We start from the raw sequence: 115,343 nt of genomic DNA, 5'->3' as shown, positions 1-115,343 counted from the left end.
TCGCTCCAATCCAGACACGGACGGGCATAGCGACGCCTGCTCTTCGGCTTGGCCACAAGGTCTACGCCGAGTGATTGCAGCTTGGTTTTTCCCGCTTCACTGAGCACGTAGTCTTGACCGGATGCTTCAATCAACTGCAATTCCAGCATTTTCTGCGTCAGGGCAACGCCCACTTCGCCTGCGAGATGGTCGTAGCAGGTGCGAGCATAGCGGATGGCTCGCAATTGGTCGGACTCGCGCAAGGAACGAACAGGCTTAGGTGCAGCGATTGTCATTAACGATTCCAGGGCATGAGCGACATCAGGGCTGGCTAGGCGATAGTAGCGATGTCGGCCGTGTGATTCGCTGACCAGTAGACCTCCTTCCACCAGCTTTGCCAAATGAGCGCTTGCTGTTTGAGGGGTGACTTTTGCGGTTCGTGCGAGTTCACTGGCGGGGAGTGCCTTGCCGTTCATCAGGCTGACCAGGATGGAGACGCGGGATGGTTCTCCTATGAGGGACGCGACCTCTATAATATTCGGGCTGGTACTCATCAGACAGCGGACCTCCTCCATTATTTTTTCTTCTATCAATGACTCTAGCAGAATCTTACAGCTAAAAAAACTAGAGATGTTCGCAAACACCTGTTGTAAAATATATCCAAACATGAACTGGGGGAGATCCACATGGAGACCAAGCAATGGCGAGTAGGAATTTTTTTGTTTGACGATGTGGAGGTGTTGGATTTTGCAGGTCCGTTTGAAGTATTCTCGGTGACATCTATGGAAAATGACAGCCATATTCCTTTTCGTGTAGAAACGGTATCGGAGACAGGGAACATGATTCAGACGCTGAATGGTCTGAAGGTTCAACCTGATTACAGCTTTGCCAATGTGCCTGCTTTTGATATTCTCATCATTCCTGGCGGGATAGGTGCGAGGGAACGAGAAGTACATAATGAGCAGGTGATCCAATGGATTCGTGAACAAATGCAGCAGGTCGAGCTGATGGCCTCTGTCTGCACAGGAGCCTTTTTACTTGCAAAAGCAGGCTTATTATCAGGCAAAAAAGCAACGACCCATTGGGCCAGTCTCGATCGAATGGAAAAGGAATTTCCAGAAGTCGTTGTGCAAAAAGGAGTAAAATTCGTGGATGAAGGAAATATCGTCACCTCTGCTGGAATCTCAGCGGGTATCAATATGTCCTTTCACATTATCAAACGATTAGTAGGCGCCGAAGTAGCAGAACAGACTGCGAAGATCATGGAGTATGATATTGTTCTCTAAAAGAATGCGGCAGTCCACCTCTTTGGATACAAGACAAAGGGACGCACTGCCGCTGTTTAACAGCTATACGATTTATTGTGCAGGAATGCTGTCACCTTGACGCGGATTCAATCCGTTCTCCCACTGCACGCGAATGGATTTGCTATGGAACAAATCTTTGCCGTCAGAGACCTGATAATGCAGATGAGGCTCGCTGGAATTGCCAGAGTTGCCGCATAGCCCAAGCAAATCCCCTTTCTCCACACGATCGCCAACCTTCACCTTGGCGGAGCCTTCCTTCAAATGGGCGAAGTAGCTGAATTCTCCATGGCCATGATCGAGGATGACGACGTTGCCAGCGGGCTGCTGCGTGTTCATCGCTCCGACAGGGACATTATCCTTGATATCATGGACGACATGTACGACGGTTCCTGCCTGGGGTGCGAGTATTTCTTGCCCGAATGCGAAGTAGCTCTCATTTTTCGCAGGATCACCTTTGTAGGATAATCCGTCTTTGACCTGAATCAGATCGTATGCATAGCGTTGGCCTTCCACCTCGTAGTGATAGTTTGAAAGGACATTCTGACCTCCCCAGAACACATACCACTCACCTGTAAACGGTGCGCTATACGCCAGCTTTGTCATAGTAGTGTCGGTGTCAGGGTAGCTTTGCAGCGGCCTTAATAAAACGCCCGTAATGATCCCTTTTTCATCCGTCGTAAGGACGAGGCCCCGTTTGGCGTCCTGATCCACCCAGGTGTCATAATCACTGCCGTTTACGGACGTGCGGGAATAGTGATTCCACGACTTCAACCCCGAGCTAAAAGCAGTATACCCTTCAACAAACTGTGCTTTTGAAACCTGCTGTTTGAATGACGAGCTTGTTTGCTCATATACATCCTCTATTTTTCCGTTAAGGAGCGCTTGTACAAAAGATTCCGCTTTAACCGTCATCGTCTTTGCACCTTCCCCTTTCTTCGTGGGGGATTCAGTAGTAGAGGGGATTGCCGTTGCTTCTGATTGCGCAGCACATCCTGTCAAAAGAATTGCTCCTACACCAAGTGAAATCCAAACTTTTTTCATGTCGCCACTCCTATCTTGTTCTAAGCGCTAGCTCTATTATAGAAAGCGACTCTTATCGGACACGAAACGCTGGCTTACAGGATGCTTAATTCGAACGTACGCAAAATTATGATTCCGTTAAGGTTGTTGCGGACGCGCGCTGACACTACGCATGATAAAATGGAGGATAACGCAAAAGCGCAAAAGGAGCGAAGTGATCGTGAAAGATGCAGCTATCCTTCTCGTGGACGATGAGCAAGCCATCCTCCAATTGCTTGAGACCGTACTGAACAAAGAAGGATTCCGCTCGATCGACAAGGTGAAAACGTCTGAGGAGGCGCTTTGTGCATGCGAGCGAAAAAGCTATGACCTGATCGTCCTGGACGTAACGCTTCCGAACATGAGCGGCATAGAGGCTTGTCCATTCATCCGCCGTCTGACGGATGCACCGATTTTGTTCTTGAGTGCGAGAGACACCGATTTTGACAAGCTGACCGGATTTGCCGTTGGCGGAGATGATTACGTGACGAAGCCGTTTAATCCGATGGAAATCGTCGCACGCATCAAGGCACTGCTTCGCCGTACGCGCAGACCGAACCCGGTCATACCGACAGCACCCGTTCAAGGTGTCTATGATTTTGGTCGTTTTCAAGTCTATGAAGCAGCAGGGGAGCTCTGTGTGGAGGGGAAAGTCATTCCTTGTCCATCCCTTGTTTTCCAACTGTTGCTATTTTTGTGCAAAAATCCGAATCGGATATTTTCGAAAAGCGAGCTGTACGAACGAGTATGGGGCGTGAATAGCTTACGTGACGACAACACCATCATGGTACATATCCACCGGATTCGGGAGCGCATCGAGCCCGATCCAGCGCAGCCGGAGTTTTTGGTAAACGTCAGGGGACTCGGGTACAAAATGGTGAAAAAGGGCCTTCCTCATGAATATTAAGAGTAGAATCGCGCTCCATCTGATCATGTGGTTGGTGCTGGTTGGCCTCATTCTCTTTGTGTTAGCCGGGTTTACGTTATATTGGACGCTGGAAGAAATGTCAAAAGTGCAGTCCTCCCGTCAATTTGAGAGTGTCGGCTTGCAGAGGCTGATCCAGACCATTGAAGTAGAGGGAGAGGATGTCCGTTTTGACCCGACGCTGCTGGAGAAGGTGCGGGATAGCGGAGGGTGGCTTCAGCGGATTGATGAAAAGGGTTATGTCACCGACTCTTTCTTTACTCCGCCTGACGTACCCAGCTACTACGGTCCTGGTCAATTAACGGCTTATTGGCTCCGAAAAAGCCCGTTTCCGTATCAGCTATCGCTATGGATACAGGAAAAAGACGGCGTGGTACACACCTTACTGTATGGGATGACGAACCGCGATGACGACTTTTTGCAGGAGGTGATGAAGGAGGCTGATTTTAAAAATAACGAGATCATGCTTCCTCCAAGCATCCAAAATCAATTGAAGAGTAGATCGGGCTGGGTGCAGCTCCTGGACCCGAAGGGAGCGGAGCTGGCTTCCTTCAATAAGCCTGCAAAAGCGATCAAGGATTTCTCGGTGGAAGAACTGGCGCTGCGCTCGATATACCCGGATCGCTACGGAGCAACAATCGTATCGCATTATGATCAAAACAGCGGACAAACCTGGGTGCTCAGTTTTCCGTTGCCAGGAACGACCCCCGGGGAAGAACCGCTTTTGACACCGGAAAGTAAGGCCCTTTTCATCGGGATGGGCGTGTTACTCTTGTCAGCGATGTTCGTCTTCGGGATTGTGTCCTACTTGTTCGGACAGCGATTTGGCGCACCGATTGTTCACGTTTTACGATGGCTGACCTTTCTGCGTGGAGGAAAGTACGAGGAGCCTGTCAATGCGGATGGTGTTCCGCTCAGCCAAGACAAGCGAGGGAAAAGAAAGCGTAAATACCGTATCTACCAAGATGTGATTGACTCAATGGATTCCTTGTCGCAAACGCTTTCCCGCAACGAAAAGCTCCGTCAAGAAACAGAGCAATTGAGAAATGAGTGGATCGCAGGTGTTTCCCATGATCTAAAAACGCCGCTGTCCTCTGTCAAAGGGTACGCGCATCTGTTAGGAAATGCTGAGTATACGTGGACGACAGAAGAGGTACATACTTTCGCCAAAATTATTTTGGACAAGTCAGCGTATATGGAAGACTTGATCAACGATTTGGCGCTGACGTATCGATTGAGGAACGGACAGGGTGCTCCTACAGTCGAACTCGTTGAGTTGAATGGTTGCACAGCGGAAGCCATCACGGAAGCAGCAAAACATCCCTTGTACCCGGAAGGCTGCATCCGGTTTATCCCCTCTGCCGAACCTGTTTACATGCTCGTCTACAAGCCATGGTTTCAGCGAATCGTGGATAATCTGGTTGCCAATGCCTTGATTCACAACGAGAGCGGTACGATTGTGTCCATCAGTGTACAGGCAGTCGAGCCATCTTCAGTTGTGCTCATTTTTAGCGACAATGGAAGCGGGATGGATGAAGAAACAGCGGATCGACTTTTCGAGAGGTATTATCGTGGCACAGACACCGAGTCCCGCACGGAGGGCTCTGGCCTTGGGATGGTCATTACAAAAGCATTAGTGGAAGCGTTTGGTGGTTCAATCAAAGTGAAAACAGCTATCGGGCAGGGGACGACGATTGCGATTGGGTGGGAAGCGGAGCAACCGCCTCGGGCTTAAAATAGGCTGATAGGGAAAGGAAAAGGCTGCGTTTGCAATGTCAGGGATGACCAGCAAAGGCAGCCTTTTTTGTTTGAGAGATGATCGTCGTTACACCTTAAATTGCTGAATCGATTCATGCAGCTCATCCGCCATTTTTGACAGGGAAGCAGCAGAGGACGAAATTTCCTCCATAGAGGCTAATTGTTGTTCTGCGGCAGCCGAAATGTTTTGTGTTCCGAAAGCCGTTGTCTCCGCAGTGGTGGCAATCGCTTCAATGGAATGGACAGCTTGCTCTGCTCCGCTTGTCATATGATGAGTGGCTGTGGTAACTTGCTGAATCTGACGTGCTACTTCTGTCGTTCCAGACAAAATTTCCTGGAAGGCCTTGCTGGCTTCATGTACGACTTCGATTCCAGCCGAAACCTCAGATGTCGTCGTCTCCATCACGTATACGGCTTTGTTCGTATCGACCTGAATCGCGCTAATGAGATCTTTAATCTGTTGAGTAGATTTTGCTGATTGCTCGGCCAAGATACGTACTTCATTGGCGACAACAGCAAATCCACGTCCATGCTCTCCAGCACGGGCAGCTTCGATCGCAGCGTTTAGTGCCAACAGGTTCGTTTGTTCGGCAATGGATGTGATGACCTCAACAATGTTGCTGATTTCTGAAGAGCGGTGACCAAGCATTTTGATTGATTCTGCCAACTCAAGAACAGTAGTGTTGATGGAATTCATTTGAGCGATGGCACCGCCAATCGCTTCATTGCCGCTTGAGACCAGCACGTTCGCTGTATCGACTGTCAGAGAGACTTGTTCGGAACTGGATGCAATTTGTTGCAGACGCGAGGACATGTCGTTGATCGTCTTGACCGTTCCATCGATCGTTTTGGACTGATCTTCTGCTCCGATGGCGATCTCTTGCATCGTGACGGCAATTTGCTCGGTTGCCTTGCTCGTCTGTTCTGCACTCGCCGTCAGCTCCTCAGAGGTAGAAGCGACGTGCAGAGAGCTGATGCGGACACGAGAAATGAGCTGGCGCAGATTCTCTGTCATATGGGTCACGTCATGTACCAATTGTCCGATTTCATCACGGTTTTTTACGACGATGTCTTTCCCGGACAGATCACCACCGGCAATTTCTTTCACGCGCTCGGCAACCAGGGCAATCGGCTTGGAAATGAACCCGGAGGCATACCACGAGACGACGAATCCGATGATCAAGGAGATTCCCAGCACGATCAGCAAATCAGACAGTACACTTTCAGCAGCGGCATTGAAGTCTTCCATGTAGCTGCTTGCGCTTACGATCCATCCCCAGTGAGGGTCTAGCTTGGAATAGGCGATTTTCGGATAGAGAACATCTGGCTCCGTTGGCTTCGACCACTGATAGTATGTAAAGCCGCCACCTTCCTGACCACGCTTAATCATTTCTTGGGTAAAAAAGGTACCATCAGGATCTTTTGTATCCCATTGATTCTTCCCCTCAATAGAAGGAGAGGCGAGCATGACACCTTTCTCATCCAGAACGAACATGTATCCACTAGCACCGGAATCGACATTTTTGTTAATCGAGCGGGTTCCATCCGATTGCTTAGGCCCGAGGATGTGAGTTTTTACTTGCTCTTGTGCATCTTCTTTGCTGATTTTCCCAGCTTCGACCTGTTTCTGGAGAATATCAATCATTTCAATCGTCAAGTTCACGTTGTTTTTTAAGATGCGGCTGCCCAAGTCGTCCAAGCTGTAGCTCGCAGAATAATAGCCCTGAATTCCGATGTTAAGGCATGGAAGCGCCAATAGCAGGAGACATAACAGGACGAGCTTCGTACGTAGAGATCTTGAACGGGAGAACTTGGCTGTTTTCATAAAGAACACCTCGTTGATCCATAGTATTTCATCTAGAAAAGAAAACACCAAGATGATTGCCCCTAGACTTACGTCAATTATCGACAATATGAAAACGTTTTTATAGAGGATTTTCAAAAAATCTACAAAAAAATTAGAAAAGGAAACAAGGCTTCCTACATGAGCCGATTCGAAAGCAGTACAGACCAGAAGGAAATGGTATGATAGAAAGATAGAACGCTTACAGATGGAGGCTATCTAATGAAATTCATCGATAATCAAGGGATTACAGATCCGCGCATCAATTTGGCGATTGAGGAGTATGCTCTAAAGAATTTGCCCAACAGTGACGACTACTTGCTGTTTTATATCAATGAACCTTCTATTATTATCGGGAAAAACCAAAACACAATTGAAGAGATCAATGCGACCTATGTAGAGGAAAATAACATTCACGTCGTTCGCAGGCTGTCTGGCGGCGGTGCGGTTTATCACGATCTGGGCAATCTCAACTTCAGCTTTATTACGAATGATGACGGCGAGTCCTTCCACAATTTCCGCAAATTCACGGCTCCCGTTGTACAAGCCTTGAAAACATTAGGGGTAGAAGCAGAGCTGACTGGACGAAATGACATACAGGTCGGGGAACGGAAAATTTCTGGCAATGCGCAGTATTCGACCAAAGGACGTATGTTCAGCCACGGCACGCTGCTTTTTGATTCGGAGATGGAAAACGTCGTGTCTGCGTTGAAGGTAAACGCAGAGAAGATCCAGTCCAAGGGAATCAAATCCATTCGAAGCCGCGTCGCCAACATTTCGGAGTTTTTGGTGAATAAGATGACCATAGAAGAGTTCCGTCTGGCGATTCTCCATTCAATTTTTGGAGAAGGAGAGATCGAAGAATACAGGCTGACCGACGAGGATTGGGAGAAGATCCACGAGCTTTCCCGTTCCCGTTATCAGACTTGGGAGTGGAACTACGGCAAGTCACCGAAAAGCAATTACCGTCAATCCAAGCGTTTCGATATCGGCACCGTGGAGATTCAGCTTGATATTGAAAAAGGCAAGATTAAAGAAGCGAAAATATACGGGGATTTCTTCGGTGTACGCGATGTAGCAGAGCTGGAAGCAGTGCTGCGAGATACGCCGTACGATCGCTCCTCTATTAGTGAGCGACTGGCTGATATCAATCTTCAGGAGTTTTTCGGAAAGCTGGATCAAGCTTCTTTTGTCGATCTGCTACTCGTTTAAAAAAGTACGTCAAAAACCTAACTTTTGTTAGGTTTTTTTCATTTCCTCCTCTGATAGCATTAGTTTGCATTGTTTTGTCATACAGAAGAAAAAGAGGGGGTATTTACATATGGGCAAACAGCAGCCAAAAGCCAAAACAATCTTAACTGCCGTTGTTTCCACTGGTTTTTTGCTTTCTTTTGTCGGCAATGCCTATGCAGCCGTGTCCTATCCGATTAAAGAAGTCCAGACAATCGGGACAGCCAGTATGTCAGTAGCAGAAGACCAAACAGATGAGGAAGTACGAGAGGCATCAGAGGAAGTCGTAGAAGAAGAGAACCAGTCATGGGAGTCCTTGCTAGAGTCAGAGGGGCATACAGCGACTAACGGCTTTATTGCTTATCGATTGGAGACAGCTCCAGACAAGACACCTGCTGCAAAGGATTTCCGTTTGACAGCCGCTATAGATGATCAAAAGCCCACAAGGATCAAAATCAAAAGCTTTGTCTGGCTAGAGGAAGAGCAGCTTGTTTTGCTTAGTTTTTCACCGTTTCGTGCAGCAAAAAAAGAACAGACGGTTTCCCTGCGCTTGCAGTATGACGGTGAGGAAGAGGAATTAGAACCATTCGTGATCGCTGAGAAAGGGACAAAAGCAGAGCGAATCGAGCTGGTAGCGATGGCAAAAGATGCAGAGTTATCAACGGAAGATAAAACGGACAAGACAATAACACTGGTCGCGGTTGCCTGGGATGAGCATGACCGCATCGTCACAGGACGGGAGTTGGTCTGGAGCTCTAGCAATAGACGAATTGCCTTCGTCAACTTTGAGGGCAAGGTAACAGCCAAGAAAGAAGGTTTGGTAGAAATTACGGCAAAAATGGACGATGCGGAAGCCGTCTTTGAGATAGCCATAGATGGAGCCGAGCTGCCTGATTTGCCCGCGCTTTCTGTCAGCGAGGCGGTGATAGAAGAGGCAGGAGCAAATGATGGCAGCATCACGGCAAAACAAACGCTCAAGCTGTCTAACGGCAAGTTCCTTGGTGAACTGTCTGCCGATGATATCGAGGTACATCATCTGCCTGACGGGCTAGATATTGAGGTCAACCAAGAGAGTGATGACGAGCTCACCATTTTGTTTACAGGACAGGCCAGAAAGCATTCAGTCGCGGACACTGTAAAAGAGGTCAGCTTCACGATCGACAAGCGAAACATCAAGCGCGCACAGAAAGATGTCACGAGTGACAGTTTTTCGATCCGTTTCAAAGACCCTGTCATTGTGATTCCGCCCCCAATCGACCCTCCGCCGATCCCGGCTCTGTTAAAAGCGAAGAGAGCAGTCGAAGCGCTGTTTACGGATGGGAAGAAAGAAGAACTGCGGGCAGGAACGACCCAGAAACAGATCGATGATGCGAAGAAGCTGGTCGAGGGGCTGGACAATCGTGTGTCGGAAAAGCCAGGTCTGCTTGCCGATATCGGGAAAGCGCAAACACTCTTGGATAACGGAAAAAATCTGCTGGAGGAAGCGAAACGGGCTGTCGAGGGACTTTTTACGAACCCGGATATGACTGATTTGAAGCCTGATGTTACTCAAGAAACCATTGATGCTGCCAAAACGCTGGTGGAGAAGCTGGACGATCGCGTGTCAGAAAAGCCAGGTCTGCTTGCTCTTATTGGTAAGGCACAGGAGCAGTATGACGACTTGCTGCTAGTCGGAGCAAAAAGAGCCGTTCGTGATCTGTTCGCTGATGAAAGCCAGACAGCGCTAAAATCGGAAGTGACACAGAGCACAATCGATGCAGCGAAGGCGAAAGTAGTGAAACTAAAAGATGGCTCGGAGACAAAGGTATTGCTGTTAGCGGACATCCAAAAGGCACAGGAGCTATTGGATAACGGAAAAAATCTGCTGAAAGAAGCTCAGCAAGCGGTCGAGGGGCTTTATACAACGAATGATATGATCGAACTGAGGCCCAAGGTCACTCTGGAAATGATCGATGCAGCTTATTCCAAGGTCGAGCTTCTCAGTGAAAGTCCAGAAAAAACACACTGGATGTCCTATGTAGCAAAAGCTCAAATATTGTTCAACAACCCACGCATAGATCGTTTGCCTGATACCGAGATCGAGCTGCCGATTGCTCCGACTCATAACCGTCAAGTTACGATTGCCGACAAATGGGAGCCGGCAATGGACAAAAGGGCATTGAGCGAATATCTTGAGGTATCTGTAAAAAACCAGCCTCTCTCATACAAGTATGACAACCAGTTGGATCGTTTTGTAATCAATGAAAAGGAGTACATCACCGTCGAGGTCGACGAGTCTTTGCTGGAAATGACCCATGGAGATTATGGAGTGACGATCAAGGCTAAACCAACGGTAACAGAAGCTGACAACTCTTATGCAGTGTTCAAGCTGTATCGGGGTGCAGACTTGCTGGATACAGAGGAGATTGGTGTCGGCTTTGACGCTACCTACCCACAATTGTTTCCAGATGTCACCGAAGAGGGAACATCCTATACATTGTCGGCGTCAGAACCACTTCGTAATGACCCAAATCCCAATTTGCGGTTGTTATTCTCACCTTCCGGGAAATTTGACGACAAGAGAGAGGTAACGGGGTATGCCAAATTCCAGGTGTCCGGAAACACCATTCGCATAACGTTCCAGGATACGTTCTACAACACGTTCGGGTCTCTCATCACGGAACAGAGCAAGGTTTCCTTTGAACCAGGCTTCATGAGGGATAAGGCTGGGAATCTGATACAAGGGACAGCAACAGCACCTGTAAAACCCAAGCAATGAGTAAGCCAAAGTCCATCGAGGAGGTACGAACATTGCAACTAGAGGAACTGACTGCCAGCACTGCACGGGCGTATAAATCGTTGGTGCATCCCAAACATCTGGAGTTGCTGGAGCAGATCAATAGCTCATCTGTTTGGGGATTCGGGGCTTCTAACAATAATCAGCCTGCGGGCATCGTGTTGGGGCGATCCGCTGTAAACGAAGGACAGGCCAAGATCATCGAGCTTGTGGTAGCAGAGGGGCATCAACGGCGGGGAATGGGCATGAAGCTGCTGTCATACGCTGAGCAAAAAATGAGAGAGCAAGGCATCAGCGATGGGCAGTTCGCTGGCTTCATCAAAGCACAAGATTTTTCATGGCTCTCCAAAATTGCGATCAGGGAAGGCTGGCAGTTGCCAAAGGTAAAAACCTATATGTACACACTGGGCACGATGCGGTTGGGGGAATGCCAGTGGGTGGAGAGGCTGGCGCTCCCCGAAGGTTTTACCCTCTTTCCATGGAAAGACCTGACACCAGCAGAGCGACTGGACATTGAACAGGGAGAAGGGCAATGGTACACGTCACTGTTGTCTCCGTTTTTTGAAGAAGGAAAATTCGATCCCGATTACAGTACAGGCTTGCGCTATCAGGGGAAAGTCATTGGCTGGGTGATCGTACAGCGACTGGCCGGTAATCTGCTTTTGTACAAAACGATGTTTGTCCAGGAAAAGTATCAGAAGCAGGCAAGAGGAATTACGTTGTTGATGAAAACCATTGCGCAGGCCCAACCAGCGTTTCCCTTTGGTATGTGCTTTGTCGAGCATGACAACGAGCCAATGCTGCGGTTTATGGAAAGAAGATTGGGTCCGACGATTTTGCATCGGAAGCTCTGGATAGAAACGACGAAGGTACTAGTAGGACAATATTCGGATCACTTCTGTTAAAAATGTATGCTTGTCACGCAGGGGTAGCTGCGACCATGATAGAAAAAAGGATAGAGATTCAGGCTTCCTGAATTTCTATCCTTCTTTTTTTTAGACTACATGGACGGTACTTTTCTTCCGCTCGGTTGTTGCTTTGTGACGGAACGGTATTGTAGTTGCTTTCTTTGGAAGTGGTTGTTCCCGATCAGGGCAAGGATCACGAGCAAGGTGCCGCACAATTCGTAACGGCTGATCTCATAACCTTGAAACGCCATCATGGCAAAGGTCGTGATCGGAACCAGGTTGATAAACAAAATGCCGTTGAGCGGAGTGAGCAGCTTGATGCCTGCATTCCAGCTCAAAAGAGCTACAAAGCCGGGTAAAAGAACCATGAAGGCCATTTCGTACTTGATGGACATCACAGTCTCGACAGTAGGAACCGGAAGCCATTGAAAGAGTGAGGAAGTCGTGACAATGACGAAATTCACGCCTGTTCCTAAGAGACACGTCAACGTGGAGTAGCGAAGTGTAGACCACGTGTGAAAACGCCCGCCGCCGATCGAGTAGACAACCCAACCCACGACACCGATGAAAATGAAGAACAACGGAATCAAATGCTCACTTGCTGTAGTAAAGAAGGTAAGATTGCCATTGGTAATAACAAGGACAGCTCCGACCAAAGCGACCAGAATCGTCGCCAACGTATAGTACGGCGGCAGCTTTCTAGTGGTAATGGACAAAATTACAATCGAGATCATCGGCATGAGCACTTCCATAATGGAAGCTGCAATCGTACCTGGTTCCCCCATCAAATCCTGCCCGAGAAATACTCCCATATTGTAGACGGTAAACGCCATTGTTCCAAAAAACAGCAGAGACTTCCCACGCCCCTCAAAACGAAAAGCAGATAAGCCTTCTTTTGCCCAGAGCAAACCGCACAAAATGATGGTTACGAAAAAATAGCGAAGAAATGAGAAGTAAAATGGATCGATCTCTTGCAGCGCGATGTGCGCAACTGGAAACATTGCCCCCCATGACATACTGGCCACCATGCAGAAAATAGACCCCAAAAGTAGTTGCTTGTTCATTATGCGATTTCTCCCTTTCAATCTGAAGCTGACAAAGTTGACTTACCACATCATACTGGATGAAAATATGTTAGTATAATGATTGATAATAACTTTATGTATCATTTTCAGTGATAGATGAAAAGAGGGAGAGCAACGTGGAGATCAATGATTTGAAAATATTCCAGATGGTCGCCACATTGGGCAGCGTGAGCAAGACCGCAGCCGAGCTGAGCTACGTTCAGTCGAATGTGACGGCGCGGATCAAGCTACTGGAAAAAGAGCTGGGAACACCTTTGTTTTATCGCAACAAGCGAGGCATGACCTTAAATACAGAAGGGAAGCGCCTGCTCGAATATTCGCGAGAGATCATCAACAAATTCGAGGAAATGCAAAAGTACTTTCATCGGGCTTCCGAGCCGTCCGGGGTGCTAGAGGTTGGGATGGTCGAGACGATCAATGCCCTTCCGAGGTTGCTATCCTCGTATTGCAGCCAGTATCCGCATGTGGATATTTCACTAAAGGCAGGCGTGACAGAGCAACTGCTGCAAAAAGTATTGGATCTCGCGCTGGATGGAGCGTTCGTGAGTGGACCGATCAATCATCCTTTGATCGAGCAGGAGCAAGTGTTTCAAGAGGAGCTGGTGTTGGTAACGAAAAACAGTTCCTTCACTGCCAGTGATATCACAGGGAAAGCTCTTTTGCTCTACAAAAAGGGCTGCGGATATCGAGAACGGTTAGAGACCTGGATGAAGGTAGAGGGCTTGATTCCGAAAAAAGTGATGGAATTCGGAACGTTTGAGACCATTATCGGGGGCGTAGCAGCGGGGATCGGCATTACCATTTTGCCGAAGTCGGCAGTACATCACTTGGTCGAAAGCGGAACGGTTCATATACATCGCATCCCGGAGCCTTATCATGAGGTGACAACCGTTTTTATTCGCAGAAAAGATTCATTTGTAACGAACACGATGCAAGCGTTTCTGAACGAAATCCGTTTGCAGAAAACGAAAGCGTAAGTGCTCCCATTTACTCCTTCCATCGTTCAGAAAAATATGGTAAATTCTATTTTAGAACAAACGTTCTGCATTTGGTTGTGAAGAAGAGGGAGGGAGCAGCTCGATTGATGGACAAGTATACCGAAATTGACGAAGTGATCGCTTATATACATCGGCATTTAGACGAGCCTTTACCACTTTCCCGGTTGGCGAATCATGTTGCGTATAGCCAGTATCATTTTGCGCGGATTTTTAAAGAAAGAATCGGTCTCCCACCTCTTTATTACGTATCGACCATGCGACTCCAAAGGGCAAAGGATTTACTGCTGCGCACCAATATGAGTGTTCGCGACATTGGTCTGGAAATTGGCCAGCAGAGCCTCGGCACGTTCTCTACCCGTTTTACGGAGCGTGTCGGGGTATCGCCTAGCGAATTTCGAGAAACGGCCCAGCTAGCGGAAGACCGTCTCCGTTCCTTGCAGCAGTTGACAGAGTGGAGTCGGTTACATCCGTCCCCGGAGCGGCCGATGACCATTGCAGGAACAATCGAGTCCACAGAGCCATTTCAAGGCGTCATTTTGATTGGATTGTTTGCCAAGCCGATTCCGGAAGGTCTTCCTTTATACGGAACCTTGCTGCCCTCGCTAGGCAATTTTTGTTTTACCAATGTCAAACCGGGCACGTATTACTTGATGGCGACGTCTGTTGCCTGGGGTATGCAGGCGATGGATTTTCTCTTGCCGTACGAGACATTGCGCACACGTTCCAAGAAACCAATCATTGTCACATCAACTGCGATCGTCCCCCATCAGCAAGTTACTCTTCATGTGCCACATCCGGACGACCCTCCCATCTTGATTTCTCTTTCTTTGCTCATGAACAGATTCATTCAGCGGCTTCCTCAATAAGATCAATCACCTGCCCTTTTGCTATGGTTTGGTTAGAATGGAGCTTCTTAGGAAAGCCTACTATCACAATAGTCGAACTTTTTTTCGCGAGCAGGATATTGGGTGAAAAAGCGAAATGATAACTAGGCGCGAATATCATGCGCAAAAGAAAGGAAAGCAGGGAACGAGAATGTCAAAGCCTTACAAAAAAGTTTTTTGGGCAGCCGGTTTTGGCTGGATGTTCGATGCTATGGATGTTGCACTTTTATCTTTTATTATGGTGGCATTACGACAGGAATGGGGTTTGACAGGGGAAGAGGCCGGGTTGCTCGGGACGGGTAATCTCGTCGGCATGGCGATTGGAGCGATTGCAGGTGGCTATTTGGCTGACCGAATTGGCCGCAAGCCAGTGTTTTTGCTGACTTTGGTCTTGTTTGGCTTGGCGAGCTTTGCGAGCGCTTTCGCAACTGGTTTTGCGACCATGCTGCTGTTCCGCTTCCTGATGGGACTCGGCTTGGGTGCCGAGCTGCCGGTAGCCTCGACGCTGGTAAATGAGTTTGCGCCACCGGAGAAGCGAGGAAGTACGGTTGTGCTGTTGGAGAGTTTTTGGGCGGTCGGTTGGATCGCGGCAGCCGTCATCGCGTATTTTATCATTCCGGACTACGGCTGGCGCGTGGCTGTCATGATCGGGGCGTTGCCCGTCGTGTATGCCTGGTTTGCTCGAAGGAGCATTCCTGAATCTCCGCAGTTTCAAAAGCAGACGGAAAAGATTCCGGTTGGAAAGCTGTTAACGTCCCATCGCAAAGAGACGATTACGCTGTGGGTCGTCTGGTTTGCAATTGCGTTCTCGTACTACGGCATGTTTTTATGGATGCCATCTGTTTTGGTCGACAAAGGCTTTACGATGATCAAAAGCTTCCAATACGTACTGATCATGACGTTGGCCCAACTGCCAGGCTATTTCGCGGCAGCCTATCTCGTGGAAAAATGGGGACGGAAAGGGACGCTGGCGACCTTCTTGTTCATGACTGGCGTGATGGCTTTTGCTTTTGGACAAAGCAGTGGCACTATGGAGCTGTTGGTGACGGGAGCCTTCTTGTCCTTCTTCAATCTGGGGGCCTGGGGTGCTTTGTACGCGTACACGCCGGAAAATTATCCGACACCACTGCGCGCTACTGGTTCTGGTATGGCATCTGGTGTCGGAAGAATCGGCAGTATTATCGCGCCGTATCTCGTCGGTTACTACTCGTCGCATCATTACAGCTACACGTTCATTTTTAGTGTATTTACCGCAGTGCTGATCGTGGGAGCAATCGTCCTGCTCATGTGCGGACGAGAAACGAAGGTGCTTGCTAATTCTGGCCCTCGTACAGGCGAAGTATAGCTCGAGCTTGCTCTGCGACCTCACGTTTCAGTTCTTGCGGCTCCAACACTTGAATGTGCGGGCCAAAGCTGAGCACTAGCGAGCATGCTGACGCAAGTGTATGAAATTCAACCTCTGCTTCCATCCAGTCGTCTGTTGCGGCTTGGGTGGAAGCTATTTTTATATAACGCTCCTGTTTTACAGCAGGCAGCGTCTCTTTTTTGACGAGCAACCGCGCAGGATATCGCGGGAGACTGGACTTGAAGTCCAAGGTGGATTGTTCCCAATAGGAAGCGAGGTCGAAATCACTTGGACGGAGGAAGCCATCATCTAACAGACGTGCATCCAACAGTCGTGAAATCCGGTACGTCCGCATGTCCTCGTCCACTTGAGCGACCAAATACCAGATGCTGCGCTTGGCGACGAGTCCGAGCGGGCAGACAATGCGCTCTACGGCCATATCTTCGCGCATGTAACGAATGAACAGCTTGCGGGAAAGCCATACGGCATCTTGAACCGTGGACAAGAACGGAAACGTCTCCGTAGATTCATGCCAGCCAGCTCCATCGATATGAAGGAGCTGGCGTACGTGGATGGCGTCCTGCTGAACGGTTTTTGGCAGCGCGGACAGCAGCTTGAGAAAAGCAGCTTCATAGTTTTCATGCAGCCCGAGATCATTCAACAAGGCAGCAGGGGACGCTACGAGCAGTGATTGCAGCTCATCTATTTTCATTCCAGTCAAATTACTGCGATACCCTTCTGCCAAAGCCCAGCCCCCATCTGCGCCGCGCAGGGCATAGACGGGAACGCCTGACGCACTCAAAGCTTCCATATCACGATGAACGGTTCGCTCGGACACCTCCAGCCTTTCTGCTAATTGCTTGGAAGTCATGCGACCGTGGTTTTGCAAGAGCAATAAGATCGTAAGAAGTCGATCTGCCCGCATAAAAAGCCCTCCTAGAAGTAAAAAAACATTACTTTGATTGTATCGTAACGAATATGACAGCGGTTGTCATATTTGCTTCGTTATTCTTGATGCATAAATCGGTAAGGAGGCATTACAAATGAAACCATTACAAGGCAAAGTAGCGGTGGTAGCAGGCGGCACAAGAGGAGCAGGCCGGGGGATTGCCGTCAGTCTGGGAGAAGCAGGGGCGACGGTATATGTGACGGGACGTACGGTGCGTGGTCAGCACTCTGATATGGCGCGACAGGAGACGATTGAAGAGACAGCAGAGCTCGTGACGGCAAGCGGCGGAATCGGGATCGCTGTGCGAGTCGATCATACGCAGGAAGAAGAGGTAAAAGCGTTCTTTGAGCGAGTAAAAGCGGAGCAAAATGGACAGCTCGATCTTTTGGTCAATGACATCTGGGGCGGAGATCCGTTGACTCACTGGGGGATGCCGTTCTGGGAGCAGCCATTGGCAGACGGCCTTTTGATGCAAGAGCGAGCTATTCGGACGCATATGATCACCAGTCACTATGCTGTTCCACTCATGGTGGCGCAGAAAAAAGGGCTGATCATCGAGATTACAGACGGAATCGACTATCGGTACCGCGGCAATCTGTACTACAGCTTGGCAAAAATCTCGACGATTCATCTCGCTGCGTCGATGGCAGAGGACCTGCGCTCACATGGGGTTACCGCGTTGGCTTTAACACCGGGCTTCCTGCGCTCAGAAGCGATGCTCGATCTTTTTGGCGTGACAGAAGAGACGTGGAGAGAGGCAGTGAAGCAAGATAAGCACTTCATTATGTCGGAAACACCTACGTACATCGGTCGAGCAGTGGTTGCGCTGGCTTCGGACCCGGCTGTCGCAGAAAAAACAGGGAAAACGGTCAGTACATGGGGCTTGTCGGACGAGTATCCTTTTACGGATCGAGACGGCAGCCGTCCGCATTGGGGAAATTACGCCGAGGAACAAGGTTTTTACCGCTAGTTTCAGGGAACAGAGAAAACGGCTCCTCAGATTCATTCGAGGAGCCGTTTCTTAGATTGCATCCAGTACATCCTCTTCCGTAATAGAGGGAATCTCGTCTGACACAAACACGTTCTTATACTCGGTGCCGCTGTCCCCACCGGTCGCTTTAAATAACTGATTCGGAGTGTTTGGAAACCATGTCACATGACCAGCCTCTTCATCATAACCACCGTTGAGAAACAGAAGGTACTCGCCTTCTGGAATTTCAATCTGCTTATGATCCGCAATCGGAGCGATCTCTTTATCTTTAGCAGGTTGAAAACCTACGATGCGATACAGCTTGATCGTATCCCCCGCCTCAATCGGGTGCTCGGTGAGGTTTTGAAACACGTTGACCACGGCTACTTCATACACGTAGAGTACGAGAAATTCGGTTTTTTCTTCTTTGTATACTTTGGGAACGGTGCCTTTCAAAATAACCATGGCGTCTTGGGTGATTTCTTCTGTGGATGAAAAAGTTTTCGATAGCGCAAAACCACTTGAGGAGTGTGTGGACTCCTTCGTCGTGCAAGCAGAGCCAGCCACTAAAAGGAAAGCTGAAAGAGTGATAACACCAAACCATTTTTTCACGGCACTCTCTCCTCATGTTCAGGCAGCTATGCCAACGGCTGCGTATTCTTCTTTTTCACAAACCAGCTTTTCACATTGCCATTCATAATCAGATGGGTGATCACCCCCGCAATCAAGCCCCAGAAAGCAGCACCGATTCCGCCAATGGAGATGCCGGAAATCGTCACGAGAAACGTAACCAAGGCGCATTCGCGTTCCTTCGCTTCGCTCATCGCCTGTGCGAGGCTGGAACTGAGCGAGGCAAACAAAGCCAAGCCCGCAATGACGGCGATCAATTCTTTGGGCAAGGCAGCGAATACCGAAGCCATCGTAGCGCCAAACATCCCGAAGAGTAAGTAAAAGCCCCCGCAGGCAATTCCGGCAATGTAGCGCTTGGTATGATCCGGATGAGCTTCTTTTCCCGTGCAAATCGCCGCCGTAATTGCCGCCAGATTGATTCCTGGTGAACCAAAAGGAGCGAGCAATAGAGAAGTGATGCCAGTAGTCGTTACGAGTGGTCCAGCAGGTGTATCGTACCCGTCTGCTTTTAAGACGCTAATTCCTGGGGCGTTCTGAGAGGCAAGCGCGACGATGCACAATGGAATCCCCAGGCCGATGATCGCATCGAGAGAGAACGTCGGCATCGTAAAGACGGGCTGGACGAGGGACATCTGGACATTGTCCATTTGTAAACGCCCCAAAAGAAAGGCGACACCTAAGCCAACCAAAAGCGTAAGCACGACAGCATACCGTGGAGACCAGCGTTTGGCGAACAGATAGCAAAAGATCATCGGAAGAGCCAAGGCGGGCAGGTGCTGCAGGGAAACAAAGACTTCTACGCCAAAAGACAGGAGAATCCCCGCGAGCATGGCGGTCGTAATCGACTGCGGGACGTATTTCATCAAGACGGAAAACAAACCGGAAACGCCGACGAGCGTAATGACCACGGCTGAAAAAATATACGCGCCAATCGCGTCGGGAAAGGAGTATACCGTCAAGCTGGTGACTAACAGAACTGCCCCCGGCGTCGACCAAGCCGTGATGATCGGGGTGCGAAACCAGATGCTGAGCACAATGCACGTCAAGCCGCTCCCAATCGAGATGGCCCAAATCCAGGAAGCGAGGACTGCATCGCTGAGACCGGCACCTTTGGCAGCTTGAAAGACGATCAGCAATGGTCCTGCATAGGAGACCATCGTGGCGATGAGTCCAACAATAACGGCAGATAGAGAGAAGTCAGCAGGGATTTTTTTCAAGGTCGAGAAAGGTTTTTCGGGAACCACGACGTGAATGCCTCCTAGATGCGCCAATGCAGACGTTATGCTTTTTCGTTCAAAATGTAGCGAATCGTCCGTTTGGTGATGTTTAATTTTTTGCTTAAAAGCTGCCTGTTTCCATTTGTTTCAGTCAAGCCCTTTTCGATAATCGTTCGCCCGATCTCGCCTTCGAGCTGTTTAACCCGCTTGATCAAATAATCGAAGTCGATCCCGTCTACAGAGGTGACAAGGCGGCCGATCGTATCGACAAAGCGCTCGCATTCGTGGTCGATGACTTGTTCTATCCGTTTGGGGGCAGTGGATGGATGCACCTGTACTGTGCGGCTTCGCAAATTCGCTGGCAAATGCTCGGCACGCAGTCGTTCGCATTCGTGCAACGCGATGGTTTGATTCAGTACGTTGATCAGTTGGCGGACGTTGCCCGGCCAATCATAGCGCTGCAAGAGCTCGATGGCATCCTGATCGATTTCGCATGGCCCTCCACTGCGCTTTTGCAGGTAGTAGTGCGCGATTGTGGGGATATCCGAAATCCGTTCGCGAAGAGGAGGAATCGACAGCTTGATCCCCTCCAGACGATACAACAGGTCACTGCGGAAACGATTCATCCCGACTTCATGCTCCAGATCGCGGTTGGTGGCAGATATAAAGCGAATATTGCTCTGACCGATCTGTTCGCCACCGACGCGCATGAACTCTCCCGTCTCTAGCGTACGCAAGAGCTTCACTTGAATGGAAGGGGGAGCCTCCCCGATCTCGTCAAGAAACAGCGTTCCGTTATGTGCCAGCTCGAACAAGCCTTTGCGAGATTTGAGTGCTCCGGTAAAAGCGCCCTTTTCATAGCCGAACAGCTCACTTTCCAGCAAGGATTCCGGCACGGCCCCGCAGTTAAAAGCAACAAAAGGCTGCTGGGCGCGATTGCTCGCTCCGTGGAGAAAACGGGCCATCAGCTCCTTGCCGGTACCCGTTTCGCCCTCAATGAGCACATGAATCGCCTTTTTTGCTAATTTTTTGGCAATTGCGCATACATTGGCCATCGGACTGTCAGATGAATACACGATACCATATTGGGCGGCTTCTTGGGATAGGTGATCGCTTTGTTTGCTGGAAGAAGAGAGCACCGAGTCGATGACCTGTTCCAGACTGTCCAGATCATCGAACGGCTTCTCCAAGTAATCGCGCGCGCCCCATTGCATCGCTGTCACAGCCGATTTAATCGTACTGTAGCCTGTCATGATTAAGACTTCGCAGGCGGGAAATACTGCCTTGATCTGTTTGAGCAGCGTCAATCCGTCGGCATCTGGCAGCTTCAGGTCCACGAGTGCAGCGTGAAAGCCGGTAGAATCGGAGTGAAGCAGCCGTTCCACATCCTTGCCAGAATTGGCGACGACGATATCGCAGTCTTTTTTCTTGAGGAAATAGGTAAAAAAGGTAGTTACTTCTGTTTCATCATCCACGATCAAAATCCGTTTTTTCTCCATCGTTGTCCTCCTCGTCAGCTAACAGTGGCAAAAGCATCGTAAACTTGCTGTACTCTCCCTCCACGCTTTCGGCATACAGCTTCCCGCCGTGCGCTTCTGCAATTCCAAGACTGACGGAAAGTCCGAGACCTGTCCCTTTCGTCCGTTCCTTCGTCGAGAAGAAGGGCTGAAAAATTTGCGAAAGCTGTTCTTCACAAATGCCTGTGCCGTTATCGTAGACGGATAAGCCTACGTAAGAGCTGTCCTCCTCTTGTACGAGGAAGGAACGGATGACAATGTGTGGAGATTCCCCGCCTGCCACAGCGTCTCGTGCATTTAACAGGAGATTGATCACAATTTGCTCGATCTGATGACGACTTCCATGAAACAGCAGAGGAGGCTCGGACATTTCCCGGGTTATGGTCAAGCCGGAAACAGACAACTGGTAGCCAATCAGCCCCAGTACGTCCTCTACGACCTCGTCAATAGAGGTGGTGGAAAACAAGTATTCTTCCTGCCGCGAGAAGGTGAGCAGGTTTTGAATGATCTTTTTGCAGCGCACCCCACATTGATAGATGTCTTTCATCAAGGGAGCCTCTGGGGCATCTGTCATCTCGCGCATGAGCAATTGAGAGTTTCCGAGGATGGCCGTGAGCGGACTGTTCAGCTCATGGGCAATGCCGGCAGCCATCTCGCCAATCGCCGCCATTTTTGCGGATTGAATTAGTTGGGCTTCGATTTTGATCTTTTCATTCACGTCTTGAAAAAGCAGGCTGTTTTCTACGACGACGCCGACATGGCTGGCGACGAGCTGGATCAATTCGGCTTCGTCCCGATCTGCTAGCTGCTTTGTTTGGCGTAAGAGCGTCAAAAAACCAAAGCTCTGATTCAACTGACTGCGCAACGGAACAGAGGTGGCGTGATGCTCAGGCAGTACTTCGGCAAGGGTAAGATGAACCTGTCCGGTGAGCACAGGGGTTTCCACAGAAACGGTTTGTGTCAGCGTATGGCACTGCCAATCTCCGTCAGTCCACTTGGCGAGATAGGAGGAGAGCATGCCTCCCTTCACGATGGTCAGGGCAAAGTGCTCGAACACGAGAATTTGCGAGAGCTGTGCGGCGATATAACTGGTGGTTTGTTGCCAGGTGGCGTTGATTTGGATTTGTGTGAGCTGGTTAATGACGGCGAGCTGCTTGTTTTTCTTTTTCATCTCCTCGATCAGATAGACGAGTTCACTGTAATAGCTTTTTCGCGAGGATTGAATCCCGGTCAATTTTTCCAAAATCTCTTGTTTGGTATGCATGGAGAACCTCCTACAAGGCTTGGCGAAACAACGTCGCGACATCGTGGACGGTCATGTCGCGGGGATTGGTCGTCATGCACACGTCCCGTACGGCGAGAGAACTGAGCAGGTCGATTTGCTCTGGATGCAGTCCAATGGCCGACAACGATTGAGGCACCTCCAGATCGCTTACCAGCTCCTTGACTGCTTTGAGTGTGAGACGAGAGGCGGCATGTGTGCTCAAGCCCGCTGTGTTTTCACCGAGACATTCTGCGATTTGCCTGTATTTTTCCGGTGCAGCGATGTAGTTGTACTCAAGTACGTGGGGGAGCAGAATGGCATTCACCTCACCATGCGGAGCGTCGAGAAATCCCCCGAGCTGATGGGACATGGCATGCACAGCACCGAGTATGGCGTTGGAAAAAGCGATCCCGGCTTGAAGACTCGCCATGGCCATCGCTTGCTTGGCCTCGGTATTGTATTGACTGGCGACAGAGGGGCGCAAATGCTTGGCGATGAGACGCATGGCTTGCAGCGAATGCACTTCGGTAAGCGGTGTTGCGGCGAGTGAAATATACGATTCAATGGCATGTGTCAACACATCTATGCCTGTATTGGCAGTGAGCAGCTTGTCCTTGGTCATCAAGGTTTGCGGATCGATGATGGCGATATCGGGTATGAGCGACTTGGAGATGATCGCCATCTTCACCTTGCGTGCACTGTCTACAATGATGGAAAATTGCGAAACCTCCGAACCGGAGCCGGCTGTCGTCGGTACCATCACCATAGGAGGAAGAGGATGCTGGATATTATCGACGCCTTCGTATTGGACGATGCTGCCCTCGTTGGTAGCCAACAGAGCGATGGCCTTGGCTGCATCGATGGCACTGCCTCCGCCAACACCGAGAATGGCATTACACTCCTTGGCCCGATATTCGGCAATCCCGGCATGAATCTCGTAATCTTTCGGATTGGCAGTCACGTTCGTCCATAGATGGTAGTCGAGCCTTTGCTGCTGCAAGTAAGAGATGATCCGCTCGATCCAGCCTGCGCTGGCGACTCCAGGATCACTGACAAGAAAGACGCGAGAAGCTCCCAATCGGCGCAAGCTTTCCCCTACCTGGCCGAGAGACTGGTTCCCGAAAATGATTTCCGGCGTCATGAACTTGGATATTTGCATGTGTTCGCCCCCTTTTTCCACTACGTAGTAATACCGCAGGCAAGGATGAATACCCTTTATCGGCCAAAAGGTTGGCAAGTGGGCCGTTTTTTCGGCTCATGTGCCGCCATATCGGCTGCTTCGAAGAAAGGAAACGGCTAGATGATTGGATTTTTAAGCGCTTTCATGTTGGCATACTGCTTGCAATTAGTAGAAGGCGGGAAGAACACCTGCCCTTTGTGCACATGCCTGAAGGGGTAAAAAGAGGAGGAAGGTCAAGATGAAAGCAGCAGTAGTCAACGAGTTCCATCAAAAGCTGGAAGTAAAGGAAGTCGCGATTCCACATGTCGGATACGGTGAGGTTCTGGTAAAAATCAAGACGTGCGGTGTCTGCCATACGGACCTGCATGCGGCACATGGGGATTGGCCTGTGAAGCCAAAGCTGCCTTTGATTCCTGGGCATGAGGGCGTAGGTGTTGTCGAAAAGCTGGGGGAAGGCGTTACCTCGCTGAAAATGGGTGATCGGGTAGGAATTCCGTGGCTCTTCTCCGCTTGCGGCGAATGCGACTACTGCCTGACTGGGTGGGAGACACTGTGCATGCAGCAGTTAAATGGGGGTTATTCGGCTGACGGTGCCTATGCTGAATATTGCGTAGCACCTGCTGCTTACGTGGCACGTATTCCTGACGAGCTGGGCGATGTGGAAGCAGCGCCGATTCTGTGCGCAGGGGTAACCACGTATAAAGCATTGAAGGTAGCAAACGTGAAGCCGGGTGAATGGGTAGCGATCTACGGCATCGGCGGCTTGGGGCATGTGGCTCTCCAATATGCCAAGGCGATGGGGTACAACGTCGTAGCGGTCGATATTCACAAGGAAAAGCTGGACTTGGCAAAAGAACTAGGGGCAGATGTGACGGTAAACGGCAGTGAAGTTGATCCGGTACAAGCCATTCAGGAGCAGGTGGGTGGTGTCCACGGGGCGATCAGCGTGGCAGTCACCAAGAAGGCGTTTGAACAAGCCTACAAATCCGTTCGACGCGGTGGTTCTCTTGTCGTAGTTGGCTTGCCGAACGCAGAGCTGCCGATCCCGATTTTTGACACGGTGCTGAATGGCGTGACGGTGAGAGGCTCCATCGTGGGGACGCGCAAGGATATGCAAGAAGCACTTGATTTTGCAGCACGCGGCAAGGTTCGCGCGATCATCGAGACGCAGCCGCTGGATCAGATCAATGAAGTGTTGGAGCGTTTGGAAAAAGGTCAAATCAATGGGCGGGTTGTTTTGACGATGGAGTAATGGAAGGATAGGTGAAGCTGTTGTCGGGCTATGCTTTTCGTAAGCATGGGCTGGGCGACAGCTTTTTATTTGTATGAATGGAAGTGGCTTGGTAGTGGTTTTCACCTGATGGGGAAGTAGCCAATCGAATATTCATCCACCGACCCAATATAGGTGACTACTATGTGCTATTCCCACACTGATGTTCAAAATTTGATAAAACTAAATAAACGACCCTTTTTAATAAAATTTGACAAATGGGAAATATTGTGAAATTATATTTTTACAATATTTGGAGGTTGATGTAATTTGAGTAAGATGAGCAGAGTTGTTTTTTCTATAACAACTATCCTCGGACTAGTTGTTGGTGGAGGCACTATTCTCGCTAGACCGGATTATGTTTGGGACTTTGAAGACTTTTATTCGTATGCTGTTGACTCAAAAGCAGATCCTGGGAATGTTTTTCTTAGTGGTTACACGAAAGGTACTGGTCCAGATTTAAGAAAAGTAACGACTTCCTCTAAGTTTTATAAAAATGGGACTTATATCACATCTGAAACTGAAAGTGACACTGGTAGAGACGCTTGGACTAAGACATCATACTATACTAGACCGGGTACAACGGAAGCAGAAGTAAAAACGGTTCACAAAGTTTATACTCTTGATGGCTCTTACTTATCTGAGACTAGTGCAGCTAGTTGGAAAAAGAAGAAATAGGAGGGAAAATTAAATGATGAAGAAAATGATACCTTTGTGCATTGGACTTGTTTTTGTAGTTATGATTGGTCCTAATGTATTGGCGGATAAAGGAATTCCTCAATTAACAGATTCCTCACAAAAATATCAGAGTGAAACTTTAGATAAACTGGGAATACGATCTGCTAATTCTTCATTCATGAAGAACGATACTTCTAGTTTTTCTGCTTTTGATACCGTAGTGGATGACGAGGGAAAAGAGTGGATCTATGTTTCGTATTTACATAGCAACTTAATAGAAGAGCAATTAAAAGAGAAATACTCTAGAGAAGTGTCTACTTCATTTATAGATGTTCAAGAGCAGATCTTAGATCCGATTATACAGGAAGGAGATACTATACCTGTCTTGTTAGTCAATGAGGACCTTACTTTTGGAAAAATGGCTTACTTACAAGAAGAAGGGAATGGGGATCTTATCCTTGCTGAGTTTGAATTAGACGAGGATAGCAAACAATGGGTAATCACTAAAGAAGCAAAATAATAAATGAATAAGTGAAGTGAAGCAACGTAGTACGGCTATCTTATAAGGCTAATTATGGCCAAGGGATAGCCTTTCATTTTTTCTCAGTACCCTGCAATAATTTGTAAAAAACCAGAAAAAAGACCTATGTAAAAACACGGATATATAATCTGAAATTTACGCGTTATGTAAAAAACAGGGATAATGGAGGCGTTTTTTTGAAGAAGTACCTAAGAATATTTTTAGCTTTCGTTCTATTATTAACAGTTTCAGTCCCAACAAGCTATCTTCCAAATGCGGTGCAAAGAGTGTCTGCGTCTAGTTTACAAGAGGTGAATCTCCCAAGTTCTGAAGAAGAGAAAGTTGATCAAAAAGTAAAATCATTATTCGCATCTCATGAAAAAGTGGAATTACGAGTCGGGGAATCGACAAACGTTCGTATCTTCAGTGACTCTCATAGTAACAGTAGCGATGTAACTCAAGAGGTCTCTTGGACCTCAGAAAAGAAAGGCATTGTATCGATTAAAGACGGGCAGTTTTCAGCAACAGCTATTGGTTCAACTTTGGTAACTGTTCAGTATGGAGAACAAGAATTAATAATTCCAGTTCAAGTATCACCTAACCCAGAGAATCTAGAGATTAAGGCAAGTGAAAATGAAGGAAGCGCCATTTTAAGTTGGGGAGATATGGATGCTGCTAGTTATACAGTGAAACGAGGAGAAAATAAGAGAAAATACGAAGTTCTTGCGGCTAATCTGAAGAAGCACACTTTTTCTGATGATACAGTCAAATCCGGTGCAACCTATTATTATATGGTTGAAGCACACTTATCTAATGGAGATACCGTTGTTTCAAAGCCAGTAAAAATCAAAATGAAAAAAAGGCAGAATGACTTTACATTAGAAACTGATTCTACTAGCCTTGACTTTCAAGTCGGTGAATCTAAATCAATAGAAATAATTGCGAAGTTTACAGATGGTACGACTAGAGATGTAAGCACCAAGATAAAATGGAAAGTCGAAGATGAGAGTATTGTTTCGATAACCAACGAAAAGATAGAAGCAATGAATGCAGGGAAAACGAGGATCATCGGCTTTTACAATCAAAAAGAAATCCAGCTAGAAGTATCGGTTGGTACCGATGAATCTATTCACCTCAGTGCGCAACAAGAAAACGAAGAAATCCGGTTGACTTGGAGTGAATGGTCAGAAGACTCAAAGTATATCGTGCAACGTCGAGTTGGTAATGAAGAATTCGAACAAATAACGGATGAATGGTGGGCAACAAATTATAAGGATACCTCATTACAAAAAGGAGCCACTCATGAGTATAGAATTATTGGGCTTGGCACCGACGGATCACAAACTTTATCAAATGTAACTACTGTACAGATACATCAGGATGAACCTACATTAATTCCTTCTCTTCATAAAGTAGCTTTACATGTAGGTGGTGAAAAACAAGTAACCGTTGAGCTTCAAAATCCAGATGGCACAATGAAAGACGTTACAAACGAGGTTCTTTGGAAGGTAAAAGACGAAACGATAATTAGTGTTAGTAATGGCAAGATAACTGCACATGCTGAAGGAACAACACTGATTAGTGCTTACTATGAAGACAAGATGACAGATATTGAGATTTCTGTATCAGATCCTCAAGAACGTATTCAACTTGATGTAACTCCTACTGAGACTGGGAATATTCTTAGTTGGAATACGGAAGACAAAATTACGAGTTATAGCGTAAAAATGCGAAGCAGTAATTCTCAAAGTTATGAAGAGGTAATTTCAAAACTAACGGAAACCTCCTATGTAGATCATTCCATTGATCAAAATTCTGATGAATCTAGATACTATGTAGTAACTGGTATGACTGAAACCGGTGAAATGCTTCTCTCGAATGAGGTAGAAATTACCTCACAAAAGAATGCATTGAATTCCGTTCTTCCAGAGGAGATCAAACCATTAAGAACACCTGGTCCTGTTGAAGATACGATTGGAGCTTCAGGATATAACTGGTATTCTATTACACTACAAGAGAATCATACGCTTAGCTTATTTACACCAGATCTTCAGGGGAGTGGGACCTCTAAAGACATTTACAGTGATCCAACTCAACTATCATTAGCTTACACAACAAAGAATACCTTAACATATACACCCAAAACCAGTGGTACTTACTATATTAAAATAAAGGGCAACAGTAGACAAAAAATTACTATCTCTACTGGTGATGGATCTAGCTTTGAGCGAGCATATGCAATCGTTTTTGATAAAGATGACAAGAAGGATATAGGGAAAATCTCGGGTCCTGGAAACGATAGTATATACTTTACTGCGGAGTTGACAGAGGGATTTAACTATCACATTTGGGGAGACCTGTCAGCCAAAGGCTGGGTCTTGTACGATAACACACACCGAGAGATTTTATCTGGTACTACTGCACGTGCTGATATCAAGGTTGATACAAGTGGAACATACTACATTAAATTGTTAACCGGCGAGAATGCTGGGGAGCACCAATACTATATTCTTAAATCTATCCCACTTTCCGTATCTACGCCTCAAAGCTATACAATTGGGCCTGAAAAGAAAATATGGTATCAAGTGAAAACTAAAGCGAATCATACCTTAAGAGTTTATACGCCAGGTTTTAGTGGTTTTGGTACTGGTAAGTACTTATACGATGATCCGAACAAACCTGCTATAAAAACGGTTTCTGCAGACACTCTTACTTTTACCCCTATGGAAACGAGTACCTATTTTATAGTAATTTCGGGGAGTAGCGGAAAGACATTTTCTATCACAGCTGGTGATGGATCTGATCTTAACCAAGCGCATTCCGTTTCTTTGGAGTGGGCAAAAGGAACGATTGCTACTTTTTCCACTCCGAGTAATGATAGCATCTTCTTTCGGACGGAATTAAAAGCAGGATTCAATTATCATCTTTGGGGGAAAGGTTCTTCTCCGATTGAAGGCTGGGTCTTGTATGATAGTGCAAAAAAAGAAATCCTATCCGATACTACTTCACGTATGGATATAAGAATCGAGACAAGTGGAACGTACTATATCAAAATGCTAACTGGAGGAAGTGGTGGAGAAAATAAGTATGAATGGCTCGTATCCATACCAGTATCATTACCAGGCCCTCAAACAGATAGTTTTGGCTCATCTAAAGACATTTGGTACATTGTAAAGGCACAAGCAAATCAAACTATCAAAATAGTGCAAAAAGGAATCAGTTGGACAGGATCAATAACTCTTTTAGATGACCCAAATGGTTCAAAAATTGTATCTTCTTCGGGTGATACTCTTACTTATACTCCTTTGAGTTCAGGGATATATTTTATTCGGATAACCGATCAATATAAAGCTCCTGGTGATGTGGTTACGATCAATATAGAAGGGGTAGAACCATGGCAGCCCCCCTCAACATCGCCATCTCCTAACCCAGACCCTGTAAATATTGAAATTTTGAAAGAAAATGAGTCTATAGATGTAACAGCAAACTCTGGTAAGAGCTTGTACTACAAGTTTACTCCTTCAGTTTCTGGGAACTATCGTTTTTTTACCAGCCCATATAAGAACGAAGGACCGGAAAACGATACGTACCTTCAATTATATTCAGATGATTCATTCACAACATTATTGGCAGAAAACGATAACGTTCCGGATGGTCCATATGGAGAACTCTTCTCAAAGCTCGAATATAATGTGAGAGCAGGTACTAGTTACTATTTGAAACTAAGCTCTCATAATGACAGCTTGAATACGCGCATTACGGTTGAAGCTGTGGATGCTGATAGCACAAGAGAAGGAGCCATTCCTGCTGAGTGGGACGAAATATACACTGATCTATTATCATCCCGCTATGACGTTGATTACTTCGTTCTCAAAGCAGAAGAAATGGCTTACATGAACCTTTATGTGACAAATAACATGTTAATCCTGGAAGACTCCCACGGTAATATGCTCCAAACATTCCATGCGGATGAGCAAAATACGTTATTTGTAACTGAGACATCTGGAACCTATTATGCAAAAGTTGTTTGGAATAAAGACCAAAAAATACTTACTAAATCGGGTATATCCACACTATCGACGGAGATAGGTGGCAGCTATCAGGCAGGCTTTCATGATCCAAAACGAATTTCCAGTAATTTCGCCCTGGATACGACGCCAGGCTTCGAAAAATCGGTAACAGTACAATGGAAATTTTCTGATCCCCATCCAAGTGTCAAAATTCAAGTTCTAAGGCAGAATACGGTCGTATATGAAGAGACTAGAACTAACTTAGAGGCTACGTATCAAACGTTTACTTGGAATGGCCGCTATACAAAAGTGAACCCCGGCCAATGGGCTCCAACCGGTGTATACTTTATTAAGATCGTAGCTTCTGATGCACCAGAGTATCCAATTACTTTACCGATAAGTGTAGTCAATACAATTCCAACTGAAGAATATGATGTCCAGTACCTAATCTCTCACTACAACAGCAGCATATCTAGTGAAACCATCCGTAAGGCACAAGAGAAATTAAAGGAAATGATGTTCTACGATGGTCCTATTACGGGTAGGTATGATGAAGAATTCTTGATGTCTGTAATTGCCTTTGAAGCAGTTCTCAACAGAAGTACGCACGTTTCACTCAATGTTAACGTTGGAGGAGGAGAGATACTTAAAGAGCAAGGGGAATTAACGAACCAGTTAGTTCATTACATTAACAGCGGAAGAGCAACCGGAAAAGATAAGTACGGACTCTATGCCCAGTTCCTATTTTCTGGAGATATTGTCATATATGAAACCGGTGCCGTACTCGTTCCAGCGTTCCGTTTAACAAAGATTGGCGGAAAGCTAGTCAAAAAAGCAGCAAAGACTATGGACGAACTATTCGAATGCAATTGCTTTACAGCAGGAACAAAGGTTTTGACGGAAGACGGAGAGAAGAATATTGAAGACATTGTAGTCGGAGATAAAGTTCTTTCAAAAGATGAGAAGACAGGTGAGATTGCTTACAAGAAAGTTACACATCTACATCGAAACAAAAAAGAGTACACCTACGAATTGAGTGTTGGAAACCAGATCATTGAAACAACCGCTAATCATCCGTTCTGGGTCGAAGGAAGACAATGGGTTCTTGCTGTAGATCTACAGGTTGGTGATCTGTTAAAACAAAGTAACGGGAATACCTTAAAAATAGAAAAAATCAATGTAGTCAAACATGATGAAAAAGTCAAGGTATACAATTTTACAGTTGAGGATTTCAACACGTACTTTGTGACTGACTTAGGAATATGGGTTCATAATATCGGTAATTGCGAATGGGATGATATTGAAAAGTACTTTGCCCCAAATGCTAGAAGACATATCCTTGAAGGAGAAATTAACGAAAAAGGAAAAGCTGTAGGTTGGCATCATGAGCCGAGTTCGAGAACTAATCGAATTGTCGGAAGCCAAACAAATCCTGATTCACACGGTGTATACGATGGAGTAGTAGATATTTTTAATGGCACATCTTATGTCAGGAAAGAGCAAACATCGTCCTTCTTTCCAAAACATTGGTCTGCTGATGATGTAATGACTGCCATTTATGAAGTGTATGTTGACGCAATCCCCTCCATAAAGCCTAGTGGAACGGAATTTATACGCAAATGGGAAGGTAGGCATTCCTCTGGCATTAAAATTGAAATGTGGCTAGACAAGGATGGAAGGATTACTACAGCTTACCCAATTTATGAACCATAATCTAGGAGGAACCCTATGATACCTTACGAAATTGTTTTCGATGATAAGGCAGATAAACTACGAATTTGCTTACCAGAACATTTATCGATTGTAGAAGAATTTTTAGAAGTCGAGGTTCGGTCGGAACTCTCGAAAAACTTAATTTTAGACCGGATACAAAGAGTGGTATCAGGTGAAGAGGAAGTATCAGATGGTACTGGAAATTTATACAGTTCCGAAATACGGAGGGATTATACTCGAATTTATAACTCATACGTTGAGGAAGAACTAGAAGCGGGTATAGACACTGGCGAGGACTTGGAGTCAATCATTGAAACAAGATATTTTGCAGAGCTAGTTACGATTTGGATGGATGCTCTAAATGAGCATCGACAACAACAACGTGATTCCACGAAATGATTGAAAGAACGGATAGTATTAAAGAAGACAGAAGTAGATAGCCACAAAAAGCCGCTTGTTTAGTTAAGCGGCTTTTTCGTAAATACCTTCATGTACGCATAATATGATTGCTGTTGATCTATACCCATACCAATACTGGGTGTTATGACAGTAAATTATTGATGAGTGTAGTAGTTTCATATCAAGTTATTCTTATCAAAATTATGTTTGACATGATCAACTCGATAGCACAACCTTAAGTCACATTCAATAAACCAATTGCTCGGCTTGCATAAAAACTTTATCGACTCGATTTTGATGAAGCTATGGAAGCTTTCCAGATCACTTTATGGTTTAAATCTTCTCCACTCAATTGGAAATAAATAAGTGATAATTGCCTTATGGATTCCTAGTAATAGTATTGCCCACTCTAAAGAGTTTGTTTTCCATCTCTTCCCCACTCTAGTAAAAAAGTGTAATCTATTTAAAAATGATTCAAATCGATTATATCATCCGTGGTTTATTGTGCTATCATATCCATAAAAAGGAATCATCAGGAGGGTGTATTTGCTGTGATTTCAGAGGGAAAAACCTTTGGGGGTATATTACGAGTATATCGAAATAGAGCAAACTTAACACTGACTGAGTTATCAGAAAGAACAGGTGTAGCTTCTGGAACCATTAGTAAGCTAGAATCCGATGCCTTTACTTTACCAAATATGCAGCATGTAATGAAACTGGCAAAAGTACTGGATATTCCACTTTATACAGCGATCGTACCTTATTTAGATAAAATGAAGCGCGAAGCGACACTGCGGTCTCTATTAGAGGCAGTGATGCAAGAGAAGAATGTGGTTCTTACCAACAAAGTGGCTTTGCAATTGCTAAATTGTCCCAAAAGCAATACATTTCTTTCTTTAGACTATTTGTATCAAACCGCAGGAACGGAAGGGAATGAAGAACTGCGTTTGGCTCTTTATGACGTGATCTGTGACTACTCACGTGAGCATGGAATTCCTTTGTATCTGGCAAGGTCGCTTTTCCAACGATACATGATTCGACGTGAAAATCTTAGCCAATTAGATCAAACCTATGTAGAGGGTAAGGAGCTATTACACTACACGTCCTATCTGCATATCAATGAGCGAATTTTGACCTACTATAAATTTTCCTTCCATGCCCTGCGTCTTGGATTCTATTCAGATTGTATCCATCTGTGTAAACAAGGTCTTGAAATCGACCATAGTCAGAGTGAGCAAAAAGCGGCAGCGATCCTTGCGATCATCATTTCTTATTTTGAGCTGGAAGACTACACATTGGGACATTTTTATCTGGAGAGATACGAAATGTTCGATTATCCCGAAGTACATAAACATGCCAGACATATTCGGGGGAAGCTATACGGAAAGACAGGGAAATTTGATAAGGCCATTCCGGTATTACAGGAATGTCTTGCGCAACAAGCACAAGATGACAAGATAGTGATCGCGAATGATTTGTTGGAGATTTATATTCAGGTAGGAGAAGAAAAGAAAATCCGTGAACTATTTTTAACAGAGGCATCGATCTTGCCAGAGAATTTAACTACTCCGAATCAATACAATCAAATGGGACTGTATTTCCGAACGAAGGGCATCTTTTACATTCAAAAAGACGAAGCAGACTTGGGGATCGAGAGTCTTGTGGAGAGCGTGAATTACTATCGTGCAATCAATGAGATAAAACAGGCAGATAAGAGTCTTAGCGTTCTTTTTGAATTCTATGTGTCGCAGAAAAAAAATCTTCCTTTTGATATACTCCATAAATTGGTAAACGTGTATAATGGAAGTAATCATAGATCCAAACAGGAGGTATAGGTCATGAAGAAATGGATATTGTCTTTATGTATGTTAACCGCCTTCATTACAATGCCAGTTTTAGTAGAACAACCAGCCAAGCAATCCAATCTGATTATACAATATGGCTGGCCGGAGCCTTGGTAATCATCTGAACAATACGATCAATGCCCTCCAATTGGGAGGGCATTTGTTATACGTAAGACAACTTTTTCACTTGAGTATTTAGTTATAATTAATTATAACTAGTTATATATAGTTATAATTGGTATGGAGGTAGCGGATGCAGATGGTGACGACGACGATGGTCAATTCGCAAAAATTATGGATGGTGGTTAAGCGGATGGAGCCGCATTTGATCCGCAATCAGGCCAATATGGAGAAGCTTTTGAAAATGCTGATGATCCACGACGTCGCCTCCGTGTCTGCAAAACGAGAAACGACCCCGCAGCAGGAAGGCTCCTCCTTTCACGGGCTGCGAATAGACGATGTTTCAAACGGCGATATCAAAGAGCTTTGGAGCGAGTTCGAAAGCAATGAGACGTATGAAGCGAAGGTTGCCCATGCCATTATTCGTCTGATCGACCAAATCGAAATCTAGCTGACTACCATATGCTATGTCCCGTGTGGACTGGCTATGGTAGTTTTTTTCTGCTTTCGCACACAATGGGCGCATGAGCCATAGGCTGTTGGTAGCTTTTTTGCTGAGGTGATACACATGAGACGCCCGGATAATCAGCCAGATTTTATTGGCGCCCTTTTAAGTATGATCCTTGGAGTCTTCATATCGTTCGAGGCCTATCGTCTGGAGGCATTTTCGACGTCGTTGTACGTAGGAGATCACACGCTGCCTGCGATTCTTGGCTTATTGTTTTTCATGCTCGGGGGTGTGCTGCTTATCCAATCATTCCGTGAGACCGAGGAAGCCTCTTCGCCCAATCCCGAACCGCTTCTTCCTGGAAAAAGGCTCCGCCTGCTGCTTTGCTTTTTATTCCTGTTGCTGTATGTCTGGCTGCTCGGGGCGATCGGTTACACAATGGCTACGTTCTTTGTCTCGTTTGCATTTTTTATACTGATCGGCAGCTACCGGTGGCGAACGTCCATTGTGTACTCTGTCCTTTTGACAGGGGGGCTGTATGTGGTATTCATTTACTCGCTGCATATCACATTGCCTGGAGGAGATTTGTTTTAGAGCAAGCATGATAAGGAGGTGCTGATCATCGAGACGTTCCAATTACTACTGGCTGGTTTTGCTTCAGCCCTCACGCCGGAGCATTTGCTCATGGCAGCACTCGGCGCTCTTATTGGCACCTTTGTAGGTGTATTGCCCGGTCTCGGTCCCACTTCTGCTATCGCGATTCTGCTTCCGGTGACAGCCGTACTGGAGCCGACACAAGGCATGATCATGCTGGCAGGTATTTATTACGGGGCTATGTACGGTGGCTCGACGACAGCGATTCTGCTCAATATCCCGGGGGAGCTATCGTCAGTCCCCACATGTCTGGATGGCTATCCGCTCGCGAAAAAAGGGAGAGGTGGGCCAGCATTGGGGATATCCGCACTGGCTTCGTTTGGTGCAGGGGTACTCGGGGTAATCGGACTCGTCTTTTTTGCTCCCATTTTGGCAGATCAAGCGTTAAAATTCGGACCGCCTGAATATTTTGCGCTGATGATTTTGGCTCTCACGCTGATGGTCAGTCTATCAGGAGGATCATTGGTCAAATCATTTTTGATGGGAGCATTCGGCTATACGCTCGCTTTAGTTGGGCTGGGACCATCCTCTGGCATGCCACGCTTTGATTACGGCGTCCCCGCATTGGTCGGCGGTTTTGACATGATTAGTATCATCATCGGGTTGTTTGCAATTACGGAAGTCCTCAAAGGGATTGATGAAAAACGCACAGCTACCCTGATTGGCAAGCCAGGCAGTGTCTACCCGAAAAAGGAAGACTTGAGAGTAAGTGCCGGGCCTATGCTGAGAGGCGGGATTGTCGGCTTCTTTCTTGGATTGCTGCCGGGCTGTTCGGCTGCGATCACGTCGTTTTTGGCCTACGATATGGAGAAAAAGCTATCGAAGCATCCCGAGAAGTTCGGTCAGGGAACAATCGAAGGGGTAGCGGCACCAGAAGCAGCGAATAATGCGACGAGCAGCGCTGGCTTCATCCCGCTGTTTTCGCTCGGGATTCCCTCCTCACCGCCACTGGCGATTTTGTTGGCAGGCTTGATGATCTACGGATTGACGCCTGGTCCTGTTTTGTTTGAACAAAATGCGGGCTTTGTCTGGACGGTCATCGCCTCGATGTTCGTGGGGAATGCGATGCTTCTCGTACTGAACCTCCCGATGGTCTGGGTGTGGGTCAAATTGACAAGGGTACCATATGGCATCATGGCTCCGATCATCCTGATGTTCTGCACGATTGGGGCATACAGTGTGCGGAACAGCATGTTTGATGTGTGGGTGGCCTTTCTTTTTGGCGGACTTGGGTATGTCTTTTCCAAATATAAATGGCCAGTTGTTCCGCTGGTTTTGTGCTTCATTCTGGGCCCTCTTCTGGAAGAATCCTTCATTCAAACGATGGCGATGGGCTCGGGGGATCTCAGCATTGTTTTGTTTCGACCTTTATCGTTGACCATCTTGCTGGCAGCAGGAGCACTCTTGATTATCTCGATGATGTTGAACCGCCGAACACAGCAACGGTTGAAAGAAGAGCGAGACCGGGGAGTAGATGTCGCGTAGGGAGGTAGAGTCATTGAAAGGGTATAAACAATGGCTGGCTGTCATCATGTCGTTGCTTTTGGCGGCAGCCGTTAGCGCATGTGGAAATCAAGGTACAGCCGAGTCGGCCTATCCATCGAAGCAGGTGGAGTACATCGTACCGTATTCGGCCGGGGGCGGAGTCGACCTCGTGGCCAGAGCCGCAGCCGATTATTTGAGCAAGGAATGGGGGCAGCCGATCGTCGTCGTCAACAAGGCGGGAGGTGGTGGGGCAGTAGGAGCGGAGTATGCATTAAAGCAAGCCAAAAACGATGGTTACACAGCGCTTGCTGTCAATGTATCGAATACGACGATGCTCGCTGCTGGGATGAAAACACCGCCGATTACGAACGAGGATCAAGTCTATACGGCCAGGATTGGCAAAGGGACACTTGCGTTTGCAGTAAAAGCCGACGCGCCTTGGAAAGATTTCGCTGAATTTTCCGCGTGGGTGCGCGCGAATCCGGAGCAGTTAACATGGACTTCCGTCGGGCCAGCGGGCTTTTCCGCTTTTGGGGTAGCAGAGTGGTTGGATGTGATTGGAGCTGACTTCGCCAAGACAAGAATGATTGTGACAAAAGGCGCTTCCGATTCCGTCCCGAAAGTGGCTGGAGGGCACGCAATTTTGGCGGTGCATACTGTGGGGGAGATCATGCCGATGCTGCAAGCGGGCAAGGTCAAAATCCTCGCCGTATCAGGTGAGACGCGAAGTCCGTTCCTGCCGGACGTTCCGACTGCGGGGGAACAAGGGATACAAGGCTTGTCGGTTTTCTGGTGGACGGGAGTATCTTTTGCCAAAGGAACGCCAGAGTCGGTTATTCGCAAATGGGAAGAAGCGATTGCCAAGATGGAAAAGGACCCAGCCTTTTTGCAAAAGCTGAGTGAAATCCAGGTGGAGCCGGCATATGCGGCCAGTGAAGCATTTACGAAGGAAACACAGGCGGAAACGACGTACTACTTGGAATTGGCGACCAAGAAGGGCATTCGAAAATAAAGGCGACGAAAGAAAAAAGGGAGAATGGCTTCATAGCTGTTCTCCCTTTTCCATCTATCTATTTAGGTATCCGTTTTTCGTACCTGAATTTATAAAAACCATTCACTGCGTTCGGTTCAGTCTCGCCGACTTTTTTGTAACCGCATTTCTCATAAAAGTGCTGGTTCCGAACGGCTTCATAGCCGGTATCAAGCGTCCACTTTTTGATGTGTGGATACGCAGCCTCCATGAACTGCATGGTTTGGCTTCCGATACGCAAGTTTTGCTTATCAGGATCGACATAGATGATCCCCAGCTCCAAATGCTCATGATCGACGGGAAGGAGGCAAAAACCGCCAACGATCTGGTCATCCAGCAAGATCGTATAGTAATGGGCCTTTTGCATGAACAAAATATGCTGGTCAGGCTGGTCATGTCCGGCAGGGCCCTCTCCGTACTTTTGGACGTCTTCTGCGAAGCAGCGGGTGGCAATTTGGGTGAGTTGCTCCGCGTTCGCGGGGACAGCCTTCTTGAAAAAAACCATAGGACTCATGAGATCATCTCCAGTTCGTCTGACTACTTCGAAATTGGTGTATGAATGATTAGCAAAATTCTCCTATATAGCAGACGGATGAACCCACAGAATGGTTACCGACTTATTTTTCTCATTATGCTTTCCAACGGTCCCCTTTCGAACCAACGTCTCCATAAGAGCGAGAGTTTAATGGAAAAAAGGAAGAATCCTGCGGCGTAGAGCATCGCAAAAGCAAGCGATTGATTTTCGAGTCTGCCAATCAAGGCGAGGAAGCCAGCCAACATTTTTTTGCGTACAGCTCGATCGAGCAGGTTGAGTCGACCAAGCCACAATCCGAGAAGGAAAAAGCACAACTGTCCTTTGCCCGGACACAGATGTCTCATATCTGTCTGGTTTTGAGAAGGTCGAGACTGCTTGTCACTTGTGAAAAACCACGTGCGACAAGGAGGGACTCGGTTGGTATCCAACTTGCAAAGCTTTTTTCTGAATGCGGATGCAATTGTAGAGGAAGGGAGAGAATGGCTTGGATATGCGGGAAGTGGTTGCCATTGTAACGGGTGGTGCTTCCGGTTTGGGAGAAGCCGCTGTGAGGAATGTAGTTCAACACGGAGGAAGAGTAGCCATTCTTGATTTGACGGTAGAGAAGGGGCAAGCGCTGGCGAATGAGCTGGGGCGCGAAAATGCTTTGTTCGTGCATACGGATGTCATGAGTGAGGTGAGTGTGCGGGAGGCAATCGATCAGGCTGCTGGCACATTCGGTACGATTCACGCCGTGGTCAACTGTGCGGGGATAGGTTTGGCTCAAAAAACACTGTCTCGAAGCGGTCCACATCCACTGGAATCCTTCAGCAAAGTTATTTCAGTCAATCTGATCGGTACTTTTAATGTCATTCGGTTGGCGGTGGAGCAAATGGCAGGAAACGAGCCGAACCAACAGGGGGAGCGGGGTGTCATCATCAATACTGCATCGGTGGCGGCTTTTGAAGGGCAGGTGGGGCAGGTTGCCTATAGCGCCTCCAAAGGAGGAATCGTAAGCATGACCTTGCCACTAGCAAGAGATCTGGCTTCGTATGGCATACGCGTGATGGCGATTGCTCCAGGGCTATTTGACACGCCGATGTTCGATCAGCTCCCGCGCTCTGAAAAAGCTGCGTTGGGTGCGACTGTTCCTTTTCCTCCTCGCATGGGTGATCCGCTAGAATACGCGATGCTCGTGAACAGCATCATCACCAATCCGATGTTGAATGGAGAAACGATCCGGCTGGATGGGGCAATCAGGATGGCACCGAAATAGAGAAGACGTGTTGACAGAAAAATAGTTAGGTGCCATACTATATCCATGACAAACCATTCAAACGGAAGAAAACAAGAAGACGCGATCCCATCGCTTGTTCAATCGCAGCGCCAGATTGATCGGTATGGACTCGATGTTGATGCGCAAGCTGTACTCGTCGCTGCCAGGCTGATGGAGGCAGGAGCAAAGCTTGGGCATGCGGCCGAAATACATTTTGCCAGATTCGGCTTATCTACGGGACGATATCGGTTATTGGCAGACCTTGAAGATAACGGTGGGGAGGTGCTGCCGTCACAACTGGCAGAGCATCTGGGGGTAACACGTGCTACTGTTACTGGTCTGATTGACATCCTGGAGCGCGATGGCCTAGTTTCACGACGAGCGAGTTCAAAAGATGGCAGGCAAAAATCGGTCATTTTAACGGAGCTCGGGGCTAGCAAGCTACGTGAAATGGCGCCTGAGCACTTTACGAGATTGGAAGCGATGGTCGGATTGCTCAATACCCAGGAGCGCAGCGTGTTTCTCGACCTGCTGGGCCGCGTGACACAAGGCATCTCGGCATTGACAGATGAATAGTAAGCAGGAAAGCGGGCTAGGCAGCTAGCCCATTTTCATTCTCGTATAGTTAGGTTCCTAATTATCTTTGAGAAAGGGGAAAGGAGGTGAAAAACATGCATGACCCTGCAAAATCGGAAGGTGTTTCTCCGATCAAGAGGGCACGTTCTGAACGAAAATCGTTTGTTTTACGGCGAGAAGTAATCATGGCTTATTTGTCTCCTGCGATCATGGCGAGCATAGGAAGATGGATCACCGCTGACAAAGGGCTGCAAATAGGGGCATTGACCACGATTGGCGGAACATCCGCATTGATTGCCGCACTCCTTGGGCGATGGTTACAGAGTCACGGTATACATAAACGCTGGGTCACCCGTACGCCTCATTTGGCACTGGTAGCGCTTATGGGGATGACAATGGCAGTGATCGGTCTATTCGCAGCCTGGATAACAACGGAGTTACTCGTCATCTTTGCTCCCGGTGAGTCGTTGGCTTGGCTAAGTCGTGTCTGGATCGACCTCCCGCTGTCAGCGATAATCGCCAGCACGTTAATCACATGGCGGTGGCGTAGTGCCATCAACCATGATTATCAAAATAGGAATGACGGAGGAGATAGAAAATGATCGTAGTCATGGGAGCAACAGGAACCATAGGTAGTGCACTTTTGAAACGATTGATAGAGCTTGGTGTCCCAACCCGTGCATTGAGCAGAACGCCAGAAAAACTTCAGATGCTAATGGGAGAGCGGGTAGCATCTACGGTGGAAGTCACAGCAGCGGAAGCGTCTGACCCTGAATCGTTGCGTCTGGCGTTTGCAGGGGCGAATCAGCTCTTCCTTTCCCTTTCAAACAGTCCCAATCAGGTCGAGCTGGAAACATCGATGATTCGCATAGCAGCTGAGGCTGGGATCCAACACACCGTGAAAATATCCAGTCCAGCCTACGACGAAAAGGCGCCAGTCGCCGTAGCGGGATGGCACCAGGAAATCGAGAGCGCTTTATCAGAATCGGGTATGAAAAGTACCGTGTTGCGACCGTACGCCTTTATGCAAAATCTGCTCCGCTTCGCACCGACGATCCAGTCGCAACATGTTTTCTTCGGCACGATGGGCGAAACAGCATGCAACTTTATCGATTGCCGGGATATCGCCGATGTTGCCGCAGAGGCATTGACCCATCCCGAAAAGGCAGGTCGTGTATACACACTGACTGGTTCTGAGGTTTTCAGCTATCCACAAATTGCGAGCAAGCTGTCCGAGCTGCTCAACCGCCCGATTACGTACATCAACAAGGATAGCGAAGCACTCCGACATGATCTGATGGAGTACGGAAATATGCCGGAGTGGCTCGCCAGTCATGTCGTTGAAATTCAAGCTATGTCAGTAGCGATCCCGGAAAAACCGACAGACGATGTATTGCGTGTCCTCGACAGAGAGCCTCGCATGCTGGATGCTTTTCTGCATGAACATATTGAAAAGTTCCGTTAATCAACAGGGCTATTTTCTAACAGCGAAATTTCCTGGGCTTTCAGAAGAGCTTGTGTGCGATTGGTGACACCGAGCTTGCCATATATCCGATGTAGGTACACCTTGACCGTCCCGAGCGTATTCCCTAGCTCATCGGCAATCATCTTGTTGGATGCTCCTTTGGCCAGCATGGAAAGGATGATCATTTCTTTTCCAGTTAGCGGCTCGATCAAGGGAGCTTTCCTTTTCTCCATTTTCTTAGGGAAAAGGGATAGCAGTTGATTGACATACGCAGCCGAGACGGACGGACCAGGTGGTTGGGATCGTTTTTTCAAGCGTAGCTGGTAATCGTGCAAGAGGTGAGACATCGCCGTACCTTCGTCCAGAAAGCTACGGACGTAGCAGTTGTTTCCGCCAATCAAGAGTGCTTCGTGGAGGAAAGTCAGCGCTTCCTTTTTATTGCCGCACTGCTGGTGGGCGAGCGCTTGCAGAATGGCGATGTCTACCTGACTGATCAATAGCTCCTCGCGAATACTGGATGGCTTTAGGATCGTTAAAATTCGCAAGGCTTCCTGTTCCTGTTGCTGGGCGAGCAGCAAACGGACATAGGTCAAAACCTCTAATTCTCTCTGAATGCTAGGCTGATTCAATATGGAAGGGGGAAGCTTGGACAACTCCGTTTTCGCTAAAGCGATGTCCCCTTCCTGGATCGCAATGTGTGCGAGAAATGCTTGTAATGGGCTGAACCAGTAAGAAGCACCCCAGCTCGCGAGCATTTCTACTGTCTCTGAAACGATTTTGCGGGCCGCGACAAAATTCCCCTCTACCAGCTTGAGTTTGGCGGATGTCAGTACATAGGGGACGAGGAGGCCAGGTATTTGCTTGTGCAGGGCAACAAAACGAACGCGCTGTAGATAATCAAGGCTTTCTTCCAGCCTGTTTTCCTCATAGAAACCCTCCGCTAATGCCTGAACGACGTACATGTTGATCAAGGAATCCTTCCAGCCATTTGCTTCGAGTATGGCAGAGAACTGATTGCCTACAACCTCTGTCTGCTCGGAAAGTATGCCTTTTAACCCGAATCTCGTACGCCGAATAAATGGTTCTGTCGTGTTGTAATTAAAATGGTAAAACAACGGACTCTCAGGCAACCCTCCGCTAAGCTGTGATGAACTGGCGATCCAGCGATCAAAATCCATCGTGGCGAACACCAAATTCGCTCGGACAAAAAACAGACCGCTCAAAAACTGCCGATGCTCTGTGGAGTCTTCTATGAACGGGATATTTTGCTCCAATTCAGTGAGGGCCACCTCCGCCCTATCTATTTGAACGCACGTAATTAAGAGGAACGTATAGATCAGGCGAAAAAGTGGTGAAAAGTAGTTCACGTGATCTGGGATGCTGTCCAGCGTTCTGAGAAAGCTGGAAAACTCGCCGCGTTGGAGGAGCACCTGAGTATGTTGCTCCAGTAATCTTACAGCCAACGGGTAATCGGCAGCGGCAATCGCATGATCGATCGCTTCGTCTATCAATCCGCGTTCCGCATAGCTCTCACTGGCTAGCCGGTGCAGCTCACGTGCTTCTCCGGGAGCTGTCTGCTCCAGTTGACTGCGCAAAAAATCGGCAAACAAGTGATGGTACCGATACCACGTCCCGTAATCATCCAGTGGGATTAAGAAAATGTTTTGGCGGTGCAAGCGGGTCAGCATTTGTTGGCACTGGGGCAGGCCGGTCAGAGCGTGGCACACGTGAGCGTCCATTCTCGCCAGCACAGAGGTTTTGAGCAAGAAGCTGCGCTCTTCTTCCGGAAGTCGCATGATCACTTCATGAAACAAATACTCCGAAATATTGCGATGAGAGCCAGTAAATCCAGCAAAAAATTGATCGTAGTTCTCCATATTCACGAGTGAAATGGCAGCGAGCTGCAAGCCGGCGATCCATCCCTCTGTACTTTTCACCAGTTGCTCGATTTGCATTTGGGTCAGAGGTAAATCGTGAACCTGCCGGTAAAAGCTGTCCGTCTCTTGATGACTGAAAAGAAATTGTCCCGACTCAATATGACATACTTCATGACGTACGTTCCATTTGACTGTAGAAAAAGGCAACGTGTTGCGACTGGCGATGTACAGATGGACGTGACTCGGAACATATTCCACAAAATAAGCGAGACTGTTGTGGATCGTCTCATCCGAGATCACGTGGTAGTCATCGAGAATGATAGCAAGGGGCTGCGTCGTAGAAGCGAGTTCATTGAGCAGGGAATCGATGAAGGTAAAGATCGAGGTATGACTGGTTGCCTTCATGGCTGGTTCCATTCGTTCGGAGAGTTCTGTGAAGTCAGATTCAGACAGCGTAAATACGATGTATCGCCAAAAGCGAATCAGGTCATTATCCATCTCATCGAGTGAGAGCCATACGGTGGTACCGCCGTACTGATGAGCCCATTGACTGAGCAAGGTCGTTTTTCCATACCCTGCTGGGGCGTATAACGTGGTCAGTCGGCATTGCAGGCCAGCGTCCATTTTTTGCAGCAGTCGGCTCCTATGAACGCTATTCGACCGAACGGCGGGCATTGCTGTTTTGGTTTTCAGCATAATGGAATGATGGAGCATGTTTGTACCGTCCTATGTATTAGAATCTTATGAGTCCATTATACTAGTTATCGGCAAGAATCGACATTTGAAAAAAGAAAGAATCTTTTATCCCAAGAAGCAGGCCCTAAACCGCCATCTTTTGCGTGCCCGTCACTTTTCGGCGAGAAATTTCCATGGAAGCCAGACATGCTTCAACAGGCTTCACATCCCACGCCTTCTAGAATGAAAGCAAAAAAGAGGGATGGGCGATAGAGGCATGAAGATTGGACGATGGAAGCACGCCGTAATTGTGGTGGCTGTTGCGATGCTCTGTGTTGCGATGGGAACGGAATCTGTCGCCGTCCAGGCGAGCAGCGAAGGGGATTTGCCGGAACAGGATTCCATCCAGGTAGCGTTTGTCGGGGATATAATTTTGGATAAGAGCGTCGGGAATCAGATCGGGCGGTACGGCGTAGATTATCCGTTTCAAAAAACAGCGGATTTTCTCAAGCAGGCAGACTTGATGATTGGCAATCTGGAGACACCAGTCAGTACGCGGGGACGTCCAGAGAAAAAGGAATATACCTATCGTGCGAAGCCAGAGTCGTTGCAGGGGCTCGTAAATGCGGGCTTTGACGTGGTCAACCTGGCGAATAATCATTCGCTGGATTACGGAATGGACGCGCTCTATGACACGATGGAGCACCTGAAAAAGGCGAAAATTGGTTACGTGGGGGCCGGGAAAAACGAAGGAGAAGCATTTGCACCCTACATCCAAACGATCAAGGGGAAACGCGTGGCAGTCATCGGGATCAGCCGTGTCCTTCCGAATGAGCGTTGGTATGCACGAAAAAACAAGCCAGGTCTAGCCCATGCCTACTCTTATGAGCCGATGCTGTCCTATGTAAAAAAGGCAGTGGCGGAGTCAGACATTACGATTGCGGTCATGCACTGGAATCGGGAATATAAGGACTACCCAGAAGAATATGCGCGTGAGATGGCGAAAAAGCTGATCGACAGCGGGGTGGATGCCATTGTCGGGTCGCACAGCCATTCGATCATGGGTGTCGAGTTTTATAAAAAGGCGCCGATCTACTACAGCGTAGGGAATTTTGTGTTTACTACCTCGCGCAATCCCAAAGGTCGCGAAGCCATGATGGTTCACCTGACTTTTACAAAAGACGGGAGCAAGAGCCGTGTGATCCCGGTGAAGCTCACGAACGGTCAGCCTGCTCCGATGGACGAGAAAAACAAAAAGAGGATCATCGACAAGCTCAACCGCATTTCCTATGGGGCGAGCATATCCGAAAAAGGGGAGGTAAGCGAGTCTAAGCCTCAATAACGGGTCGCCGCATCATTTCTCTTCGTGTGAAACCATACTGTTCGTATAAGCCGTGAGCATCCCGAGTAGCGAGTATCATGCTCGTATGACGGATGTCTGGATGCTCCACCATCACTTCCATGAGCCATTTGCTCAATCCCTTGCCTCGATGCCCTGGATCGACGAAGACATCACACACCCAGGAAATTGTCGCGTAATCACTCACGACCCGGACGAACCCAGCCTGTCCATCCTCACTATACAAGCCAAAGCAGAGTGAATTTTCGATACTTTTGATGATCATTTCCTTGGTGCGTTCAGACGCCCAGTACGTTGTCGACAGCCAATCGCTGATGGGCTCGATATCGAGTAATGCTTTCTCATCACTGATTTTGTAAGGCAGTGTCGCGTGTCTTGCTTCCATCTGTATCCCTCCGGATTTGTATTTACTCCATTGCTTACGATTCACTATACTCAAGGGACTAGGGCGCATAAAGGAGAGAAAGGTGAATCTGTACCCACACAGATGACGGGGGAGTGAATGGGATGAAGAATAAATACGAAGTGGTGAAAGACAGCATCAAAGAACAGCTTCGCAACCATACAATCAAGCCAGGGGAAAAGCTGCCGTCGATTCGTACTGCATCCGAGCGTTGGTCGTGCAGTTTGAATACCGCGATACGGGCGTATCAAGAGCTGGAGAAGGAGCACTTGATTTATTCCATACCCAAAAGCGGTTATTACGCGGTCCTTCGCCCACTTCAAAATGCGAGTTTTCCAGAGGAGCGAATCGACTTTACCGCAGCCAGCCCCGACTCAGAAGTCATGCCATTCAAAGATTTCCAGCATTGTCTAAACCGCGCGATTGAATTGTATGAGGACCAGTTGTTCTCCTATTCGGACCCCCAGGGCTTTTTCTCCTTGCGACGGGCATTGGAGAGCCATCTCGCCCAATCACAAGTGTTTGCATCCCCTTCGCAAATTTGCGTCGTTTCGGGAGCTCAGCAAGCGCTGCATCTGCTCGCCTCCATGCCGTTTCCAAATGGAAAGAGTGTAGTACTGGTCGAGCAGCCCACCTTTCACGGCATGCTGCGTTCACTCGAGCTGTTGGGAGTTACCGTTCTGGGCATCCAGCGAACTGCGGCAGGCATCGATATGGATGAGCTGGAGCGGCATTTCCGCAACAACCAAATCAAGTTTTTTTACACGGTTCCCCGGTTTCACAATCCGTTGGGGACAAGCTATACAACAGAACAAAAGAAACAAATCGCCAAGCTGGCTCAGCGCTACGATGTATACATCGTCGAGGATGACTTTCTGGCGGACATGGAAACGAGTCTGAAGGCAGACCCGATCTACAGCTACGATCAATCAGGTCGAGTCCTGTACGTCAAAAGCTTTTCTAAGATCATGCTGCCCGGACTTCGATTGGCGACAGTCGTTCTGCCCCCTTCCGTGATGGAAACGTTCCGGTTGTTTAAAGCATCGTGCGATTCCAGTACGGCCGTCTTGTCTCAGGCGGCTTTGGAGCTCTATTTGAATTGCGGGATGTACGACCATCATGCTGCTCTTGTGCGGGAACGTTATCGCTTGCGCATGGAGACACTGGCAGAGTGCTGTCGGCGTTATCTTCCACCACAGCTTCACGCGCAAATCGGAACAGGCGGGATTTTTTCGAGAGTGCTGCTTCCCGATGAACTGGACGCCCATGATATCATCGCCGCGCTACACCAGCAAAACGTGCGGCTTATGTCTACGAATCAGAGCTATTTACCTACCTTCCCGCGTGAAAACGGGTTGCGGATTAGTATTATCCAAACAGATGCTGATAAGATAGAGAGAGGGATCGCCCTGTTAGCAGAGACGGCTACTGGACTTTTGCAGAAGCAAAGAAAAGAGGGGCAGTGGCGGATCATTGATTGGATCTAGTGGTTATGCATATTTGAGGAATGGGCAGAATGAAGACGTATGTCATCACGAAAAGGAGTGATTGTCAGTGCAAGCTATCACTACGTTTTTCATGTTCCACGGACAAGCGGAAGAAGCGATGAAGTTTTACACTTCTATTTTTGATCGCTCAGAAATCAAGCAGGTCATGCATCACGAGAATGGACAAGTCCTGCACGCTACCTTTACATTAAAAGACCAGACCTTCATGTGTATCGATAATACAAACGGTGACTATCATGCCTTTACTCCGGCGATTTCGTTGTTTGTGGACTGCGATACAGAGGAAGAGGTCGACCGGGTTTTTGGACAGCTTTCCTCGGATGGACAAGTACTCATGCCACTTGGACAATATCCGTTCAGTGAAAAGTTCGGATGGGTTCAAGATCGTTACGGATTATCATGGCAAATTAATTTACCGAAAAGATGATTGAGGCAGAAAAGCTGGTATACCTTTTGGTACCAGCTTTTTTTATTCTAATAAACGCTGCTGTAGTGGAGGGAAAAAGCGAATTTCCAGTCTACGCTTCGGCCTACGCCCCGCAAGGGGTATCACTGTCCGCTTCGGAAAAAATGGCGGGAGCGCTTCAAACGCAGAAGTTTCGAGGAGGTCATTCATAAGTGAAGCTGAAATTCCCCGCCATTTTTTCCGAAGCTGGGGCGGGCTCCAGAGGCGCTTGGACTGGAAATTCGCTTCTTCCTACGTAGCTTTAATTAATTCGTTGAAAGTGGTTCTAAGATGATTTTTTCTAACTGAATGGACCTTTCTGAAGCTTTCCTGCGTTAACTTGCAAAACGTTTTAAACCCACGAAAGAATCCACATCTGTCCGGAAGCACTGTCACATGTTTGGAAGGAGACCGCCCGAACGTAGAGAGGATACAGGCGACTGGAAAACATGTGGCAGGGCTTCTCCCGACCACAACCGATGGAATAAAGTTTTTTTGTCTACATCGTCATCAACTGACGAAAACTACGACGATAGCTCCACAACAAATACACTTCCAAAATCGCGACAATCAGTCCTATAGCAAGCATATCGGGATCGACAAACAGGTGGAACGTCAAGATGTTGACAGCAAGCGGAGCAGTGGCAGTTAGGGCCAGTGGGACGAAGCGGTTGGTCAGGAACAGCAATCCACAGATGATTTCGACGGTTTTGACCAGAACCAGCAAATACCCTTGCAAAAGCTCCATGGCAGCAGGACTGGTTGGAAAGATAGGTTTGAATCCAAACAGGACAATGTAACCATTCACACCTGCTCCAAGCAAAATCAATCCAAGGATGATACGGGCGAATACGGGTAAAGTCCGTGTCATCAGGCATCACTTCCTTGTGCTGGAATATGGATGATGAAGTCTTCGAGGAAAGTATAACTCTGCTTTGACCACCTGGTCAATGTGCGATATGATAGGAAAAAGAAGAACGGATAGAAGGTGACGGACATAAAAGGAATCTGGCAAGACGAAACGCTGGAGCCGAACAAGCGAAAGCTGTTGGATGCGGCCCTTATTGAATTTTCCGCGAAAGGCTACGAACGAGGCTCCACCAATCAAATCGTCCAAAACGCAGGTGTATCAAAGGGGATGCTGTTCCACTTTTTCGGGAATAAAAAGGGTCTGTTTTTGGCGATTGTCGATGCTTGTATCGAGCGTTTTTTTGCCTCTATACAGGCGCGAATGGAAACGGCGCCGCAAGACTTTTTTGAACGATTTCTCCATGTCCATCAAGCAAAAATGGCCCTTTTTGCCGAGGAACCAGCTATTTATCAAATGGCAGTTGCGACCTTTTTCGATTATCCCGAGGAATGTCGGGCTGAGATCGAAGACAGAGAGGCCCAGTTCCATGCGCGATATCTTCCCTTATTTCTAGATCAAGTCGATACGTCATTGATCAAAGCGCAGTTCGATCCACAGAAGGCGCTGCATTTTTTGCTGTCGGCTGTAGAGGCATTGACGCAAAAGTACGTCCGCGAAAACTACGAAGCCAGCGATAAAGGCTTTGCACATGTCCAATCCTTTTTTGCGGAATTAGAATCGTTCATGGACATGATGAAGGTAGGGCTGTACAAACAATCAGACAGTGGAGCACAAAGGGGAAAAAATAATGGATAAGAAATGGACGCGCCTGGTACAAAACATGAATCCGTCAGCCAAGCTCCTTCGTGCATGGGAGCTAAAAGGCGGGATTTCTGCACAGGTCACCGCACTAGAAATGGAGACCCCTGACGGAATGAAGAAAAAAGTAGTCGTCCGCGAGCACGGTCAGGCTGACCTCAAGCGAAATCCGCAGATCGCATCGGATGAATTCAAACTTTTGCAAATACTGAAGTCCGCTGGCTTGCCTACTCCAACGCCCTATCATCTCGAAGTATCCAGCGATCTGTTTCCCACGCCGTGCCTTGTCATCGAATTCATAGAAGGACAGACAGTCACTGCTCCAGCCGACTTGTCCAGCTTTTTACAGCAAGTAGCTACGGTGCTGACTCGCATCCATTCGGTAGACGCTTCTGGGCTGGCGCAAACTTATTTGCCGAAACAAGAAGAAGCGATAACGGAAAAGCTCCACAAAAGACCTGCGATTCTGGACAAATCATTGGATGAGGGATTCATTCGTGAAGTGCTGGAGTCCGTTTGGCCGCTGCCCCAAGCGAATGCAGTATCCCTTTTGCATGGCGATTTCTGGCCGGGAAATACGATGTGGAAGGAAGAAAAACTGGCTGCTGTCATCGATTGGGAGGACGCTGCCATCGGCGACCCCTTGTCTGATCTCGGCAATGCCAGACTGGAGATTTTGTGGGCATTTGGAGTGGAGGCCATGCATGTTTTTACCCTTCACTATCAATCTGCCAGTAAGGCACTCGATTATACCCAGCTTCCGTACTGGGATTTGTGTGCGGCACTACGACCAGCTTCGAGCCTATCTGATTGGGGATTGGAAAAAAGGGTAGAGGAAACCATGCGTGAGCGACATTCTCTATTCGTGATGCAGGCGTGTGAAAAACTAGGCATCCCGTATAAAAGACATGCCACTTATGAAAGCCTCGAATAATCGGGGCTTTTTTTGTTTGGAAAAAACTGTTGACCGATCTGGTATAGATACCTATAATCTAATTCATAGTAAACAGGTAAGAATTATAAGTTATTGTCTTTTGATCCGACCGGACCACCGGAGGAGCGGTTTCACTGAGTGAGTGGATATGAAGGAGGATCATCATGAAAAAAAGGCTTTCGCAAATCATTTCAACTTTGCTGCTAGGGACGCTACTGGTCACAGGGTGCAGCTCCGAAGGCAGTGCGCCGGCTACCTCGACACAAACGGCGACTCCGTCGAACGAAGCATCAGCACCTGTTGCTAGCAAGGTGCAAGACATAAAGGACGGCATCAATTTGGCTACGGATTTATCCAAGCTGCCGGAAGCAGCCGCCAAAAGGACCGATACATTCATTGCGGGGCTGACGGAGCCAGGCGGCGTGTTTAACCCGTTTTTTTACCACAACGGCTATGATGGCAACGTCTCCTCCGCGATCTTCGAATCACTGGTGGATGTTGATGCGACAGGGAAGCCAGTACCCAAGCTCGCGGAAAAATGGGACGTATCTCCTGACCAGCTCACGTATACATTCCACCTGAGACCGAATCTGAAATTCAGTGATGGGTCACCGCTGACGGCAGAGGATGTAGCCTTTACACTGACGATTCTGCACGACAAAACGTACGATGGCGAGACGGACATTTTTGTAGCAAGTATCAAAGGCGGTCGTGAATACAAGGAAGGCAAAGCGAACACGATCGAAGGAATCAAGGTGATTGATCCACAGACAATCCAGATTACGACGGAGAAAGTGAACGCCAAATCTCTCGTCCTGTTAGGCGGGCAGGTACTTTCCAAAGCATACTACGGCAAGGAGTACAAACCAGGCAATCTGGAGTATCTCCGCACCTTGCATGGCAAGCCATTGGGAGCTGGACCTTACAAATTCGAGGCGTACATTCCTGGTCAAGAAGTCCGCTATCTCGCAAACGAGCACTATTACGCGGGCAAGCCGCAAGTCGAGCACTTTATTTACAAGACGACAGAGGGAGACGCTTTGCAGTTTATCCAGACAGGGGAAATGGATTACAACTCCTTTACCGTCAACTCGGATAATATCGAGCAGTTGCAAGAGCTGGGATATGTCAATATCAATCTGTACACATCCAGTGCCTATTCGTACATCAAGTTCAATCATTCCAAGCCATTTTTCAAAGACAAGCGCGTCCGCCAAGCCTTCATCTACGGACTGGATCGCCAAAAGATTCTGGACTTGACCTACCAAGGATACGCGCAAGTCGCCAATGTACCGATCAGTCCTGTTTCGTGGGCCTATACGGAGGATGTCAATCCGTACGCCTACAATCCGGAAAAGGCGAAGCAGCTCCTGGATGAAGCGGGTTGGAAGCCGGGCGCGGACGGCATCCGCGAAAAAGACGGACAAAAGCTGATCGTGCATTACTACACGACAAAAGGAAAACTGGGAGAGGTTCTGATCCCGATTGCCAAAGAAAACTACAAAGAGCTGGGCATCCAGTTTGAAGCAGAAATGATGGACTACAACGCCGTTTTGGCACGGACGGAAAAAGGCGATCATGACCTCGCTTCGTTCTCGACCACGATGCTGATCGATCCAGATGACGGTGTAGACGCCTTCTCCACGAAAAAGGGCAAGAGCGGATTTACCGGAACGAATGGTTACTCCAATGCCAAAGTAGACGAATTGCTGGAAGCAGGTCTATCTACGCTGGACATCGAGAAGCGCAAAGCGATCTACAAAGACCTGTACAAAGAGCTGAGCGATGACCCACCGTACATCTTCCTCGGCTACCGCAAAATTTTGTCTGCGCACAACGGCAAGATCAAGGGCTTGGAGCCGAATCCGTTCACGGGCATTTCGACCAGCCTGCCTGGTATCAAAATTGAGTAACAAGCTCGAGTAACTGACTACTCATGAATGTTGTGCCCGGCCCTGGGGCTGGGCTTTCTTTTTTTCTCAAGCATGAAAGGAGGCCAACGATGACGTCCTACTTCCTGAAAAGGGTTTTTTACATGGCGTTGACGCTCTTCGGCGCATCCATTTTGATTTTTTTCCTGTATGCCCTAACACCCGGTGATTTCGTCGATACGAGTCCCAAGCTGACAGCCGAACGAAAGCTGGAGCTAAAAGCGATGTACGGGCTGGATAAGCCTGTCGTCGAACGGTATTTCATCTGGATGAAAAACGCCCTCCAAGGCGATTTTGGTTATTCCCTGCAATACCAACAGCCGGTGATGTCTCTGTTGAACGATTACATCTGGAATTCGTTTTTGCTCGCGATTACCTCCACCTTTTTTACGTGGCTGATCGCGATCTCTATCGGAGTTCTCTCTGCTGCAAGGCAACATTCCTGGTTCGATGCGCTCGTGACGATCGGTGTTTTTGCTGCGATGTCGCTGCCTGTCTTTTTCGTTGGACTACTGTTTATCAAATTGTTTGCCGTTGATGCCAAGCTGTTTCCCGCAGGGGGCATGATGACGATCGGCAGCAAGGAAACGGGGCTCGCCTATGCGTGGGACGTGGTTCAGCACATGTTTTTGCCTGTGACAGTGCTGACTTTGCTGAGTGTGGGGACACTGACTCGCTATTTCCGCACGAACATGCTGGAGGTCATTCAACAAGACTTCGTGCGCACGGCCCGGGCAAAAGGACTAAAGGAAAAAGTCGTCCTGCACAAGCACGCGCTGCGCAACGCACTCCTGCCCGCCATTACACTACTAGGCTTTGAGCTGCCGGCATTGTTCGGTGGGGCGATCATCACGGAAAAAATTTTTAACTGGCCCGGTGTCGGACAGTTGTACATGCAGGCGTTTTCTGTACGGGACTACCCGCTCTTGATGGGCTTTACGATGTTCCTGGCGATTCTCACCGTCATCGGAAACTTATCTGCTGATTTGCTGTACAGAGTGGCTGACCCGCGTGTTCGGTTGAAATAGGAGGGAAAACGATGGCATCAACGGTAAGGGAAGTAGCGGAGGTGACGAGACCGGAGCAGGTAGCGTTGCGTTCTTCCTTGTGGCACGAGGCGTTTTTGCGACTGAAAAGGAAACGTCTGGCCATGGTTGGACTTGTGTTTTTACTCGTCATGGCAGTGGTATGTTTCATCGGTCCGTTTTTTTCTCCGTACGCATCCGGCAAAATTAATACGGCCATGATCAACAAGCCGCCAAGCTTCTCCCATTGGCTCGGGACGGACAGCTTGGGCAGAGACATTTTGACGCGGTTGATGCAGGCGGGCCGAATCTCATTGACAGTCGGCATCGCTTCCATGGTGCTCTCTGTATCCATTGGTGCCCTTCTCGGTGCACTGGCTGGCTTTTACCGCGGGTGGGTCGATCAAGTGATCATGCGCGTAGCAGATGTGCTCATGACCATTCCTGGTCTGCCGCTCTTGTTTATTATGGGCGCAGTCCTCTCCGAGTGGAAAATCCCGACCGACTACCGCATTTACATCGTTATGGTCATGCTGAGTCTGATCGGCTGGCCCGGCTTGGCGCGAATGGTCCGCAGCCAGATGCTCACCCTTCGTGAAAGTGAATTCATGCAAGCAGCAGAAGTACTCGGTCTGCGCGACAGACGCAAGCTATTCTTCCATTTACTGCCCAATCTGACACCACTCTTGATAGTCGTTGCCACCTTGAACGTCGGTGGTGCGATTCTAAGTGAATCGGTCTTATCGTACTTCGGCCTCGGAGTCGTCCCGCCAACGCCGACATGGGGCAATATGATGGATGCAGCGAACACGTTGATCGATTTTCAGAAAAGACCGTGGCTGTGGGTTCCTCCGGGGATTGCTATTTTTGCTACCGTGATCTCAATTAATTTGTTGGGAGATGGACTGCGGGATGCTTTGGACCCGAAGCAGAAGCGTTAAGGGGTGTTCTTGAATGATTTATAACTTCTTGAACCTTCTTTCAAGATAAAACTGAAGCAGCGCAGGGAGAAGTGATTTCCAGTCCAAGCGCCTCTGGAGCCCGCCCCAGCGTAGGAAAAAATGGCGGGGAATTTCAGCTTCACTTATGGACTACTTCCCCTTAACTTCTACGTTTGAAGCGCTCCCGCCATTTTTTCCGTAGCGGACAGTGATCCCCCTTGCGGGGCGTAGGCCGAAGCGTAGACTGGAAATCACTTCTCCCCTCCCACTACAGCTACTTTTATAAAAAAGGCAGGTGAGCCAAGCATGAATGCTCTAGTCGACATCAAAAATGTAAGTACCTACTTCAAGTCCGAACAAGGCGTGGTCAAAGCAGTCGATGCCCTCGATCTGCGCGTCAATGAAGGAGAGACCGTATGCATCGTAGGCGAGTCAGGCTGCGGCAAAAGCGCGGCAGCCATGTCATTGATGGGACTAATCCCAGAGGCAATAGGCAGTATCGTTTCGGGTGAGATATGGTTTGCAGGTCGTGATCTGAGAAAAGTCAGCAAAGAAGAAATGCGCAAGCTCCGCGGCAATGAGCTGGCAATGATTTTTCAGGAGCCGATGTCGTCACTCAATCCTGTATTGACCATCGGTGAGCAGATCATGGAGCCTATCATGGAGCACCAGGGCACAAGCAAAAAAGCAGCTCAAGCGCGAGCTGTTGAGCTGATCGAGCTAGTCGGAATCCCGCGGGCAAAAGAAATCGCCAAATCGTACCCCCATGAATTGAGTGGGGGCATGCTGCAACGCATTATGATTGCCATCGCAATATCCTGCAATCCCCGCCTGCTGATCGCTGATGAGCCGACGACAGCTTTGGATGTGACCATTCAGGCGCAAATTCTCGATCTGCTGCGCAAAATCAAGGAGGAAGCCCAAACTGCGATTCTTTTTATCACACATGATCTGGGTGTCGTTGCAGAAATGGCCGATCATGTCGTCGTGATGTACGCAGGAAAAGTGGTAGAGGTGTCTCCTGTCGTCGAGCTATTCGAGGAGCCGAAGCACCCGTACACACAAGGCTTGCTTCGCTCCAAGCCTGTGTTGAACCAACGCAGAGCCAAGCTGTATTCCATCCCTGGTCAAGTACCGAATCCGACGACACTCGGCGATTCCTGCTATTTTCTTGACCGCTGTGACCAGTGCTTGGACATTTGCCGGGTGAAGCAGCCACCTTTGCGAGATGGGGGAGACGGCAGAAAGGTCGCGTGCTGGCTGTATGAGGAGGAGATCGCCCGTGGACAATAATTTGCTGGAAGTGCGCCGATTGAAAAAATATTACCCGATTACCGGCGGGCTTTTAGGCAGGACGATCGGCCATGTAAAAGCGGTGGATGACGTCAGCTTTTCCATTCAAAAAGGGGAGACGTTCGGGCTGGTCGGTGAATCCGGCAGCGGGAAAAGCACGACAGGTCGCACTATCCTGCGCCTATTGGAAAAGACAGAGGGAGAAGTCCGCTTTCAGGGTATCGATGTGCACGCCTTGAATCGCCAAGAGCTCCGAGCTTTGCGCCCGCGGATGCAATATATTTTTCAAGACCCGTACAGCTCGCTGAATCCACGGGTCCGAATCGGTGAGGCACTGGGGGAAGCACTGCTTGATCACGGGTTGCTCCCACAAGCAGAGGTCAGAGAAAGAGTTTTAGAGGTCATGGCTTTATGTGGATTGGCGCCGTATCATGTCGATCGGTATCCGCATGAGTTCTCGGGAGGTCAGCGCCAACGGATCGGTATCGCACGGGCCATTATGTTGAACCCTGATTTTATCGTCGCGGATGAGCCAGTATCTGCTCTGGATGTGTCGATCCAAGCCCAAATCATCAATTTGTTTGCAGATCTTCAGGAGCAAAAGAAGCTGACGTACTTATTTATTTCGCATGATTTGAGCGTCGTCGAGCATCTGTGCTCGAGGATCGGCGTCATGTATTTGGGGTCATTGCTGGAACTCGCACCTCGGGATGAATTGTTTTTGGAGCCGCTCCACCCGTATACCAAAGCATTGCTCTCCTCTGTGCCGCTTCCGATCCCGAAGAAAAAGCGCGAACGCATCGTCCTGCAAGGAGACATGCCAAGTCCTGCAAATCCTCCGGCAGGGTGCAAATTCCACACGCGCTGCCCGTATGTGAAAGACATTTGCCGACAGGAAGTGCCTGCTTTTCGCGAGGTTAGCGCCGACAGATTTGTCGCCTGTCACTTAGTGTAAACGGAATCAATGGGGGAACGAAGAACTGAACGGGGCATTGACCGATAGCAGGAGCATATGGTAATATTTTCATATCATAGTAAATGCATCGGTTTTTAAATAATTAGCTGATCGGTCTACCGAAAGCTCCCGCGAGGACAAAGACAACCAAGCTGTCTAGTTGCGCAGGGAGCTTTCCGTCAATCGAAAAAAAATGAGGTGAGAAAAGCCTCTTGCTGCCCAAACTGTTTGACATTGACGGTTATGGGGATCAAGAGGTATTATCAGATCATAAAACAAAGTAAATAGGTAGGAATAATGTATATTGATTTTGACGAAACAGGAGGGTGCTTCCCATGGCAAAAAATGGGATTCCCCTAGACGATCTCTTATTAGAGAAAATCGCGCGCGCACTGGATGGTCTGGAATACGGCTCCATACATATTGTGGTTCACGATTCACAGATCGTTCAAATTGAGCGAACGGAAAAATACAGAATCCCGGCGGAAAAGCCTGAGGCAAAGATTTCGCAAGTGCGCACCGGAAAATAGAAGAAAAGGCGTGGAAAAAAGAGAGGAGGAAGGACTATGGCAGGCGTTCTTGTGGTAGGAGGAGATCGAGTAGCAGAAATCGAGAGCTTGTTGCAGAACAAAGGATTCCAGAATGTCTATCACGTATCAGGTCGCAAAAAATCCGATGTGAAGGCGACGATTCCTTCTGATACGGAGCTTGTTCTTGTCTTTATTAACTTTGTGAGTCACAGCTTGAGTAAAAATATAAAGAAGCTGGCGAAGCAAAAGCACGTCCCGATCGTTTTTTGCCGACGGTCATGTGATGCCGTAGCCATGTATGAACCAGCCATAAGCTAGAGAGGACTGCCCCCATATGCGCGAATGAATAGAAGTATTCAAGGATGAATACTTCTTTTTTGCGTGACAGAGACTACTGGTAGAAACTTGTTGGACCGACTCGGGTAAAAGTATTCAGCAGGGAATAAAATCAACAAAAGAACAACCGAAAACACGAATGGTATAAAATTTGCAGAATATTTATTCAATAATCGGTTATCCGACTCAAACAGGGGGGTACAGCATGAAAAGACCAGTTGTCATGACAAGTCTCTTCGTTTTGCTTACGGGACTATTTGCAGGCTGTAGCAGCGGCAATACGCCGACTCAAACCGCACCAGACAACCAGCAGCAACCAGCGCCAGCACAGCAGGCAACTGTGCAGCCTGCGACAGAGCAGACGTTGCACATGAATGCCGCGGAGCCTGAAACACTTGATTCAGGCATGTCCAACGATGTGATTTCCGGTGCCTTTATCCGTTCGCTGTACGACGGGCTTGTTCGATTGGACAAGGATGGCAAGCCAGTCAATTCCGTTGCATCCGACATTCAAGTATCGGAGGACAAAAAGGTGTACACCTTTACATTGCGCGACAGCAAATGGAGCAATGGCGACCCGGTTAAGGCCCAAGACTTCGCCTTCGGCTGGATGCGCGTGCTCAATCCGAAGACAGCCAGCGGCTCCGCCTACAAGTACTATCCGATCAAAAATGCCCGTGCTTTTTTCGAAGGGAAGGCGAAAGCGGAGGATGTCGGCATCAAGGTCGTCAATGACAAGACGCTACAAGTCACCTTGGAAAACCCTACCCCTTACTTCCTGACACTTGCGACCTTCTACTATCCGGTCAACCAAAAGGTGGTGGAGTCCAATCCCGATTGGGCGAAAAAGCCCGAGTCCATCGTAACCAATGGACCGTTCAAGCTGGTGAATTGGGAGCATAAAAACAAGATTGAGCTGGCCAAAAACGAGCACTATTGGGACAAAGACGTCGTGAAGTTTAACGAAATCGAGTTTTCCATGATTGAAGATACCAATACCGAGCTGGAACTGTTCAATAGCGGCGAGCTGGATTGGGCTGGCGGCCCGATTAGCGGACTGCCTGCGGATGCCATTGGACCGTTGCGCGAAGAAGGCAAGCTGCAAACCATGCAACGTGCCACCAACTACTATCTCTTGTTCCAGACACAGAAGCCACCATTTACGAATAGCAAAATCCGCAAAGCGTTTGCCTACGCGATCAACCGAAGTGACATCGCAGAAAACATCGGTCAGGCCGGACAGACGCCCTTGATGGGCTTCGTTCCACTTTCCGCCTCCCTGAAGCCAGAAGGATATTTCAAGGATAACGATGTGGAGACGGCGAAACAGTTATTGGCAGAAGGAATGAAGGAGATGGGCATCACCAAGCTGCCCGAAATCACCTATCTTTACAATACCTCCGATCTCAACAAGAAGATTGCCGAAGCGTTGCAGGCTCAATGGAAGCAATCACTCGGTGTGGATGTCAAGCTGATCAACAAAGAATTGAAGGTCATGTTTGACGATCAGGAGCAAGGGAAGTATATGATTTCCCGAACAGGCTGGACGGGAGATTACAACGACTCCGTCAACTTCCTGGAGCTGATGATGGAGAAGTACAGCTCCAATAACTCTACCTTCTGGTTTAGCGAGAAGTACGTAGAGCTGGTGAAAAAGGCGTACGCCGAGCCAGATGAGGCTAAACGCAATCAGTATCTGGTCGAAGCGGAGAGCATCCTGATGGAAGAAATGCCTGTCACAGGTGTGTACTCCAGCGTCAATTCATGGGTACAAAATGAAAAGGTAAAAGGCATCACAGTCGATCCGTTGGGCTACATCGACTTCAAGTGGGGATACAAAGAACAATAGCGCTGAAAAGAAATGGCCGACACAAAATCCATGTGTGGGCCGTTTCGCGAGCGATGGGGAGGAATATTCATGACATGGCAGCAAGTAGTAGAAAACGTGCTGAAGGAAGCACCCGGTATTTTTGGAATCGCAGCTATGCATCTGGAAACAGGAGAGACAGCAGGGCATCTGGATGAAGAGTTGTTTCAACTGGCGAGTGCATTCAAAATTCCGATCATGGTCACCTTGATGCGCGAGGTGGAAGCAGGACGAATCCGCCTCGACCAGCGCGTGACATTAAAATGGGAGGATCGCGTGCCGGGGTCAGGCATTTTGCAAGAGCTGGATGCCGGAGCGGCCTTAACGGTCAAAGACTTGGCGACACTGATGACGATTGTGAGCGATAACTATGCGACGGACCAAATCATCGAGCTGATCGGTGGCATCGACAAGGTGAATGAGCACATGCATGAGCTGGGGCTTTCGCAGATTCATTTGCGGCATAATTGCTGGGAGCTCCTCAACCACTGTGTAGGTATGAATGAGCCTACCCCTTCACAGGCAGGGTTCGATGAGTTCATGCGACGGGAAGAGTCAGGCAATTACGAATTGATCCACGATGTATCAATGCCTACCCGTGAGAATAACGTAGCGACACCAGCAGAGCTAAACCGCCTGCTTATCATGATTGCACGAAAAGAAATTCTCACGGAAGCCTCCTGCGAGCTGATGCTGGACATCATGCGACGTCAGCATTACAACAGCCGTCTGCCGTACTTGTTGCCAGAAGGTACAAAGGTCGCGCATAAGACAGGGACCGTCAATGCTGTCGTCAATGATGCTGGTATCATTTATTTGCCCGAAGGAAAAGGGATGATTGCGATCACGGCACTATCACGTGGTGTGACTGACAAAGAAGCCGCAGAGCTTACCATCGCCCGTGTTGCAAAAGCGATTTATGAGCAAGCGATGGGGAGTTGATGAAAATGACGGCATGGAAGGAACAGTTCCAAAGGTATGCACAGCAACTGCTGGACGAGGCAAAGGCTCCGGGCGCCGCTATTGCTGTTGCACGTGACGGTGAGCTTTTGTACGAGGGAACGTTCGGTTTTCGTGACAGAGAACAGCAACTGCCACTTTCCCTCGACACCGTTTTTGGCATCGCATCCATCACCAAATCGTTTACCTGCGTTGCGATTATGCAGTTGCAAGAGGCAGGCAAGCTGTCTGTCCACGACCCGGTCGTAAAATATTTGCCAGAGTTTCGGGCGGGCGACCACGAGCTGACAGCGCGCATGACGATTCATCACTTCATGACACATACGCCTGGAATAGCGCCTATGCCTTACTTAGACGGTGCAATGAGGCGGAGTATGGAAAATGATCCTGCTGTCATTGGAACCAAGGCGGAGGAAGAACTGAAGACAGTGCCTTACCTGCATACGTACGAAGAAGTCATGGAAGCCATTGCTGGATTCGAAGGGGAGCCGCTCTCAGAGCCAGGGGGTGCCTTTAGCTACAATAACGATGCGTACGGGCTTTTGGGGGCGATCATTGAACGGGTCAGCAACCAGACGTATGAAAACTACGTTGCGACGCATATTTTGCAGCCACTGGGTATGGATAGAACCGTTTTTTTCGTGGATGAACTGGCTGACAAGGATGACGTCACTATTTTGTATACTAACAAAAAAATCGATGACGAAAACCAAATCATTGCAGCACCCATCTGGCACGATGCCCCGGCGATGCGAGCAGCCGGTTTCCTCAAATCGACTGTGAATGATTTACTCGCTTATTTGGAAGTCTTTCGCTTGGGGGCAACGGGAAACCCGACATCGATTCTGTCTGCCGATAGCGTCTGGCAGATGCTCACTCCCTTTGCTCGTGTGGACGGACACCGCTCCTACGGCTATGGTCTGATGGTCTCGTCTGCCTTTCCGGATGGCTCGCTGGTAGAGCATGGCGGATCGCTGAAGGGAATCAGCTCGCACATTTTTTCGGTTCCGGATCAAGGGATTACGGGTGTGATTTTGGTCAATCTCGATGGAGTGAGCGTCCGAGAGTTGGTCATCGGCTTTTTGAACAGTTATTTTGCAAGACCGGCTGGAGCTCCGGTCTATGCTTATGATCCATACGAGGTCACAGATGAGCAGTTGTCACTGTACGAGGGTCGCTACTCTTCGCAGGAATGGGTAAGCGCATCGATAGCCAAAAACGAAGGCAAGCTATTCCTGGAGGTGGATGGACTCTCGTATCCACTGATACCAGTACAAAAAGACAGCTTCGTTTTCCAAAAAAGAGATTCCATCCCTTGGATTGAGTTTTTCCGGGATGAAGACGGGCAAATAGCGAGGATGAGCTACGGATTGCGTCAGTTGACGAGGGAATCCACAAACTCGCCAAGCTAAAAGGGCGACAAGGGTAGGAATCCTGAGGGTTCTTATCCTTATTTTTCTTCCCCAAATAGGATGGATTGGGCAGCGGCGAAAGACAGATGGCTATCGTCGTTGCTCTTGTCGATGGAAGATGTCTTGGAAGGGCATATGACGGACATGCTTTCGTTTGGCGGACCGATTTGCGAAAAACGATTGCACGATGGTCGCAGCCGAGGCTGGGAGATGTTTGAACAGTACATTCAAATTTGCCAGCACGAGATGCAGTCCTTGAATAATCTGGTGACGAGCTTTTTGATCCTTGCCCGCCAAAACGAAACGGGGAACAGTCAAAATGAAATCGTCGAGCTTCGTCCCTTGATGGAGCGTGTGTACGAGCTTTCGAAGCATTACGTGATGGAGAAAGATGCGCGGTTGTCCTTTTCTTATGCAGAACCGCATGTTCAGGTGTGGGCGATTCCTTCCTATGTGGAGCAAATTTGCCTGCATCTGATTAAGAATGCAATAGATGCGGTAGCCCATAATGGATCAGTCACGATTTATACGGAGACATCTCCGCAGCGATCATTTGTAAGCGTAACGATTGAGGATAATGGGTGTGGGATTTCCGAGCAACGCCAAAAGCACTTATTCGAACCTTTTTATATAACGAAGGTAGAAATCCTGTTTGCAATCCCTCCAGGATAGGAGTTAGTAAAAAAGTGGTTGCCAATCAGGCAGCCGCTTTTGTCTTTGTTTTGCTTTCTATGCCCAATCCAAGCCATAATAGAGACAATACATACAGGATGTGATTACGCTTGCAGATCATTGTTTTTGACCTTGAAACGACACTGACTTATCAGAGAGACAAGATCCCGGAAATTATTGAGATCGGAGCGGCAAAAGTCGTACCCGGAAAAAATGGCGTGGAGGTCGACACATTTCAGCGCTACACCTTTCCAGCGATTGAACGTAGGATCACGGAGAGAACGCGCAAATTCATCGGTCTCGATAAAGAGAACATGCCAACCTTTATTCCGTTTCGCCGGGCATTCGCAGAATTTATGAAGTGGATTGGCAGCGATCCTGAATACTACCTGTGCACATGGGGGCAAGACGACAAGCGGCTGATGATCGAGCATTGTGCGCGGTTTGGTTTGGACTTCAACTGGATGCGCAATTACAACGACATCCAGCCGCCAATTAGCATGCTTTTGGCTAATCGCAAACAGATGAGTCTGAAAGAAGCGATCGACACGGCAGGAATCATCCAGGAGGGCAGGCTGCACTCCGCCTTGGTCGATGCCATCCACACAGCTCATTTGCTCATCAAATACAACAAGACGGTACACCTGAAAGAAAATACGCCAGAAGAGAACTACAATTTGTCGAGCTCGTTGTACATTACATGCCGATCCTGCAAAAAAAGCAAATACTACACGGCTTTCGGGCGAAAAAGCAGAAGATGCGAGGCTTGCTTGCAGCATCGCAAAAAGTTGGAAAAAGCCGCAGAAGCAGCAACCGTTCAACAGAGCTAACGGGAGAGAACAGAGATGATACGACAAGCACAATCAACTGACAAAGAGACAGTCGTGACGATGATTGGCGAAGGCATGCTTTGGAGGACCGATGAGATTGTTGATATCGTGGAAAAAGCTACGGTTTACATCTGGGAGGAAGGTGATCAAATCATCGGATGTGGCACTTATGATTTGAACTCCTCTGGAGAAGAAGGGACAGCAGAAATATACGTCTATATACGGCCAGACCATCGAAAGCGAGGAGTCGGCTCCCGGCTGTTCGATAAGCTTTGGCTGGAACTGCAACAGCACGAGGAGAAGCCGACGGCAGTCATGGCTACCTATCGGGTAGACCACGGGCAGGGTGCTGATTTTTTTGCCAAGAGAGGCTTTGTTTCTATCTGGGGCCATCATCTGATGAAATACACAGGAGAGATCGGGCCTGCGCCGACACTCGACGTTCGCAAATTCACCGAACCCGATATGGATATGTATATCCAATCGCAGAGTGACGCTTACTATGAGGTGCGCAAAGGCATCGACCTTCAGCCATACCGTTTGGCGGATTATCCTGAGAAAACGATGAACGCATGGAAGAAATGGCTCCTGAACGATATGAGAGAGGACATTTATTTGTTCGAGCATGAGGGAGTATTCGTAGGGTCCCTGATCATCACAGGACATGGCGAGGTTTACGATGTGTTCGTAGATCCCGTGCATCAAGGCAAAGGCTACGGCAAAGAGCTTGTCCGCTTTTTTGTGAACCAGACGCTGGAAAAGGGCTTGCAGCCGTATCTCGTCACAGGTACTCACAATGAACCTGCGATTGCATTGTACGAACGGACAGGCTTCCAGACGTTTCAGACGACCACGACAGCGAAAAGAGACTTTGCGTAATCCGCTCAAAAAAATGCCGCAGGGATTAGACCCGAGCGGCATTTTTCATTGTGATCGATAATCTATACTCCGAGCAGGAGCAGGATAATGGACGTCAGACTAAAGCAAACACTGATCAAGCACAGGAAGGTGACGACCTGTTTTGGATTGAGTCCAGAACGCAGCAGGCGATAATGAACCTGGCTGGCATCTGCTTGGTAGATCGGCTTTCCTTGCAGGAAGCGTTTGGTCACCACAAACAGATTATCAAAAATCGGCACACCGAGTGCTAAAATCGGAATGAACAAGGAGAGAACGGTTGCTTGCTTAAAGGCACCATCCAACGCGATGACCGCCAAGATAAAGCCGAGGAAGGTCGCGCCTGCATCTCCCATGAAAATTTTGGCCGGCGGCTTGTTGTACCGCAGATAAGCCAAGGCAACGCCGATCAGACTGATCGCCATAATCGCAGATGTGCTTTGTCCTTTAACCAAAGCGACTACGAAGAGCGTGCCTGCGGAGATTGCAGAAAGCCCTCCAGCCAAACCGTCCATGCCATCCGAAAAATTGATGACCGTCGTTACTCCGAAAATCCACAGGATGGTCAGGATGAACTGCAACCATTCCGGGAGCAATATGTATTCGCCACTCAAAGGATTGTAAAAGCCGGAAAAAGTAATACCCGACAAGTAGACAATCACGGCGGCCGATACTTGGACGATCAGTTTGGGCAGGGCGGAAAAATCCTTGCCTTGCGTCTTGTACCAGTCATCAATGGTACCAATAATAAGCAGCAGTAGTGAGCCTGACAGAACAGCGATCGTTTGCCCGGTCGATTCTTTCGAGAAGAGCAGAAACGATGCAGCAAAGCCGACGAAAATAGCATAGCTGGCTGTCAATGGGATAGGCTCCCGGTGAATTTTTCTTTCCACGTCTTTACGTGGCTTGTCCACAAAATCAAGGCGAAATGCCAATTTAGCCAGAGGCGGAATCAGCACCATAACGATACAAAACGACAGTAAAAACGAAAGAGCGTACGTTATCGTGACCATCTCCTACAGGTAGTGAGCTTTCTATATGCAAAGATACTCGCATACCGTGTTGTTTGACAAGTCTATTATAGGAAGGATTCCAAATTTTGTCGACTCTTGTAATCACGCGAGGGTGAGGTACCAAAAAAAGTTGGTACTTATCTCCAACAGAACGGATCCCTATAATCCTTCGTAGGAGGGATCCAGATGGAATACTTGTCATTATGGTTTATCGTAGGGATCATCTTTTCTATAACACTCGCGGCGAAACAGATCAAGCCTTGGCTGAAATTCGTTATATTCGGTTACTATCTCGTGCTATCCTACCTATTTATCTCTCGTAAAGAACAGATATATAGTGAATATCATCGGGTTCCCGTGCCGGAGCAGTTCTGGGAAACCAACTCGGATTGGGTGGGGTTCATGCTGGGCTTTTATTTTGTCCCGTTTCTTCTCATCCTGCTGTTCATCTACTTTTGGCTGTTTCGAAATGCCAACAGTGTGAAGAAACGGTTTTTTATTGCTCTTACCATTGTGCCCGCAGCGATTATTTATTTATGCTTGCTGTTTGTTTTCAGTATGTACGGATATCGACCTTGATAAGACGATGTTAGATTATCTTACATGATTTTGATTTCTCCGTTATAGTGTAAGAAGGGAAAAAATCTTCTTCAAATACGGAGGGGCTCTTATGAAGTCAGCGCTTTGTTATCGGGAAGGAATCGAGTTTTCAGAGGAAGAACTGCGTCAACTGTCCCAATTGCTGATCGATGTCGTGGAGGATGGGGCTTCCCTTGGCTTTTTACCGCCGATGAAGCTGGAAGAAGCACGCACCTATTGGACTTCGGTGCCCCATAAACATGTGAAAATTTGGGTAGCAGTACAGGAAGATATCATCGTCGGAACCATCCAGCTCCATCTGGTGAGTCGGCCAAATGGATTGCATCGAGCAGAGATCGCCAAGCTGATGGTTCATCCCAGAGCGCAGCGTCAAGGAATTGGTCGTGGACTGATGCTGCTGGCGGAGGCAAGGGCCCTTGCTGATAACCGAAGCCTCCTCGTTTTGGATACACGAGCGGGCGATCCGTCCAACCAGTTGTATCAGTCGATGGGCTATCAAGAAGCAGGGCGCATTCCGGGGTTTGCCCGATCGGCTGATGGCAGCCTGCATGATACCGTCCTTTACTTTAAAACAATGGAATAGTCGAAAAAGCTACAAGCGGACGGTTAACAGGCGTCCGTTTTTCTGTTTAAATAGTATGAAAAGTTTCCGATGCGAGGAGGTTCTTATGAAGGTATCCAAACTGAAGTCTGGTCAAAATGTCATCATCCGATTAGCGGAGTTGACTGATGCTGAAGCCTTAGTTGCGTTCATACATCAGGTATCAGGAGAGACGGACAATTTGTCATTTGGCCCACAAGAATGGACAGTAACCCCTGAGGAGGAAAAAGAAAACATCAAAAGATTTCAAGAAGCTCCTAATCAACTGTGTTTGATTGCAGAGGTGGACGGGAGAATTGTGGGGAACCTGACTTTTCGAGGGGGTATCCGATCGCGGACGCAGCATGTAGGTGAATTTGGGATTAGTGTCTTGAAAGAGTTCTGGGGGTCAGGGGTTGGAAGACTTCTACTGGAATCCCTGCTGGAATGGGCCAAGCAATCAAAGGTGATACGAAAAATCAACCTGAAAGTCCGTTCAGACAACGATGCTGCTATTTATTTGTACAAAAAGCTAGGCTTCAAGGAAATGGGTACGTTGACGAGAGAATTTTTGATTGAGGATACATTCTACGATTGTCTTTGCATGGGCATCGAAATAGACTGAGGAACAGACCGTCAGGATTTTGACCTGACGGATTTTTTGATGAATAAAATACTGATTATTCAAACAGATAGAAAGGGGCCATCATGAAAAGGAAAGTCTCGACGTTTTTTTGGCAAGGGACACTGCGGACGAAGATTCTCACGCTTTTTCTTTGTTTGATCGCAATCCCGTTAAGCTTGCAGGGAATCATCACGTACAACAAGTTTTCGGCTTCAACGGAATCGAGAACGGCTGCATACACAGGACAGATTGTGGGTCAGATCAATCGCAACCTGGAGCGCAATATACGGGAGATGAAGCGTTTATCACTCATGCCGCTCTACGATCCAGAAGTCCTGTCCATTTTAAAAGAAATTCAGACAAATACGTCGGCTACTTCTTTTCTCTCCATGGAAAAAAGGGAGAAGATGACACTGTATATATCCAGTCTTTCCTATAGTCGACCGGAAGTAAAGGGCATTCAAATCATTGCGGGGAATGGTATGATTTTTTCCAATCTGGACCCTTCTGTCATGAAGAGCAAGGGAGATTTGGCTGAAGAGAGATGGTATTCTCGCGTGATCACGGGACAGGGGGCAGCGGTCATAATTCCACAGCATCGGCCCTCCTATTACTTGGATACCTCTGGTGAGCGCTATGTGTCAGTGGCTCGGTTATTGCGAGAGCCGTATACGAAAGTACCACTCGGAATCATGAAAATCGATATGAAAATGGACATGTTTGACCAGATTTTGTCCGATATGCCTTTTACCAAGGACGGGAGCTTGATCATCGTAAATGAGGGAAACGAGCTGTTTTATGAAAAGCGGGAGAGCGGAGGCTCGCCGGGCTATCGTACTTTGCTGCAAGAAACTGACGGGATCAATCGTGGGGATGCGAACCAGAGGATGATTCAGGGACAGCGATATCTCTTCGTGGATCATCAATCGAGAGAGACGGGGCTTGTGGTGATCAGTTTGATTCCGCTCGATATCCTGCTCGCAGAATCCAATAGCTTGCGTAGTTTTACGATGCTGATTGCGGCGATGTTTTTACTCGTTGCTGGCGGGCTCGCGATTTATTTTTCCTATTCGCTCAGCAAGCCGCTCGTTCAATTGAAAGAAAAAATGCTGCAAGTAAAGCGAGGGAACTTCCATGAACGAGTTCCTGTCGATTCCCAAGACGAGATCGGGAAGCTGAGTGAGCAATTTAATCAGATGGTCGAGGAAATCAACCGCCTAGTCAATGAGGTGTATCTCAGCAGCTTACGTGAAAGGGAGGCGGAGCTGGCGGCCTTGCAGAGCCAGATCAATCCACATTTTATTTACAACACACTTGAATCGATCAATATGATGGCGATCCGCTCGGGTAACTACGATGTGTCAGACATGGTTTCTTCGCTCGGAAAACTGATGCGCTATACGGTCGCTCGAGAGGATGGGCACGTTACGCTGAAACAAGAAATGGTATCGTTAGAATCCTACATTCGTATCCAAAAGATTCGTCTGGGAGAGCGCCTTCAGGTGTATATGGACGTGGAAGAGAGCCTGTCGGATCAGCGTATCCCGAAGCTGCTGCTACAGCCATTGCTTGAAAATGCAATGGCACATGGGATTGAACATCAGGAACAGGGAGGGACGATATGGCTCACGGCGCTTTGTCAGGAGGGTGTCATGCATATCAGTGTGAGGGACAATGGCAAGGGAATGTCTGAGCAATCACTAACTCGTCTGCTCGCAAGTCTGCGTACGCCTATGCAACAGCATGAGATGACAGGAAACGCACACAATGGGACAGCATTGCGAAACATTTCACAGAGGCTGACCTTATTGTTCGGGGAAGAGTACGGGCTAACCATTGTGAGCAGACCGGATCAAGGCACGGAAATTACGATGAAGATTCCGCTCGATTTCCAGAAGGGAGAAACACGCGATGTACAAAGTATTGCTGGTGGAAGATGAACGAATGATTCGGGAAGGCTTGAGAGCGTTAATTGAAAAAGGAACGTCTGGTTTTGCCGTCATGGCAGAAGCGGAAAATGGAAAGGATGCCCTGCATTATCTACGCACGGAAATGCCTGATTTGATTGTGACAGATATCCGCATGCGGGAAGTCGACGGCTTGACGCTGATTGGGAAAATCCGGGAGATGTACGAGGAGCTGCCCATCGTGATTATTAGTGGCTATGGTGATTTTCACTACGCACAGAAAGCGTTGAAGTACAAAGTCTCTGATTATCTTTTGAAGCCCATTGATCGATTAGAGCTGGTGAGCACGCTCACAAAAATCAGGCAAGTGCTGGATCGCAAAAAGAAAGTCCGGGAAGAAGAAAACAACGTCGACGGTAGCCCTAGAGAAGAAAGACAAATCATTCGCAAGGTAAAAGCATTCATTCACGATCATTTGGACGGCGATCTGAGACTCCAGACGCTGGCGGAGTCTGTTCATTTGAATCCGATCTATTTGAGTCAATTGTTCAAGACCGAGACGGGGGAAAATGTCTCCGACTACATCACGCAGGTGAGGATGAACCGCGCCAAGCAGCTTTTACACGAGACGAGCCTAAAGGTGTATGATATCGCCCGCTTAGTAGGGTATCAGAGCGCGAAGCATTTCATGCTGGTATTTAAAAAGGAAGTCGGGATGACACCCGGGAGTTACCGAGACCTCGTAGGCAGTGAAGATCTTTAAATCTCATACCAAATCTAAACTTCGCGTGATTTATCTCACTATTCAATCAATTTTATACTGGTGACAGGGAAAACAGATAAGGAGGTACGCCATGAAAAAGGCAATCCTGTTGGCATTGTCTACTGCTTTGACAGCGTTTACATTTGGGTGCAGCAACACCGCGACGACTCCCGGTGACTCCGCGACGGGCCAGAAAGAAGCGGTCGAGCTTACGTTTTTAACATGGGGCAACCAAGCCCACCTAGACCTGTATACGAAGCTCTCTGAAAAATTTACGCAACAAAACCCGACCATCAAGGTGAAGCTGGAATCTGTTCCATTCCCCGATTATCAGCAAAAGGTGACGGTGCTCGCTGCTGGTCAGGAGCTGCCTGACATCGGTTGGGTGTCTGAACGAATGGTACCGCAGTTTATGGAAAATGGGATTTTGGAAGATGTCTCGGATGTAAAGAACGACACTGCTTTTAAGCTGGACGACTTTATTCCGTCGACGCTTGAGCTGTTCCAAAAAGACGACAAACTTTACGGACTGCCGTTTTCTACCCCGCCTACCGTGATGTTTTACAACAAAGACTTGTTTGACAAGGCAGGCTTGAAATCCCCGAACGATCTAGCGAAAGAAGGAAAATGGACGTGGGAGGAATTCGAAAAGTCGGCGCAAGCGATCTCGAGCGGAACAGGAGCAAGCAAAATCTACGGGGCCAACTTCTTCCGCGATTGGAAAACATGGATCATCCTGTCTTCCTATTCATGGTCAAATGGCAGCGGCCCGTTCAACAAAGAAATGAATCAGTTTACGTGGAATGACCAATACGGGGTGGAGACACTCAGCATGCTCCAACGGATGATGTTTACAGATGGGTCGCATCCGAAGGCGGGAGAGCAAGTCAGCTTTGAATCAGGCAAAATTGGCATGTTCTTTGATGTGTACAGCTACGTTTCGAAGGCGCGGACAATCAAGGACTTCAAGTGGGACATTGCTCCGATGCCAGCGGGTTCAAAAGGCTCGGCACCGATGCTCGGTCAGGCAGGGTATTCGATTTTCAAAGGAACCAAGCATTTGGAGGAGACTAAGCTATTCCTCAAATTCCTCGCGAGTGAGCAGGGTGTTCAGGAGACCTCGACTTACTTTGTACCGCCGCGCTTGTCTGTGCTGAATTCTGATCCGTTTTTGAATGTTCCAGGCAATCCTGATCCTGCACACATCAAGCAGGCGGTTATCGACGAAATGCCTAAGGCACACCTGCAACCAGGCCATGTGGACTGGCAAAAAATCGACACAACGATACTGGCTGGTTTTGATCAATTATTCGGTCAAACGGCACAGCCTGCGGATATCGTGAAGTCGCTGGAAGAGAAAGTCAATCCGATCCTGAAAAAGTAAGCTCGTCACAACGGTCTGGGATACAGGCCGTTGTGACTTGAGAGGGAGGTTACGATGAATCGTTTTCGACAAGCACTGGAAGAGAAGCCGTTTCTGCTCATGGTCAGTCTCCCGCAAAACGATGAGACCTTGGCCAGAGCAGCGATGGAGGAAGGTGCAGATGGCTTGAAGATGCACATCAATGTGTACCATCGTGCCAGTGGCAACCGGTTCGGTCCTCTGGCTGAATATACGGACTTTCTCCAAACGATACGCAGCCAGTTCGCAGGGCCGATTGGCATTGTTCCGGGCGGATCAATGGAAGAGCTGAATCCCGAGGAAATCAAGCAGTTCGATTCGCTGGGAATCGACTTCCTCTCCATCTATGGTCATCATTTGCCAGCGTCCCTTATGAAAATCGAAGGGGTGGCGAGTACGTTTGCCATCGATGATCAGTTTGATTTGTCCCGATTGGAAGCCGTAAAGCATTTTCCTATGACCGCATTGGAGGCATCGGTTATTCCGGGGAATGAGTATGGCACGAGGCTTACGTTTGCCGACCTGCTCGCCTATCGGTACATCGTAGAGAAGGCAGGCATCCCGATCATCGTCCCGACACAGCGAAAAATTATGGCGGAGGATATAGGAGCTCTGAGAGAAACGGGGGTTCGTGTCCTGTTAGCTGGAGCGATGGCGATCGGGAGGACCGAGGATGAAATGCGCCGTTCCATCCATGCATTGCGGAATGCGATTGACAACTAAGGAGGGATCGTATGGAGAGCAAGTTGAATGTCCCGCTCTCTCCTGACAAGAGAACAAGTGGCACAAGGAAAAAATCGTTCAACCGGGAAGCGAATCTGACGGGATGGCTGTTTGTCAGCCCGATGGCCATCGGGTTTGTCGTGCTGTTGCTAGGCCCGCTTTTGCTCGCGCTGTACATGAGCTTTACGGATTGGCCGTTACTGGGGGAAGCCGAATTTATTGGTTTGGAAAATTACAGAGCGATCTTTCAGGATGCCGAATTTTGGAGGGTTGTGGGCAATACATTTACGTTCTCGGCCGGTCTCGTCCCCCTGAACATCGTGTTGGCGTTGGGGTTGGCTTTACTGCTCGTGCGCAAGCTGCCGGGGATCGGGATTTTCCGCACAGCCATTTTCGTGCCGGTCATGACATCGCTAATCGTCTGGGCGATTGTGTGGAAGTATTTGTTTGCGACAGACACAGGGTTTATCAATCAAATTTTGCAGATGTTCGGGATTACAGGCCCCTCATGGCTGTACAATCCAAAGCTGGCGATGCCAGTGGTGATCGTGACAAGTGTTCTGAAAAATGTGGGCTTGAACATGGTTCTGTTCATCGCTGCCTTACAGCAGGTGCCCGTTCACCTGTACGAGGCGGCGCGTATTGATGGAGCCAGTCGGACGCGTCAATTGTTTCAGATTACGATCCCGATGATCAGTCCGACCGTTTTCTTAACCACGTTGTTGACGATCATCGGCTCGCTCAAGGTGTTTGGGCAGATTTACGTCATGACCCAGGGTGGGCCAGATAACAGTACAAAGGTGCTCGTCTATTACATATGGGAGCGCGCCTTCAAAAACTTTGAATTCGGCTATGCGTCTGCACTTGCCTTTGTGCTGTTCTTTATCATTTTAGTATTTACGCTCTTGCAGTGGCAGTTTAGAAAAAGGTGGGTGTTCCATGAAGAGTAATCGCCACGGATTACAAGTGGGCAAGTTATTGGGGATTGGCGGTCACTATGTCGCGTTAGGAGCGATCTCCCTACTGATGCTGGTGCCTTTTTTGTGGATGCTTTCTACATCATTAAAAGAGCCAGCCAAAATATTCGTCTTTCCGCCAGAGTTTATCCCTTCGTCGATCCGCTTGGAGAACTACACGGAGGTTTTGGCGAATACGCCGTTTCATTTGTTCTATTGGAACAGCCTGTACATTGCGATTTTGGTCACGGTTGGAACGGTATTATTTGCTTCGATTGCGGGCTATGCGTTTGCCCGAATCCCGTTTCGCGGACGGAATATCGTCTTTCTGGTGCTGTTGTCGACGATGATGATCCCGCATGAAGTGACGTCGATTCCGATGTTTTTGTTCATGCGCATGCTTGGATTTATCAACACACATGTGCCGCTGATTGTGCTTCCCATATTCGGGGCAGGCGGAATTTTTGGAGTGTTCGTCATGCGCCAGTTTTTCCTCGGGATTCCAAAAGAATTGGAGGAGGCGGCGATGATCGATGGCTGCTCGCGTTGGCGGATTTACTGGAGCATCATGCTGCCGTTGGCGAAGCCAGCTATCGCCACGCTGACGATTTTTACGTTTTTGACGAGCTGGAACGAGTTTTACGATCCGCTCATTTTCATCAACGACAGAGAGCTGATGACACTGCCGCTTGCTTTGTCCTTGTTTACCGATGAAGTAGGGACAGCGTGGCATCATCTGATGAGTGCGTCCGTCATGGCGACCTTGCCGCTTTTGATCGTGTTCTTTTTCGCCCAAAAGCAGTTTATCGAGGGTGTATCGATGACGGGCCTCAAAGACTAGAGGAAGCATGGATGGAAAGGAAGCTCAACAAGGAGTGAGTGCAGATGAATCGAGTAGTGGAAGCAGATGTAGTCGTGGTAGGCGGGGGACCGGCAGGAATCAGTGCCGCTCTTGCCAGCGGACGATTGGGAGCCAAAACGATCCTGATCGAGCGTTACGGCTTTCTCGGAGGGATGTCGACGATTGCGCTTGTTTATCCGTGGATGACGTTTCATACGGAGAGTGGCGAGCAAGTCATTAAAGGAGTTGCACAGGAAATCGTCGATCGCTTGCAAGCAAAGGGGGGATCGCCTGGACATTTGCAGGATACGGTGGGATTCGTCAGCACAGTCACGCCGTATCATCCGGAAATTTACAAGCTGGTCGCTGTGGAAATGCTCAAGGAAGCGGGTGTCAAGCTGTTTGTCCACAGCTTTGTCGATCAGGTGAAGGTAGAGGGGACAGAGATTACTTCTGTTACCCTCACCAGTAAATCGGGCAAGTATGAGATCAAGGCCAAGGTGTTCGTCGATGCGACAGGAGATGCAGATATCGCTTATTTATCGGGAGCGCCGACGAGTAAAGGGCGAGATGCAGATGGACTGACCCAGCCGATGACGATGAAGTTTCGCATGCGGGGCGTCGATCTGGAGCAGGTGAAGCAGTACATGCTTGATCATCCGGATGAGTTTTATCACAAGACGCCGTTTGCACAGTTGCCGTCCATTCCGCTGACAGGTGTTCAAGGCTTTTATACGCATTGGAAAATGTCAGGCGTTCCGATTAATCGGGATCAAATTCTGTTTTTCACAGGGCCCGAGAGTGATGAGGTTTTGATCAATTGCACGCGGGTGCAGGGATTGGATGGAACAGATGTCGAGGATTTGACGGAAGCGGAGGAAGAAGGGAGACGTCAAGTGATGTTGATGTCTGAATTTTTGAAAAATAAAGTTCCCGGGTTCGCGAAAGCATCCGTCTCCGCAGTCGGAACGCAAATTGGCATCCGTGAGACACGCAGAATCGTCGGGGAGTACAGCTTGACGATCGGAGACGTGGTCGCGGGCAGACGTTTTCCGGATGTCATCGCACGAAGCGGCTATCCGGTTGACATTCACGATCCTTCTGGCAAAGGCGTAGTGGCAGCAGATATTGAAGGGGAGGGCGCTTATGACATTCCGTATCGATGCCTGATCCCTCAGTCCATCGATAACCTACTTGCGGCGGGGCGTTGTATCTCTACGACACATGAGGCGCTGGCTACGACCAGACTTACCCCGAGCTGTATGGCTACTGGTCAAGCAGCAGGTACAGCAGCGGCCATCGCATTTCATGACAAGACCATCCCGCGTTTGCTTCACGTGGCGAAATTACAGGATCAATTGCGTCTAGCGAATGCCGTCCTCGATTAAACCTTTTCATTTTGAAAGGAGATTGGGTCTATGAAAAAGTTGCGCGTTGTCATTTCAACACTGGCTATGGCAGCACTAGTAACGGGCATGGTTCCATTTACGCAGACGAGTACAGTTGCGGCGAAAAAAGCGTCACCAAAGCCAATTGCCAAAGTCGCCCTTGTCCCCCTCGATGATCGTCCGGTCAACACGTATTTTCCGCAAATGTCAGCAAGGGCAGGCGGGGTGGAGGCGATTATGCCCGATGAAGACATGCTCGGTCACTTTATGACGCCGGGCGATGGGGAAGAAATTGGCGATTGGCTGATCAAACAAGCAAGCAAAGTGGACGGCTCGGTCATCTCTGTCAGCATGCTGGCATACGGCGGACTGGTTGCGTCCCGTACCGACCAACAATCCTATGAAGAGGCCCTGTCGAATATCGAAGCCATTAAGAGACTGAGAGATAAACATTCCAAAAAGCCGATCTACGTCTTCGATACGATTCAACGTTTGGCGGTGACGGCGACTGATCCTGAAACATTGAAGTACTATGAGCAAATCAGAGAATGGGCTATTTTATACGATGAGGTGCACAACCTCGGCATGACAGAAAAAAAGGATCGGCTCGATCAGTTGGAAAGGGAGATTCCCGAGTCTGTGCTGGAAGATTACTTGAATGCCCGCGAGCGCAACCACAAGATTAACTCACTGTTGATCGACTGGGTAGAGGATGGGACCATTGATTATTTAGTGCTGGCTCAGGATGACGCTGCGCCCCATGGTCTTCACCGGGCAGAGCGGGAGACTTTGGTCAAAAAAGCAAAGAAGCTGGATGTAGAGGATCGTGTAGCGATTTTCCCTGGAGCGGACGAAGTAGGAACCGTCTTGTTGAGCAGATTCGCCTTGAACGAAATGCGCATCCATCCAAAAGTAGCAGTCGAGTATTCGGGTATAGACGGCAGCGAGTGGACGGCGCCGTTTGAAGACACGACCTTTGATGTAAACGTCGAGAAGCACATTATCGCAGCAGGCGGCAAGCCCGTTCGGGATGAAGACGATGCAGATATCGTGTTAATGATCCATTCACCGAAGAAAAAAGGACAAAGCAACGCACAGAGACGCGAAGACCTGGATGAGTTCGTCGAAGAAATCAATGATTTTCTGGAGGAAGGAAAGCAGGTCGCGGTTACAGACGTTACGATTACAAACAAAGCTGACTCTGAACTGATCGAACGACTACAAGAAGAAGTAAAGCTGCCGGAGCTTTTCGCCTACACGGCATGGGGAACGGCGGGAAATAACATGGGAAGCGCGTTGGGACAGGCGTTGCAACGATCAGCCTTTTTGGAAAAAGGAAATCAGTTCGGTGTGCCCTTAACGGTGGATGCGGCAGAAACCCATATTAATCTGCTCTTGTCATCGTTTGTAAATGACCATCATTACCGAAATGAAGTGATGGCAGAAGCACGTGACCTCGTAAAAGAGTTAAAGGGAAATGAGTGGAATCTCGGAGATGACTACGACGAAGTCAATGACTTTGTAAGAGATGCACTGACACCACATGCGGAAGATTGGTACGAAAACTATTTTGCCAATCAATCACTGGTTATCGGAAAGCGAGGCAAGAATACGTTTGAAGGCGAAATCGTCGAACTAACGGATCTGGAGATCAAGCTTCCGTGGGAGCGGTTGTTTGAAGTCTTTGTCGGGCCAGAAGTGAAGATTGAAAGGGAGTAAGATATAGAAAAAGCCGTTCTATTTTTCTAATCTGCACATATCATGTCTCTATCGCTATAAGAAGGTGACGAGGATGGAGACTCTACAATGGTTGTATGTGCAGTATGAATTGGAAATGTATATGCGGGTTGTGGTGAGCGCGATTCTCGGTTTGTTCATCGGGTGGGATCGCTCACACAGAAACAAGCCTGCCGGGCTGAAAACGTACATGTATGTGTCCGTAGCCTGCACGCTCATCACACTCGTTTCTATTTACAGCACAAAGCTATACAGCGCGCCTGGAAACGGAACAATGATGGACCCGATGCGCTTGGCTGCACAGATTGTCACAGGTCTTGGCTTTTTGGGAGCAGGCGTCATCTTGAAGGACGGCTTGAAAGTAAAAGGACTGACCTCCGCAGCCATGATCTTTTTCGCTGGAGGGATTGGCATAGGGATCGGCGCCGGATTTTACGGCATTGTGATATTCTCGGTCATCATCGCCTTTGTACTCGCCAGGATCAGTCAGCGTGTGGAGGATGTCCAGCACAGGCGGTTAGGAAAGTGAATCATGGAGAAGCGGTGCAGGGCAAGTTCCTTAGCATCGCTTTTTTGTATGAAATGGGGCTGTAGTGGGGGAAGAAGCGAATTTCCAGTCTACGCTTCGGCCTCCGCCCCCAAAGGGTATGACTGTCCGCTTCGGAATAAATGGCGGGAGCGCTTCAAACGTAGAAGTTTCGATGAAGGGTTCCATAAGTGAAGCTGAAATTCCCCGCCATTTTTTCCTACGCTAGGGTGGGCTCCAGAGGCGCTTGGACTGGAAATTCGCTTCTTCTACGCAGCTTCTCAAATCTTAGAAGGTGAATGCAGTACAATGATCTCAAGAACTTCTTTGTACAAACTTGCAAGACGCCTAAAAAGCACGAAATCATCCACAACTGTCCGGAAGCACTGTCACATGTTTGGAAGGAGACCGCCCGAACGAAGAGAGGATATAGGCGACTGGAAAACATGCGGCAGGGCTTCTCCCGACCACAACAGTGGGATCAAGTTTTTTTCGATGATATTCCTCTGACAAACGCGCGTTATGCTGGAAGAGCATCAAAATCCGGAAAGGACGCGAGCGCGATGAGAGATGAAAGATTAGGAAAAATAGCAGATAACTTAATTTCGTACAGCCTGGATGTTCAAGCCAAGCAGCATATTATGATCATGGTCGTAGATGAAGGAGAGCCGCTGGCAATGGAATTGGTGAAGCGGCTGTATGCGAAGGGGGCGTATCCCCATGTGCGCTTTGTACGGCCGAAGGTCCAGCGGGAATGGTTGAAAGGGGTAACGGAAGAGCAGCTTGCCCAGACAGTTCAGTTGGAAAAGGACATGTGGTTTGGCATGCAAGGCTATATCGGAATTCATGGCGAGACAAATGACAGTGAGATGAAGGATGTTCCGCAGGAGAAGTACCGACTGTACGCAGAAGCGTATGATTCCATTTTCCATTATGTCGACAATCAGATTACGGGACTGCGCATTAACTACCCGACCTCGGCTATTGCCCAAAAGGCCAACATGACGACAGAAGCGTTTGAAGACTTTTATTTCAACGTATGTTCGCTCGATTATCAGAAAATGGCCGAAGCGTGCCAGCCGTTGTACGACCTCATGGACAAAACGGACAAGGTGCGCATCGTCGGACCAGGGACAGACCTGACGTTTTCGATCAAAGGGATTGGGACGCGGACAGCGGTAGGCAAACGCAACATTCCCGATGGTGAAGTGTATACCTCTCCCGTGCGCGACTCGATTCACGGGACGATCAGCTACAATACCCCCAGCAATTTCAAAGGCACGACGTTTGAAAACATTCGGTTTACTTTTCGGGAAGGAAAGATTGTCGAGGCGTACGCGAACCAAACGGACAAGCTAACGGAAATATTGGACACGGATGAAGGTGCACGCTACATCGGTGAATTCGCCATTGCGTTTAACCCGTACATTTTGCACCCGATGGGCGATACTTTGTTTGATGAAAAAATAGCCGGCAGCTTCCATCTCACACCCGGTCGTGCCTATGATCAAGCGGATAACGGCAACCGCAGCGCGATTCACTGGGACCTGATCTGCATTCAGCGCCCGGAATACGGTGGCGGCGAAATCTGGTTTGACGATGTACTGATTCGAAAAGACGGAAGGTTTGTGCATGAGGCTCTGTTGGGGCTGAATCCGGAGCAATTGATTCTGTAGGGGAGGGCGATAATGCCCTCCTCCTTTATTTGAGTTTGAAAACCACTACGCCTGCGATCATGATGCCGATTCCAATGATTTTGTTCAAGGTGATCGGAACCTTTTGCACACCGAACAGGCCGAGAGAATCAATGAGGAGAGCGACAAGCAATTGTGAGATGAGCAGAATCGATACGGCGTAGGCAGGGCCGATAGTCGTAATGCCTTTCATCACACTAAAAACGATCAGCGCCCCGAAAACGCCTCCTAGCAAATACACTTTGTTCACTTCCCCGATGCTTTTCCAATCGCCATCGCGAACGTAGAGAAAGATCGCGAACGATACAAGAAAACCTACCGCATGAACAATCGCATTGGTTTGCCACAGTCCGAGCTTTGTACTCGCTTGCGCATTGAACACGCTTTGCAGACAAATAAAAACGCCAGCGAGTAACGAAAAGAGAATGCCTTGCACAAGATGACCTCCTATATGGTTGATTACTCATAGATGTTTCCGCTCGCAAGTGCACTGATTTTTTCTCGATCCTTGATAATCAGTGCGCTTTTTTTGCGTTCGATCACGGATGCTGCGCAAAGATTGCGGATCACCCGATTCAAATGTCGGTAGCTCGTACCCAACAGCTCGGCAACCTCTGTCAGCTTCGCTGTCTTTAGCTCCTCGGAAGCGGTCGACCCCGTATCGCTGGACAGCGTGGAGAGCAAATAGCTGGCAAAGCGATTTTCAACAGGATACAGCAGGTTCAGGCTGGTGGAGTTCGATGATGTATACAGCTTGTGACTGATTTTATGAAGAATGAATTGCAAAAAAGGCGGGTGGTTCTGGTAGTTTTCCTGCAAAACTTTGAACGGGAGACTGACCACGAGACTGCGATGGACAAACTCAACCGTATTGCGGACCTCGCATTGTGTGACGTACTCGACGTCTCCGATAATCGCCAGTGGATTGTTAAAGCGCAGCAACAAAGATTTTCCGTTAGGAAGCGTCGTGAAAATTTTGATTTTTCCCTCCAGAATGAAGTACATGTGGTGAAGCTGATCGCCCTTCGAGCAGAGGATGTCACCCTTCTCAGCCTGATACAGGCGCATTTCATGGAGAGTAACGGCATCAAAAATATCGGGCAAGGGACTGTTTTGCACCAGCGTATGCAAAAGGGTGCGGTCGTGAAGTTCTTTCATGGATCAAGCCTCCTGCTCGTTTGCTTGCAGGTTATACCCTCTTTAGTAAAAGGCATTTGCGCACGAAAAAAAAGGACATATGTCCTTTTTCCCAGTTAAACACAAAAGACGCATAGCAGGAATATTCGGATAGATTCGAGAAGTACAATTGTCGAGATAGCATGAAAGAGAGAAACGAAGGAGTGGTTCACATGACTTTGCCTGTAAGTGAAAGAATCATTGGATTTGTAGGAACGGGTGTCATGGGGAAAAGCATGGCAAACCATTTTCTGCAAGCAGGATATACAGTGCTGGTGTACACGCGTACAAAGGAAAAAGCGGCAGATTTGCTGGCAGCCGGTGCGATCTGGAAGGAGCATGTCAGTGAGCTGGCAAAAGAGGCAAACGTGATCATCACAATGGTCGGTTACCCATCTGATGTCGAGGAAGTGTATCTCGGCGCGGACGGAATTGTGGCAAATGCGAAGCCAGACACTTATTTGATCGATATGACGACATCGAAGCCGTCGTTGGCAAAACATATTTATGAGGAAGCTAAAAAGCACGAGCTGCATTCCCTTGATGCGCCTGTCTCCGGTGGAGATGTGGGGGCTCGTGAAGCGCGTTTGACCATCATGGTAGGTGGCGATCAGGAAGTATTTGATGCGATGGAGCCAGTGTTTACAATCATGGGGACAAACGTCGTGTTGCAGGGTGGACCAGGTGCTGGGCAGCATACCAAAATGTGCAACCAAATTTGTATTGCCACGAACATGATCGGTGTGTGTGAAGCGATTGCGTATGCGAAAAAAGCAGGTCTGGACCCGGAGAAAGTGCTGACGAGCATTGGAGCGGGTGCCGCAGGTAGCTGGTCGCTGTCGAATCTGGCGCCGCGCATGATCGCGGGCAACTTCGCACCTGGCTTTTACGTCAAACATTTTATCAAGGACATGGGAATCGCATTGGAAGCAGCGGAGGAAATGGGGCTGATGACACCAGGACTCGCGCTATCCAAATCGCTCTATGAAGAACTGGCAGCAAACGGAGAGGCAGATAGTGGCACGCAAGCTTTGATCAAATGGTTTGAAGGAAAGTAAAGACAAAAAAGGAGCCCTTTTCACGAGGGGCTCCTTCCTTATGTCTATCTGTCACGTATTGACTTGTATATCGCGTACATCTTTTGGAACGGATCTATTTTTGGCAGGGGGTTGTTCCATTTTCTTCACTTCTAAGATGTCCAGCAAGAAAACAAAGGACGGAATCCCGACAATTAGTCCCCATACCCCAAAGAAATGCTCGGAAAAGATCAGAACGACAAATGTGTAGAAAATCGGCAAGTGAGTCTTTGTTGCCATCAAGCGAGGATTCAACACATAGGCCTCAAGTGCGTGAATCACCATGATAAAAATGAGTAAATAGACGACGGTTGCGATACCACCGACACTATAGGCGATGGCACTGAGCGGAATCAATGAAATGGCGACACCTGCAACCGGAATGAGCCCCAGTATGAAGACCATGATCGCGAGTCCCAATAGATTTGGAAAGCCCATGATCCATAGACCGATGACAGTGAAGGTCGTATTGAATAAGGCGATCAATAGCTGTGTTTCAATTACTTTGCCAAAGGTCAGGATGAATTTTTGGCTGAAGTAGGCGATTTCGTTGTACAGCCAGGATAATTTACTCGTGCGAAATTGAGCGGTAAATGTAACGACATTGTCTTTGCCGAGCAGGAAAAACAGACTCAGAATAATCGCCAGAAAGACATTGAACCCAACGTTTCTGACCACCGCGAGAAAATCAAGGCTGCCTTGTACGATACCCTTCATATCTAGCTTCCCAACAACAGACATCAGATAGGGGGCAAACTCATTGTGCTGATTTTGGTGGTACACTTGCTCGATGACATGGAACAATTGTCCGGTTTGGTGAATCAGCGCCGGAATGGCTTTCATCCCACCCACAATGAGAAAGAACGTCAGCAACATATAGAGAAAAATGAGAATCAGCTTGGGATGGATCGGCACGACTTTGTGTGTGAGACGCGTGAGGTATTGATGCAGCCGATTCATTAAATAGGTAACTAAAAAGGTTAGCAAAACCATGTTCAGCATACTTCCCAAGGAGTAAAGCAACAAACAAAACAACGCCAAAATCCCAAATCGTCTTACATCCGGCTTTTGCAAGGCGGCAGCAAAGAAATTCATGGGAACATCCTTTCCAAGTGCTCTTTTCAGCACTCCCATCCGTATACGATGATTATACTGCGTCGGTGTGAACAATTATAGCACGCTTAAAAGCGAGTGAACGGAAGAAAAGGTTCCAGTTGTTTGAAAAAGTGCAGCGAAACTATTTCACCCTACGAAGCGTCAAAGGAAGGGAATGTTTGACAAGGGAGGCTAATCACCAATGAACATAAAAACAAAAACCGTGAGTCTGGTTACCGCGGTCATACTCGGGGCAAGTGCGTGGACTTCTTCTGTCCATGCGGCTACGTTTTCCCAGATTCAGCCGTATATAACTGACTACAAGATCGGTTTTACGGACGGTAACAAGCTGGTCACACAGGCCATTTATGATGATTTTGAGCTATCTTCCCAAAACATGATCGTAACAAAGAACGGTAAAAAAGGAATTCTCGACGTGCGGACAGGGAAGGAAATAACTCCTGCGATTTGGGATTATATCGACATTCCGGATTCCAAAAATATCGCGATTGTTCAAAAAGGCGGCTGGTTCCAATATATCGATTTGAAGACGCATAAGCTGTCGACCATGAAGTTTGCTGGGGCGCATCCGTATTATTTATCCAATGAGCAGGGGACAGCGATTATGTTCTTGGGGAAATCATCCATGGTGCTCCATGTAGATGGAAAGGTGCTGATTCCGCCAGTTGCAGGTAAGCTGTCGATGGTACAACTCGTTGCTCCTGATCAGACGGAGAATAAAGAGGCGGAGAAAAAGCGGTATTTCGTCGCGACTACTTCCAAAGAGCTCAGCATGTACGATCCTGCTTCCGGCAAAAAGCTGTTTGCGCTGCCAAAAGCAGAACTGATTCCAAACGAAGGCGGTCCTGACACTGCATATCTCAAGGTGCGATCCGGTGGAAAAGAAGGCTTGATTGATCGCAATGGTAAGTACGTACTAGAGCCCAAATACACCGCGATTTATGCTTGGAATAATGGGTACTTTCAGGTAATTGGGCCAAAAGGACAAGGGCTTTGGAAGGACGGACGAATGTTAGCAGAGCCCATTTATAAAGAAGTCGGGTTCGAGCATAACAATCCGGATGTGTACTACACGGTTTCTGGAGATGTCATCTCGTATCATTCCAAGTCCAAAGGTACGTCGCATCCATTGAAAAAAGGAGCCCAGTATTTGCATGGCAGCTACGTGTTGGGACAGGACCCGAAAACGAATCTGTACGGTGTCCTCCAAGTCGGAGGAGAGACGGTCATCCCCTTTGCGTATCCGCAGACAGAAGGTCCGCCAGCGGCGCGCTTGCTCGTCCGCAGCGATGGAAAAAAAGCGATCCTCCCGGGCTGGGGAAAAGAAGTCAAGGAGCCAGATTTTTGGTTCGACTCGTATGTGACGTTGGGCAGCTACAGCATGCTTAGCATTAAGGACGGAAACAAAGTCGGACTTTATTCTGAAGATGAAGGCTTGGTCCTGTCTCCTGTTGAGAATCGAATCATTCGCCACGAGGCAGTAACGGGGGAGGTGCTGGTAACAGAGCCGGATGGAAAGGTGCTGCGATACAGCATCGGAGGGAAACAAAGAGAAGCTGGCAATCTCAATCCGTTGTCCGATGATTTGACGAAAAAGTATGAGCCGGGAAAAGGCGAGATGATTGTGGACCGCAAGACGAACCAACCAATCAGCAAGCACTACCAATCTGTCTATTTGGATTCCGATACCAATCTCATCGTTGCAATGGATCACGATTGGGCCGATCTTTATACCCCTGAGGGCAAGCTGTTGACTACGGAGATGAAAGTCGCGGTGTGGAAGTCAGGCAACGACAGACCGCCTCTCACCTTGATCAAAGTTGCTGATTCCGTATACACCATGGGTGTGAAAGCGGGGAATGTCGGAATGGCGATGATCAAGGCCGATGGCGGGCACCTCCAGGTCTTGAGCGATTTTGTGTATCGGGATGCAAACGAAATGATGGTACAAAATCAAAAGATCGCGATGACAGCACGGTTGGACGGTACGCTGGATGTATGGACGCAAGAAGGGAACCAGCTCTCTAATAAGCTCACTAGCGTGAAAGGTTTTCACACGGAATCTTATTTTGATCGGGTATTGATTCAGTCAACTACAGGATGGGATGTCTATTCACCACAGTTGCTCCGCTTAAGCACTGGCGATTATCAGTCCATGAAGTATATGCACTTATATGATCTCAAGACGGGTGCCATTGCCTACCAGGACAAGAAGACGGGATTGTACGGCCTTATGTCGCTGGAAGGAAAGGAGCTGACAGCGGCCAAATATGAGGCGATTATGCCAACAAGCAAAGTATTCCCACAGGTGTGGAGCAAGGCAGACCATCAGACGCCTTATGTATTCACAACCAAAGACCAGTTCGGTTATCTCAGTCAAAGTGGGCAAGAGCTGTTTGTGACAAGATTCCTGACGAAAAAACCAGTGGTCTCGTATAATCCGATCACATTCCAATCGTTTTCGGCCTACTCGGATACGATGCGACAACGCCCGCTTGAGCTGATCGATTTCGGCAAACCGTATAGCTGGCCAACTGGTGGCAACAGCGAGAGCCATTTTTTTGCCAATCTGGCGCTTTATTTGAATCTGTCGAAGGATGCAGGCAAGCAAGCGGTACTTTCAGAACTGGTGTCCAAGGGTGTCATCAAAGCCGATGAAAATCGTTCTGGCATGAGCGACGAAGATATGTTCCGAGTGGCCTATTTCATGGCGACGGGCAAAACAAGTCAAGGGATGACGCCACCACAGGTGATGGAGTGGGCACAAAAGCGGGGAATTGTGCCGGTACGAGAGGGAATGAGCTACCACATGACGATGGATTTGTACGCGGAGTATCAGCACATCTTGAGGACAGAGCTCATGCGTTCCCTGAAAGGAAAGAAAGTGCTCAAGCCGAAGGTGCTAACGACGGCTTCACTCAGTGACGCACAACAGCAAATGCTCACATCAGCCCTGATCGTGAACGGCAAGCCGGCCAATCAACTGCCAGTGCCGCTCCCACAAGCTGAGTGGCAGAAAGCCATTCAAGGCTTGGTCAATCAGTACAACAAGCAAGCGGCTCAATTGCTTGCGGCCTATGAAGCGAAGCTGTGACCAGATAAATGTACAGGCGCGGGTGTTCATCCTGCGCCTTTTTCGTGCTATTAAAAAAACGGCCAATATTTTACAATTAACCAATAGAAGGCAGCGTGAACGCAAGCCGAGACGGCCAAGGACATAATGAACGAAACAAACGAAATCTGATCGAGCTTGTAAGCGACAAAGAAAAATATCGTAAAGGCAATAAAGGCGATAAACGTGCCTTCTTCCAAATAAGCAACTGTCATATTCATTCCACCTCAATTCAAGAAAGGATACTTCCCCATGATGATTACGATCGAAAAATTAAGCATACAAGATGCAGCCAGCTTGTTTCAATTTGAAGTGCGCAATCGCGCCTTTTTTGAAAAATCGGTTCCCAGTCGAGGAGACGCCTACTACCAATATGACCATTTTTTAAGTGGCCTGCAAGCATTACTCGAGGAGCAGGCGCAAGGAATCTCGTTTTTTGGCCTCATCAAAAACAGCCAAGGTGACATCTTGGGCAGAATGAATTTGGTAGACATTGAGAAAGACGAAGGAATCGGACATCTCGGCTATCGAGTCGGGGAAGATACCGCTGGAAAAGGAGTGGCTTCACAGGCACTGAAGGTCTTTTTAGAGGGGCATGTTCCCCACTTGAATGTCAGAATGATCTGCGCAAAAACAACAACGGATAACATCTCCTCGCAAAAAGTGTTGTTGAAAAATGGATTCGAGTCCTATGACATGGAGCCAGAAAGCGCGGATGATTTTCTTCACTATCGCTTGTTCGTTGTCTAATAAGTGATAATTTGGTATTGTATGGAAAGTTTGTTAATAGAGTGAAGTGGGGGATAGAGATGAAACGTCAAGGTAAGATCATTGCAAAGATTCTGGTGTCGACAGGAGTGTTGGTTTCCTCCGCAGGATATGCTTCAGCGAACGAAGTAAAATCTCAGGAAACAAGTGCTACCTCTTTACATAAGGTTTTGCGGTTGAACCTGATTGATCAGCCAGGCCAATTAGACCCTGCAATGGCTGAGGATGAAGCGATGTTTTCTGTGATGCATACGATGTTTGATGGGTTGGTCCGCTTAGGTCCAGATGGAAAAGTTCAGCCATCAATCGCCCAGAAAATAGACGTATCAGATGATAGGAAAACATATACGTTTCATTTACGTGAGGCGAAGTGGAGCAATGGTGATCCAGTCACTGCCAATGATTTCGAATATGCTTGGAAGCGTGTGCTAGACCCGGAAACAGATAGTACGTATTCTTACTTGCTCTATTCCATCAAAAATGCGGAGCAAGCCAACACAGGCAAGTTGAAGCTAGACGAGGTAGGAGTAAAAGCAATCGATGCCAAGACATTGCGCGTGGAGTTGGAGCAGCCTACACCATATTTTACAGAGTTAACGGCCACACCGATTTTTTATCCGGTGAACAAAAAGGTCGATGAGAAAAACCCGGGTTGGTTCCGAGAAGCTGCGACACATGTCGGGAACGGACCTTTCAAATTAGTTTCCGCAGATAAAGAAAAAATCACGGTGGTCAAAAACGACCTGTATTGGGATAAAGCGGCTGTGAAGCTGGACAAGCTGGAATTTGACGTGATTCAGGATGAGAATACACAGCTCTATATGTTCGATAATTACAAGTCTGACTGGGCAGGCGCTCCGTTTGGATCTCTACCCGTCGAGGCGTTGCCAGCACTGAATTACAAAGAAATATTGCAAACAAAGCCGATTGCAGGTGTTTACTGGTACAAGTTCAACACCGAGCAGGCACCGTTTACCAACGCAAAGATTCGCAAGGCGTTTGCCTATGCAATGAATCGTCAGGCGATTGATGATGTGCTGCTCGATGGAGTGCAAATACCTGCTACAGGTGCTCTGCCGCTTACGATGAATTTGAAGAAGGATGGCTACTTCAAGGACAACGATCAGGAGACAGCGAAAAAGCTGCTGGCCGAGGGTATGAAGGAGCTGGGAATGACGAAACTCCCGCCAATTACCTTGTCCTATAACAAGTCCGAGCATCATGGCTTGATTGCAGAAACGATTCAAAAGCAGTGGAAGCAAACACTGGGTGTGGATGTCACACTGAATGATGAAGAATGGAAAGTGTTTTTGGAAGATGTAAAGAATGGTAAGTATCAGATCGCACGGACGGGCTGGCATGCAGATTACAATGATCCGAGCAACTATTTGGAGCTATTCAAGGAGAAGGATGGTAGCAGCAACGATACCGGATGGGAAAACAAAAAGTATCAAGAGCTTTTGAATCAATCCGTGACGGAGAAAGATCCTGAGAAACGAAAGCAACTGCTGGCCCAGGCAGAAGCGATCCTGATGGAGGAAATGCCCGTCGCTCCGGTTTACTTTTATACCAGACATTGGGTTCAAGATGAGAAGCTAAAAGATGTTGTCATGGATCATCAAGGCGTGGTCGATTACAAGTGGGCTTCCAAAGAATAAGGCGTAAAAAACACAAGAGAGTCCCCTTCCTGCTAAAAGGAAAGGGACTTTTTTTCGTTTATGGGTGTCCAATCACGGCTCCCAAGGACGTCTGGTCCCAAGCATATCCGCGAGATGCTTGTTATCCTTGCGCCTGATTTTACGTGCCGCAGCTCGCTCGTCCGCACCATTGTGCAGGAATACTTCCTCTTCCGTCTCCGGCACAATCTTGGGTACGGGGGTAGGTCGCCCATCCTCGCCAATCGCGACAAACGTCAGAAAAGACGTTGCACAGACGCATCGAATACCCGTTAGCAAATCCTCCGCAACAATTTTGACAAAGATCTCCATCGAGGTGTTATGTGTCCATGTGACGAAGGCTTCGAGTGCAACCTCATTGTCCACTCGGATGGGCTGCAAAAAGTCGACTGAATCAGTAGAAGCGGTAACGACTGGTCCACGGGCATGCTTCATGGCAGAGATCGCAGCAACATCGTCGATATGCGCCATCAGCCTGCCGCCGAACAGCGTATTGTGATTGTTCGTATCCGGGGGCAGCACATGGCTTGCTTTGAACGTGCGCGACTCCCGAACAAAACGTTGAATCGTCATAAAGGTAGCTCCCTTCTTTCTTGCAATCGGATTATGAATGATGACAATCTTCTCTCCTTTCCATTGTTCCACAAAAAAATGGATCTATTCCTCTTCGTTGGAGTAAGACGGCGAATTTTATCAAAGGCTATGGACGGGATAAGGTATGCGAGAGGAGGTTTTTCGGTTTGGGGGACTATGTGCAATATTTCAATAATCTTATTGCCTCGATCAATGATATTCCGAACAAGCTGATGAGCGTTCTATCTGTTATTCATGCACCCATTCAGCATTTGACGAACACATTGATTGTCACAAACATCCTGTTGGGTCTACTTGTACTGACCTCCATTGCGAATGTGTTTATGCTTTGGCGAAACGGCAAAAAGAGACACTAATGCTGTTGCCACGTATGTCATTTGCCGCTATACTTGTGGAGTAGTTTATGGATAATAATGTAACGGTTGTTGCTAAGACCGTCTCTATATCGAAATGGTATGCACGTAAAAATAGCGGAAAGGAGGGTATCCACATGAAAAAAAGATCATTACTGTCTTTGCCAAAAGGAATCGGATACTCCACCGCTGTTTTCTTTGATCTGGCTAAATCACGGGAGAAGTATGTCCAAAAACGGATATAGCGACCATCCTTTGATGTAGTGGGATTCATCAGGATACAGTGGAAAAACGCCACAGGTCGCTTCCTGTGGTTTTCTTTTTAGGGCACCGCAGGATTTCCTGTGGTGTTTTTTTATTTCGAAAAAAGGGAGATGGATTGTATGCAAGGAAACGGAGAGAACATTTACGTAAGACTGGTACAGGAATCAGATGCACAGAGCCTCTTGGCGCTTGAAGTGAGAAACAGAGACTTCTTTCAAAACTTCACTGGGAAGAGAGAAGAGGCATTTTATACGCTGGAAGGACAAATCGACAGGATCAAGAGCGTGATGGCTTTAAAAGAAGAAGACAGAGGGTACGTCTTTGTCATTGCGGAAAAAGGAAAGGATGAAATCATTGGGGAAGTCATCCTTTCAGAGGTCGTAAGAGAGAATCTGCAAAGCTGCTGGATCGGCTACTTCCTGGACAAAGAGCATAATGGAAAAGGCTACATGACCGAAGCGGTAAAGCTCGTCGTGGCATATGCCTTCGAGACTTTAGGTCTTCATCGTTTGGAAGCAGGCGTGATGCCGCATAATATAGGCTCGATCAAGGTACTGCTAAAGGCTGGTTTTCACAAGGAAGGGCTTGCCAAGAAAAACGTGAAAATCAATGGTCGCTGGGAAGATCATCAAACACTGGCAATCGTGAAAGAAGAGCAAACCGATCAGGTGAAGCCCAAGGTTCAGCGCAAAAATCCTAGTACAGTTGCTTCGCCTATGGGAGCCTATACACATCTAACGGTCGTTCCAAAAGGAGCCGATTTGCTCGTGCTTTCTGGGCAAGTAGGAATGGACCTTCACGGAGAGTTACCGACAGATATGAAAGAACAAGTAGAAAACACGCTACAGAACATACTGCGCAATTTTAAAAGTGAGTCAGTAACTGCGGACCATATCATCAAAATCAATATTTGGGCAACCGAGGAAATGGATTGGAAGCATTTTAATCAGGTGTGGGAGAAGTTCCACGGAGGGACACCGCCAGCGATGACCATGTCTTACGTCCCGGCATTGGCTGTCCCTTCGCTCAAAGTGGAGATAGAAGCTTGGGCAGCGAAATGGTAGGAAGGAGATAGCGTCGAAAGAAAAAGGGTGAAGCTTTTTGCTTCATCCTTTTTTCTGTAACTTTTTTCTAGCAAAAACGTCACTATTTTCAGGAGATAGATTGATCGTGACGATATTGCTGTTTTGAGAGCAAAAGATGTCAAAACATGAAGGAATATGCGGACGAATCGAGAAGTTCTTTCTATTAGCTGGATTTTCCAAAAATACGAAAAAAACAGAGGGGAACGAGGAACTTGCTTTTACGAGTAAATGTCAGCTTGCTAGCTGTTTTCTTCTTGATTTTGCTGATGCCTCTGTCCATTGCGCGAGCGGCCACCCATGTAGAAGTGGCGGTCGATCAGTTAAATATTCGAAGTGAGCCAGGTACGGCTACCCAGATTGTCGCAACACTCAAAAAAGCCACGCGGTTGCCAATCACCAAACAGCAAAAAGATTGGACGCAGGTAAAGCTGCCGAACGGCAATACCGGATGGGTCAATAATAAGTATGTGAAGTTGATAGAAGTTCCACAGATCAAATATGTCAAAAGCAATGTGGACATGCTGAATGTTCGGGCAGAACCAAATGCCACTGCACAAATTTTGCAGATCATCGACAAAAACGGTGTGTTTTTGCAAATGAGAAAGCAAGGGGAATGGGCACAAATTAAGCTGTCTGATCAAAAGAACGGCTGGGTGAAAGCCAGTTATTTGACGGAGACAACGGCACCAGCACCAAAACCACCCCAGGTACCGGCACAAATCCCAGATCCGACAACAATTCCAGCACCGCCCCCTCCTGTACTCCCATCCAATACAGGGAGTGGATTCGGACAAGGGACAGTCGTATTAACGGAAGGTTATGAAGTTTATGCGCAGCCAGATATTCTTGGTACCGTCATTGGTCAAATCCATGGCGGGATGACGATCAACCATTACGGATATGCAAATGGTTGGTATACCATCAACTTCAACGGTACCTATGCCTATATTTTCAAACCAATGGAACAGACTGGGACAGCTCCACCACTGCCGAGTTCAACACCGGGGGTACCAGCGACTTTGCCAACAACAACGCCTCCCTCTGTACAAGAACTACAGATTCGTGTCAAAAATCCTGATTCCAACATCCGCAACGGTCCCTCAACCGATCATGCTGTAATCGGAAACGTTCAACCCGGCCAAGTATTCCCGGTTGTGCAAACAGTAGGAGACTGGTACCTTATCAGGCTGGCAGACAATTCGACCGCCTATATCGCAGGTTGGATCGTAGAGAAGATTCAACCTGCTGGTACTCTGCCACCGACAGGAGCAACGTACGAGTACAACAGTGGGATGATTGGAAACGAGAAAGTGTATATCTATCACACCCATAACCGTGAGTCTTGGCGAAATGTAGCACGGAACCAACAAGGAAGCTCGGTAGATGATCCTGAGATCAACATCACGCTTGTTGGGAAAAGGCTGGGCGAGCTGTTGCAAGGAAGAGGCATTTCAGCAATGGCGAGCCAGGACGATTTCGCTCAAAGATTGAGGGAACAAAATAAAAGCTACTCGATGTCTTATTCCGAGTCGTACAAGGCGGTAGCGGCAGCGGCAGCAACCAGTCCGCACTTGCAGTACATTTTCGATATTCATCGGGACAGTGATGAGCCACGCAGTAAGGTAGCGATCACGATCAATGGCAAAACCTATTCCCGGATGCTGTTTGTAATCGGAACAGCGAATCCGAACCATCTGGCGAACAAAAAGCTGGCGGAAGAGCTGCACGCCCGTCTGGAAGCCTCTTATCCAGGTTTGTCGCGGGGGATTATCCTGAAAGGTTCAAATCAAGGGAACGGCGTGTACAATCAGTCTATTTCCGAGGGAGCTCTGCTTTTGGAATTCGGTGGTACGAACAACACCTTAGAAGAAGGCTATAATACCGCAGAAGCCTTTGCCGAAGTCTTTGGAAATTACCTGATCGAATCTCAAATCGCATTCCAATAAACGGTCAATAAAAGTAGCACGATTCTTTTCGCCACATGCGAGAGAATCGTGTTTTTTTCCAGGAGGATCATTTATGGCTACGCATCAAGAACACATACAATCGACTAACGATAAAAGTCGCCGTCATCTTCAGGGGGACTGTGAAAGCTGCTTTGGCTTGTGCTGTGTGGCATTGCCTTTTGCTGCTTCCTCTGACTTTGCCATCAACAAAGACGCAGGCAAGCCCTGTAGTAACTTACAGGCAGACTTCCGTTGTGGTGTACACACAAAGCTGAGGGACATCGGCTTTCGCGGATGTACTGTCTACGATTGCTTTGGAGCTGGTCAAAAGGTGTCTCAAGTCACTTATGGCGGCCAAGATTGGCGTAAAGAACCCGGATCAGCAAAGCAAATGTACGAAGTATTTCCGATCATGTGGCAGCTTCACGAGCTTCTTTGGTATTTAACGGAGGCGTTGACCAAGCAAGCTGCCCAGTCCCTCCATCCTGCATTGAAGGAAGCATTGGAGGAGACACAGCGTCTGACGGATCACAGTCCTGAGGATATCCTGAAGCTGGACATCGCTTTTCATCGAGCAAAAGTTAACGAACTATTGTTGCAGACAAGTGAATGGGTACGTAAGGACGCGGTTGCCAAGTACAAAGGGGGCAAGCAAGGAAAAACCTATGGCCGAGGCGCTGATCTCATCGGTGCCAAGCTCAAAGGCGCTGATTTGCGAGGAGCTCAATTGCGCGGCGCTTATTTGATTGCTGCTGATCTGAGAGGAGCAGATTTGCGGGGAGCTGACCTCATTGGTGCAGATTTTCGCGATACAGATGTGAGCGGAGCGAACTTGACGGAGACGTTGTTTCTCACGCAGGTTCAGCTCAACGCGGCGAAGGGCGATGCAAGCACCAAGCTGCCACCTTCGTTCACGCGCCCATCGCACTGGGCCCATTCCCAAGCATAAAGCTAGCAAAAAGCAGACTGTCCGATGTGGATGGTCTGCTTGTTTTATTGATTCAACACTACTTTCGCCAGACAAATGATTCCCTTCAAGACAAGACGCACTTTTTACGAGGTTGGATTTGAATGCAACCCAACTATTTCTATCACTTCGACTACCGCTACTTTTCTTGCACCTTCCATAAAATATCCGAGCACACCCAGCCCTTGAAACGGCGTCACCTTTCTTCCGCCTTCATTTTCAGAGTAAAATCGATACTTCACCCGAAAATCAGCGGGGTGCCTCCTTATTTCTTGATAGCGTATCCACATGTTAATTACTCCGATCTTTGAAAAACGTTGTTAATACATTTCTACTTTTGCCGTATTAACTATCGTGAGGCTCACAACCAAACAAATTGCGCAATTTGTTTATTCCATCCAGAAGGGAGGGGAAGTAGTTGGAGATTGCCCAAGTGAACACAGGCATCTGCCAAAACGAAGAAAACGCTAGACACGCAGAAAGCATGTCGACCGAAACATTTGCCCAAATTTATGGTGCTTATTATAAGCGCGTCTACAAATATATCTGTTATCGAATCAACAATCACTACGCAGCAGAAGAAATATGCAGTCATGTGTTTGAAATGGTGATAGCAAAATACAGTAGCTTCTCGCCGGATAAATCAAACTTTGAAGTCTGGTTGTTTGCGATCGCCAGAAACGCAGTGACAGATTACTTCCGCTCGCAGAAGAAAAGAATCAGCTTTTCATTGGATTCGATTCTGAATCTGGTCTTGCCGAAGTCGTCACCGGAGGACATCGTGATCCGCGACGATAATCATCAAGCCTTATTTCAGGCACTGGCGAAGCTGAGTGACAAGGAGCGCAATATCATCGCCATGAAATATGCGGCTGGACTTAAAAATGCAGAAATTGCAGAACTTCTGGGTGTCAGTGGTTCAAATATTGGCGTCGTGCTCTACAGATGCTTGAAAAAGCTGCAAATGGAATTGCAAAAAGGAGGCTTCCGTTATGAAGAGTAAGCATGATCTAGACGATTTTCGTGAACTCACCGACTTGCTTACTGATCTGGAACTAGATGACGCCACTCCAAAAGCCAGCATATACAATCGGCTGAAATTCAAATTGGAATCAGGAAACATACAATTACATGATAGGAAAAAGGACGGGATCTATATGAAAACGAATAAATGGAAAGCTGCCACAATTAGTGCTGTTGCTGTTGTTTGCCTTTTAGGGGCATTCTCGACTACATCGTTTGCCCAAGAAATGCTCCAGACGATCTTGGCACGCTTTCAAGTTGGGAACATGGAAATTACCCAATATGATAAAGAGCTGCCTGCTACACAGTCCAATACCCAGGGAATCGAGATACCTGTAGAACACAAGGCCCCCCCACAGATGACATTAGAAGAAGCACGCGCAGCCAGCGAAATGGACTTTCCGGCACCGACATGGTTGTCAGAGCATTATTCCTATAAAAACACGGTTGTTCATGGCAAGGGTATGGTAGAAATTCAGTATAAAAAAGAGAACGAGTTTATTTCCTTGTTGATTTCAAACGGTGGCGAAAACGGCATCAACGCGACAGAGGGTGTCAAGATCGAAACCATTGGCGAGAAAAAGGTATATTTCGCCAACGGGATCGTGATTTGGGAGCATGAAGGATTCACGTACGAGCTGTACCAGATGGCAGAGAAGAGCTTTGATGCTGCTACTATCGGCAACATCATCGATTCCTTGTCAACGAAATCCGCCAAAAAATAAGCGGTTGTTAACTGTTCCACTCAAGATGGGCCTTGTAACAGGGCCCATTTTTCTATGTGCCGTCACAGAGTGTTAAAAATCATGTAACGAATCGGACACCCTCTAGGGCCAAAAGTCCTGCTACAATTATACATGACCGGAAATATACAGGGTAAAACAAAACAAAAAACTCTCTCACGAAGATGAATGCGAAAAAGGGGGTTACAAGAGAGAGAATCAATTGTGAATTTTTTCACATAAATTTGTGATTTTTTTCACAAAGTCGTAATAAATGCTGGTTTCCCCACTGGTATAATTCCGGTACATAAAGGCCAAAACGCGAATAGAAAGGGATCTTGTACATGGATATAGTGGATTTGGGACGACTTCAATTTGCGATAACAACTATCTTCCATTTTGTTTTTGTGCCGATTTCCATCGGGCTTTCATTATTAGTAGCCATTATGGAAACGATGTATGTCGTAAAAAAGAATGACTTGTACAAAAAAATGGCCAAGTTTTGGGGAACCTTTTTGCTCATAAATTTTGCTGTCGGGATTGTGACAGGGATCATGCAGGAGTTCCAATTTGGGATGAACTGGTCTGATTTCTCACGATTCGTCGGCGACGTATTTGGAACACCGCTAGCGATTGAAGCCCTCTTAGCATTTTTCCTCGAATCGACTTTTATTGGGCTTTGGGTGTTTGGTTGGGACCGTTTGTCCAAAGGTGTGCATCTCGCATGTATTTGGCTCGTATCCATCGGAACGATTCTTTCGGCTCTTTGGATTTTGGCAGCCAACTCGTTCATGCAGCAGCCAGTCGGCTTCGCTATCAATAACGGACGTGCAGAGATGGTCGATTTCTTCGCTCTCCTTACCAATGGACAATTACTATATGAATTCCCGCATACCGTATTTGCGGCATTTGCGACAGGCGCCTTCCTGGTAGCAGGTATCAGTGCTTGGAAGCTGTTGAAAAAACAAGACGTTACATTCTTTGTGCAATCTTTCAAAATTGCGATCGTGGTAGCATTGATTTCCTCACTTGCTATTGCTCAATTCGGTCATGGTCAGGCACAGTATTTGGTTGCTACCCAACCGATGAAAATGGCAGCGAGTGAAGGGCTCTGGGAAACAAGCTCAGACCCAGCTCCTTGGACTGTTTTTGCAACGATTGATCCAGAAAAACAAGAAAACGGTTTTGAAATAAAGATTCCTTATCTGCTTAGCGTCCTGACGTACAATTCACTTTCAGGTTCTGTACCGGGCATGTTGGAATTGCAAGCAGAGTATGAGAAAACCTACGGTCCAGGAAACTACATTCCACCCGTTCGGACGACCTTCTGGAGCTTCCGCATCATGGTAGCGGGCGGTAGTGCAATGATTTTGCTGGCTTTGTACGGGGCATATCTCGCTTTACGCAAAAAGCTGGAACAGCCAAACAAGCGGTTCATGCAGTTGATGGTTGCGGGTATCTCGTTGCCATTCATCGCAAACTCGGCAGGGTGGATCATGACGGAGGTAGGGCGTCAGCCATGGACGGTATTCGGGCTACTGCGTGTTGAAGATTCGGTTTCGCCAAGCATTAGCACAGGAGAGGTATGGTTTTCTCTCATCGCCTTCACGACGATTTATCTCATCCTGCTGTGCCTCTTGGCTTATCTGTTTGCTCGTGTGGCCAAAAAAGGACCGGATATGGATAGTCATGGGGATGTAGAGGATTTACAGCTTCAGGACCCATTTGATCGTGTAAGGAGTGAACGTTATGGAGCTTAATGAACTGTGGTTCCTGCTCATTGCCGTTCTGTTTACCGGATTTTTCTTTCTCGAAGGCTTCGACTTTGGTGTCGGAATGGCGACACGTCTGCTATCACGAAATGATTTGCAAACCCGGGTTTTGATCAATACGATTGGCCCGTTCTGGGATGCCAATGAAGTTTGGCTGATTACAGCCGCTGGTGCGATGTTTGCAGCGTTTCCGGAGTGGTACTCGACGATGTTTAGCGGGTATTATCTCGTGCTTACGCTGATTCTGCTTGCGTTGATTGGACGCGGGGTAGCATTTGAATTTAGAGGCAAAGGGAAAGGCGAGGCTTGGAAAAAGACGTGGGACGCAGCGATTCTGATTGGAAGCTTTGTACCGCCAATGTTGTTCGGAATGGTCTTTGCCAGCCTGGTGAAGGGTGTGCCGATTGATCAGAATATGGAAATGACTGCTGGCTTCTCTGACATAGTGAATGGTTACTCGCTGTGGGCAGGTGTGACAGTTACAGGACTATGCTTGTTGCATGGTCTGAACTTCATCTCGCTGCGCACCGTGGGCGAGCTGCGTGAGAAATCACGTGTACTGGCAGCAAAGCTGTTGCCGATACAAGCGGTTCTCATGGCGGTGCTTGTAGGGTGGACATTCATGGTAACCGATCTGTTTGAGCGCCAGGGTATTTTGTTGACAGCAGCCGTACTCTTAGGTGTTGTGGCTTTTGTACTGGCTCGTCACTTCTTGAGACAAGGCCGGGAAGGATGGGCTTTCGGGATGACAGGTGCGATGATCCTTTTGACGTTTGTCTCGATGTTTATCGGTTTGTTCCCACGAGTGATGGTCAGCACGATTGATAGCGCGTTTGATTTGACCCTCTATAATGCAGCTTCGAGTCCTTACACGTTAAAAGCAATGACCATTGTTGCAGCAGTGCTTTTACCGTTTGTGCTTGCCTATCAGGCGTGGAGCTACTTCGTTTTCCACAAACGAGTCACTGAAAAGGATCATTTGGAGTACTAATGGACAAGGAATTGTTCCGCTTACAAGGAATTCGACCGGTTATGCTGCTGCTAGCCGGTCTTTCCCTCCTGCAAAGTGCGGCGATTATCGGTCAGGCACTGCTCTTGGCGAAGTCGATCGCGATCTTGTTTGAAGGTCAAGCAGTTCAGATGGCGTATCAGCCACTTGCACTGTTTTTGGTCATGATAGCCGCTCGTCATACCATCGTTTGGCTGCAACAGAAAGTCGCTGGCCGTTTTGCTGAAGCTTCCAGTGAGTCTTTGCAAGAGCGAGTTCTATCTCGTTTGTTCGAGCGTGGTCCACGTTTTGCCGCCAGTGAAGGAAGCGGAAAGCTTGTTACGCTTGTCATGGAAGGTGTAGATCGTGTACGTACCTACCTGGAGTTGTCTGTTCCGCGGACGCTGGATATGGTTTTTGTTACGTTTCCGCTACTGGCATTTGTCTACATGCAAGATGTGATTTCTGGATTGATCCTGACGGTAACGATGCCTGTTCTCATTGGATTTTTTATCGTACTCGGTCTGGCGGCACGTAAACAGGCAGACAAACAATGGCGTTCGTATCGAATGCTATCCCATCACTTCACCGATTCGCTTCGCGGGCTTGCGACGCTCCGGTTTTTGGGGCGCAGCAAAGACCACGGGGAGACTGTCGGGCGAGTGAGCGATCAATATCGATCTGCTACGATGCGCACGTTGCGCGTGGCCTTTTTGTCTTCATTGGCACTTGACTTCTTCAGCATGCTGTCAGTTGCGTTTGTGGCGGTTGGTCTTGGGTTGCGGCTGATTGAAGGAAACTTTGGATTTGAAACGGCATTGGTCATCCTGATTGTGGCACCGGAATACTTTTTGCCAGTACGGATGCTGGGATCGGACTACCACGCCTCATTGGATGGCAAGGAAGCGTTGGGGACTATTCGCACCATTATCGATAGTGCCGCCACGGATGAACATAAGGCGGAGCCACAAGCAGCGGGTAGCCAGACGTCTCTGACAGGTGTATTGGATGGAACGATTACCTTGTCCGATATTCGTGTCGTCGGTGAGGATGGAAGACAGGTACTGAGTCAGGTATCTGCGGAATTGGGCAGCAATAGGAGAAGAGTGGGCATTGTAGGGGCGAGCGGGGCTGGAAAATCAACCCTCCTTGGAGTGCTAGGCGGCTTTTCTGATCCCGAAGCTGGCGTAGTACAAGTAGATGGGCAACCCATTACAGGGGATGCGAAGCAGGAGTGGCAGCGGCAAATCGCTTACATTCCGCAGCATCCGTATTTATTCAATCAATCGTTGGCGGATAACATTCGCTTCTATGAGCCGGGAGCTACGCAGGAACAGGTGGAGCAGGTGATTCGTGATGTCGGTCTGGGAGAGCTGGTGGACAGCTTGCCAAATGGCTGTGACGAAATCATTGGCGAAGGGGGCCGCACGTTAAGCGGCGGACAGGCACAGCGGGTTGCATTGGGACGTGCACTGCTTGGCAACCGACCAGTGATTTTGCTCGACGAACCGACTGCTCACTTAGATATTGAAACGGAATGGGAGCTCAAACAGACCATGTTGTCGGTGTTGGGGGACAGGCGCGTGTTTTTGGCCACGCATCGCTTGCATTGGATGCGAGACATGGATTGGATTTGGGTAATCGACCAGGGACGACTGGTAGAAGCGGGGACCTATGAACAGCTCGTTGCACAAAAAAGCGTATTTTATCGGTTGTTGACAGCTAGTGCCAAGGGGGAGAAAGGATGAAGGAAGCGCGAGAAGGCAATCAGGGGTGGTTTCTTCCATACTTTCGCCAGTTTTTCTGGCAGTTTGCCGCAGCGGCTTTGCTGGGAACCTTGGCAGTGGCATGCGCGGGTGCTTTGCTGTATACGTCCGGGTATCTGATTTCTCGCTCAGCACTCAAGCCCGAAAACGTCTTAATGGTCTATGTTCCCATCGTACTTGTCCGGGCTTTTGGTTTTAGCAAAGCAGTCATTCAGTACCTGGAGCGTTTGGTTGGGCACGATGCAGCTTTGCGTGTGTTATCGCGTATGCGTGTACGTTTGTACCAGGCCATCGAGCCGCAAGATCAGCTCCTTGGCACTCGTTTTCGTACGGGAGATTTGCTTGGTGTACTAGCGGATGACATTGAGCAACTACAGAATGTCTATCTGCGCTTTGTGCTGCCAGCCGTCTCGGCGGTCCTCCTCTATGGGGCAGGTATTGTAGCACTGGAAAGAATGGACGGGATGTTCGCATTGCTAATGGCGTTGTACTGTGGTTTTCTTCTGTTTGTTGCACCCGCGGTAGTCTTGTGGTCATCCATTGCCAAGAGTCGACGGTTCAAGCAGGAGAGACAGGCAGCATACCGGGAGCTGACCGATGCTGTTTTTGGCATGAGTGACTGGATTCTCAGTGGTCGTACGCAGCAGTTTCTCCAGTTGTTTACAAGACGGCAAAAGACAGCTACCCAAATCGAAAACGCCATTCGACGCGGAGAATGGCGCGTCCAGTGGATGTCACAGTGTGCAATCGGTGGTGCCATTGTCTTACTGGTTATCTGGGCGGGCGGACTTGCCGCTGCGGATCAGATCCCTGCTACGTTGATTGCTGCGATTGGACTGGTCGCCTTTCCGTTGATGGATGCGTTTGCCCGTATTTCTGACGCTGTTGTGCGAATGCCAGAATACAAGGAGTCTCTGGAGCGACTTCAGGAGATCGAGGGCAGTCGTCCATCCATTGCGAAAGCACAGAAGGAAAAGCTGGCTGATCAAGCCGGAGGCAGTTTGAAGCTCGATCATGTTCATTTTCGCTACCCACGACTCAGCAATTGGAGTGTGCAGGATGTGTCTTTTGAGGTGCCTCAAGGTGGGAAAGTGGCGTTGCTCGGTCGCAGCGGAGCGGGGAAATCGACGATACTAAACTTGATTCGAGGTGCCATACAGCCACAAGCAGGTCAGGTGACAGTAAATGGGCAGCCTGTCCAGTCAGAGGAGGCTTCTGCTTGTTTGTTTTCCGTGTTGAATCAGCAGCCGTATTTGTTTGACACAACCGTAGCCAACAACATCAGGCTGGGTCGACCCGATGCCTCCGATGAAGAAGTGCGTGCTGTGACAGCTCAAGTCGGTCTGGATCAACTGATTGAATCCCTACCGGACGGTTATCAAACACGGATGCAGGAGACCGGTCTGCGCTTCTCTGGCGGAGAAAGGCAGCGTATAGCCCTTGCCCGGATTTTGCTGCAAAATAAGCCAATTGTTCTCCTTGACGAGCCCACGGTGGGATTAGATCCGTTGACTGAAAGCGATCTGATGGCAACGATTTTCCGTGTCTTGCAAGGGAAAACATTGATTTGGGTGACTCACCACTTGAGCGGAGTAGAGCAAATGGACGAGATCATTTTTATGGAGCAGGGATTCATCTCGATGCGAGGGACACATGAGCAGTTGTATCAGGACAATCCAAGGTATCGCAACCTGTATACATTGGACTGTCCATTGGCGTCAGTGTTGGAAAAATAGGAAGGGGAAGAGAGGCTGATCCAAAGAGGGACAGCCTTTTTCGCTTAAGATAGGGCCTCGCTGGTTACACCGCGGTAGTAATGAGTGTGCCCGTCATCATAAGTGGTTTGCCCTGAAAACTCGTGGTAATGACTTCCGTCTGGCAACGGAATAGGCGGACTCGTCCATCCCCTGTAGTGATGCACATGTCCATCATCAAACGTGGTGGTACCTTCGTAGTAATGGACGTGCCGATCTCTCATTCCTTCTGGGGGAGACGTTCTGCCACGTATTCGATGACGATGACGATCCGAAATGCTTGTTAGTGTGTCATACCCATGAAAATGCCCAGGCCGATCAGCAAATCGTATAAAGCGTAATGAATGAGAGTGCTGAGAGCTCATCAAGAAACGCCCCTTTACAATCATTTATCACTAATAAATGCGTTTGTCAGGCGTTTCGAAACGGACATTCGTCTATGCCGTTCAATCTTGCAAATACAGAACACGAAAAGCAAAAGAGCCTTCCTCATTGGAAAAGGCTCTCGTCTGTTTAAAACAGTTTTTTCCCCATGATATGATCGAGTGGAATCACGCCAATGACTCTACTATCATCGCTATTGTTACGATTATCTCCCATCACAAACACATGGTTTTCCGGTATGACAATTTTGGAATCAGGTACGTCGACCATCTTTTCTTTTATGTACGGCTCGTTTAACGGCTGCCCATTCCGATACAGGTTCTCGTTCTTAAACTCCAAAGTATCGCCGGGTTTGCCAATGACTCGTTTTACCCAGAATGTTTTGGCATCGCTATTCCCCATGGCGAGCATGAGCAGAGGATTTTCAAGGATGTCATCTTTTAACGAACGATCCCGGTCTACACGGCTGTCGATCACGACAATATCGTTGTACTCAGGGAGATAAGAGAATGTGTGGGACAATTTCGACACATAGATGCGTTCGGCGTTTTGCAATGTGGGCTCCATCGATTGTCCATTTACTTTAAAAGGTTGGAGAACAAATATGTTAACCAGCAACGCGAGTGAAAGGGAGATGCCCAACGTTTTGGTCCAGCCCCATATTTCTTTTACACTTTTCAATTCAGACCGCATCCTTCCACGTGAAAAATTACTTGGTGTGGCTATTGATTAGTACGTGAAATGGTGCTTCTTGGTTACGGAAATGAGAAGAGAAGCTTGTGAAGCAAACGAAATTAAGCAAAAAAGCTGAAAAAGATGACAGCAAAAATGCTACTGGGGACAGAGGCGAGCAGGAAATAAAAGGTCCATTTCCATCTGCTTTTATAATCTTGCACTTCATGTTCTTGGTAATAAGCTGAGGGAGTGCTAAGGGCGTTATAGACCATTAATCCAGCTAGTGTAAGGAGACCAAACACAAGATACTCAGCATAATTGCCAGCTTGATCGATGTTCCCTGTCGTTATCGCTATGATCATACAGAGAATCTGCAAGACAGCGCCAAAACCAAGTGCTTTCAGCATGTGAACGACCTACTTTTTTGGATAGTGTAAACGATAATGACGAGTGGCCATAAGATTAGATCTTTTTTATAAAAGTAACCCGGTCGTTCCCTTTTCCATCATAATTAGAAGTCACATCGATTCCATCCACCATTTGATCTCCTTTTTCAACCGCAAAACCTAGCTTCGTGTGGAAGGAGATTGAGCCTTTATTAACAGGAGAGGTAATGCATCGAATCGTATCGCATCCTTTTTGTTTTACGGTTTGAAAGAAATGATGGTATAATTCGCGGCCCCATCCATCTTTTCGCTTGTCTGGATGTACCCCAACGAAGTGAATGTAAGCTTCTCCGGGGAACGTCTGGGACAAGAATCCGATGAGAAAAGCCATAACTTCACCATTCTCTTCAACAATAAAGCTCGTTGACTGGAAATGGACAAAAAACAGCTTGGGTAACATATCAGACATTTGTCGCCCACCCCACCAATCGTTGAGTACCGTAATTACTTTGAGGTAGTCTTGCTCTTGTACATTTCGGATTTGCATTATGCGTGTCTCCTTATTCAATATGTTCACTGTGACAAGTCTTTCTGCTCCGGCAGTTTTTCCCAGACTACAATGATTAGCGTTGCGATAGGACCGAGGATTAAAGAGAGAAAAAACCAATTAAGACCGCTACGATTTTTTCCTTGAGCTAGTCCAGCGTTGATGAGGGCCAATGTACCCCAACCAACAAAATACTGATCTTCCATTTTCGAATCTGCCTCCATTGTTGATATGTTGCTCCTATCATATACGTAATGAAGAGAATAGAGTTGCTAAGAGTTTTACAAAATGTGTATGAACAAACTAAAAATGGCCAATCGAAAACGAAGGGCCACTGAGAGGAGCATAATTCACTTGGTCGAGGTGTCAGTCTGTTTGTCGGCTATGGATCGGGAACGGAAGAGGGTCCCTGAACCATTGCATCAGGCGTTTTGATGCTCGGTTATTTATACAAAATATCATCCCGTAGTGATCCTACTTTGCCGAGAGCATTGGCAATATCTTCTTCGCTGACACCAAAGTGAGTCAAGGCATCACGCAGATGCTTAACGATAGCATCAAAATGAATGGGTTGCAGATTCATTCCTTCGTGAGCTTTTGCCATGGACTGGCCAGAATATTGATTCGGACCACCAAGGGCATAGCTGATGAACTTTGTTTGGTGTTTACGCTGTTTTTCCATATCGGTGTTTTTGAAAAAGTGGTTCACGGTGTCATCAGCTAAAACTAAATCATAAAAGTAGTCCACTACTTTTGCGACCGTATCTTCGCCACCATATTTCTCGTAAAACGTGCTCATTATTGGCCTCCTTAGGACATTTGCTTCCCTTATATATTCCACCATTGTTGGAAACCTATTAAAGAAAAGCCCGCAAGCTGATGCCGATTGCTTTCGACGTCAGCCTGCGGACTAGATGCATGCCATGTGCGCTTTGCTTTAGCCAATTTTCCTGATCACTTTCGAATTTCCACCTGAACTGAGAATGATCCATCCTTCAGGAACAGGCGAGGCTTGCAGTACCTCAATCTGTGTTCCGTAAGGAGCCCCATTGACATTTCTGATCACATTCGATCCTCCATAGGTTCGAACCATGATCCATCCTTTTGGGATAGGCGAAGCGAGCATCACTTCTACCTCCGTGCCGTACGAAGCACCGTTCACATTCCTGATTACATTCGATCCTCCAAAGGCTCGCACCATGACCCATCCTTCAGGAATAGGGGAGGCGAGCATCACCTCTATCTCCGTACCATAAGAAGCACCGTTCATATTTTTGATTACATTCGATCCTCTAAAGGCTCGAATCATGACCCATCCGATTGGGATAGGCGAAGCGAGCAGCACCTCTACCTCCGTGCCATAAGAAGCACCGTTCACATTCCTGATCAGGTTTTGCGTTCCTAAAGTTCTAACGATAACCCATCCGGCTGGAATAGGTGAGGTAAGTGACACCCAGATTTCTTCACCATACGTGGCGTTTCTGATGTTTTTATTGGAAGCGTAGGTGGTTGCTTTTTCCTGTGTAGGGAGCGCTGCCCCTTGGACTTGTGTGGCTAGAGAGGGTACTACGACGACTGAACTTAATGACAGGATAATAAGTGCTTTTTTAAACATGAGCATCAACCTTTCTGAAATGGTGAATGTTGTTTAGAAAACGATCATCGAGTCGCAGTTAAAAGTTTTATATTTCTAAAAATACTAATTTATTGCATTTTATACGATTATCGTTCTGATTACTTTAGGAGATATTGTCGAATGGTAGTCAAAGTTGACGATAGGTTGAACAGCCGCGAGAAAAGCAAAGGACCCTCTCATCGGTTGAGAGGGTTGAGGTAAGGTTAGATTGTTCGCGCTCGGAGCGTAGTTGAGAGTTTTCTATTTCATAAAGCTTAAAGCGACGCCAATGGAATAAGGTACAAGCCATAAAATCCATACGATTAGGCTAAATTTATGGAATTGTTTGATCTGATTTTCTTTCTTTTTCCACAGTACGACACACGCCCACACTGTATGGAAAAACATCAAGATCAGAGCGATCAACCCAGTAATGCCATGCAAATTTAAGCTGGAGCTCTCAGCGAGCAATTTCATAAAGGTTGTTCCAATGGTATCGAATACTAAACCGAAACCAAAAAAGATAAGATGGGTCAGCTTTAGTTCTCCAGAACGTCTTTCGCTCCATACGCCAATCGTATAGGCAAGTAGAGCGAGATTTATAAAAATGACGGCTGCTGTTAACATGTTAGATCATCTCCTGTATCATTTCTTTTGACTACGCTTGTAAGTGTAATCGTTGAATATGAACGAGAGATGAACACAATCGTTAAGTGTCTGGAGTAAGTATTCATTAGCAACTAGTTGCGTAGAGAAAAGAGGCTTTCGTATGCGAAAGCCTCCATGAATAATCCAAACATTTAAGGAATTGTCACCGACACGGTTCCAATTGCTCTCCCGATTCCAGTGTTCCTTACCAATATATAGTATTTTCCTGCGGGTAATTCTTCGGGGCTTGTAAAAGTAAAGGAGCCGCTACCCTCAAAGCGTCCAGTACCCAATGATTTACCAGAACCATCAGGACCAAAACTAAAGATTCGATAAGTCAAGTTGGCTTTAATGGAGGAAAGCCTGCTTTTCTGCGTTACATGAACAGTAAGCTTTCCAGGTGACTGAATATCGAACAATTTAGAGTCAACAGAGCTTCTACTTTCTAATTTAGTGTAACGCAAAACTTCTGTGGTTTTCGACGCAGGAGCAACCGCGTCTGTAGACTGTGTTTGGGGACTACTAGCTAGTGCGCTCGTCGGAATAACAAGCATGGCAGAAAATGCAAGAAGTGTGGTTTGAATAAATTTTTTCAATATTACCACCTCCAATTTATTGGTATTTAATAATACATTACCTTTGCATCCAAAAATTAGCAATATTTTCAGGTGAGAAATATACATAATAAAGGCCCATTTTAAAGGAATACAAGGAATAGGAACTGATGCCCCTTTCGAGGAGCACCAGCCCTGCAGAGTTAGTTTTCTAGGTGTGACAGATCATCTGCATCGAACAAGTGTTTCAAGATGGCGTGGCTCACCTCGGTCACAGGCTCGAAAACAAAAGCGACCAGGTGTTCGTGCGGCTCCAAATAGTAATTCCTGTAGCCTAGCTGAATCAACTCCCGATTGAGTCGCGCTGCATCTTCGAAACTTGCGTAAAAATACAGATGCTTGGTCATAATATCACCTCCTTCCGCAGTAAACCGTAGCAGAAGGAGTAGAATCACACCAACGATCACGACCGTGATTTCCAATTGGAAAAGGAAAAAACCCTTATTGTAAATAAGGGTTTTTCGGGCCCAGAATGACTCTCCGAGGAAATCCACTTAACCATGATTCCGCAACAACGTGGGTCAGACCGACATTTACCTGTATGGATTATGTATATTTGCGGCTATGAAAATAACCACACAGAAAACTCATGGACAATACCGTAAATAAAATCAAAACCGTTTTATATACCAATACTTCCTTGATATGAAAACTCATGATCATACCGATAATGGATATTCCAAAGCTATCCAGGTTGTACCGAGTGAGTCTGTATGTGTAGATTCTATTCGCAAGTTGAGCCAGAGCGAAGGCAACAAATATGTAAAGGGAAATATCCACAAGAGCATCCCTCCTAAAGTGTATGGGATTATATGTAAATCATATCACGGAGGGACCATTCTTGAGAGGAAGTAATTACGTTGAATCCGAAGAAAAATAAGAAAAACCCTTAAAAAATATTAAGGGTTTTCCTTTTCTCATAACCTGCTCGCTCTACCGATTATCCACTTTTTCCGGATACATATCATGATTCATCATCCGATGGCTCGCCATCTCCTCGTACTTCGTCCCCGCCTTCCCGTAGTTGCAATACGGATCGATCGAGATGCCGCCGCGCGGAGTGAACTTGCCCCATACCTCGATGTAGCGTGGGTCCATCAGCTTGATTAAATCGTTCATGATGACGTTCACGCAATCCTCGTGGAAATCGCCGTGATTGCGGAAGCTGAACAAGTACAGCTTGAGCGATTTGCTCTCTACCATTTTGATGTCAGGAATGTAGCTGATATAGATCGTCGCAAAGTCTGGTTGGCCGGTAATCGGGCACAGGCTGGTGAATTCAGGGCAGTTGAATTTTACGAAATAATCGCGGTACGGATGCTTGTTGTCAAAAGACTCCAGTACGCTAGGGTCATAGGAGTAGTTGTACGTTGTGCCTTGATTCCCCAAAAGAGTGAGGGAGGATAAATCGCGTTCTTGTTGATGTGCCATATGAGTACAGTCCTCTTTTCTTCCATGAGAGTAAAATATCGTTTAAACGCCTCGTTTATTGCCCCAAACAAGCGCATGTAGTTGGGGAAGAACCTTCGCGTCATTCATGTCAGGTGTCGCCATCGCCTGATCGATCAGCCATTCAAAGCTCTCCAAAAGCTTTTCCCGAAGCCGAGGAGTATCAGCGTCCGTCAGATCACTGTTTCCTGGCTGCAAGTAGAAAGGAACATCCGGATAGCGCTGATGAATCGTCTGTGCATAGGCAAAGTCGGCGTCGTCGAAAACAACGACTTTCAGGCTAAGTCCTGGATGTTTTTGTTCCAACAGCTCGTGCACAATTCGATCAAGCGCTAGAAAATCTGTTTCCATCCCAGAACTAGGCGGCTTTGGTGAAATCGTAATGTCGTCAATGAGTGGAAGCCACGCTTGCCACTTGCTGCCTTGTGTTTCGACTGCTGTGCGAATGCCATGTTCCTTTAAAAGGGCGATTAAGTCACCGATGCCAGCCAAAAGCGCAGGATTTCCCCCGGAGATTGTGACATGGGAAAAACGGTCCCCGCCTAAGCGAGTGAGCTCCTCCCAGATCGCCTCGGCCGACATTTGCCGGATTTCATCACGGGCAGATCCATCCCATGTAAAAGCGGAGTCACACCAACTGCAACGATAGTCACAGCCAGCTGTTCGAACAAACATCGTTTTTTGTCCGATAACCATTCCTTCGCCTTGAATCGTAGGACCGAATATTTCCAAGACCGGGATCATTCCATCATCCACTCCCGTCTTGCCTCTGCATAGCTGGTCGGTGTCTCGAACAGGCGAACGAACTCCACCCGAGCGCCGTCGTAGCGGTCACGGTAGGCATCTGACTGCAATTGTTTTTCCATCTCTTCGAAAATCCACACGACCATGTTTTCGGCGGTGGTATTCATCGGAGGGAGCATTTCATTCAGATAGCGATGATCCAAATAAATTTCGATGTGCTCTTTCCAGATTTGCTTGATGTCACCGAAATCGATCACGAGTCCGATCTCGTCTGGAAAGCCACTGATGCCAAATACGACCGTATACGTATGGCCGTGCAGGTTTTTGCACTTTCCTTCATAGGCGTGCAGATGATGTGCAGCGTCAAAAGTAAATTCCTTGCTTACCAAAACGCGTTTGTTATGGTAGCGAAGCTGTGATTTTTGAATATGGGTACCCAGTGCCTGCATGCGATCGACGATACGAAAATCAAAGTTCGCACTCATCAGGCATTTTCTCCAGGTTGATTTTTCTCGGAAAGATAAGTGTCCAGTCCGGCTTTTCGCAGGTGGCAGGCAGGGCATTCGCCACAGCCGTCCCCTTTGATGCCGTTATAGCAGGTGAGGGTATTTTCGCGAATATAGGTGAAGGCACCCAGATCGTCCGCCAGCTTCCACGTTTGTGCTTTGTTCAGCCACATGAGCGGCGTGTGAATCACAAACGGGTAGTCCATCGACAAATTCAATGTCACATTGAGTGATTTGATAAAGGCGTCACGGCAGTCGGGATAACCGCTAAAATCCGTTTCGCATACACCGGTAACCAAGTGACGTGCTCCTCGTTGCTTGGCGAAAACGCCCGCAAAGGAAAGGAACAACAAGTTGCGTCCGTCGACGAACGTGGATGGCAATTGGCCTTCTTCCTGGGTAATATCAATATCTGTGCGGGTGAGTGCATTGGGCGCGAGCTGGTTTAACAGGCTCATGTCCAATACGGAGTTTTTGACGCCGAGTTCTGTGGCAATTTGCTGGGCGCACTCGATCTCCAGCTTGTGTCGCTGCCCGTAATCAAACGTGAGGGTTTCTACTTCGCCGAATTGCTCTTTCGCCCAAAACAGGCAGGTAGTGCTGTCCTGACCTCCGCTAAAGACGACAACGGCTTTTTCCTTTTTCATTGCTCTCCATCTCCTTTTGAAGTATCGAAGAAAGAGAGTTCTTGAACTTTCCATCAAAAAAACAAAAACAATACCAAAGAAAGGTACTGTTATCCAGCTTAGTTTTTTATAGAGGGAGTTCGCGAACCTCTCCCGTGCAGATGCACGGATTTCTTATTTGTGGAACCCAAATGGGCACCTTGAGACATTATACAACAATCAGCGCCAAAGTGGGGGGATTATCGTTTGGAAAAAGATTGACGGATGGAGGTGCTACTGCTAGTGTTTTTTTCATAATCGATCAACATGGAGTGGAGCGGGTGATTTTGATGAGAGATGTCCCTTTAGTAGAAGAATATCGCGGCGGCATTCTGGAGAACGTACATAACGGCATCGTGTGCGGCGTGAATGAAAAAGGAAAGGTGGTTTATCAGGCAGGCGATGAGAACCATATCACCTTATTGCGCTCCGCAGCTAAGCCCTTTCAAGCCATTCCCATCGCCAAACGTAAAATTAATGAAAAATTCGGACTGAATAGCAGCGAAGCAGCACTCTTTGCGGCCTCACATCGTGGTGAAGTCTATCATATGGAAGGCTTGGAGTCGATTTTACGAAAGACCGGCATTCAGGAGGACGAATTGCTTACTTGCCCGACTTATCCGCTCAACGAGGAGCCGAAGTTCGCTTGCTTGTCCCAAGGCATAGAAAAACGCAGACTCTTTCATAACTGTGCGGGAAAGCATTTGGGGTACTTGGCGCTGTCGAAGGATCAAGGATATTCCACTCATGATTACTACAAGGCAGAGCATCCAGCGCAACAGGAGGCATTGGAGTTGTTTGCCAACCTGGCTGACTATCCAAAAGAGCAGGTTCAGCTAAGTGTCGACGGCTGCGGCTTCCCGGTTTTTGCGTTGCCGCTCAAGAACCTGGCGATCGCCTATCTAAAGCTCGCTTGCCCGGACCTGATCGGGGATCGCACGACACGTGAGGCAGTAGAGAGTGTGACAGGGTGGATGACGAGTAGTCCCGAGATCATTGCCAGTCACAACTTCATCTGCACAGCACTTTTAATGGATGAAAATATAATTGCTAAAGGCGGGGCGATGGGCGTATACGGCTTTGCTTTGAAAAAAGAGAGACTCAGCTTCTCGCTTAAGGTACTGAATGGTTCTGAATTAGCATGGCCGCTTATTATCGCATCGATCTTGGAGCAGATTCAGTATGATAATCAGGAAACCATCGACCGACTGCATGCGCTGGCGCCAAAAGCTATTAAAAACGACAATCAGTTGGTGGTAGGGGAGAAACGACCAGTTTTTGTTTTAAACAAATGCTAAAAACGGAGGGGAAGTATCATGCTAGTGGAAGTGATTGCGACTTCAGTTGAGGATGCAAAACGTGCGGAGCAGGGCGGAGCTGACAGGCTGGAGCTCATCTCGGGAATTTTGGAGGGAGGCATTACTCCAAGCTGGGGATTGATTGAGGCAGTGGTCAAGGCGGTTTCCATCCCGGTAAACGTCATGGTGCGACCGCATAGCCAATCATTTTGCTATACAGCAGAAGAACTGGCGGTCATGCAGCAGGATGTACGTGTCATACGTGAGCTTGGGGCAGCAGGTGTCGTTTTTGGCATGCTGACTCCAGAAAATACGCTCGATCAGCGGGGATTGGAGCTATTGCTTGGTGAGTCAGGTGCTTTGAATGTGACATTCCATCGTGCTTTTGATGATGCTGTGGATCAAATCGAAGCAGCGCGTATTCTCCTGGAATATCCCCAAGTTCGCACCATTCTTACTTCTGGGGGTCAAAAAACCGCCATCGAGGGAGCTGATTGCATCGAGCAGCTCGTCAAGCTGACAGAGAACACGCAGCTCACGATTTTGGCAGGAAGCGGATTGTCACTGGCTAACGTGGGAGACCTCGTGAAACGTACGGGTGTCAAAGAGGTTCATTTTGGATCGGCAGTACGCGAAGAAGGACAGGCTCTTCGATACGTCGATGCAGAGCGAGTGGCAGCCATCAAACAACTACTATAAGCATAGAACAAGCCGATACCTCACTTTGTAAGGGTAGCCGGCTTGTTGTTCATTCGCTTCCGTATCCAGTAACCAACGATGAGAATCAACGGATACAAGAACCCTTTTGTTAAATCAAAAAATGGCCAGTACGTATACGTTTCGTATAAGAAAGCTCCGTTTGGAACGATGATAATCGCAATGGCGACATATAAGACGCAAATGGGTAAGGTGAGTGACTGATGCTCCTGTAAATGGAAAAGCTGCTTGATCCCCACGCAGAAACCATACATATACAGTACAACTTTGAAATAAATGGAGACAAACCACATGAGAGCCATCATCGCTTCCTGCCTTTGAAAGAACTCTCCTACATGGATTCGTTTGGCGAGGGAGTAGCTCGGAAAGGTCTCACGGGAAACCAATTCCGGGCCGAGCACCAAAAGCGATAAGAAAATGACGGCAAGCAGACAGACACTACCGTAAATGGCTCCACGCAAAAAAGCAGACGTGAGCTTTTGTTTGGCATCGAGGAGTGGAGTAATCATGAGAAAAATAACCAGCTCCGAAAAGGGAAAAGCCGTGACTGCAAATACTCCTCTTATGACGGGCTTTATGCCATTTTCCAAGAAGGGGAAAAGGTTCTTGAATTCGAACTGAGGGCTTAACAAAAGAAAAAACATAACGAATGTAAAGACAAACCAGAGGAAAAAAATTTCGCTAGTCCGTGCAAAAGCTTCAAGTCCTAATCGAACAGCGTATATTGCACAGGCAACGAATAAAAACATGACAGCATGGATGGGTGTTTGCTTCATAATGTGTGTGGTCATGAAATCCCCAATCGTCCGTATATAGACAGCGCCGTTGAGTAAGATAGCTCCCAAAAAGAAGAGAGAAAAGAACGTGCCGAGCCAACGTCCAAATATGAGCTTGTTCTTTTCAATCAGCGTTTGTTCGGGGTAGATACGACCGACTACACAAAACAAGTATACGATGGCTAGTCCCAGTGCCATGCCGATCAATCCTGATAGCCACCCATCGTGACTTGCTTCAGTCGCAGGTACGGTAGGTAAGATCAGGATGGAATCTCCTATGGTGATGAATGTTACGAGGATGACAAATTGACGGCTGCCAATCTTATCGGAGTTCTGCATGATGCCTCACCTTGCCCGTAGGTTTATCTTACGTATTATTTCCAAGTTCAGGATGGATAAACGAAAAGTAAGAAGGTGCCGTCTCTTGTCTGATGTGTTTTCGGAATAGTATGATAAATGGAAAGCGACAAGAAACGATGAGTCAACAGGAGAAGGGAAGAAAAGCTGTGGAGCTGGAGAAAAGGTTGTCGACCATTATCGGACAAGCGGAGGGGACTTGGGGCGTCGTTGTAGAGGAACAAGGCGCAGCTAAAGGAATCCGTTTTGAACATGTACCGGACGAGCTGTTTATTGCGGAGAGTGTAATCAAAGTGCCGATCATGGCAGCCGTTTTCGCGGCAAGTGAGCAGGGGCATTTTCGATTGGATGATCAGCTTGTTCTACGCCAAGAGGATCTGGTGGGGGGATCTGGGATTTTGCACGCGCTATCTCCAGGCTTGAAGCTAACGATTCGCGACTTGGTGACCCTCATGATTATTCAGAGCGACAATACGGCGACAAATATGCTGATTGATTTGGTAGGAAAAGCGCAGATTGATCAGACCATGATTGATTTGGGAATGCGCCAAAGCTGTTATTCACGCAAACTCATGATTTATCCACTCGATGTCACAGAAAACAATACGATAACCGCTGGGAATGTTGCGAGTATGCTGGGTCATTTGGCAACGGGCAGTTATCTGTCTGAGCGTGCCTGCAAAGAGATGATCGCTATTATGAAAAAGCAGCAAGTCCGTAATGGTCTGCCGTCCCAATTGCCAATTCAGGAAGAATCCTATTATCCTGCATGGGAGCTGCCGTGTAAATCGGGCTGGGATACCGGCAGACAGCATGATGTAGGCTTGCTGTATACGAACAATCGCTGCTTTTCCATTACGGCTTTATCCAAAGAGGTAACCGCTCAATCCGCTCTGAACACACTAGGATTACTAGGAAGAGCTGTGTATGACTACGCCATTCTGGCTGTCGATTAGATCGGCAGCTTTTTCATTTGATTATGGCTAAAACTCGCTTGGAATTCTTTTGCCGTATTCGCCTACTACCGTTCTAATTATTGATTTAAGATACTTTCTTCCAATACAGCATACTTGTCACCGTATTCCTTAATGATATGCTTTTCGCCCCATAAGCAGAGCGAATCGAGAATACTTTTCAAGCTCCAGCCGTACTCGCTGAGCTCATACTCTACTTTTGGCGGAACCTGATTGTAAATAATCCGGTTGATGATGCCATCGTCTTCAAGCTCTCTAAGCTGCTGTGTCAGCATTTTCTGTGTAATGCCGGGCATAAGTCGTTTCAACTCACTTGTACGTTTTTTTCCGTGAGTCAGGTGACACAAAATAACGCATTTCCACTTACCGCCGATGACCTCGAGTGTAGCTTCCACTGAAATGTTATACTTCTTCTTCATTATTGATTTCCTCCTGAATGATAGGTACTTTTTGGTGCCTATCACACAAAAAAGTGCGTACTTTTACTTTTCGTTAGTCTATCTCATAATAACACTTGTCAAACGACATGAAGCACATTAGGTGGCTGGAAACAGTCATACTAACATAGAGAACAAGGATGGAGGAGACAAGTTATGCCAAAACATTTGCAAGATACGACTACGCTGTACAACGGGGTAAAAATGCCTTGGGTGGGTCTGGGTGTTTTTAAAGTAGAGGAAGGTCAGGAGCTCGAGCTAGCTGTAAAAACAGCAATCAAGCACGGCTACCGCAGTATCGACACAGCCGCTATTTATAACAACGAGGAAGGGGTCGGCCGTGGAATCCGTGCAGGTTTGCAGGAAGCGGGTATCACGCGAGAAGATCTTTTTGTTACCTCGAAAGTATGGAATGCTGATTTGGGATATGAGTCCACATTGAATGCATATGAGACGAGCCTGAAAAAACTTGGGCTGGAATACCTGGACTTGTACCTCATTCACTGGCCGGTAGAAGGAAAGTTCAAAGAAGCATGGAGAGCATTGGAGACGCTTTACAAAAAAGGGTTGGTAAAAGCCATCGGGGTAAGCAATTTCCACGTTCATCATTTAGAGGAACTGCTTAAAGACGCTGAGATTAAGCCCATGGTAAACCAAGTGGAATTCCATCCGCGCCTGTCCCAGGATGAACTGCGTGCCTATTGCCAGGAGCAAGGGATTCAATTTGAAGCATGGTCTCCGCTTATGCAAGGACAGCTATTGGACAATCCAGAACTAAAAGGAATTGCAGAAAAATACGGGAAGTCCATTGCCCAAGTCATTATACGCTGGGATTTGCAAAATGGCGTTGTGACCATTCCAAAGTCGACAAAAGAGCATCGAATCGTTGAGAATGCATCCGTATTTGATTTCGAACTGTCGAAAGAAGACATGGAAACGATTCATGCGTTGAACCAAAATCACCGAGTTGGTCCAGACCCGGATAACTTTGATTTTTAATAGCTGACCGCATACAAAAAAACTCCTGAAATCATCAGGAGTCAGGCTGTCGAGAAAGTCGACAGCCATTTTTATTTTACTTAATTTTAAAGCGACACCGCGTTAATTTGTTATAATTCTTATAATTATATTTTATAGTAGGTGATAATTGTGCTTACCTCCAATGATAATAATCCGCAAATGCATTACGAATTTGTGTGCCTTGATGAATTGGTCCCAGAGGACCATTTATTAAGGGTCATCCAGAAACATATAGATTTCTCCTTCATCCGAGAAAAAGTACGTCAATATTA

Annotated in this window: 113 protein-coding genes and 1 riboswitch (1 of these 114 running past the window's edge); of the genes, 75 read left to right on the top strand and 38 right to left on the bottom strand. The window is 47.8% G+C overall.

What is annotated here, in order from left to right:
- A protein-coding gene (locus tag ASG16_RS12580; RefSeq protein WP_056491446.1) for an ArsR/SmtB family transcription factor crosses the window boundary here: on the bottom strand, window positions 1–533 show its 5' portion. The gene continues 175 nt to the left of window position 1, outside the view; only the first 533 of its 708 coding nucleotides appear in the window; it begins with the start codon at window positions 531–533; the stop codon falls past the left edge of the window.
- Between the two features lie 132 nt (window positions 534–665).
- Here ASG16_RS12580 and ASG16_RS12575 point away from each other — a divergent pair, with 132 nt between their 5' ends.
- Complete coding sequence (locus ASG16_RS12575) at window positions 666–1,265, top strand: DJ-1/PfpI family protein (RefSeq protein WP_056491444.1); 600 nt, start codon at window positions 666–668, stop codon at window positions 1,263–1,265.
- A gap of 72 nt (window positions 1,266–1,337) precedes the next feature.
- Here ASG16_RS12575 and ASG16_RS12570 read toward each other — a convergent pair whose 3' ends face one another.
- Window positions 1,338–2,327: a M23 family metallopeptidase gene (locus ASG16_RS12570; RefSeq protein ID WP_056491441.1), complete on the bottom strand. Its 990-nt coding sequence runs from the start codon at window positions 2,325–2,327 to the stop codon at window positions 1,338–1,340.
- A gap of 199 nt (window positions 2,328–2,526) precedes the next feature.
- Here ASG16_RS12570 and ASG16_RS12565 point away from each other — a divergent pair, with 199 nt between their 5' ends.
- The gene (locus ASG16_RS12565) at window positions 2,527–3,252 is read left to right on the top strand and encodes a response regulator transcription factor (RefSeq protein ID WP_056491439.1); all 726 of its coding nucleotides are present in this window, start codon (window positions 2,527–2,529) and stop codon (window positions 3,250–3,252) included.
- Window positions 3,242–5,005 carry a HAMP domain-containing sensor histidine kinase gene (locus ASG16_RS12560; protein ID WP_056491437.1) on the top strand — a complete coding sequence of 588 codons (1,764 nt, stop codon included), beginning with the start codon at window positions 3,242–3,244 and terminating at the stop codon, window positions 5,003–5,005. Before ASG16_RS12565 ends, ASG16_RS12560 begins: the two co-directional genes overlap by 11 nt.
- A gap of 90 nt (window positions 5,006–5,095) precedes the next feature.
- Here ASG16_RS12560 and ASG16_RS12555 read toward each other — a convergent pair whose 3' ends face one another.
- Window positions 5,096–6,853 carry a methyl-accepting chemotaxis protein gene (locus ASG16_RS12555; protein WP_056491436.1) on the bottom strand — a complete coding sequence of 586 codons (1,758 nt, stop codon included), beginning with the start codon at window positions 6,851–6,853 and terminating at the stop codon, window positions 5,096–5,098.
- Window positions 6,854–7,093: 240 nt separating this feature from the next.
- On the opposite strand from ASG16_RS12555, the gene lplA reads away from it, so the two are divergent.
- The 3 genes from lplA to ASG16_RS12540 all read left to right on the top strand — a co-directional run bounded on the left by lplA (window position 7,094) and on the right by ASG16_RS12540 (window position 11,782).
- Complete coding sequence (lplA, locus tag ASG16_RS12550) at window positions 7,094–8,083, top strand: lipoate--protein ligase (protein ID WP_056491434.1); 990 nt, start codon at window positions 7,094–7,096, stop codon at window positions 8,081–8,083.
- A 109-nt stretch (window positions 8,084–8,192) separates the two neighbouring features.
- Window positions 8,193–10,859 carry a toxin Cry1Ac domain D-VI-related protein gene (locus tag ASG16_RS12545; protein ID WP_056491432.1) on the top strand — a complete coding sequence of 889 codons (2,667 nt, stop codon included), beginning with the start codon at window positions 8,193–8,195 and terminating at the stop codon, window positions 10,857–10,859.
- 32 nt (window positions 10,860–10,891) lie between these two features.
- Window positions 10,892–11,782, top strand: coding sequence for a GNAT family N-acetyltransferase (locus ASG16_RS12540; protein ID WP_056491431.1), 891 nt, complete (start codon window positions 10,892–10,894; stop codon window positions 11,780–11,782).
- Window positions 11,783–11,877: 95 nt separating this feature from the next.
- Here ASG16_RS12540 and ASG16_RS12535 read toward each other — a convergent pair whose 3' ends face one another.
- Entirely contained in the window at window positions 11,878–12,849 is a 972-nt protein-coding gene (locus tag ASG16_RS12535) for a DMT family transporter (protein WP_056491428.1), read from the bottom strand.
- Between the two features lie 137 nt (window positions 12,850–12,986).
- Here ASG16_RS12535 and ASG16_RS12530 point away from each other — a divergent pair, with 137 nt between their 5' ends.
- From ASG16_RS12530 to ASG16_RS12520, 3 genes are all read left to right on the top strand, one after another.
- Complete coding sequence (locus ASG16_RS12530) at window positions 12,987–13,847, top strand: LysR family transcriptional regulator (protein ID WP_056491426.1); 861 nt, start codon at window positions 12,987–12,989, stop codon at window positions 13,845–13,847.
- 107 nt (window positions 13,848–13,954) lie between these two features.
- On the top strand, window positions 13,955–14,734 hold the full coding sequence (locus ASG16_RS12525) for a helix-turn-helix domain-containing protein (protein ID WP_056491425.1): 780 nt from the start codon (window positions 13,955–13,957) through the stop codon (window positions 14,732–14,734).
- Window positions 14,735–14,903: 169 nt separating this feature from the next.
- Window positions 14,904–16,097, top strand: a complete 1,194-nt coding sequence (locus tag ASG16_RS12520; protein WP_056491423.1) for an MFS transporter — start codon at window positions 14,904–14,906, stop codon at window positions 16,095–16,097.
- On the opposite strand, the gene ASG16_RS12515 is transcribed toward ASG16_RS12520, so the two are convergent.
- Window positions 16,066–17,022 (bottom strand): helix-turn-helix transcriptional regulator, encoded by a 957-nt coding sequence (locus tag ASG16_RS12515; protein ID WP_056491420.1) that lies wholly within the window; start codon window positions 17,020–17,022, stop codon window positions 16,066–16,068. The two genes, ASG16_RS12520 and ASG16_RS12515, sit on opposite strands and share 32 nt — an antisense overlap.
- 118 nt (window positions 17,023–17,140) lie before the next feature.
- On the opposite strand from ASG16_RS12515, the gene ASG16_RS12510 reads away from it, so the two are divergent.
- On the top strand, window positions 17,141–18,016 hold the full coding sequence (locus ASG16_RS12510) for an SDR family oxidoreductase (protein ID WP_056491418.1): 876 nt from the start codon (window positions 17,141–17,143) through the stop codon (window positions 18,014–18,016).
- Between the two features lie 51 nt (window positions 18,017–18,067).
- Here ASG16_RS12510 and ASG16_RS12505 read toward each other — a convergent pair whose 3' ends face one another.
- The 5 genes from ASG16_RS12505 to ASG16_RS12485 are packed head-to-tail and all read right to left on the bottom strand — an operon-like array spanning window position 18,068 to window position 23,803.
- On the bottom strand, window positions 18,068–18,628 hold the full coding sequence (locus ASG16_RS12505) for a hypothetical protein (protein ID WP_056491417.1): 561 nt from the start codon (window positions 18,626–18,628) through the stop codon (window positions 18,068–18,070).
- Window positions 18,629–18,654: 26 nt separating this feature from the next.
- Window positions 18,655–19,890 (bottom strand): benzoate/H(+) symporter BenE family transporter, encoded by a 1,236-nt coding sequence (locus tag ASG16_RS12500; protein ID WP_056491415.1) that lies wholly within the window; start codon window positions 19,888–19,890, stop codon window positions 18,655–18,657.
- 35 nt (window positions 19,891–19,925) lie between these two features.
- Complete coding sequence (locus ASG16_RS12495) at window positions 19,926–21,362, bottom strand: sigma-54-dependent transcriptional regulator (RefSeq protein ID WP_056491413.1); 1,437 nt, start codon at window positions 21,360–21,362, stop codon at window positions 19,926–19,928.
- The gene (locus tag ASG16_RS12490) at window positions 21,331–22,644 is read right to left on the bottom strand and encodes a sensor histidine kinase (RefSeq protein ID WP_056491411.1); all 1,314 of its coding nucleotides are present in this window, start codon (window positions 22,642–22,644) and stop codon (window positions 21,331–21,333) included. The genes ASG16_RS12495 and ASG16_RS12490 overlap by 32 nt, the downstream gene beginning before the upstream one ends.
- Window positions 22,645–22,654: 10 nt before the next feature.
- Window positions 22,655–23,803, bottom strand: a complete 1,149-nt coding sequence (locus tag ASG16_RS12485; protein ID WP_056491409.1) for an iron-containing alcohol dehydrogenase — start codon at window positions 23,801–23,803, stop codon at window positions 22,655–22,657.
- Between the two features lie 259 nt (window positions 23,804–24,062).
- Between ASG16_RS12485 and adhP the strand changes: the two genes are divergently transcribed.
- The 11 genes from adhP to ASG16_RS12435 all read left to right on the top strand — a co-directional run bounded on the left by adhP (window position 24,063) and on the right by ASG16_RS12435 (window position 37,977).
- Window positions 24,063–25,076 (top strand): alcohol dehydrogenase AdhP, encoded by a 1,014-nt coding sequence (adhP, locus tag ASG16_RS12480; RefSeq protein WP_056491404.1) that lies wholly within the window; start codon window positions 24,063–24,065, stop codon window positions 25,074–25,076.
- A gap of 288 nt (window positions 25,077–25,364) precedes the next feature.
- On the top strand, window positions 25,365–25,772 hold the full coding sequence (locus ASG16_RS12475) for a hypothetical protein (protein ID WP_048034420.1): 408 nt from the start codon (window positions 25,365–25,367) through the stop codon (window positions 25,770–25,772).
- A gap of 13 nt (window positions 25,773–25,785) precedes the next feature.
- Complete coding sequence (locus tag ASG16_RS12470) at window positions 25,786–26,292, top strand: hypothetical protein (RefSeq protein ID WP_056491402.1); 507 nt, start codon at window positions 25,786–25,788, stop codon at window positions 26,290–26,292.
- A gap of 197 nt (window positions 26,293–26,489) precedes the next feature.
- A complete protein-coding gene (locus ASG16_RS12465) occupies window positions 26,490–32,015 on the top strand; it encodes a polymorphic toxin-type HINT domain-containing protein (RefSeq protein WP_056491400.1) in 5,526 nt (1,841 codons plus the stop codon).
- 15 nt (window positions 32,016–32,030) lie between these two features.
- On the top strand, window positions 32,031–32,414 hold the full coding sequence (locus ASG16_RS12460; RefSeq protein ID WP_056491398.1) for a hypothetical protein: 384 nt from the start codon (window positions 32,031–32,033) through the stop codon (window positions 32,412–32,414).
- A 551-nt stretch (window positions 32,415–32,965) separates the two neighbouring features.
- Window positions 32,966–34,249: a helix-turn-helix domain-containing protein gene (locus ASG16_RS12455; protein WP_056491394.1), complete on the top strand. Its 1,284-nt coding sequence runs from the start codon at window positions 32,966–32,968 to the stop codon at window positions 34,247–34,249.
- Window positions 34,250–34,252: 3 nt separating this feature from the next.
- Window positions 34,253–34,375, top strand: a complete 123-nt coding sequence (locus tag ASG16_RS31515) for a hypothetical protein (RefSeq protein WP_016742160.1) — start codon at window positions 34,253–34,255, stop codon at window positions 34,373–34,375.
- A 136-nt stretch (window positions 34,376–34,511) separates the two neighbouring features.
- Window positions 34,512–34,829: an HD domain-containing protein gene (locus tag ASG16_RS12450; RefSeq protein WP_056491393.1), complete on the top strand. Its 318-nt coding sequence runs from the start codon at window positions 34,512–34,514 to the stop codon at window positions 34,827–34,829.
- A gap of 117 nt (window positions 34,830–34,946) precedes the next feature.
- A complete protein-coding gene (locus ASG16_RS12445; protein ID WP_056491392.1) occupies window positions 34,947–35,420 on the top strand; it encodes a tripartite tricarboxylate transporter TctB family protein in 474 nt (157 codons plus the stop codon).
- A gap of 18 nt (window positions 35,421–35,438) precedes the next feature.
- Window positions 35,439–36,965, top strand: coding sequence for a tripartite tricarboxylate transporter permease (locus ASG16_RS12440; protein WP_082517254.1), 1,527 nt, complete (start codon window positions 35,439–35,441; stop codon window positions 36,963–36,965).
- Window positions 36,955–37,977, top strand: coding sequence for a tripartite tricarboxylate transporter substrate binding protein (locus tag ASG16_RS12435; RefSeq protein ID WP_056491391.1), 1,023 nt, complete (start codon window positions 36,955–36,957; stop codon window positions 37,975–37,977). Before ASG16_RS12440 ends, ASG16_RS12435 begins: the two co-directional genes overlap by 11 nt.
- Window positions 37,978–38,035: 58 nt before the next feature.
- On the opposite strand, the gene ASG16_RS12430 is transcribed toward ASG16_RS12435, so the two are convergent.
- Together ASG16_RS12430 and ASG16_RS31510 are read right to left on the bottom strand one after the other, a co-directional pair.
- Entirely contained in the window at window positions 38,036–38,509 is a 474-nt protein-coding gene (locus ASG16_RS12430) for a GNAT family N-acetyltransferase (protein WP_048034413.1), read from the bottom strand.
- A 95-nt stretch (window positions 38,510–38,604) separates the two neighbouring features.
- Window positions 38,605–38,775 (bottom strand): DUF418 domain-containing protein, encoded by a 171-nt coding sequence (locus ASG16_RS31510; protein ID WP_255413005.1) that lies wholly within the window; start codon window positions 38,773–38,775, stop codon window positions 38,605–38,607.
- Between the two features lie 239 nt (window positions 38,776–39,014).
- Between ASG16_RS31510 and ASG16_RS12420 the strand changes: the two genes are divergently transcribed.
- From ASG16_RS12420 to ASG16_RS12405, 4 genes are all read left to right on the top strand, one after another.
- Window positions 39,015–39,785: a 3-hydroxyacyl-CoA dehydrogenase gene (locus ASG16_RS12420; protein WP_056491390.1), complete on the top strand. Its 771-nt coding sequence runs from the start codon at window positions 39,015–39,017 to the stop codon at window positions 39,783–39,785.
- A 45-nt stretch (window positions 39,786–39,830) separates the two neighbouring features.
- Window positions 39,831–40,361 carry a MarR family winged helix-turn-helix transcriptional regulator gene (locus tag ASG16_RS12415; protein ID WP_056491386.1) on the top strand — a complete coding sequence of 177 codons (531 nt, stop codon included), beginning with the start codon at window positions 39,831–39,833 and terminating at the stop codon, window positions 40,359–40,361.
- A gap of 95 nt (window positions 40,362–40,456) precedes the next feature.
- Window positions 40,457–40,963, top strand: a complete 507-nt coding sequence (locus ASG16_RS12410) for a hypothetical protein (RefSeq protein WP_056491384.1) — start codon at window positions 40,457–40,459, stop codon at window positions 40,961–40,963.
- The gene (locus tag ASG16_RS12405) at window positions 40,960–41,826 is read left to right on the top strand and encodes an SDR family oxidoreductase (RefSeq protein ID WP_056491382.1); all 867 of its coding nucleotides are present in this window, start codon (window positions 40,960–40,962) and stop codon (window positions 41,824–41,826) included. Before ASG16_RS12410 ends, ASG16_RS12405 begins: the two co-directional genes overlap by 4 nt.
- Here the strand turns inward: ASG16_RS12405 and ASG16_RS12400 are convergent.
- Window positions 41,823–44,417, bottom strand: coding sequence for a winged helix-turn-helix domain-containing protein (locus tag ASG16_RS12400; protein ID WP_056491381.1), 2,595 nt, complete (start codon window positions 44,415–44,417; stop codon window positions 41,823–41,825). The genes ASG16_RS12405 and ASG16_RS12400 overlap by 4 nt on opposite strands.
- 238 nt (window positions 44,418–44,655) lie before the next feature.
- On the opposite strand from ASG16_RS12400, the gene ASG16_RS12395 reads away from it, so the two are divergent.
- Complete coding sequence (locus ASG16_RS12395; protein ID WP_056491379.1) at window positions 44,656–45,720, top strand: CapA family protein; 1,065 nt, start codon at window positions 44,656–44,658, stop codon at window positions 45,718–45,720.
- Here ASG16_RS12395 and ASG16_RS12390 read toward each other — a convergent pair.
- Window positions 45,707–46,123 carry a GNAT family N-acetyltransferase gene (locus ASG16_RS12390; RefSeq protein ID WP_056491374.1) on the bottom strand — a complete coding sequence of 139 codons (417 nt, stop codon included), beginning with the start codon at window positions 46,121–46,123 and terminating at the stop codon, window positions 45,707–45,709. The genes ASG16_RS12395 and ASG16_RS12390 overlap by 14 nt on opposite strands.
- 122 nt (window positions 46,124–46,245) lie before the next feature.
- On the opposite strand from ASG16_RS12390, the gene ASG16_RS12385 reads away from it, so the two are divergent.
- Window positions 46,246–47,628, top strand: a complete 1,383-nt coding sequence (locus ASG16_RS12385) for an aminotransferase-like domain-containing protein (protein WP_056491372.1) — start codon at window positions 46,246–46,248, stop codon at window positions 47,626–47,628.
- 61 nt (window positions 47,629–47,689) lie between these two features.
- Window positions 47,690–48,076 carry a VOC family protein gene (locus ASG16_RS12380; RefSeq protein WP_039961596.1) on the top strand — a complete coding sequence of 129 codons (387 nt, stop codon included), beginning with the start codon at window positions 47,690–47,692 and terminating at the stop codon, window positions 48,074–48,076.
- A 517-nt stretch (window positions 48,077–48,593) separates the two neighbouring features.
- Here the strand turns inward: ASG16_RS12380 and ASG16_RS12370 are convergent.
- On the bottom strand, window positions 48,594–48,965 hold the full coding sequence (locus ASG16_RS12370) for a hypothetical protein (protein ID WP_056491369.1): 372 nt from the start codon (window positions 48,963–48,965) through the stop codon (window positions 48,594–48,596).
- Between the two features lie 117 nt (window positions 48,966–49,082).
- On the opposite strand from ASG16_RS12370, the gene ASG16_RS12365 reads away from it, so the two are divergent.
- The 15 genes from ASG16_RS12365 to ASG16_RS12290 all read left to right on the top strand — a co-directional run bounded on the left by ASG16_RS12365 (window position 49,083) and on the right by ASG16_RS12290 (window position 64,328).
- Window positions 49,083–49,760: a TetR/AcrR family transcriptional regulator gene (locus ASG16_RS12365; protein WP_056491367.1), complete on the top strand. Its 678-nt coding sequence runs from the start codon at window positions 49,083–49,085 to the stop codon at window positions 49,758–49,760.
- The gene (locus ASG16_RS12360; RefSeq protein WP_056491366.1) at window positions 49,753–50,697 is read left to right on the top strand and encodes a phosphotransferase family protein; all 945 of its coding nucleotides are present in this window, start codon (window positions 49,753–49,755) and stop codon (window positions 50,695–50,697) included. The genes ASG16_RS12365 and ASG16_RS12360 overlap by 8 nt, the downstream gene beginning before the upstream one ends.
- Window positions 50,698–50,861: 164 nt before the next feature.
- The gene (locus tag ASG16_RS12355; protein WP_056491365.1) at window positions 50,862–52,610 is read left to right on the top strand and encodes an ABC transporter substrate-binding protein; all 1,749 of its coding nucleotides are present in this window, start codon (window positions 50,862–50,864) and stop codon (window positions 52,608–52,610) included.
- Between the two features lie 89 nt (window positions 52,611–52,699).
- The gene (locus tag ASG16_RS12350) at window positions 52,700–53,656 is read left to right on the top strand and encodes an ABC transporter permease (protein ID WP_056491363.1); all 957 of its coding nucleotides are present in this window, start codon (window positions 52,700–52,702) and stop codon (window positions 53,654–53,656) included.
- A gap of 11 nt (window positions 53,657–53,667) precedes the next feature.
- Window positions 53,668–54,594 (top strand): oligopeptide ABC transporter permease, encoded by a 927-nt coding sequence (opp4C, locus tag ASG16_RS12345; RefSeq protein WP_056491361.1) that lies wholly within the window; start codon window positions 53,668–53,670, stop codon window positions 54,592–54,594.
- A 306-nt stretch (window positions 54,595–54,900) separates the two neighbouring features.
- Window positions 54,901–55,887, top strand: coding sequence for an ABC transporter ATP-binding protein (locus tag ASG16_RS12335; RefSeq protein WP_056491360.1), 987 nt, complete (start codon window positions 54,901–54,903; stop codon window positions 55,885–55,887).
- Window positions 55,877–56,842, top strand: a complete 966-nt coding sequence (locus tag ASG16_RS12330; RefSeq protein ID WP_304650853.1) for an ABC transporter ATP-binding protein — start codon at window positions 55,877–55,879, stop codon at window positions 56,840–56,842. Before ASG16_RS12335 ends, ASG16_RS12330 begins: the two co-directional genes overlap by 11 nt.
- Window positions 56,843–57,177: 335 nt before the next feature.
- A complete protein-coding gene (locus ASG16_RS12325) occupies window positions 57,178–57,372 on the top strand; it encodes a YezD family protein (protein WP_056491357.1) in 195 nt (64 codons plus the stop codon).
- A gap of 36 nt (window positions 57,373–57,408) precedes the next feature.
- Complete coding sequence (locus ASG16_RS12320; protein WP_007729617.1) at window positions 57,409–57,690, top strand: DUF2325 domain-containing protein; 282 nt, start codon at window positions 57,409–57,411, stop codon at window positions 57,688–57,690.
- A 223-nt stretch (window positions 57,691–57,913) separates the two neighbouring features.
- Complete coding sequence (locus ASG16_RS12315; protein ID WP_056491355.1) at window positions 57,914–59,557, top strand: peptide ABC transporter substrate-binding protein; 1,644 nt, start codon at window positions 57,914–57,916, stop codon at window positions 59,555–59,557.
- A gap of 69 nt (window positions 59,558–59,626) precedes the next feature.
- Window positions 59,627–60,517 (top strand): serine hydrolase, encoded by an 891-nt coding sequence (locus tag ASG16_RS12310; RefSeq protein ID WP_056491354.1) that lies wholly within the window; start codon window positions 59,627–59,629, stop codon window positions 60,515–60,517.
- A 5-nt stretch (window positions 60,518–60,522) separates the two neighbouring features.
- On the top strand, window positions 60,523–61,947 hold the full coding sequence (locus tag ASG16_RS12305) for a serine hydrolase (RefSeq protein WP_056491353.1): 1,425 nt from the start codon (window positions 60,523–60,525) through the stop codon (window positions 61,945–61,947).
- A 135-nt stretch (window positions 61,948–62,082) separates the two neighbouring features.
- Complete coding sequence (locus tag ASG16_RS12300) at window positions 62,083–62,619, top strand: sensor histidine kinase (protein WP_241970746.1); 537 nt, start codon at window positions 62,083–62,085, stop codon at window positions 62,617–62,619.
- A gap of 110 nt (window positions 62,620–62,729) precedes the next feature.
- Complete coding sequence (locus ASG16_RS12295) at window positions 62,730–63,449, top strand: 3'-5' exonuclease (RefSeq protein WP_056491351.1); 720 nt, start codon at window positions 62,730–62,732, stop codon at window positions 63,447–63,449.
- A gap of 15 nt (window positions 63,450–63,464) precedes the next feature.
- Window positions 63,465–64,328, top strand: coding sequence for a GNAT family N-acetyltransferase (locus ASG16_RS12290; protein WP_056491350.1), 864 nt, complete (start codon window positions 63,465–63,467; stop codon window positions 64,326–64,328).
- 62 nt (window positions 64,329–64,390) lie between these two features.
- Here ASG16_RS12290 and ASG16_RS12285 read toward each other — a convergent pair whose 3' ends face one another.
- On the bottom strand, window positions 64,391–65,359 hold the full coding sequence (locus ASG16_RS12285) for an MraY family glycosyltransferase (protein ID WP_048034389.1): 969 nt from the start codon (window positions 65,357–65,359) through the stop codon (window positions 64,391–64,393).
- Between the two features lie 186 nt (window positions 65,360–65,545).
- On the opposite strand from ASG16_RS12285, the gene ASG16_RS12280 reads away from it, so the two are divergent.
- From ASG16_RS12280 to ASG16_RS12215, 13 genes are all read left to right on the top strand, one after another.
- On the top strand, window positions 65,546–65,938 hold the full coding sequence (locus tag ASG16_RS12280; RefSeq protein ID WP_048034388.1) for a hypothetical protein: 393 nt from the start codon (window positions 65,546–65,548) through the stop codon (window positions 65,936–65,938).
- 91 nt (window positions 65,939–66,029) lie between these two features.
- The gene (locus ASG16_RS12275) at window positions 66,030–66,542 is read left to right on the top strand and encodes a GNAT family N-acetyltransferase (protein ID WP_056491349.1); all 513 of its coding nucleotides are present in this window, start codon (window positions 66,030–66,032) and stop codon (window positions 66,540–66,542) included.
- 85 nt (window positions 66,543–66,627) lie between these two features.
- On the top strand, window positions 66,628–67,164 hold the full coding sequence (locus ASG16_RS12270) for a GNAT family N-acetyltransferase (RefSeq protein ID WP_056491348.1): 537 nt from the start codon (window positions 66,628–66,630) through the stop codon (window positions 67,162–67,164).
- Window positions 67,165–67,247: 83 nt separating this feature from the next.
- Entirely contained in the window at window positions 67,248–69,104 is a 1,857-nt protein-coding gene (locus tag ASG16_RS12265) for a cache domain-containing sensor histidine kinase (protein WP_056491347.1), read from the top strand.
- A complete protein-coding gene (locus tag ASG16_RS12260; RefSeq protein WP_056491345.1) occupies window positions 69,076–69,834 on the top strand; it encodes a response regulator transcription factor in 759 nt (252 codons plus the stop codon). Before ASG16_RS12265 ends, ASG16_RS12260 begins: the two co-directional genes overlap by 29 nt.
- A gap of 91 nt (window positions 69,835–69,925) precedes the next feature.
- Window positions 69,926–71,218, top strand: coding sequence for an ABC transporter substrate-binding protein (locus ASG16_RS12255; protein ID WP_056491343.1), 1,293 nt, complete (start codon window positions 69,926–69,928; stop codon window positions 71,216–71,218).
- A gap of 54 nt (window positions 71,219–71,272) precedes the next feature.
- Window positions 71,273–71,959, top strand: coding sequence for a hypothetical protein (locus ASG16_RS12250; RefSeq protein ID WP_056491342.1), 687 nt, complete (start codon window positions 71,273–71,275; stop codon window positions 71,957–71,959).
- Between the two features lie 11 nt (window positions 71,960–71,970).
- Window positions 71,971–72,909: a carbohydrate ABC transporter permease gene (locus tag ASG16_RS12245; protein WP_048034381.1), complete on the top strand. Its 939-nt coding sequence runs from the start codon at window positions 71,971–71,973 to the stop codon at window positions 72,907–72,909.
- Window positions 72,899–73,756 carry a carbohydrate ABC transporter permease gene (locus ASG16_RS12240; RefSeq protein WP_056491340.1) on the top strand — a complete coding sequence of 286 codons (858 nt, stop codon included), beginning with the start codon at window positions 72,899–72,901 and terminating at the stop codon, window positions 73,754–73,756. Before ASG16_RS12245 ends, ASG16_RS12240 begins: the two co-directional genes overlap by 11 nt.
- Before the next feature lie 44 nt (window positions 73,757–73,800).
- Window positions 73,801–75,144, top strand: a complete 1,344-nt coding sequence (locus ASG16_RS12235) for an FAD-dependent oxidoreductase (RefSeq protein ID WP_056491338.1) — start codon at window positions 73,801–73,803, stop codon at window positions 75,142–75,144.
- A 30-nt stretch (window positions 75,145–75,174) separates the two neighbouring features.
- Entirely contained in the window at window positions 75,175–76,863 is a 1,689-nt protein-coding gene (locus tag ASG16_RS12230; RefSeq protein WP_056491336.1) for a DUF4127 family protein, read from the top strand.
- Between the two features lie 73 nt (window positions 76,864–76,936).
- Entirely contained in the window at window positions 76,937–77,410 is a 474-nt protein-coding gene (locus tag ASG16_RS12225; RefSeq protein ID WP_048034377.1) for an MgtC/SapB family protein, read from the top strand.
- 560 nt (window positions 77,411–77,970) lie between these two features.
- Complete coding sequence (locus ASG16_RS12215) at window positions 77,971–79,083, top strand: aminopeptidase (RefSeq protein WP_056491583.1); 1,113 nt, start codon at window positions 77,971–77,973, stop codon at window positions 79,081–79,083.
- A 25-nt stretch (window positions 79,084–79,108) separates the two neighbouring features.
- Here ASG16_RS12215 and ASG16_RS12210 read toward each other — a convergent pair whose 3' ends face one another.
- Both ASG16_RS12210 and ASG16_RS12205 read right to left on the bottom strand, forming a co-directional pair.
- Window positions 79,109–79,537: a DMT family transporter gene (locus ASG16_RS12210; RefSeq protein ID WP_048034375.1), complete on the bottom strand. Its 429-nt coding sequence runs from the start codon at window positions 79,535–79,537 to the stop codon at window positions 79,109–79,111.
- A 23-nt stretch (window positions 79,538–79,560) separates the two neighbouring features.
- Entirely contained in the window at window positions 79,561–80,259 is a 699-nt protein-coding gene (locus ASG16_RS12205; RefSeq protein WP_056491334.1) for a cyclic nucleotide-binding domain-containing protein, read from the bottom strand.
- A 191-nt stretch (window positions 80,260–80,450) separates the two neighbouring features.
- On the opposite strand from ASG16_RS12205, the gene ASG16_RS12200 reads away from it, so the two are divergent.
- Window positions 80,451–81,335, top strand: a complete 885-nt coding sequence (locus ASG16_RS12200; RefSeq protein WP_056491332.1) for an NAD(P)-dependent oxidoreductase — start codon at window positions 80,451–80,453, stop codon at window positions 81,333–81,335.
- Between the two features lie 51 nt (window positions 81,336–81,386).
- On the opposite strand, the gene ASG16_RS12195 is transcribed toward ASG16_RS12200, so the two are convergent.
- Window positions 81,387–82,448 carry an AI-2E family transporter gene (locus tag ASG16_RS12195; RefSeq protein ID WP_056491331.1) on the bottom strand — a complete coding sequence of 354 codons (1,062 nt, stop codon included), beginning with the start codon at window positions 82,446–82,448 and terminating at the stop codon, window positions 81,387–81,389.
- Window positions 82,449–82,650: 202 nt separating this feature from the next.
- Here ASG16_RS12195 and ASG16_RS12190 point away from each other — a divergent pair, with 202 nt between their 5' ends.
- Entirely contained in the window at window positions 82,651–85,563 is a 2,913-nt protein-coding gene (locus ASG16_RS12190) for a WG repeat-containing protein (protein ID WP_056491329.1), read from the top strand.
- A 50-nt stretch (window positions 85,564–85,613) separates the two neighbouring features.
- Here the strand turns inward: ASG16_RS12190 and ASG16_RS12185 are convergent, their stop codons facing one another.
- On the bottom strand, window positions 85,614–85,796 hold the full coding sequence (locus ASG16_RS12185) for a hypothetical protein (RefSeq protein WP_056491327.1): 183 nt from the start codon (window positions 85,794–85,796) through the stop codon (window positions 85,614–85,616).
- A gap of 37 nt (window positions 85,797–85,833) precedes the next feature.
- Here ASG16_RS12185 and ASG16_RS12180 point away from each other — a divergent pair, with 37 nt between their 5' ends.
- Both ASG16_RS12180 and ASG16_RS12175 read left to right on the top strand, forming a co-directional pair.
- Window positions 85,834–86,331, top strand: a complete 498-nt coding sequence (locus tag ASG16_RS12180; protein ID WP_056491325.1) for a GNAT family N-acetyltransferase — start codon at window positions 85,834–85,836, stop codon at window positions 86,329–86,331.
- A 59-nt stretch (window positions 86,332–86,390) separates the two neighbouring features.
- A complete protein-coding gene (locus tag ASG16_RS12175) occupies window positions 86,391–88,007 on the top strand; it encodes a peptide ABC transporter substrate-binding protein (protein WP_056491324.1) in 1,617 nt (538 codons plus the stop codon).
- 72 nt (window positions 88,008–88,079) lie between these two features.
- Here ASG16_RS12175 and ASG16_RS12170 read toward each other — a convergent pair whose 3' ends face one another.
- Entirely contained in the window at window positions 88,080–88,598 is a 519-nt protein-coding gene (locus ASG16_RS12170; protein ID WP_056491580.1) for an acyl-CoA thioesterase, read from the bottom strand.
- Between the two features lie 167 nt (window positions 88,599–88,765).
- Here ASG16_RS12170 and ASG16_RS12165 point away from each other — a divergent pair, with 167 nt between their 5' ends.
- The 4 genes from ASG16_RS12165 (at window position 88,766) to ASG16_RS12145 (ending at window position 93,216) form a co-directional block, all read left to right on the top strand.
- Window positions 88,766–88,975, top strand: a complete 210-nt coding sequence (locus tag ASG16_RS12165; RefSeq protein WP_056491323.1) for a hypothetical protein — start codon at window positions 88,766–88,768, stop codon at window positions 88,973–88,975.
- A 380-nt stretch (window positions 88,976–89,355) separates the two neighbouring features.
- Window positions 89,356–90,300: a GNAT family N-acetyltransferase gene (locus tag ASG16_RS12155; RefSeq protein ID WP_056491321.1), complete on the top strand. Its 945-nt coding sequence runs from the start codon at window positions 89,356–89,358 to the stop codon at window positions 90,298–90,300.
- Window positions 90,301–90,533: 233 nt separating this feature from the next.
- Complete coding sequence (gene spoIIP / locus ASG16_RS12150) at window positions 90,534–92,267, top strand: stage II sporulation protein P (RefSeq protein ID WP_056491319.1); 1,734 nt, start codon at window positions 90,534–90,536, stop codon at window positions 92,265–92,267.
- A 73-nt stretch (window positions 92,268–92,340) separates the two neighbouring features.
- Window positions 92,341–93,216, top strand: coding sequence for a pentapeptide repeat-containing protein (locus ASG16_RS12145; RefSeq protein ID WP_056491317.1), 876 nt, complete (start codon window positions 92,341–92,343; stop codon window positions 93,214–93,216).
- A 104-nt stretch (window positions 93,217–93,320) separates the two neighbouring features.
- Here ASG16_RS12145 and ASG16_RS12140 read toward each other — a convergent pair whose 3' ends face one another.
- Window positions 93,321–93,524, bottom strand: a complete 204-nt coding sequence (locus tag ASG16_RS12140; protein WP_082517252.1) for a hypothetical protein — start codon at window positions 93,522–93,524, stop codon at window positions 93,321–93,323.
- A 128-nt stretch (window positions 93,525–93,652) separates the two neighbouring features.
- Here ASG16_RS12140 and ASG16_RS12135 point away from each other — a divergent pair, with 128 nt between their 5' ends.
- The 6 genes from ASG16_RS12135 to cydC all read left to right on the top strand — a co-directional run bounded on the left by ASG16_RS12135 (window position 93,653) and on the right by cydC (window position 101,241).
- Entirely contained in the window at window positions 93,653–94,237 is a 585-nt protein-coding gene (locus ASG16_RS12135; protein WP_056491315.1) for a sigma-70 family RNA polymerase sigma factor, read from the top strand.
- Window positions 94,227–94,982 carry a hypothetical protein gene (locus tag ASG16_RS12130; protein WP_056491313.1) on the top strand — a complete coding sequence of 252 codons (756 nt, stop codon included), beginning with the start codon at window positions 94,227–94,229 and terminating at the stop codon, window positions 94,980–94,982. The genes ASG16_RS12135 and ASG16_RS12130 overlap by 11 nt, the downstream gene beginning before the upstream one ends.
- A gap of 341 nt (window positions 94,983–95,323) precedes the next feature.
- A complete protein-coding gene (locus ASG16_RS12125; RefSeq protein WP_048034360.1) occupies window positions 95,324–96,739 on the top strand; it encodes a cytochrome ubiquinol oxidase subunit I in 1,416 nt (471 codons plus the stop codon).
- Window positions 96,729–97,742 carry a cytochrome d ubiquinol oxidase subunit II gene (gene cydB, locus ASG16_RS12120; protein ID WP_056491312.1) on the top strand — a complete coding sequence of 338 codons (1,014 nt, stop codon included), beginning with the start codon at window positions 96,729–96,731 and terminating at the stop codon, window positions 97,740–97,742. The genes ASG16_RS12125 and cydB overlap by 11 nt, the downstream gene beginning before the upstream one ends.
- A complete protein-coding gene (cydD, locus tag ASG16_RS12115) occupies window positions 97,742–99,487 on the top strand; it encodes a thiol reductant ABC exporter subunit CydD (protein ID WP_056491310.1) in 1,746 nt (581 codons plus the stop codon). Before cydB ends, cydD begins: the two co-directional genes overlap by 1 nt.
- A complete protein-coding gene (gene cydC, locus ASG16_RS12110; RefSeq protein ID WP_056491308.1) occupies window positions 99,484–101,241 on the top strand; it encodes a thiol reductant ABC exporter subunit CydC in 1,758 nt (585 codons plus the stop codon). The genes cydD and cydC overlap by 4 nt, the downstream gene beginning before the upstream one ends.
- A 44-nt stretch (window positions 101,242–101,285) precedes the next feature.
- Here the strand turns inward: cydC and ASG16_RS12105 are convergent, their stop codons facing one another.
- The 14 genes from ASG16_RS12105 to queC form a co-directional block, all read right to left on the bottom strand.
- Window positions 101,286–101,624, bottom strand: a complete 339-nt coding sequence (locus ASG16_RS12105; protein WP_082517251.1) for a YmaF family protein — start codon at window positions 101,622–101,624, stop codon at window positions 101,286–101,288.
- A 148-nt stretch (window positions 101,625–101,772) separates the two neighbouring features.
- Window positions 101,773–102,336, bottom strand: a complete 564-nt coding sequence (gene lepB / locus ASG16_RS12100; protein WP_056491306.1) for a signal peptidase I — start codon at window positions 102,334–102,336, stop codon at window positions 101,773–101,775.
- A 101-nt stretch (window positions 102,337–102,437) separates the two neighbouring features.
- Window positions 102,438–102,725 carry a hypothetical protein gene (locus ASG16_RS12095; protein ID WP_056491305.1) on the bottom strand — a complete coding sequence of 96 codons (288 nt, stop codon included), beginning with the start codon at window positions 102,723–102,725 and terminating at the stop codon, window positions 102,438–102,440.
- A gap of 55 nt (window positions 102,726–102,780) precedes the next feature.
- On the bottom strand, window positions 102,781–103,251 hold the full coding sequence (locus tag ASG16_RS12090; protein WP_056491304.1) for a GNAT family N-acetyltransferase: 471 nt from the start codon (window positions 103,249–103,251) through the stop codon (window positions 102,781–102,783).
- A gap of 26 nt (window positions 103,252–103,277) precedes the next feature.
- The gene (locus ASG16_RS12085) at window positions 103,278–103,457 is read right to left on the bottom strand and encodes a hypothetical protein (RefSeq protein WP_056491578.1); all 180 of its coding nucleotides are present in this window, start codon (window positions 103,455–103,457) and stop codon (window positions 103,278–103,280) included.
- Between the two features lie 236 nt (window positions 103,458–103,693).
- On the bottom strand, window positions 103,694–104,050 hold the full coding sequence (locus tag ASG16_RS12080) for a group I truncated hemoglobin (protein ID WP_056491299.1): 357 nt from the start codon (window positions 104,048–104,050) through the stop codon (window positions 103,694–103,696).
- 138 nt (window positions 104,051–104,188) lie between these two features.
- The gene (locus ASG16_RS12075; RefSeq protein WP_056491297.1) at window positions 104,189–104,866 is read right to left on the bottom strand and encodes a hypothetical protein; all 678 of its coding nucleotides are present in this window, start codon (window positions 104,864–104,866) and stop codon (window positions 104,189–104,191) included.
- A 261-nt stretch (window positions 104,867–105,127) separates the two neighbouring features.
- Window positions 105,128–105,493: an HsmA family protein gene (locus ASG16_RS12070; protein WP_048034350.1), complete on the bottom strand. Its 366-nt coding sequence runs from the start codon at window positions 105,491–105,493 to the stop codon at window positions 105,128–105,130.
- Window positions 105,494–105,666: 173 nt separating this feature from the next.
- Window positions 105,667–106,110, bottom strand: a complete 444-nt coding sequence (locus ASG16_RS12065; RefSeq protein WP_056491296.1) for a hypothetical protein — start codon at window positions 106,108–106,110, stop codon at window positions 105,667–105,669.
- 161 nt (window positions 106,111–106,271) lie between these two features.
- Window positions 106,272–106,475, bottom strand: a complete 204-nt coding sequence (locus tag ASG16_RS12060; protein WP_056491295.1) for a hypothetical protein — start codon at window positions 106,473–106,475, stop codon at window positions 106,272–106,274.
- 586 nt (window positions 106,476–107,061) lie between these two features.
- On the bottom strand, window positions 107,062–107,559 hold the full coding sequence (queF, locus tag ASG16_RS12050) for a preQ(1) synthase (RefSeq protein WP_056491291.1): 498 nt from the start codon (window positions 107,557–107,559) through the stop codon (window positions 107,062–107,064).
- Window positions 107,560–107,601: 42 nt separating this feature from the next.
- The gene (gene queE, locus ASG16_RS12045) at window positions 107,602–108,321 is read right to left on the bottom strand and encodes a 7-carboxy-7-deazaguanine synthase QueE (RefSeq protein ID WP_056491290.1); all 720 of its coding nucleotides are present in this window, start codon (window positions 108,319–108,321) and stop codon (window positions 107,602–107,604) included.
- The gene (gene queD, locus ASG16_RS12040; protein ID WP_015892823.1) at window positions 108,318–108,806 is read right to left on the bottom strand and encodes a 6-carboxytetrahydropterin synthase QueD; all 489 of its coding nucleotides are present in this window, start codon (window positions 108,804–108,806) and stop codon (window positions 108,318–108,320) included. The genes queE and queD overlap by 4 nt, the downstream gene beginning before the upstream one ends.
- Entirely contained in the window at window positions 108,806–109,474 is a 669-nt protein-coding gene (queC, locus tag ASG16_RS12035; RefSeq protein WP_056491286.1) for a 7-cyano-7-deazaguanine synthase QueC, read from the bottom strand. The genes queD and queC overlap by 1 nt, the downstream gene beginning before the upstream one ends.
- Window positions 109,475–109,566: 92 nt before the next feature.
- A riboswitch (PreQ1 riboswitch) is annotated at window positions 109,567–109,610 on the bottom strand.
- Window positions 109,611–109,782: 172 nt separating this feature from the next.
- On the opposite strand from queC, the gene ASG16_RS12030 reads away from it, so the two are divergent.
- Together ASG16_RS12030 and ASG16_RS12025 are read left to right on the top strand one after the other, a co-directional pair.
- The gene (locus ASG16_RS12030; protein ID WP_056491576.1) at window positions 109,783–110,790 is read left to right on the top strand and encodes an asparaginase; all 1,008 of its coding nucleotides are present in this window, start codon (window positions 109,783–109,785) and stop codon (window positions 110,788–110,790) included.
- Window positions 110,791–110,808: 18 nt separating this feature from the next.
- Window positions 110,809–111,489 (top strand): copper homeostasis protein CutC, encoded by a 681-nt coding sequence (locus ASG16_RS12025; RefSeq protein ID WP_056491284.1) that lies wholly within the window; start codon window positions 110,809–110,811, stop codon window positions 111,487–111,489.
- 20 nt (window positions 111,490–111,509) lie between these two features.
- Here the strand turns inward: ASG16_RS12025 and ASG16_RS12020 are convergent, their stop codons facing one another.
- Window positions 111,510–112,622, bottom strand: a complete 1,113-nt coding sequence (locus tag ASG16_RS12020) for a GerAB/ArcD/ProY family transporter (protein WP_056491282.1) — start codon at window positions 112,620–112,622, stop codon at window positions 111,510–111,512.
- 137 nt (window positions 112,623–112,759) lie between these two features.
- On the opposite strand from ASG16_RS12020, the gene ASG16_RS12015 reads away from it, so the two are divergent.
- Complete coding sequence (locus ASG16_RS12015; protein WP_241970745.1) at window positions 112,760–113,596, top strand: serine hydrolase; 837 nt, start codon at window positions 112,760–112,762, stop codon at window positions 113,594–113,596.
- A 77-nt stretch (window positions 113,597–113,673) separates the two neighbouring features.
- Here ASG16_RS12015 and ASG16_RS12010 read toward each other — a convergent pair whose 3' ends face one another.
- Window positions 113,674–114,033 (bottom strand): winged helix-turn-helix transcriptional regulator, encoded by a 360-nt coding sequence (locus ASG16_RS12010; protein ID WP_048034342.1) that lies wholly within the window; start codon window positions 114,031–114,033, stop codon window positions 113,674–113,676.
- Window positions 114,034–114,207: 174 nt separating this feature from the next.
- Between ASG16_RS12010 and pgoN the strand changes: the two genes are divergently transcribed.
- On the top strand, window positions 114,208–115,050 hold the full coding sequence (gene pgoN / locus ASG16_RS12005) for a glyoxal/methylglyoxal reductase (RefSeq protein ID WP_048034341.1): 843 nt from the start codon (window positions 114,208–114,210) through the stop codon (window positions 115,048–115,050).
- A gap of 180 nt (window positions 115,051–115,230) precedes the next feature.
- Window positions 115,231–115,343: transposase (locus ASG16_RS31745; RefSeq protein WP_483296476.1), on the top strand; the 113-nt coding region annotated here is incomplete at its 3' end.

The sequence above is a fragment of the Brevibacillus sp. Leaf182 genome (genome assembly GCF_001423865.2).
Lineage (GTDB): Bacteria > Bacillota > Bacilli > Brevibacillales > Brevibacillaceae > Brevibacillus > Brevibacillus brevis_C.
This window is presented reverse-complemented; position numbering and strand designations above follow the sequence as displayed.

Coding starts and splice junctions, on each gene's coding strand:
- ASG16_RS12575 (WP_056491444.1), top strand. CDS start 666: ATGGAGACCAAGCAATGGCGAGTAGGAATTTTTTTGTTTGACGATGTG.
- ASG16_RS12570 (WP_056491441.1), bottom strand. CDS start 2,327: ATGAAAAAAGTTTGGATTTCACTTGGTGTAGGAGCAATTCTTTTGACA.
- ASG16_RS12560 (WP_056491437.1), top strand. CDS start 3,242: ATGAATATTAAGAGTAGAATCGCGCTCCATCTGATCATGTGGTTGGTG.
- ASG16_RS12555 (WP_056491436.1), bottom strand. CDS start 6,853: ATGAAAACAGCCAAGTTCTCCCGTTCAAGATCTCTACGTACGAAGCTC.
- lplA (WP_056491434.1), top strand. CDS start 7,094: ATGAAATTCATCGATAATCAAGGGATTACAGATCCGCGCATCAATTTG.
- ASG16_RS12545 (WP_056491432.1), top strand. CDS start 8,193: ATGGGCAAACAGCAGCCAAAAGCCAAAACAATCTTAACTGCCGTTGTT.
- ASG16_RS12535 (WP_056491428.1), bottom strand. CDS start 12,849: ATGAACAAGCAACTACTTTTGGGGTCTATTTTCTGCATGGTGGCCAGT.
- ASG16_RS12525 (WP_056491425.1), top strand. CDS start 13,955: ATGGACAAGTATACCGAAATTGACGAAGTGATCGCTTATATACATCGG.
- ASG16_RS12520 (WP_056491423.1), top strand. CDS start 14,904: ATGTCAAAGCCTTACAAAAAAGTTTTTTGGGCAGCCGGTTTTGGCTGG.
- ASG16_RS12515 (WP_056491420.1), bottom strand. CDS start 17,022: ATGCGGGCAGATCGACTTCTTACGATCTTATTGCTCTTGCAAAACCAC.
- ASG16_RS12510 (WP_056491418.1), top strand. CDS start 17,141: ATGAAACCATTACAAGGCAAAGTAGCGGTGGTAGCAGGCGGCACAAGA.
- ASG16_RS12495 (WP_056491413.1), bottom strand. CDS start 21,362: ATGGAGAAAAAACGGATTTTGATCGTGGATGATGAAACAGAAGTAACT.
- ASG16_RS12490 (WP_056491411.1), bottom strand. CDS start 22,644: ATGCATACCAAACAAGAGATTTTGGAAAAATTGACCGGGATTCAATCC.
- ASG16_RS12485 (WP_056491409.1), bottom strand. CDS start 23,803: ATGCAAATATCCAAGTTCATGACGCCGGAAATCATTTTCGGGAACCAG.
- adhP (WP_056491404.1), top strand. CDS start 24,063: ATGAAAGCAGCAGTAGTCAACGAGTTCCATCAAAAGCTGGAAGTAAAG.
- ASG16_RS12470 (WP_056491402.1), top strand. CDS start 25,786: ATGATGAAGAAAATGATACCTTTGTGCATTGGACTTGTTTTTGTAGTT.
- ASG16_RS12460 (WP_056491398.1), top strand. CDS start 32,031: ATGATACCTTACGAAATTGTTTTCGATGATAAGGCAGATAAACTACGA.
- ASG16_RS31515 (WP_016742160.1), top strand. CDS start 34,253: ATGAAGAAATGGATATTGTCTTTATGTATGTTAACCGCCTTCATTACA.
- ASG16_RS12450 (WP_056491393.1), top strand. CDS start 34,512: ATGCAGATGGTGACGACGACGATGGTCAATTCGCAAAAATTATGGATG.
- ASG16_RS12445 (WP_056491392.1), top strand. CDS start 34,947: ATGAGACGCCCGGATAATCAGCCAGATTTTATTGGCGCCCTTTTAAGT.
- ASG16_RS12435 (WP_056491391.1), top strand. CDS start 36,955: ATGTCGCGTAGGGAGGTAGAGTCATTGAAAGGGTATAAACAATGGCTG.
- ASG16_RS12430 (WP_048034413.1), bottom strand. CDS start 38,509: ATGAGTCCTATGGTTTTTTTCAAGAAGGCTGTCCCCGCGAACGCGGAG.
- ASG16_RS31510 (WP_255413005.1), bottom strand. CDS start 38,775: ATGTTGGCTGGCTTCCTCGCCTTGATTGGCAGACTCGAAAATCAATCG.
- ASG16_RS12415 (WP_056491386.1), top strand. CDS start 39,831: ATGACAAACCATTCAAACGGAAGAAAACAAGAAGACGCGATCCCATCG.
- ASG16_RS12410 (WP_056491384.1), top strand. CDS start 40,457: ATGCATGACCCTGCAAAATCGGAAGGTGTTTCTCCGATCAAGAGGGCA.
- ASG16_RS12405 (WP_056491382.1), top strand. CDS start 40,960: ATGATCGTAGTCATGGGAGCAACAGGAACCATAGGTAGTGCACTTTTG.
- ASG16_RS12400 (WP_056491381.1), bottom strand. CDS start 44,417: ATGCTCCATCATTCCATTATGCTGAAAACCAAAACAGCAATGCCCGCC.
- ASG16_RS12395 (WP_056491379.1), top strand. CDS start 44,656: ATGAAGATTGGACGATGGAAGCACGCCGTAATTGTGGTGGCTGTTGCG.
- ASG16_RS12390 (WP_056491374.1), bottom strand. CDS start 46,123: ATGGAAGCAAGACACGCGACACTGCCTTACAAAATCAGTGATGAGAAA.
- ASG16_RS12385 (WP_056491372.1), top strand. CDS start 46,246: ATGAAGAATAAATACGAAGTGGTGAAAGACAGCATCAAAGAACAGCTT.
- ASG16_RS12370 (WP_056491369.1), bottom strand. CDS start 48,965: ATGACACGGACTTTACCCGTATTCGCCCGTATCATCCTTGGATTGATT.
- ASG16_RS12360 (WP_056491366.1), top strand. CDS start 49,753: ATGGATAAGAAATGGACGCGCCTGGTACAAAACATGAATCCGTCAGCC.
- ASG16_RS12355 (WP_056491365.1), top strand. CDS start 50,862: ATGAAAAAAAGGCTTTCGCAAATCATTTCAACTTTGCTGCTAGGGACG.
- ASG16_RS12350 (WP_056491363.1), top strand. CDS start 52,700: ATGACGTCCTACTTCCTGAAAAGGGTTTTTTACATGGCGTTGACGCTC.
- opp4C (WP_056491361.1), top strand. CDS start 53,668: ATGGCATCAACGGTAAGGGAAGTAGCGGAGGTGACGAGACCGGAGCAG.
- ASG16_RS12335 (WP_056491360.1), top strand. CDS start 54,901: ATGAATGCTCTAGTCGACATCAAAAATGTAAGTACCTACTTCAAGTCC.
- ASG16_RS12325 (WP_056491357.1), top strand. CDS start 57,178: ATGGCAAAAAATGGGATTCCCCTAGACGATCTCTTATTAGAGAAAATC.
- ASG16_RS12320 (WP_007729617.1), top strand. CDS start 57,409: ATGGCAGGCGTTCTTGTGGTAGGAGGAGATCGAGTAGCAGAAATCGAG.
- ASG16_RS12315 (WP_056491355.1), top strand. CDS start 57,914: ATGAAAAGACCAGTTGTCATGACAAGTCTCTTCGTTTTGCTTACGGGA.
- ASG16_RS12310 (WP_056491354.1), top strand. CDS start 59,627: ATGACATGGCAGCAAGTAGTAGAAAACGTGCTGAAGGAAGCACCCGGT.
- ASG16_RS12305 (WP_056491353.1), top strand. CDS start 60,523: ATGACGGCATGGAAGGAACAGTTCCAAAGGTATGCACAGCAACTGCTG.
- ASG16_RS12300 (WP_241970746.1), top strand. CDS start 62,083: ATGACGGACATGCTTTCGTTTGGCGGACCGATTTGCGAAAAACGATTG.
- ASG16_RS12290 (WP_056491350.1), top strand. CDS start 63,465: ATGATACGACAAGCACAATCAACTGACAAAGAGACAGTCGTGACGATG.
- ASG16_RS12285 (WP_048034389.1), bottom strand. CDS start 65,359: ATGGTCACGATAACGTACGCTCTTTCGTTTTTACTGTCGTTTTGTATC.
- ASG16_RS12280 (WP_048034388.1), top strand. CDS start 65,546: ATGGAATACTTGTCATTATGGTTTATCGTAGGGATCATCTTTTCTATA.
- ASG16_RS12275 (WP_056491349.1), top strand. CDS start 66,030: ATGAAGTCAGCGCTTTGTTATCGGGAAGGAATCGAGTTTTCAGAGGAA.
- ASG16_RS12270 (WP_056491348.1), top strand. CDS start 66,628: ATGAAGGTATCCAAACTGAAGTCTGGTCAAAATGTCATCATCCGATTA.
- ASG16_RS12265 (WP_056491347.1), top strand. CDS start 67,248: ATGAAAAGGAAAGTCTCGACGTTTTTTTGGCAAGGGACACTGCGGACG.
- ASG16_RS12260 (WP_056491345.1), top strand. CDS start 69,076: ATGTACAAAGTATTGCTGGTGGAAGATGAACGAATGATTCGGGAAGGC.
- ASG16_RS12255 (WP_056491343.1), top strand. CDS start 69,926: ATGAAAAAGGCAATCCTGTTGGCATTGTCTACTGCTTTGACAGCGTTT.
- ASG16_RS12250 (WP_056491342.1), top strand. CDS start 71,273: ATGAATCGTTTTCGACAAGCACTGGAAGAGAAGCCGTTTCTGCTCATG.
- ASG16_RS12245 (WP_048034381.1), top strand. CDS start 71,971: ATGGAGAGCAAGTTGAATGTCCCGCTCTCTCCTGACAAGAGAACAAGT.
- ASG16_RS12240 (WP_056491340.1), top strand. CDS start 72,899: ATGAAGAGTAATCGCCACGGATTACAAGTGGGCAAGTTATTGGGGATT.
- ASG16_RS12235 (WP_056491338.1), top strand. CDS start 73,801: ATGAATCGAGTAGTGGAAGCAGATGTAGTCGTGGTAGGCGGGGGACCG.
- ASG16_RS12230 (WP_056491336.1), top strand. CDS start 75,175: ATGAAAAAGTTGCGCGTTGTCATTTCAACACTGGCTATGGCAGCACTA.
- ASG16_RS12225 (WP_048034377.1), top strand. CDS start 76,937: ATGGAGACTCTACAATGGTTGTATGTGCAGTATGAATTGGAAATGTAT.
- ASG16_RS12215 (WP_056491583.1), top strand. CDS start 77,971: ATGAGAGATGAAAGATTAGGAAAAATAGCAGATAACTTAATTTCGTAC.
- ASG16_RS12205 (WP_056491334.1), bottom strand. CDS start 80,259: ATGAAAGAACTTCACGACCGCACCCTTTTGCATACGCTGGTGCAAAAC.
- ASG16_RS12200 (WP_056491332.1), top strand. CDS start 80,451: ATGACTTTGCCTGTAAGTGAAAGAATCATTGGATTTGTAGGAACGGGT.
- ASG16_RS12195 (WP_056491331.1), bottom strand. CDS start 82,448: ATGAATTTCTTTGCTGCCGCCTTGCAAAAGCCGGATGTAAGACGATTT.
- ASG16_RS12190 (WP_056491329.1), top strand. CDS start 82,651: ATGAACATAAAAACAAAAACCGTGAGTCTGGTTACCGCGGTCATACTC.
- ASG16_RS12185 (WP_056491327.1), bottom strand. CDS start 85,796: ATGACAGTTGCTTATTTGGAAGAAGGCACGTTTATCGCCTTTATTGCC.
- ASG16_RS12180 (WP_056491325.1), top strand. CDS start 85,834: ATGATGATTACGATCGAAAAATTAAGCATACAAGATGCAGCCAGCTTG.
- ASG16_RS12175 (WP_056491324.1), top strand. CDS start 86,391: ATGAAACGTCAAGGTAAGATCATTGCAAAGATTCTGGTGTCGACAGGA.
- ASG16_RS12170 (WP_056491580.1), bottom strand. CDS start 88,598: ATGACGATTCAACGTTTTGTTCGGGAGTCGCGCACGTTCAAAGCAAGC.
- ASG16_RS12155 (WP_056491321.1), top strand. CDS start 89,356: ATGCAAGGAAACGGAGAGAACATTTACGTAAGACTGGTACAGGAATCA.
- ASG16_RS12145 (WP_056491317.1), top strand. CDS start 92,341: ATGGCTACGCATCAAGAACACATACAATCGACTAACGATAAAAGTCGC.
- ASG16_RS12140 (WP_082517252.1), bottom strand. CDS start 93,524: ATGTGGATACGCTATCAAGAAATAAGGAGGCACCCCGCTGATTTTCGG.
- ASG16_RS12130 (WP_056491313.1), top strand. CDS start 94,227: ATGAAGAGTAAGCATGATCTAGACGATTTTCGTGAACTCACCGACTTG.
- ASG16_RS12125 (WP_048034360.1), top strand. CDS start 95,324: ATGGATATAGTGGATTTGGGACGACTTCAATTTGCGATAACAACTATC.
- cydB (WP_056491312.1), top strand. CDS start 96,729: ATGGAGCTTAATGAACTGTGGTTCCTGCTCATTGCCGTTCTGTTTACC.
- cydD (WP_056491310.1), top strand. CDS start 97,742: ATGGACAAGGAATTGTTCCGCTTACAAGGAATTCGACCGGTTATGCTG.
- cydC (WP_056491308.1), top strand. CDS start 99,484: ATGAAGGAAGCGCGAGAAGGCAATCAGGGGTGGTTTCTTCCATACTTT.
- ASG16_RS12105 (WP_082517251.1), bottom strand. CDS start 101,624: ATGAGCTCTCAGCACTCTCATTCATTACGCTTTATACGATTTGCTGAT.
- lepB (WP_056491306.1), bottom strand. CDS start 102,336: ATGCGGTCTGAATTGAAAAGTGTAAAAGAAATATGGGGCTGGACCAAA.
- ASG16_RS12095 (WP_056491305.1), bottom strand. CDS start 102,725: ATGCTGAAAGCACTTGGTTTTGGCGCTGTCTTGCAGATTCTCTGTATG.
- ASG16_RS12090 (WP_056491304.1), bottom strand. CDS start 103,251: ATGCAAATCCGAAATGTACAAGAGCAAGACTACCTCAAAGTAATTACG.
- ASG16_RS12085 (WP_056491578.1), bottom strand. CDS start 103,457: ATGGAAGATCAGTATTTTGTTGGTTGGGGTACATTGGCCCTCATCAAC.
- ASG16_RS12080 (WP_056491299.1), bottom strand. CDS start 104,050: ATGAGCACGTTTTACGAGAAATATGGTGGCGAAGATACGGTCGCAAAA.
- ASG16_RS12075 (WP_056491297.1), bottom strand. CDS start 104,866: ATGTTTAAAAAAGCACTTATTATCCTGTCATTAAGTTCAGTCGTCGTA.
- ASG16_RS12070 (WP_048034350.1), bottom strand. CDS start 105,493: ATGTTAACAGCAGCCGTCATTTTTATAAATCTCGCTCTACTTGCCTAT.
- ASG16_RS12060 (WP_056491295.1), bottom strand. CDS start 106,475: ATGACCAAGCATCTGTATTTTTACGCAAGTTTCGAAGATGCAGCGCGA.
- queF (WP_056491291.1), bottom strand. CDS start 107,559: ATGGCACATCAACAAGAACGCGATTTATCCTCCCTCACTCTTTTGGGG.
- queE (WP_056491290.1), bottom strand. CDS start 108,321: ATGATCCCGGTCTTGGAAATATTCGGTCCTACGATTCAAGGCGAAGGA.
- queD (WP_015892823.1), bottom strand. CDS start 108,806: ATGAGTGCGAACTTTGATTTTCGTATCGTCGATCGCATGCAGGCACTG.
- queC (WP_056491286.1), bottom strand. CDS start 109,474: ATGAAAAAGGAAAAAGCCGTTGTCGTCTTTAGCGGAGGTCAGGACAGC.
- ASG16_RS12030 (WP_056491576.1), top strand. CDS start 109,783: ATGAGAGATGTCCCTTTAGTAGAAGAATATCGCGGCGGCATTCTGGAG.
- ASG16_RS12025 (WP_056491284.1), top strand. CDS start 110,809: ATGCTAGTGGAAGTGATTGCGACTTCAGTTGAGGATGCAAAACGTGCG.
- ASG16_RS12020 (WP_056491282.1), bottom strand. CDS start 112,622: ATGCAGAACTCCGATAAGATTGGCAGCCGTCAATTTGTCATCCTCGTA.
- ASG16_RS12015 (WP_241970745.1), top strand. CDS start 112,760: ATGAGTCAACAGGAGAAGGGAAGAAAAGCTGTGGAGCTGGAGAAAAGG.
- ASG16_RS12010 (WP_048034342.1), bottom strand. CDS start 114,033: ATGAAGAAGAAGTATAACATTTCAGTGGAAGCTACACTCGAGGTCATC.
- pgoN (WP_048034341.1), top strand. CDS start 114,208: ATGCCAAAACATTTGCAAGATACGACTACGCTGTACAACGGGGTAAAA.